General features: G+C 72.7%; 94 protein-coding genes (2 of these 94 running past the window's edge). 29 read left to right on the forward strand and 65 right to left on the reverse strand.

Annotated elements, in window-relative coordinates:
- The 7 genes in view from ACZ7G1_RS14010 to ACZ7G1_RS14040 are tightly spaced (at most 22 nt apart) and all read right to left on the reverse strand, a layout consistent with a single transcriptional unit that may run on beyond the window.
- Nucleotides 1-395, reverse strand: the beginning of a protein-coding gene (locus ACZ7G1_RS14010; RefSeq protein ID WP_470871187.1) for a glycosyltransferase family protein. 658 nt of this gene lie to the left of the window's left edge; the window shows 395 of its 1053 coding nt (coding positions 1-395); the start codon lies at nucleotides 393-395; the stop codon falls past the left edge of the window.
- A complete protein-coding gene (locus ACZ7G1_RS14015) occupies nucleotides 392-2122 on the reverse strand; it encodes a carbamoyltransferase family protein (RefSeq protein WP_470871186.1) in 1731 nt (576 codons plus the stop codon). The genes ACZ7G1_RS14010 and ACZ7G1_RS14015 overlap by 4 nt, the downstream gene beginning before the upstream one ends.
- On the reverse strand, nucleotides 2119-3075 hold the full coding sequence (locus ACZ7G1_RS14020; RefSeq protein WP_470871184.1) for a thymidylate synthase: 957 nt from the start codon (nucleotides 3073-3075) through the stop codon (nucleotides 2119-2121). Before ACZ7G1_RS14020 ends, ACZ7G1_RS14015 begins: the two co-directional genes overlap by 4 nt.
- Entirely contained in the window at nucleotides 3072-4871 is a 1800-nt protein-coding gene (locus ACZ7G1_RS14025; protein WP_470871182.1) for a hypothetical protein, read from the reverse strand. The genes ACZ7G1_RS14020 and ACZ7G1_RS14025 overlap by 4 nt, the downstream gene beginning before the upstream one ends.
- Nucleotides 4868-5536 (reverse strand): HAD family hydrolase, encoded by a 669-nt coding sequence (locus tag ACZ7G1_RS14030; protein ID WP_470871180.1) that lies wholly within the window; start codon nucleotides 5534-5536, stop codon nucleotides 4868-4870. The genes ACZ7G1_RS14025 and ACZ7G1_RS14030 overlap by 4 nt, the downstream gene beginning before the upstream one ends.
- A 22-nt stretch (nucleotides 5537-5558) precedes the next feature.
- Entirely contained in the window at nucleotides 5559-6080 is a 522-nt protein-coding gene (locus tag ACZ7G1_RS14035; protein ID WP_470871178.1) for an ATP-binding protein, read from the reverse strand.
- Entirely contained in the window at nucleotides 6077-6469 is a 393-nt protein-coding gene (locus tag ACZ7G1_RS14040; RefSeq protein ID WP_470871177.1) for a hypothetical protein, read from the reverse strand. The genes ACZ7G1_RS14035 and ACZ7G1_RS14040 overlap by 4 nt, the downstream gene beginning before the upstream one ends.
- Nucleotides 6470-6621: 152 nt before the next feature.
- On the opposite strand from ACZ7G1_RS14040, the gene ACZ7G1_RS14045 reads away from it, so the two are divergent.
- The 3 genes from ACZ7G1_RS14045 to ACZ7G1_RS14055 are packed head-to-tail and all read left to right on the forward strand — an operon-like array spanning nucleotide 6622 to nucleotide 9155.
- On the forward strand, nucleotides 6622-7734 hold the full coding sequence (locus ACZ7G1_RS14045; protein ID WP_470871175.1) for a helix-turn-helix domain-containing protein: 1113 nt from the start codon (nucleotides 6622-6624) through the stop codon (nucleotides 7732-7734).
- Between the two features lie 16 nt (nucleotides 7735-7750).
- Entirely contained in the window at nucleotides 7751-8419 is a 669-nt protein-coding gene (locus tag ACZ7G1_RS14050) for a YdcF family protein (protein WP_470871173.1), read from the forward strand.
- Nucleotides 8361-9155, forward strand: coding sequence for a WbqC family protein (locus ACZ7G1_RS14055; protein WP_471204117.1), 795 nt, complete (start codon nucleotides 8361-8363; stop codon nucleotides 9153-9155). Before ACZ7G1_RS14050 ends, ACZ7G1_RS14055 begins: the two co-directional genes overlap by 59 nt.
- 445 nt (nucleotides 9156-9600) lie before the next feature.
- Here ACZ7G1_RS14055 and ACZ7G1_RS14060 read toward each other — a convergent pair whose 3' ends face one another.
- The gene (locus ACZ7G1_RS14060) at nucleotides 9601-10944 is read right to left on the reverse strand and encodes a hypothetical protein (RefSeq protein WP_470871169.1); all 1344 of its coding nucleotides are present in this window, start codon (nucleotides 10942-10944) and stop codon (nucleotides 9601-9603) included.
- A 1387-nt stretch (nucleotides 10945-12331) separates the two neighbouring features.
- Between ACZ7G1_RS14060 and ACZ7G1_RS14065 the strand changes: the two genes are divergently transcribed.
- From ACZ7G1_RS14065 to ACZ7G1_RS14080, 4 genes are all read left to right on the forward strand, one after another.
- On the forward strand, nucleotides 12332-12622 hold the full coding sequence (locus ACZ7G1_RS14065; RefSeq protein WP_362651967.1) for a helix-turn-helix transcriptional regulator: 291 nt from the start codon (nucleotides 12332-12334) through the stop codon (nucleotides 12620-12622).
- 44 nt (nucleotides 12623-12666) lie between these two features.
- Complete coding sequence (locus ACZ7G1_RS14070; RefSeq protein WP_470871167.1) at nucleotides 12667-13566, forward strand: site-specific integrase; 900 nt, start codon at nucleotides 12667-12669, stop codon at nucleotides 13564-13566.
- A gap of 86 nt (nucleotides 13567-13652) precedes the next feature.
- Nucleotides 13653-13913 (forward strand): tyrosine-type recombinase/integrase, encoded by a 261-nt coding sequence (locus tag ACZ7G1_RS14075; protein ID WP_470871166.1) that lies wholly within the window; start codon nucleotides 13653-13655, stop codon nucleotides 13911-13913.
- Between the two features lie 377 nt (nucleotides 13914-14290).
- Nucleotides 14291-15880 carry a hypothetical protein gene (locus tag ACZ7G1_RS14080; protein ID WP_470871164.1) on the forward strand — a complete coding sequence of 530 codons (1590 nt, stop codon included), beginning with the start codon at nucleotides 14291-14293 and terminating at the stop codon, nucleotides 15878-15880.
- 60 nt (nucleotides 15881-15940) lie between these two features.
- Here ACZ7G1_RS14080 and ACZ7G1_RS14085 read toward each other — a convergent pair whose 3' ends face one another.
- The 4 genes from ACZ7G1_RS14085 to ACZ7G1_RS14100 all read right to left on the reverse strand — a co-directional run bounded on the left by ACZ7G1_RS14085 (nucleotide 15941) and on the right by ACZ7G1_RS14100 (nucleotide 19092).
- Nucleotides 15941-16741: a VOC family protein gene (locus ACZ7G1_RS14085; RefSeq protein ID WP_470871162.1), complete on the reverse strand. Its 801-nt coding sequence runs from the start codon at nucleotides 16739-16741 to the stop codon at nucleotides 15941-15943.
- A 153-nt stretch (nucleotides 16742-16894) separates the two neighbouring features.
- Entirely contained in the window at nucleotides 16895-17395 is a 501-nt protein-coding gene (locus ACZ7G1_RS14090) for a nucleotide triphosphate diphosphatase NUDT15 (protein WP_470871160.1), read from the reverse strand.
- A 261-nt stretch (nucleotides 17396-17656) separates the two neighbouring features.
- Nucleotides 17657-18607 (reverse strand): universal stress protein, encoded by a 951-nt coding sequence (locus tag ACZ7G1_RS14095; RefSeq protein ID WP_470871158.1) that lies wholly within the window; start codon nucleotides 18605-18607, stop codon nucleotides 17657-17659.
- 86 nt (nucleotides 18608-18693) lie between these two features.
- Nucleotides 18694-19092 carry a DUF5997 family protein gene (locus ACZ7G1_RS14100; RefSeq protein ID WP_470871156.1) on the reverse strand — a complete coding sequence of 133 codons (399 nt, stop codon included), beginning with the start codon at nucleotides 19090-19092 and terminating at the stop codon, nucleotides 18694-18696.
- 65 nt (nucleotides 19093-19157) lie between these two features.
- Here ACZ7G1_RS14100 and ACZ7G1_RS14105 point away from each other — a divergent pair, with 65 nt between their 5' ends.
- Together ACZ7G1_RS14105 and ACZ7G1_RS14110 are read left to right on the forward strand one after the other, a co-directional pair.
- Nucleotides 19158-20009 carry a LysR family transcriptional regulator substrate-binding protein gene (locus ACZ7G1_RS14105; RefSeq protein WP_470871154.1) on the forward strand — a complete coding sequence of 284 codons (852 nt, stop codon included), beginning with the start codon at nucleotides 19158-19160 and terminating at the stop codon, nucleotides 20007-20009.
- 53 nt (nucleotides 20010-20062) lie between these two features.
- Nucleotides 20063-20641: a Type-2Aa cytolytic delta-endotoxin gene (locus tag ACZ7G1_RS14110; protein WP_470871152.1), complete on the forward strand. Its 579-nt coding sequence runs from the start codon at nucleotides 20063-20065 to the stop codon at nucleotides 20639-20641.
- A gap of 84 nt (nucleotides 20642-20725) precedes the next feature.
- Here the strand turns inward: ACZ7G1_RS14110 and ACZ7G1_RS14115 are convergent, their stop codons facing one another.
- From ACZ7G1_RS14115 to ACZ7G1_RS14125, 3 genes are all read right to left on the reverse strand, one after another.
- Nucleotides 20726-22384, reverse strand: a complete 1659-nt coding sequence (locus ACZ7G1_RS14115) for an FAD-dependent oxidoreductase (RefSeq protein WP_470871150.1) — start codon at nucleotides 22382-22384, stop codon at nucleotides 20726-20728.
- Nucleotides 22385-22429: 45 nt separating this feature from the next.
- A complete protein-coding gene (locus ACZ7G1_RS14120) occupies nucleotides 22430-23344 on the reverse strand; it encodes an AurF N-oxygenase family protein (protein WP_470871148.1) in 915 nt (304 codons plus the stop codon).
- 194 nt (nucleotides 23345-23538) lie between these two features.
- Complete coding sequence (locus ACZ7G1_RS14125; protein WP_470871976.1) at nucleotides 23539-25335, reverse strand: S8 family serine peptidase; 1797 nt, start codon at nucleotides 25333-25335, stop codon at nucleotides 23539-23541.
- Nucleotides 25336-25628: 293 nt separating this feature from the next.
- Between ACZ7G1_RS14125 and ACZ7G1_RS14130 the strand changes: the two genes are divergently transcribed.
- Entirely contained in the window at nucleotides 25629-27080 is a 1452-nt protein-coding gene (locus ACZ7G1_RS14130; protein ID WP_470871146.1) for a sigma 54-interacting transcriptional regulator, read from the forward strand.
- Here ACZ7G1_RS14130 and ACZ7G1_RS14135 read toward each other — a convergent pair.
- From ACZ7G1_RS14135 to ACZ7G1_RS14170, 8 genes are all read right to left on the reverse strand, one after another.
- Nucleotides 26989-27840: an amidohydrolase family protein gene (locus ACZ7G1_RS14135; RefSeq protein WP_470871144.1), complete on the reverse strand. Its 852-nt coding sequence runs from the start codon at nucleotides 27838-27840 to the stop codon at nucleotides 26989-26991. The two genes, ACZ7G1_RS14130 and ACZ7G1_RS14135, sit on opposite strands and share 92 nt — an antisense overlap.
- 33 nt (nucleotides 27841-27873) lie before the next feature.
- Nucleotides 27874-29097: an extensin family protein gene (locus ACZ7G1_RS14140; RefSeq protein ID WP_470871142.1), complete on the reverse strand. Its 1224-nt coding sequence runs from the start codon at nucleotides 29095-29097 to the stop codon at nucleotides 27874-27876.
- A 16-nt stretch (nucleotides 29098-29113) separates the two neighbouring features.
- Nucleotides 29114-30949 (reverse strand): hypothetical protein, encoded by a 1836-nt coding sequence (locus ACZ7G1_RS14145; RefSeq protein WP_470871140.1) that lies wholly within the window; start codon nucleotides 30947-30949, stop codon nucleotides 29114-29116.
- Nucleotides 30934-32328, reverse strand: coding sequence for a hypothetical protein (locus tag ACZ7G1_RS14150; protein WP_470871138.1), 1395 nt, complete (start codon nucleotides 32326-32328; stop codon nucleotides 30934-30936). Before ACZ7G1_RS14150 ends, ACZ7G1_RS14145 begins: the two co-directional genes overlap by 16 nt.
- A gap of 2 nt (nucleotides 32329-32330) precedes the next feature.
- Complete coding sequence (locus tag ACZ7G1_RS14155; protein ID WP_470871136.1) at nucleotides 32331-34940, reverse strand: D-alanyl-D-alanine carboxypeptidase family protein; 2610 nt, start codon at nucleotides 34938-34940, stop codon at nucleotides 32331-32333.
- A gap of 25 nt (nucleotides 34941-34965) precedes the next feature.
- On the reverse strand, nucleotides 34966-35865 hold the full coding sequence (locus ACZ7G1_RS14160) for a hypothetical protein (protein ID WP_470871134.1): 900 nt from the start codon (nucleotides 35863-35865) through the stop codon (nucleotides 34966-34968).
- 210 nt (nucleotides 35866-36075) lie between these two features.
- Complete coding sequence (locus tag ACZ7G1_RS14165) at nucleotides 36076-37443, reverse strand: RNA polymerase factor sigma-54 (RefSeq protein WP_470871132.1); 1368 nt, start codon at nucleotides 37441-37443, stop codon at nucleotides 36076-36078.
- A gap of 179 nt (nucleotides 37444-37622) precedes the next feature.
- A complete protein-coding gene (locus ACZ7G1_RS14170; RefSeq protein WP_470871130.1) occupies nucleotides 37623-40601 on the reverse strand; it encodes a carbohydrate binding domain-containing protein in 2979 nt (992 codons plus the stop codon).
- 212 nt (nucleotides 40602-40813) lie between these two features.
- Between ACZ7G1_RS14170 and ACZ7G1_RS14175 the strand changes: the two genes are divergently transcribed.
- Nucleotides 40814-41182 (forward strand): YrdB family protein, encoded by a 369-nt coding sequence (locus ACZ7G1_RS14175; RefSeq protein WP_470871128.1) that lies wholly within the window; start codon nucleotides 40814-40816, stop codon nucleotides 41180-41182.
- A gap of 20 nt (nucleotides 41183-41202) precedes the next feature.
- On the opposite strand, the gene ACZ7G1_RS14180 is transcribed toward ACZ7G1_RS14175, so the two are convergent.
- Complete coding sequence (locus ACZ7G1_RS14180; RefSeq protein ID WP_470871126.1) at nucleotides 41203-41670, reverse strand: MarR family winged helix-turn-helix transcriptional regulator; 468 nt, start codon at nucleotides 41668-41670, stop codon at nucleotides 41203-41205.
- 138 nt (nucleotides 41671-41808) lie between these two features.
- On the opposite strand from ACZ7G1_RS14180, the gene ACZ7G1_RS14185 reads away from it, so the two are divergent.
- Entirely contained in the window at nucleotides 41809-43257 is a 1449-nt protein-coding gene (locus ACZ7G1_RS14185) for an MFS transporter (protein ID WP_470871125.1), read from the forward strand.
- Here the strand turns inward: ACZ7G1_RS14185 and ACZ7G1_RS14190 are convergent.
- The gene (locus ACZ7G1_RS14190; RefSeq protein WP_470871123.1) at nucleotides 43221-44219 is read right to left on the reverse strand and encodes an Lrp/AsnC family transcriptional regulator; all 999 of its coding nucleotides are present in this window, start codon (nucleotides 44217-44219) and stop codon (nucleotides 43221-43223) included. The two genes, ACZ7G1_RS14185 and ACZ7G1_RS14190, sit on opposite strands and share 37 nt — an antisense overlap.
- A 272-nt stretch (nucleotides 44220-44491) precedes the next feature.
- Here ACZ7G1_RS14190 and ACZ7G1_RS14195 point away from each other — a divergent pair, with 272 nt between their 5' ends.
- Together ACZ7G1_RS14195 and ACZ7G1_RS14200 are read left to right on the forward strand one after the other, a co-directional pair.
- Nucleotides 44492-45937 (forward strand): MFS transporter, encoded by a 1446-nt coding sequence (locus ACZ7G1_RS14195; protein WP_470871121.1) that lies wholly within the window; start codon nucleotides 44492-44494, stop codon nucleotides 45935-45937.
- Nucleotides 45934-47130: a M20 family metallopeptidase gene (locus ACZ7G1_RS14200; protein WP_470871119.1), complete on the forward strand. Its 1197-nt coding sequence runs from the start codon at nucleotides 45934-45936 to the stop codon at nucleotides 47128-47130. Before ACZ7G1_RS14195 ends, ACZ7G1_RS14200 begins: the two co-directional genes overlap by 4 nt.
- Nucleotides 47131-47169: 39 nt before the next feature.
- Here ACZ7G1_RS14200 and ACZ7G1_RS14205 read toward each other — a convergent pair whose 3' ends face one another.
- From ACZ7G1_RS14205 to ACZ7G1_RS14240, 8 genes are all read right to left on the reverse strand, one after another.
- Nucleotides 47170-47937: a VOC family protein gene (locus ACZ7G1_RS14205; RefSeq protein WP_470871117.1), complete on the reverse strand. Its 768-nt coding sequence runs from the start codon at nucleotides 47935-47937 to the stop codon at nucleotides 47170-47172.
- A 187-nt stretch (nucleotides 47938-48124) separates the two neighbouring features.
- A complete protein-coding gene (locus ACZ7G1_RS14210) occupies nucleotides 48125-50869 on the reverse strand; it encodes a fumarate reductase/succinate dehydrogenase flavoprotein subunit (RefSeq protein WP_470871115.1) in 2745 nt (914 codons plus the stop codon).
- A gap of 80 nt (nucleotides 50870-50949) precedes the next feature.
- Nucleotides 50950-51738 (reverse strand): ABC transporter ATP-binding protein, encoded by a 789-nt coding sequence (locus ACZ7G1_RS14215; protein WP_470871113.1) that lies wholly within the window; start codon nucleotides 51736-51738, stop codon nucleotides 50950-50952.
- Entirely contained in the window at nucleotides 51735-52655 is a 921-nt protein-coding gene (locus tag ACZ7G1_RS14220) for an ABC transporter permease (protein WP_470871111.1), read from the reverse strand. Before ACZ7G1_RS14220 ends, ACZ7G1_RS14215 begins: the two co-directional genes overlap by 4 nt.
- Before the next feature lie 17 nt (nucleotides 52656-52672).
- Nucleotides 52673-54022, reverse strand: coding sequence for an ABC transporter substrate-binding protein (locus ACZ7G1_RS14225; protein WP_470871110.1), 1350 nt, complete (start codon nucleotides 54020-54022; stop codon nucleotides 52673-52675).
- Between the two features lie 14 nt (nucleotides 54023-54036).
- On the reverse strand, nucleotides 54037-54264 hold the full coding sequence (locus tag ACZ7G1_RS14230) for a 4Fe-4S dicluster domain-containing protein (protein WP_470871108.1): 228 nt from the start codon (nucleotides 54262-54264) through the stop codon (nucleotides 54037-54039).
- 54 nt (nucleotides 54265-54318) lie between these two features.
- Entirely contained in the window at nucleotides 54319-55086 is a 768-nt protein-coding gene (locus tag ACZ7G1_RS14235; RefSeq protein ID WP_470871106.1) for a GntR family transcriptional regulator, read from the reverse strand.
- Between the two features lie 167 nt (nucleotides 55087-55253).
- Nucleotides 55254-56204, reverse strand: coding sequence for a MerR family transcriptional regulator (locus ACZ7G1_RS14240; protein ID WP_470871104.1), 951 nt, complete (start codon nucleotides 56202-56204; stop codon nucleotides 55254-55256).
- Between the two features lie 134 nt (nucleotides 56205-56338).
- Here ACZ7G1_RS14240 and ACZ7G1_RS14245 point away from each other — a divergent pair, with 134 nt between their 5' ends.
- Nucleotides 56339-57889, forward strand: a complete 1551-nt coding sequence (locus ACZ7G1_RS14245; RefSeq protein WP_470871102.1) for an alpha/beta fold hydrolase — start codon at nucleotides 56339-56341, stop codon at nucleotides 57887-57889.
- A gap of 31 nt (nucleotides 57890-57920) precedes the next feature.
- Here ACZ7G1_RS14245 and ACZ7G1_RS14250 read toward each other — a convergent pair whose 3' ends face one another.
- Genes ACZ7G1_RS14250 through ACZ7G1_RS14270 form a run of 5 tightly spaced genes read right to left on the reverse strand, consistent with a single transcriptional unit; the run spans nucleotide 57921 to nucleotide 63193 of the window.
- Nucleotides 57921-58736 (reverse strand): ABC transporter ATP-binding protein, encoded by an 816-nt coding sequence (locus tag ACZ7G1_RS14250; protein ID WP_470871100.1) that lies wholly within the window; start codon nucleotides 58734-58736, stop codon nucleotides 57921-57923.
- A complete protein-coding gene (locus ACZ7G1_RS14255; RefSeq protein ID WP_470871098.1) occupies nucleotides 58733-59719 on the reverse strand; it encodes an ABC transporter ATP-binding protein in 987 nt (328 codons plus the stop codon). Before ACZ7G1_RS14255 ends, ACZ7G1_RS14250 begins: the two co-directional genes overlap by 4 nt.
- A 5-nt stretch (nucleotides 59720-59724) precedes the next feature.
- Nucleotides 59725-60594: an ABC transporter permease gene (locus ACZ7G1_RS14260; RefSeq protein WP_470871096.1), complete on the reverse strand. Its 870-nt coding sequence runs from the start codon at nucleotides 60592-60594 to the stop codon at nucleotides 59725-59727.
- Nucleotides 60591-61544, reverse strand: coding sequence for an ABC transporter permease (locus ACZ7G1_RS14265; RefSeq protein ID WP_470871094.1), 954 nt, complete (start codon nucleotides 61542-61544; stop codon nucleotides 60591-60593). The genes ACZ7G1_RS14260 and ACZ7G1_RS14265 overlap by 4 nt, the downstream gene beginning before the upstream one ends.
- Nucleotides 61541-63193 carry an ABC transporter substrate-binding protein gene (locus ACZ7G1_RS14270; RefSeq protein WP_470871092.1) on the reverse strand — a complete coding sequence of 551 codons (1653 nt, stop codon included), beginning with the start codon at nucleotides 63191-63193 and terminating at the stop codon, nucleotides 61541-61543. The genes ACZ7G1_RS14265 and ACZ7G1_RS14270 overlap by 4 nt, the downstream gene beginning before the upstream one ends.
- A 141-nt stretch (nucleotides 63194-63334) precedes the next feature.
- Here ACZ7G1_RS14270 and ACZ7G1_RS14275 point away from each other — a divergent pair, with 141 nt between their 5' ends.
- Nucleotides 63335-64414 (forward strand): LacI family DNA-binding transcriptional regulator, encoded by a 1080-nt coding sequence (locus ACZ7G1_RS14275; RefSeq protein WP_470871090.1) that lies wholly within the window; start codon nucleotides 63335-63337, stop codon nucleotides 64412-64414.
- Nucleotides 64415-64445: 31 nt separating this feature from the next.
- On the opposite strand, the gene ACZ7G1_RS14280 is transcribed toward ACZ7G1_RS14275, so the two are convergent.
- Nucleotides 64446-66080 (reverse strand): amidohydrolase, encoded by a 1635-nt coding sequence (locus tag ACZ7G1_RS14280; RefSeq protein WP_470871088.1) that lies wholly within the window; start codon nucleotides 66078-66080, stop codon nucleotides 64446-64448.
- Between the two features lie 126 nt (nucleotides 66081-66206).
- Between ACZ7G1_RS14280 and ACZ7G1_RS14285 the strand changes: the two genes are divergently transcribed.
- The gene (locus ACZ7G1_RS14285; RefSeq protein ID WP_470871086.1) at nucleotides 66207-66905 is read left to right on the forward strand and encodes a TetR/AcrR family transcriptional regulator; all 699 of its coding nucleotides are present in this window, start codon (nucleotides 66207-66209) and stop codon (nucleotides 66903-66905) included.
- Between the two features lie 15 nt (nucleotides 66906-66920).
- Here the strand turns inward: ACZ7G1_RS14285 and ACZ7G1_RS14290 are convergent, their stop codons facing one another.
- Entirely contained in the window at nucleotides 66921-67664 is a 744-nt protein-coding gene (locus ACZ7G1_RS14290) for an AraC family transcriptional regulator (protein ID WP_470871084.1), read from the reverse strand.
- A gap of 55 nt (nucleotides 67665-67719) precedes the next feature.
- Here ACZ7G1_RS14290 and ACZ7G1_RS14295 point away from each other — a divergent pair, with 55 nt between their 5' ends.
- Nucleotides 67720-68943 carry an MFS transporter gene (locus ACZ7G1_RS14295; protein WP_470871082.1) on the forward strand — a complete coding sequence of 408 codons (1224 nt, stop codon included), beginning with the start codon at nucleotides 67720-67722 and terminating at the stop codon, nucleotides 68941-68943.
- Between the two features lie 27 nt (nucleotides 68944-68970).
- Nucleotides 68971-69942 (forward strand): quinone oxidoreductase family protein, encoded by a 972-nt coding sequence (locus ACZ7G1_RS14300; RefSeq protein ID WP_470871080.1) that lies wholly within the window; start codon nucleotides 68971-68973, stop codon nucleotides 69940-69942.
- Nucleotides 69943-69974: 32 nt separating this feature from the next.
- Here ACZ7G1_RS14300 and ACZ7G1_RS14305 read toward each other — a convergent pair whose 3' ends face one another.
- The 5 genes from ACZ7G1_RS14305 to ACZ7G1_RS14325 all read right to left on the reverse strand — a co-directional run bounded on the left by ACZ7G1_RS14305 (nucleotide 69975) and on the right by ACZ7G1_RS14325 (nucleotide 75684).
- Nucleotides 69975-71663, reverse strand: coding sequence for an IclR family transcriptional regulator domain-containing protein (locus ACZ7G1_RS14305; protein WP_470871078.1), 1689 nt, complete (start codon nucleotides 71661-71663; stop codon nucleotides 69975-69977).
- Nucleotides 71664-71861: 198 nt separating this feature from the next.
- Nucleotides 71862-72317: a MaoC family dehydratase gene (locus tag ACZ7G1_RS14310; RefSeq protein WP_470871076.1), complete on the reverse strand. Its 456-nt coding sequence runs from the start codon at nucleotides 72315-72317 to the stop codon at nucleotides 71862-71864.
- A 40-nt stretch (nucleotides 72318-72357) separates the two neighbouring features.
- On the reverse strand, nucleotides 72358-73878 hold the full coding sequence (locus ACZ7G1_RS14315) for an acyl-CoA synthetase (protein ID WP_470871074.1): 1521 nt from the start codon (nucleotides 73876-73878) through the stop codon (nucleotides 72358-72360).
- A 10-nt stretch (nucleotides 73879-73888) separates the two neighbouring features.
- Nucleotides 73889-74758 carry an amidohydrolase family protein gene (locus tag ACZ7G1_RS14320; protein ID WP_470871975.1) on the reverse strand — a complete coding sequence of 290 codons (870 nt, stop codon included), beginning with the start codon at nucleotides 74756-74758 and terminating at the stop codon, nucleotides 73889-73891.
- 14 nt (nucleotides 74759-74772) lie between these two features.
- Nucleotides 74773-75684 (reverse strand): SDR family NAD(P)-dependent oxidoreductase, encoded by a 912-nt coding sequence (locus ACZ7G1_RS14325; protein WP_470871072.1) that lies wholly within the window; start codon nucleotides 75682-75684, stop codon nucleotides 74773-74775.
- Between the two features lie 156 nt (nucleotides 75685-75840).
- Here ACZ7G1_RS14325 and ACZ7G1_RS14330 point away from each other — a divergent pair, with 156 nt between their 5' ends.
- From ACZ7G1_RS14330 to ACZ7G1_RS14350, 5 genes are all read left to right on the forward strand, one after another.
- Complete coding sequence (locus tag ACZ7G1_RS14330) at nucleotides 75841-76707, forward strand: PaaX family transcriptional regulator (RefSeq protein WP_470871070.1); 867 nt, start codon at nucleotides 75841-75843, stop codon at nucleotides 76705-76707.
- Between the two features lie 204 nt (nucleotides 76708-76911).
- Nucleotides 76912-78303, forward strand: a complete 1392-nt coding sequence (locus tag ACZ7G1_RS14335; RefSeq protein ID WP_470871068.1) for an NAD(P)/FAD-dependent oxidoreductase — start codon at nucleotides 76912-76914, stop codon at nucleotides 78301-78303.
- A gap of 85 nt (nucleotides 78304-78388) precedes the next feature.
- Nucleotides 78389-78946 (forward strand): MFS transporter, encoded by a 558-nt coding sequence (locus tag ACZ7G1_RS14340; protein ID WP_470871066.1) that lies wholly within the window; start codon nucleotides 78389-78391, stop codon nucleotides 78944-78946.
- 14 nt (nucleotides 78947-78960) lie between these two features.
- Nucleotides 78961-79653: an MFS transporter gene (locus ACZ7G1_RS14345; RefSeq protein WP_470871064.1), complete on the forward strand. Its 693-nt coding sequence runs from the start codon at nucleotides 78961-78963 to the stop codon at nucleotides 79651-79653.
- 20 nt (nucleotides 79654-79673) lie between these two features.
- Nucleotides 79674-80990: a carboxylesterase/lipase family protein gene (locus tag ACZ7G1_RS14350; RefSeq protein WP_470871062.1), complete on the forward strand. Its 1317-nt coding sequence runs from the start codon at nucleotides 79674-79676 to the stop codon at nucleotides 80988-80990.
- A 16-nt stretch (nucleotides 80991-81006) separates the two neighbouring features.
- Here the strand turns inward: ACZ7G1_RS14350 and ACZ7G1_RS14355 are convergent, their stop codons facing one another.
- Nucleotides 81007-84723, reverse strand: a complete 3717-nt coding sequence (locus ACZ7G1_RS14355) for a choice-of-anchor D domain-containing protein (protein ID WP_470871061.1) — start codon at nucleotides 84721-84723, stop codon at nucleotides 81007-81009.
- Nucleotides 84724-85058: 335 nt separating this feature from the next.
- Nucleotides 85059-85724 (reverse strand): GOLPH3/VPS74 family protein, encoded by a 666-nt coding sequence (locus ACZ7G1_RS14360; protein WP_470871060.1) that lies wholly within the window; start codon nucleotides 85722-85724, stop codon nucleotides 85059-85061.
- Nucleotides 85725-85882: 158 nt separating this feature from the next.
- Between ACZ7G1_RS14360 and ACZ7G1_RS14365 the strand changes: the two genes are divergently transcribed.
- Nucleotides 85883-86827 (forward strand): LysR family transcriptional regulator, encoded by a 945-nt coding sequence (locus tag ACZ7G1_RS14365; RefSeq protein WP_470871059.1) that lies wholly within the window; start codon nucleotides 85883-85885, stop codon nucleotides 86825-86827.
- 92 nt (nucleotides 86828-86919) lie between these two features.
- Complete coding sequence (locus ACZ7G1_RS14370) at nucleotides 86920-88287, forward strand: carbohydrate-binding protein (protein ID WP_470871058.1); 1368 nt, start codon at nucleotides 86920-86922, stop codon at nucleotides 88285-88287.
- Between the two features lie 78 nt (nucleotides 88288-88365).
- Here the strand turns inward: ACZ7G1_RS14370 and ACZ7G1_RS14375 are convergent, their stop codons facing one another.
- The 4 genes from ACZ7G1_RS14375 to ACZ7G1_RS14390 all read right to left on the reverse strand — a co-directional run bounded on the left by ACZ7G1_RS14375 (nucleotide 88366) and on the right by ACZ7G1_RS14390 (nucleotide 93083).
- Nucleotides 88366-89805, reverse strand: a complete 1440-nt coding sequence (locus tag ACZ7G1_RS14375) for a GH1 family beta-glucosidase (RefSeq protein ID WP_470871057.1) — start codon at nucleotides 89803-89805, stop codon at nucleotides 88366-88368.
- Between the two features lie 60 nt (nucleotides 89806-89865).
- A complete protein-coding gene (locus tag ACZ7G1_RS14380; protein WP_470871056.1) occupies nucleotides 89866-90717 on the reverse strand; it encodes a carbohydrate ABC transporter permease in 852 nt (283 codons plus the stop codon).
- Nucleotides 90714-91682, reverse strand: a complete 969-nt coding sequence (locus ACZ7G1_RS14385) for a carbohydrate ABC transporter permease (RefSeq protein WP_470871055.1) — start codon at nucleotides 91680-91682, stop codon at nucleotides 90714-90716. Before ACZ7G1_RS14385 ends, ACZ7G1_RS14380 begins: the two co-directional genes overlap by 4 nt.
- 96 nt (nucleotides 91683-91778) lie before the next feature.
- Nucleotides 91779-93083: an ABC transporter substrate-binding protein gene (locus ACZ7G1_RS14390; protein WP_470871054.1), complete on the reverse strand. Its 1305-nt coding sequence runs from the start codon at nucleotides 93081-93083 to the stop codon at nucleotides 91779-91781.
- A 248-nt stretch (nucleotides 93084-93331) separates the two neighbouring features.
- Here ACZ7G1_RS14390 and ACZ7G1_RS14395 point away from each other — a divergent pair, with 248 nt between their 5' ends.
- Entirely contained in the window at nucleotides 93332-96109 is a 2778-nt protein-coding gene (locus ACZ7G1_RS14395) for a glycosyl hydrolase (protein WP_470871053.1), read from the forward strand.
- Between the two features lie 79 nt (nucleotides 96110-96188).
- Here ACZ7G1_RS14395 and ACZ7G1_RS14400 read toward each other — a convergent pair whose 3' ends face one another.
- The 5 genes from ACZ7G1_RS14400 to ACZ7G1_RS14420 all read right to left on the reverse strand — a co-directional run bounded on the left by ACZ7G1_RS14400 (nucleotide 96189) and on the right by ACZ7G1_RS14420 (nucleotide 103423).
- Entirely contained in the window at nucleotides 96189-97214 is a 1026-nt protein-coding gene (locus ACZ7G1_RS14400) for a LacI family DNA-binding transcriptional regulator (RefSeq protein WP_470871051.1), read from the reverse strand.
- Between the two features lie 108 nt (nucleotides 97215-97322).
- A complete protein-coding gene (locus ACZ7G1_RS14405) occupies nucleotides 97323-97946 on the reverse strand; it encodes a hypothetical protein (protein ID WP_470871050.1) in 624 nt (207 codons plus the stop codon).
- Nucleotides 97943-102142, reverse strand: coding sequence for a DEAD/DEAH box helicase (locus ACZ7G1_RS14410; protein ID WP_470871049.1), 4200 nt, complete (start codon nucleotides 102140-102142; stop codon nucleotides 97943-97945). The genes ACZ7G1_RS14405 and ACZ7G1_RS14410 overlap by 4 nt, the downstream gene beginning before the upstream one ends.
- 208 nt (nucleotides 102143-102350) lie before the next feature.
- On the reverse strand, nucleotides 102351-103181 hold the full coding sequence (locus ACZ7G1_RS14415; RefSeq protein WP_470871048.1) for a CbtA family protein: 831 nt from the start codon (nucleotides 103179-103181) through the stop codon (nucleotides 102351-102353).
- A 14-nt stretch (nucleotides 103182-103195) separates the two neighbouring features.
- The gene (locus ACZ7G1_RS14420) at nucleotides 103196-103423 is read right to left on the reverse strand and encodes a CbtB domain-containing protein (RefSeq protein WP_470871047.1); all 228 of its coding nucleotides are present in this window, start codon (nucleotides 103421-103423) and stop codon (nucleotides 103196-103198) included.
- Between the two features lie 280 nt (nucleotides 103424-103703).
- Between ACZ7G1_RS14420 and ACZ7G1_RS14425 the strand changes: the two genes are divergently transcribed.
- Entirely contained in the window at nucleotides 103704-104279 is a 576-nt protein-coding gene (locus tag ACZ7G1_RS14425) for a histidine phosphatase family protein (protein WP_470871046.1), read from the forward strand.
- A gap of 4 nt (nucleotides 104280-104283) precedes the next feature.
- Here ACZ7G1_RS14425 and ACZ7G1_RS14430 read toward each other — a convergent pair whose 3' ends face one another.
- From ACZ7G1_RS14430 to ACZ7G1_RS14455, 6 genes are all read right to left on the reverse strand, one after another.
- Nucleotides 104284-105405 carry a FecCD family ABC transporter permease gene (locus ACZ7G1_RS14430; protein ID WP_470871045.1) on the reverse strand — a complete coding sequence of 374 codons (1122 nt, stop codon included), beginning with the start codon at nucleotides 105403-105405 and terminating at the stop codon, nucleotides 104284-104286.
- A complete protein-coding gene (locus ACZ7G1_RS14435; RefSeq protein ID WP_470871973.1) occupies nucleotides 105402-106370 on the reverse strand; it encodes a FecCD family ABC transporter permease in 969 nt (322 codons plus the stop codon). Before ACZ7G1_RS14435 ends, ACZ7G1_RS14430 begins: the two co-directional genes overlap by 4 nt.
- A 79-nt stretch (nucleotides 106371-106449) precedes the next feature.
- The gene (locus ACZ7G1_RS14440; protein ID WP_470871044.1) at nucleotides 106450-107502 is read right to left on the reverse strand and encodes an iron-siderophore ABC transporter substrate-binding protein; all 1053 of its coding nucleotides are present in this window, start codon (nucleotides 107500-107502) and stop codon (nucleotides 106450-106452) included.
- 171 nt (nucleotides 107503-107673) lie between these two features.
- On the reverse strand, nucleotides 107674-108408 hold the full coding sequence (locus ACZ7G1_RS14445; protein ID WP_471204123.1) for a hypothetical protein: 735 nt from the start codon (nucleotides 108406-108408) through the stop codon (nucleotides 107674-107676).
- A 98-nt stretch (nucleotides 108409-108506) separates the two neighbouring features.
- Nucleotides 108507-109865 carry an amidohydrolase family protein gene (locus tag ACZ7G1_RS14450; protein ID WP_470879813.1) on the reverse strand — a complete coding sequence of 453 codons (1359 nt, stop codon included), beginning with the start codon at nucleotides 109863-109865 and terminating at the stop codon, nucleotides 108507-108509.
- 173 nt (nucleotides 109866-110038) lie between these two features.
- Complete coding sequence (locus ACZ7G1_RS14455; RefSeq protein ID WP_470879667.1) at nucleotides 110039-110749, reverse strand: GntR family transcriptional regulator; 711 nt, start codon at nucleotides 110747-110749, stop codon at nucleotides 110039-110041.
- Between the two features lie 155 nt (nucleotides 110750-110904).
- Between ACZ7G1_RS14455 and ACZ7G1_RS14460 the strand changes: the two genes are divergently transcribed.
- Nucleotides 110905-112560, forward strand: a complete 1656-nt coding sequence (locus ACZ7G1_RS14460) for a BCCT family transporter (protein WP_470879669.1) — start codon at nucleotides 110905-110907, stop codon at nucleotides 112558-112560.
- Nucleotides 112561-112573: 13 nt separating this feature from the next.
- Here the strand turns inward: ACZ7G1_RS14460 and ACZ7G1_RS14465 are convergent, their stop codons facing one another.
- The 3 genes in view from ACZ7G1_RS14465 to ACZ7G1_RS14475 are tightly spaced (at most 26 nt apart) and all read right to left on the reverse strand, a layout consistent with a single transcriptional unit that may run on beyond the window.
- A complete protein-coding gene (locus tag ACZ7G1_RS14465; RefSeq protein WP_470879671.1) occupies nucleotides 112574-113077 on the reverse strand; it encodes a DUF6328 family protein in 504 nt (167 codons plus the stop codon).
- Between the two features lie 26 nt (nucleotides 113078-113103).
- Entirely contained in the window at nucleotides 113104-114387 is a 1284-nt protein-coding gene (locus tag ACZ7G1_RS14470) for a sugar ABC transporter permease (RefSeq protein ID WP_470879672.1), read from the reverse strand.
- Nucleotides 114384-114813: the 3' portion of an ATP-binding cassette domain-containing protein gene (locus ACZ7G1_RS14475; RefSeq protein WP_470879674.1), read on the reverse strand. 350 nt of this gene lie beyond the right edge of the window; only the last 430 of its 780 coding nucleotides appear in the window; its start codon lies off the right edge, out of view; it ends in the stop codon at nucleotides 114384-114386. The genes ACZ7G1_RS14470 and ACZ7G1_RS14475 overlap by 4 nt, the downstream gene beginning before the upstream one ends.

Here is a 114813-nt window from a genome sequence, read left to right on the forward strand (position 1 = left end):
CGCCGCCACACGCTTTCGCCCCGGAGCTTGCGGTCCTTGTCCCAGATCACGGTCGGCGTCTTCCTGCGCATGGTGTACCGGGTGACCAGTTCGGCCTGGCGATGCAGGTCGCACGTGTGGCCCACGGCGCCGCACGGGGTGGTGTTGCGTCCGTCGATCGCCCAGCGCCACTCCAGGAACAGAGCGTCGATGTCCGGGCTGCCGCTGTGGAAGGTGTAGGCGTTGCCCAGGTCGTCGCCGGCCTCGATCAGGTCGCGGTGGGCCTGGAGAAAGACGATCTCGTGGCCGCGGTCGAGGAGGGCATCGATCAGGGGGCGACGGTGGCTGCGGCCCCCGTCCGGTGTGTCGGTGATCCCATTGCCGAGGAAACCCCAGAAGCTGTATCCGATCCTCACTTGGTGATCCACCGCCCTTCCAGCAGCAGGGCGTCCAACCCCGAGTTGGCCAGACAGTCGAGCGCCATCTCCGGTGTCCCGCAGATCGGCTTGCCCTTGACGTTGAGCGAGGTGTTGATCAGCACCGGAACGCCTGCGCGTCGGGCGAAGGCGCTGAGGACCTCGTGCATGAACGGGTTCTGTGAGCGGGTGATGGTCTGGAGACGGGAGGTGCCGTTGGCGTGCACGATGGCCGGCACCAATGCGCGCGCCTTGTCGGTCACTCCGGAGGCCATCGACATATACGGCGCCTCCTGGCCGAGAGTGAAGAATTCCGAAGCGCACTCGGCGAGCACCATGGGGGCGAAGGGACGGAACGGCTCCCGGAACTTCACGGAGTCGTTCAACCGCTCGATGACGCCCGGCTCCCGAGGGGAGGCGAGGATCGAGCGGTTGCCGAGGGCACGGGGTCCGGCTTCGACGCGGCCCTGGAAGAGCCCGACGATCAGACCGTTGGCGAGCTGTTCGGCGAGAAACTCAGCGGCCTCGGTGCCCAGCGCCTTCTCCTGAAGGCCGGGCCACGGCGTGAGGTCGAACGTCGTTCCCCGGAAGGACGGCCCCAGGTAGCAGGCCCGGGTGACGCCGGACACGGGCTGTGGGGCGCGACTGTCGTGGTGTACGGCGATGGCGGCGCCGATCGCGGTGCCGGCGTCGCCAGGGGCGGGCGGCACGAAGACCTCGTCGAACACGTCAGCTTCGATGATGCGGCCGATGCTCACGCAGTTCGCGGCGACGCCGCCTCCGACACACAGGCGTCGGGAGCCGGTGATGCTCCGCGCTCGACGAGAGAGATGCAGCATCACTTGCTCCGTGCGCTCCTGGAGGGCCGCGGCCAGGTCCCGGTGCACGTCGCGCAGCGGCTCGCTCGGATGGCGCTTAGGGCATGTCTCGTCGATGAACCGCCGGGCCGTCCTCGGGTAGCCCGAAGCCAGCACACGCGGGGGAAAGTAGAGCGGGTCGACGGTGAAGCCCGTGGGGGTGACGCGGACGGACCGGGCGAAGAGTCCCCGGAATCGCGCGGGGTCGCCGAGCGCGGCGAGCGCCATCACGGTGCCCTCCTCGTCACCGCGACGCCATCCCAGGTGCTCGGTCACCGCGCCGTACACGTACCCGAGAGAGGCGGGATCGTTGACCGTCTCCAAGGTGCGGGTGCGCGGACGAAGCGCGTCGTGCCCTCGGGCGATGGTCGTCGTCTGCCGCTCGCCGAGGCTGTCGACGACGAGCACAGCCGATTCACTCCACCCAGAGGCGGCGAAGGCCGCCAGCTGATGGGCCCGGTGATGCAAGACGGGGGAAACGCGTGCGGCGGGGAACCGCCGGCCGATGTCGCGGACACGGAGCCGGGTGCGCATCGCCACCTTGGCGAAGCCACGGGCTCGCGGCACCGCACGGTCACGGGTGGTCGGTGACAGCGCCAGACGCAGTGCGACTGGGGATTCGAGCAAGTATCGGGCGGGCTGAAAGTTGTAGGCCACGGCATCGACATCGGTGGCGGACAACCCGGCCTCACCGAGCAGCCACTCGACGGCGTGGCGCGGGTAGTCCTTGGTGTGCTTCTTCTGGGACAGCCGCTCCTCCTCGACGAAGCCGACGAGCTGCCCGTCGACAAGCAGCGCGGCGGCGGAGTCGTGGGTGTACGAGCACAGGCCGAGAATGACCGAGGGCGCCTGGTCCACGGCCGGCGTCATCGTGCACCGGCCGACGCATGCGCGGGCAAGTTCGTGGCGCGACGGTTCAGCTCGTGGTACCAGGCGGTCGTGGTCTGGCCGAGCGGCCCGTCGATCTTGTCGGCCAGGGCTGTCGCCTGCTCCCGCCGACCGCCCTTCCAGAGCTGGTAGCTGCGCAGGGTCTCGGCCATGCTGTCCCAGCCGGCGTGCCCGGTCACGTCCCCCGTTTTGACCTGATGGAGGAGAGCGTCGAATCCCTTCCACGGGGTGGTGAGGTCCGGCATGTCGACGCTCACGGCGATCGAGGTCAACTCATCCGCCTGGGCGAGGTGGTTCTCGTAGATGTGCAGGGAGCCGACGTGGTGGTGGAAGTCGCCCAGCTCGGCGCCGATCCAGCCGGCCACCAGCTCGTGCAGGACCGTGTAGAAGAACAGGTCGTACGGCATGCCGATCCACACGTCCTGGCCGCGCATCGTCGTCGACATGTGCAGGCGACCGTCACGCAGGTAGAAGCGGAAGCCCAGAGTGCAGGGCACGTCCTTGTGGCCGGCGGAGTCACGGGCCGGGTCGTAGAGCTGGATCAGGGCCCGGCGGGAGTCCGGGTCCTGCTTGAGGATCTCCACGACGCGGGCCAGCTGGTCCACTGTGCCTGCCCACTTCCGCATCCGTGGACCGTAGGCGCCGCGCAGGACCCCGTCGTCGGCGTACTGGCGAAGCTTCGTGTTGTAGTCGAAGATCCACGGCTCGTTCGATCCGGAGAGGATCCAGACGGTCTCGGCCACCGCGAACGCGGGGTTCAGGATCCTGCTCGGCGGCGCGTACAGCAGGCGGGCCCGCGGACGGGTGAGCCGCATGCTGACGTCGAGGACCTCACGAGTGGCCATGCCGCGCGGACTGACGCTCTCGCCGGACTTGGCCAGGGCGACGGCACCGACGAAGAGCTCGGCGATGCTGTCGGCGGTCAGGGATGTCATCGGGTGGAGACTCCTTCGTTTCGGAGGTGTTCGAGCTGATTGCCGGATACGCGACTGACGATGAGTTGCGCGACCAGGGCGGCGCTGTCGCCGCCCCAGCGGCACACCGCGTCGGTCGAGGCGGGTTCGGGCCTGAGGGGTGCGGAGAGCGCGTCGGCGACGTCCCCGGCGGTGGTGCAGCGTTGCGCGAGGCCGTGAGCAGCAAGCCCGAGCGTGTGTTCGTCGACAGTGCCGATCTCCAGGACCGGCACGCCCAAGAGGGCGGCCTCGATGCCGCACGTCGAATAGGCGCTCGCCACGATGTCGGCGCCGACGAGACAGCCCCGTGCCCCTACCTGCGGATCGGCGACGGCCACGAGCGGCCTTCCGTCCCGCTGCATGAGCGAGGCGAAGACCTCCGGGCTCTGCGCCGGGTGTGGGGCGATGACCAGTCCCCATTCGCCCTCGGCCTTCCACATCCCGTCCAGGAGGAGGTCGGTGTGGGCCTTGAGCCGGTCGGGACCGAAGGGCTGGCAGGCCCAGACCATGATCCAGTCGGGGCTCCGCCCGGATCCGGGGATCAGCAGCTTCTCGAGGTACTGTCTCTGGGCTTCCCGCCCGATGCCGGCGAGGACGTCGAAGCGGGGCTGCCCCAGCACGTGGACCTCGGCGTCCGGGTGGCGCGCCCACGCCTTGGCGAGCGGGGCGTCGCGATCGCCCATGACGACGATGTCCCGGCTGTGCAGCGCGTGCCACGCGACCGACTCCGCGTTCCACGCCCCGTGCTGCACATGGACCGTGTTCACGCCCTGGTGGTTGGCCAGGTGGACGGCGAGCACGCCGACGGGGCTGGTGTCGTCGCTGACGAGCAGCGTGTGTGGGCGAGAAGCCTCCAGGACACCGTTCAGCCAGGTCTCCAGACGGACCACGGAGCGCCAGGACGGCTGGGTGCATCCACCGCTCGTCTCCAGCAGGACGGCCAGGAGACGGACCAGACGCGAGAGCCGGACGACGTGTTCCTTCACCTGGACGACGTGCTCGTCGTCCCACAGCTGCAGGCGCTCTCCGGCTCCGGACAGAGCGAAGAGGCCAGGGGGAGGCGTAACGAGCCTGATGACCTCGACGGCTGGGGTACCGCAGCGTTGCGTCGGGTCCGTGGCGAGATCGACGAGGAGACTCGTCCGGCCACTACCTGCCAGGTCTTCGAGTACCGGCAGCAGAGTGGCCGCATGGCGGGACGACCACGAGAGCGCGACGACGCCGGTGCGTGGCAGGGCCGACGGGGGTGGGCTTGGCACCCGGGTGTCGAGGTGCGCCGACTGCAGGTTATGCAACTGCGCCGTACGGAAGGGGTTGTACAACGCGGTTGCTCCGAGCAGATAAGCGATGCCGGACCACGTGACGGTGTAGGCGCGGTACTCCCGGGAACTGCTCTCGCGAAGCCCGACGAGTCCCTCGTGCGGAGCGATCTTCAGCGGGCCGGGCGCCTCTCTGAACGGCTCCCAGGCGCTGAGGGCCATCAGCTTGCGTACGACGTGAGCCACCAGGCGACGGACCGGTACGTGCTGCACGTACAGCCACCCGGCCCCGCTCGGCGTTGTCCTGAAATCGGCTCCGTACCACTGGAGTGCGTCCATGACGTGCGCGACGAGCGCTTCGTGCTCCTGCGTGTCCAGGGGCAGAGTCTCCAGCTTGCTCGCGGTGATCCAGTCGGATGACAGAGTCGCGAGCGCGCCTTCACCGACCAGTGCCCACGCGGACTGTCCGTTGATGTCGGCTCGCGCCAGGCCATGGACGTTGTGATGGGACGTGGTCACAGCAGGCTCCCTTCGAGGATGGGGCCCGAGGAGAGGAGCCTCAGCAGGTCCTTCGGAGAAGCGGCGACCACGGGGGACGGAGCCCCCGGGCAGCCGTACCCCCAGCCCGCGTGGACGTACGGGACTCCGGCACGGCGGGCGGCTTCCTGGTCGGCCTCCATGTCGCCCACGTACACGGCGTCGGCGGGATCGACACCCAGGTCGGTCAAGGCGAGGAGGACCGGGTCCGGTGCGGGCTTGCCGCGCCCACCGCCGTTCGGCGTGCGCACCGTGGAGAACGGGCAGCCGAGGTTGGCCAAGAGTGGGGCCGCCCGTTCCAAGGGCTTGGACGTGACGACGCCGAGGCGCCAGCCAGCGGCGACGAAGGCGTGCAGGACCTCCGCGGCGCCGTCGAACTCGCGGGCGTGGTGGGACGCTGCGATCGACGCCTCTTCGTACGTACGGTGAAGCCGCTCGGACTCGGCGAATCCGAGCCGCTCCATGATGTCGGCGAACGGCCGGCCGAGGTGGCGCTCGTCTTCCTCGAACGGTACGTCGAGACCGTGCACGCTCAGGACTTGCTGCCATGCGCGCTCCATCACCGGACGGGTGTCGAGGAGCACGCCGTCGAGGTCGAGGAGCAGCGCCTTCGGAGGTAAAGGCGAGGGCGGGAGCAGGGTGGACATGAGGTATCTCCGGTGAAAGGGATCAGGGGGTGAGGGAGGTCTCAGGGCGTTTCACGAAGGCGATCACCCGCTTGCCGCTTCCGTCCTGCTTGGGACATGCGGTCCAGGCGTCGGCCACGGCGGACACCAGGAGCAGGCCACGTCCACCGGTCGCGTAGGGGGAGGCGATCCGCGGGACGGGGGGCTCCGGGGAGTTGTCCTCCACCTCGATCCCCACGACGCCGGCCTGGAGGGCGAGCGTCAGAGTGATCTCGTCCCGGTGCGGATCCTGCTTGGCCCGCTCACTGCCGCCACGGTGCACGACACGTCGGCCGTGGCGTTCGGCGTTCGTCGCGAGCTCGCTGACGATGAGCTCGACGTGGTCCAGCAGGTCCTCCGCACCCCAGGCGGTCAGAACGTCGCGGGTAAAGCAGCGTGCTGTGCCCGGGGCCGAGTCGTCGGCGGCGAGTGTCAGGCTCTTCTGGTGCTGCGGGGCGTCAAGGATGCTGCCCAGACCGTCGATGCGGCGGCTGTCCAGCAGGAGGAGTTCCCGGTCGAGGTTCATGGCGTGGTGCTCCCCGAGGCCGGCGTCGAGGTCGCTTCGTCTGCTACTGCCGGTCGGGCCCCTCGTACGAGCAGGATCTCGACGCCGGCTTCGTGCAGCCGTTGCCTGCGGTCAGCGGCTATGGCCCTGGGGCCCAAGTGGGACGGGGCGGGGAAGACGACGCCGTACGGGCGAGTGGCCGCGATGGCGTCGAGCATGCCCACGAAGGCGCCCGACGTCGCCGCGCACCGCTCCATGTACACACCGCCCAGCGTCAGTTCGTGGCGGCGGCAGTAGTCGGTGATGGTCTTGGCGAGAGCCTGCTGCCGGCTCGCGGACACCCCGACGAGCCGCAGAAATCCGAAGACGATCGGGCCCGTGACGTTCCGCTGTTCCGTAAGGGGCTCCATGGTCGTGACCACCCATCGGATCGGGGGAGGGGGACACTCCGAGCCTGGTCGCCACCCCGAGATCGGGGAATCCACGTCTGTCCCACTTCTGTCCCACAACCGCCCCCGGCGCGGTCGCCACGTGCTTCGATGGCATCGGAAAGGAGTGGTACGTGGCGACCGTTCACGAATGGACTGGCCTGGAGGCGCTTGCCCTGCGCAAGGCGCTACGGCTGAGCGTGCGCCGCTACTCCGAGCACCTGGGCATTGCGGTCAACACCATCAGCAACTGGGAGAAGTACCGGGACAAGCGGCGGCCCAACACCGAGAGCCAGGCCATCCTCGACACAGCGCTTGCCCGGTCCGATGCCGCAACCCATCTAAGATTCGAGACGGAGCTCGCGAAGCTCTCCGAAGGGAAAGGGGAACGGCTCGCCGACGAAACGGCGCGCGTCACTATCCCTCGGCCTCGGGCCTGGGAGTACGAGTCCTGGACGGACGACCTCGAACGTGCGGTCGTCGCGCTGTCCCACCAGAACTTCGCGTTCGCCGACGACCTGCTTCGACGATGGTCGTCCAGCTACCGGCCCTCGGAACTGGACGAGCGAGGCACCTACCTCCTCGCCCGCTCCGTCGCCCTGCAAGGCGATCTCAAACGGGACCAAGGTGCAGTCGTAGGCCCGCTCTCCGCCCAACGGTCCTACGCCAATGCCCGCTCGCTCTACACAGAGTTGGCGATTCCGCGGCGTGTGGCGCAGCTCGACCTCTCCCTCGCGGTCGTCACCGAGATGTCCGGAGCGCTGGAGACCGCGGCCCGACAGTACGAGGACCTCGCGATCGACGAACGGTTATCCGCGCGGGACCGGGCCCGCGCGCGACTTTGGGTAGGCACGGCGCTCAGCAAGGACGGCAACCACGACTATGCGGTTCGGGTGATGGAGGAAGCCATCCGCGAGTTCGAGGGCCTTGCCGAGCAGGACGACTGGTCCGTCGCGCAGCAGAAGCTCGCCCTGGCCCACCGTGGAACCGGCAATCTCGACGCGGCCCTGCGCCTCATCGACGTGGCTCGCAGCACAGGCATCACCGATGCGCCCATGCAGCGGGTACGGCTGGACACCGCGTACGGGCACATCCTCCTGTCCGACCGCGCGACCCTGGATGATGGGTTACGCGTCCTCGACGACGCTGCCAAGCGGGCGGCCCAGTACGGCCTGACCCACCAGCTCCGCAGCATCACGGATATCCGGAGGACGGCCGATGGGCCAGCCGGCCCTTCACCACGTTGACCAGGGAGACGAGCGAGTGACCGACAACCAGCCGGCCATCAACGACGAGCAGATCCGCCATGCCAAGCTGGTCTGGGACTACCACCAAATGGGTCACGACCTGCGCCCCGTCGACGTGGCCATCGGCCTCGGCAGCCATGACCTCGGAGTCGCGGCCTTCTCCGCGGAGCTGTACCGGGCCGGGCTGTTCCCCACCTTGGTGTTCACCGGCGGCAACAGTCCCACCACCGCCAAGGTCTTCCCTCGCGGCGAAGCCGTCCACTTCCGGGAGCACGCTCTCACCCTCGACGTGCCTGACAGTGCGATCCTGGTGGAGCCGAACGCCGGCAACACGGGTCAGAACATCGAGCTGTCCCGAGAGCTCCTCGCCTCTGCCGGCCTCATCCCGAAGTCGGTGCTCCTCGTCTCCAAGCCGTACATGGAGCGGCGCTCCTTCGCCACTGCCCGCAAGCTGTGGCCCGAGGTCGAAGTGCTGTGCTCCTCTGAACCGATGGAGTTCGACGACTACCTGAAAAGCATCGGCGACGAGAAACTCGTCATCGACATGCTCGTCGGCGACCTCCAGCGCATCATCGAGTATCCGAAGCAGGGCTTTGCGATCGAGCAGGACGTCCCGGAGAGCGTGCATGCTGCGTACGAAGACCTCATCCGCGCCGGCTTCACCAGCAGGCTCATCGGCGCGTGAAGCAGCCCCGGGGGAACTGGTGGCGATCCACCAGCCCAACCTCTTCCCCCGGCTGAGCACCCTCGCGAAGCTCTTCGCGGCGGACTGCTGGATCGTCCTCGACGACGTCCAGTTCGCCCGCCGTGACTTCCAGCACCGCGCCCGGCTGGCCGCCATGTCCGGCGCGGCGCGGCGCCAGTGGCTCTCGCTCCCCACTCATCTGCCTGATGGGCGGTCGACCCTGATCAGAGACGCGGTTCTTGTGGACCACGAACGGTCCCGCCGACGCGTTGCGTCCATGCTGCCCCAGTACTACGCGGCAAGCCCCGACTGGCCTCTGCTGCGTCCTGAGCTGGACTCCGTGCTTGCTCGGTTTGATGAGCGGGCCGGCACCGCTGATGTGGCTGAGGAATCGACGAGGATCTTGCTGCACCTCTTGGGCTGGAAAGGGCGCATCTTGCGGAGCAGCTTGCTTCCTAAGCGACGCGGACGTTCTGAACGGCTTGCCGGCCTGGCTGCAGACGTTGGAGCACGCGGCTACCTGTGCGGGACTGGCGGAATGCGGTACCTGGAGGACAAGCCGTTTGCCGAGCACGGTGTGAGCGTCGTGCCATTTCGCTTGCCGCTGGTAGGGGTCTGGGAAGACGCGCGGGACGTAAGCGCCGTGGCTCCGCTCATGATGCACGGGGTTTCGGCCGTTGCCGACCAAGCACGAGACGTGGCAGCCAGGCATCGGGCAACGGTCACTTTCACCTAGCCCACAAGGGACATCCGCACACCGGCGAGGTCATCCGGGACGGGAGGACAGCCCGAGCTGCACCCCGGAGCAGGACGCGGAGGAGATGCGGCTGTGGGACCTTGACGGGTTGAAACCGGCCGGCTTCGTCGCGGCGAGGGACGTGTAAGTTACCGGGGCCCGCAAGGCCAAGGACCCCGCCGCGGTGAAGGCGATCGCCGTGCTGCGCAGGCCCGCGCTCGCGGCGTAGGCCGCGAACCTTCCGGCCCGTCAGCGACCGCAGGAGACCAGGCAGTTCCTGATGGTGGGGGAGACGCTCTGCTACGAAGCGGTGATGCGGCGGATCCGGGTGCCTCCCCGTTCCTCATCACGGTCTCCCCGGCCTCGGCCTGCTGAATCCCTACGCAAACCCCGGCCCGCCCGCGCCACCCGGCAGCACCACGGACGGGTGCTCCGGCGATCGCGTTCAGCCGGAGCGGTACCCCCACCGGGCCGCGCCGTCCTTGCCCATGAAACACTTCGCCGGACGCCCGTCGGAAGTCGTGGCGGTGGCACCTACGGGGGAGCAGAACTGGCCGAAACCAACGCCGGAACCGGTGCCGGAGCCGCCGCTCGTGCCATCCGAGCCACCGGAGGAACCGTCGCCCCACGACCCATCGCCGCTTCCTCCCGACGTACCACCGTCCGAGGCCGAGTCGCGAGACGGCTGCGTACGCGGCTTGGACTTCGAAGTCGCCTGCGAACCCGGCGCGGACTCGGACTTCGGCTTCGGCTTCGGCTTGGGTTTGGGCTTCGGGCTGGGCGCGGTGCAGGAGACGTCCGGACCGATGAGCCACAGGTCGACCTGCGTGGTGACGGGCACCTCGATGCCCGCCTCCGGCTGGTGTCGGCAGACCTGCCAGTCCGCCAGGCTCTGGCGCCGGTCGTACAGACGCTGCCCGGTGTGCGCGTGGAAGGGTGTGACGCGGTCGAGGTCGAGCGCGGCGAGCGTCCGCGACGCGGCGTCGAACCGCTCGCCGACGAGGTCCGGCATCACGACGCGCCGGGTCCCGTCCAGTTGCGAGGGACACGGCTCCGCTTCCGGAACCGCGTAGAACGTCAGCGTCCCGTTGTACGGGCGGGCTCGCTCGCCAGGGGAGGGGTTCTGGAAGCAGACGCGCAAGTCGGCCTGAGAGGCTGACACCGTCCGGTACGCGGAAGACGCGTCGGCAGCCGCCACCCGCCACGACCCGCGGCGCGCCGTCGCGGCGGCTGCGGCCAGGGAGACCCCGCGGAAGTCGGGCACGGCCGGCGCGTGGTCCGTCCCGCCCCGCGCCAAGGCGCCGGGCTGCCCGGGCCCGCTCAGCCCGGCGACCAGCGCCGCCGCGGCCATCACGGCCACCGACACCGGGTGCCGCCGTATCCACGTGGAGGTCCGCTTCCCGCTGCCGGGACGCAGGGGCGAGCCTGGCGGCAGGAGCCTTCCCGCTGCTTCCAGGAACTCTCCCTTCGGATCGAGCTTGGAGCCGTGCAGCTTGCGCGGTTTTCCGTCTACCAGGATCTCGACGGAGTCGAACATGCCGTACGCGCTCCGCAGGATCCGCAACGGTCCGGCCACGCGGGTCACCTTCGGCGCCAGGAGGTTGCGGAAGAGGACGAGCCCCTTCCCGGTGAGCACGGCGTAGCCCCAACCGTCGTGATAGACGGACCGGACGACCTCATCCACCCCGAGCTCCTGCAGCAGGACCTTCTTGTGGCTGTCGGAGAGGGAAATGCTCTCGCCCGACGCGACGGTGGCGGTACGCGGATCGCCGGCCAACAGATCGGACACAAGCTTCCCCGGGCTCGGAGGTACGACGAACGGTCCGGAGAAGGCACGCACGGCGGTCCCGGACGTACGGGATGCTAGCCGCTGTCCATCGAATCCGCTGGTCCGGGCCTCTGTCCCGCCGATTCCACGCACACGCCGGAGGTCAAGCGGAGGCACGCGGGTCGTTGAGGCGGGTGGCGAACTCGTCGACGCGGACCTCGGCACTGCGCTCGTGGCGACTCGATCGGTTGCCGCGGGAAACATCGATGCCGAAGGTCAACGCACATGCTTCCCTCTCCTACCGGCGATGCCAGAACTGCAGTCACAAGATCGACCGGACAGGCCCTGGTCGGCGAACGCGGCGATGAGGGACTGCAGGGCGATGTTGTTGACCGAGCGGGGCAGGCTGCGGCTGGTGAGGCGGATCAGGTCGAATGGGTCGAGGAACCAGCTTGATACTCATTCTGGCGAGCGACGGTTCGACCTTGTAGGAGCTGCCATGCAGGCTGATCGTCACGGTGTGGAACTCCGACCACAAGAAGGCCTCTCGCAAGTCTGTCGGGGATGGCGGGGCTGGCGGCTCGGGAATCGAACCCAGCCAGCGTTCGATCGGCGTCTGCCCGGCTCTGAGCGTACCGGGCGGTGATAGCCCGTCCTCACACGCGCAGTGAATAGCCTATTCAGAGAGTGAGCTCGAGATCGCTCATGGCAGACAGGAATCTCGCGAACAGGACTGGAACGCGGTGCAGGGGCATGCCAACCTACACATCCACCCATTCAGCACTGCCAAGTGATGGGTTGAATTTCTAAGGAGCCGCCCCCCTTGTTTCAACCACTGTTTCAATCCCTCCGATACGCCTCCCCTTCGCTTTTCGCGTTTGGAGCGATGGACGCTGCAACGGCATCGTTGCAGGGTGACCTTGGTGGTGTCTCGGCCGCCCTCTGTCTATGCGTATGTGCTGCTGGCCTCTTTGCTGATGCCAAGGAGCGGCAGGACCTGCTGCTCGGGTAGCGGATTCCGGCGAGGGTGGCCATCCACCCGGAGACAACGGCCGTCCAAGCGGCTTGCGCCGTCAACTGCTCGACGAGTGCGGCCGGGATCAGCCTCGAACGGCTGGCTGCCGAGAGTTTTGTGGCCAGCCACGACCTCCACGCTGACGTTCGGAGGTACAGCCCACGGGCTGATTGGGTGCCAGGTGCGGGCGCAATATAGGCGACGATCCCCGGTTTCCGAAACCGGGGATCGTCCGGATCATCAATTCCGCTCGCGCATTGCTGTGCTTGGCGGTGGAGCTGCGTGAGCCGTGTGGAGAGAGGCGCTGTCTGAGCCGCTGGGCGGTGACCCTCTGCCGCAACGCGTCCCAGCCACCTCAACGCGGGCCTGTTCGCCTGCGCCGATAGGAGCTTCATGGAAGCCCAGCATCCGAGATCGTTCGCCGGACCTCAAAGAGCCTTCCTCAATGTGCGTGATGCTGCAGCCTATCTCGGGCTCTCCCCGCAGACGCTGTACGTGTGGCGTCACCGGCGCCAGGGGCCGCCGAGCTTCCGTATGGGAGTTAACGGGCGTGTGGCCTATCGGCTTGACGCGCTCGATGCCTGGATACGAGAGCAGGAGCAAGCCGACTCCCGCTCGAACTTCTCCCTGAACCCCGTGAGTGCTACTCCGCAGCGCCGTGCGGGTTACGCGGCGATCGCCTGACGCCCTAGGGATACCAACTTGATCAGCAACCTGCAGGGAAACTCTTGGCTGGCTACATAGAAGACCGCTGGATCAACAAGAAGAAGAACCCGGTCACTGGTAAGCGGGAGCGTACTGCCCGCTACGGGAGGGGCACCCGATACCGCGTCTCCGGCATCCCCGGTGTGCGTGACAGGTCCTTCGATACCTTGGAAGATGCTAAGGCGTGGCTGCGCCGGGCCGGCACCGATAGCGAACGGGGCGAGTTTGCCGACCCTCGCGATGGTTCCATCACTCTAGCCGACTACGTCACCCACCACTGGAAAAAGGGCGTGCGGGGCGCGCCGGGCACCGTCAGGCGTGTCGATCAAGCTGTGCGTCTTCACGTCCTTCCCCACCTTGGCGAGGTCGCGCTGAGGGACGTCTCCGCGACCGTGCTTCGGGGGTACGTCGCGACCCTCGAAGAGGAATGCGCTCCCCGTTCCGCCCGGAAAGTTCTCATGCTGCTCTCGAACATCTTCGAGACAGCGATCGACGACAAGCGGCTTGCCCGCAACCCCATGCGTGCCAAGTCGGTGCGCTGGCCAAAGGTGCCAGCAGAAGAGCGCGAGGCATGGCCGCTGGAGACCGCCCTGCGGGTCCGGGACATTATCAACCCGCGTTACCGGATCGCAGTCGTTGTCGCCCTGGGGTGTGGACTTCGTCAAGGCAAAGCCTTTGGGCTCTCACCCCACGATGTCGACTTCGAGCGCGGAGTTATCCGCGTTCGCCGCCAGGTCCAACTCCTATCTGGACGACTTTACTTCGCCCTCCCTAAGGGAGGTAAGAGCGTATCGTCGACATGCCCCGGTCGGTTGCCGACGAATTGGCCTCCCACTTCCTTGAGTACCCGGCTGTCGAAGTCGAGCTGCCCTGGGGCGGTCCGGAGCCCGAGCGGGAGAAGCGGGCTTTCCCTCTCCTTCTGACCACTCCACACGGTAATGCCCTCCGGTCCAACGACTTCAACGACCATGCCTGGAAGCCCGCCCTTGCGGAGGCGGGTGTCATCCCCATGCGGGAGCCCGGGCAACGCTGGAAGGCGTCCCGTAAGGACGGCTTCCACGTACTCCGCCACACCTACGCCTCGATCATCCTCGAGGCCGGGGAATCCGTCGTCACCCTCGCCCGATGGCTGGGCCACTCCAGTCCGACCATCACCCTTGACCACTACGCTCACTTCATGCCCGAGGCCGGTGGAAAGGGGCGCGCTGCGGTCGACGCACTGCTCGGCGAGGTGCCTGAACGAACCCCAGAAGTCCTCACCCTCACCTGAGAGAACGGGTGGCACGGCAGACGCTGTGCCACCCGTTCTCGTTGTACGGGCTGCGCGACATCGAGCAGCCGCATGCCAGCCCGGCCAGCACTCTGAGTGACGGCCGCAGTAGCAGTTCGGCTTCTGTCTGGCCGTGCAGGGGAGTGGAGCCGCAGGCCGGTCAGTCAGCCGTTCACTCCACAGGGTCGCTCATTCTCCCCAGATTCTCCCCAGGGCTCTGGGGTGCCGCATTTCGACGAGCTCTCCAGCCTCCGACCTTGATCGTTTCAGCATCGTGAACTGCCCGTGAAACGCAGAGCGGTGCCATGTACATTTCACGCACTCGGGCCTAGCGTCGGCCGCCGGCGCGACACAAGTCAGGACCCTGAGGAGCCGCTTTGTCCACCCCACCGCCCCGCAGACGAGCACGGGCGCTCACGCTGGTCGCCGCGCTCGCGGCGACCCTCCTGGCGGGCTCCGCGCCCGTCGCCCAGGCCGAGGAGATCCCCCTCGCGCCGGGTCACCGACTCGTCGACCATTACGAGGGCGCCCCCGCCACCGCCCGGCCCGTGCCCGGCAAAGGCCCTGCTCAGCACCCGTACCTCGCCTCCAACGGCCGCAGCGGCATGCACGCCGACGGCGCCGGCAGCGGCACCTACCCCTGGTCGGGGCCGCTCGGGCGCGACCCGCGGGTCGCCAGCGAGAAGATCGCCGCCGTCGGCGGCGAGTGCGCCACCGTCACCTTCGACGCCGCCGGCCGCCTGGTCACCGTCTGCGGCACCTTCAGCGGCTTCCTCCTGAAGCTGCTCGACCCGCGCACCCTGGACACCCTCGCCGAGTACAAGCTGCCGCAGCGCTCCTCCACGGTCGAGGCCGTCACCCGCCTCGACTTCGAGAAGATCTTCAAGGACACCTCGGGCGGCGCGTACTTCTACCTCGACGACAAGGACCGGGTCGTCCTCGCCGACTCGCGGCAGCACGTCCTGCGCATCGCCCACCGTCAGAAGGCCGACGGCGTCTGGGAGTTCGTCGTCGAGAACGACTGGGATCTCACCTCCCTGGTGCCGCACGATTGTGTCTCCTGGACCAATCTCTTCCCCAGCGGCGTCTGTGATCCGGTCACCTCCGTCATGCCGGACTGGGACGGCCGCATCTGGTGGGTGACCCGGCTCGGGCGGGTCGGCACGGTCGACCCGGCGACGGGGGCCCTGCGGGCGATCCGGCTCGAAGGGGAGGAGATCCAGAACTCCTTCTCCGTCGCCGAGGACGGCGTCTCGATCGTCACCGACCACGCGCTGTACGGCTTCGGCGCCGGCGCCGACGGCACTCCGCGCGTCCGGTGGCGGGAGGTGTACGACCGGGGGACGGGGACCAAACCCGGTTCCGTGAACCAGGGTTCGGGCACGACACCGGACCTGTTCGGCGACCGTGACCAGTACGTCGCCATCACCGACAACGCCGACGACCGGATGAACGTCCTCGTCTACCGGCGGGGCGCCGACGTGCCGTCCGCCGAGCGGCTCGTCTGCAAGGTGCCGGTGTTCCGCTCCGGCGCTTCGACGACCGACAACTCCCTGATCAGCTGGGGCAACAGCCTGGTCGTCGAGAACAACTACGGTTACGAGAACCCCAGCACGCTCGCCCTGGGCCGCAGTGTCGTCGGCGGCGCCACCCGGATCGACGTGCGCGCCGACGGCAGTGGCTGCGACACCGTGTGGGAGAGCGACGTCCGCTCGCCCTCCACCGTCCCGAAGCTCTCCACCGCGAACGGGCTGCTGTACTTCTACGAGAAGAAGCCCAACGTCCTCGGCATCGACGCCTGGTACCTGACCGCGGTCGACTTCCGCACCGGTCAGCGCGTCTTCAGCCGGTTCACCGGCACCGGCCTCGCGTACGACAACAACTGGGCGCCGGTCACCATCGGCCCCGACGGCACCGCGTACGTGGGAGTGTTCAACGGCATCGTCGCCGTCCGCGACGGTTCCTGATCCGCGGGGAACCGCCCCGGGACCCTTGGGGGCCCGGGGCGGTTCGCCGTGGTGTGCCGGTCACTCCATCTCGGGCATGTCGCCGACGGTGGTGCGCAGGTCGATCACCGCGAACGCGGCGCCCTGGGTGTCCACGATCGCCGCGAACCGGCCGAAGGGGCTGTCCATCGGCCCGAAGACCTTGCGCCCGCCGAGGGCCTCGGCCTTCTCGACGGCCTTGTCGCAGTTGTCGACGGCGAAGTAGAGCTGGATGTAGGGCGGGATCTCCGGCGGGAAGTCCTCGTCCGTCATCTTCATCCGGCCGAGCACGGGCTGTTCGCCACCGAGGTCGAAGACCCGGTAGTCCATGTGCTCGTCCTTCATCTTCTTGGAGTCGTAGCCGAAGACGGAGGTGAAGAAGGCGTCGGACGCGGCCGGCTCACGCGAGAACACCTCGGCCCAGGCGAAGGAGCCGGTCGCGCCCTCCAGCTCGAAGCCCACGTGCGTGCCCGCCTGCCAGATTCCGAAGGTCACGCCCGTCGGGTCCTGCGCGATGCACATCTTCCCGAAGTCGCCGACCTGCATCGGCTCCATCAGGACCGTGCCGCCCGCCGCCTTGATCTTCGCCGCGGTGGCGTCGGCGTCCGGCGAGGCGAAGTACAGGACCCAGGCCGAATGGGTCTCTCCGTCCTGCCCCGGCATCGGCGGGACGACGGCCGCGACCGCCTTGTCGCCCTTGTAGGCCTGCGTGTAGTTGCCGAATTCCGAGGAGGACTCGCCGAAGGTCCAGCCCAGCACGTCGCCGTAGAACGTCTTGGCGGCCTCGAGGTCGGTGAACATCGCGTCGGTCCAGACCGGCGTGCCTTCAGGTCGTGCGGCCATGACGGTGACTCTCTCTTCCGGTCGAAAGCGTGTTTCCCGTGAGCCACGCTAACCACCGTCCCCGGAGCCCGCTCGGTGACGGAACGCGACCGGGTGTCGCACCACGGGCGGGCCCCGGAGCCGTACGGGCCCCGCCGGGCAGGGGTGCGGCGGTCAGCAGGGCAGGCGGCCCATCGCGTACCGGTGGAACGGGCCGTCGGGCAGCGGGAGCTCGGGACGCCACATGCGCAGCACCTGCGCGGAGGGCAGGAACAGCGCCTCCGGAAGCCGCTCGGGCTCCGTCCACTCCCAGCGCTCGATCTTCTCCGGCTCGGCCACCGCCGGCACCCCGCCGAAGGCCCGCAGCACGGTCGCCACGGTCATCCGGGTCAGCCGCGAGGAGGTCACCGCGTCCAGGACGAGGCCGAGCACCTCGACGTCGGAGGCGTCCGCGACCAGGGTGGTCTCCTCGGCCAGCTCGCGCACGACGGCGGCCTCGACGGACTCGCCCGGCTCCACCTTGCCGCCGGGCAGCTCCCACACTCCGGAGCGGTCGAGGCCGAGCAGTACCCGGCCGGTGTCGTCGAGGACCACGACCCCCGCGCCGAGGGAGGCCTGGGCGGGCGGCGGTTCGACGTTGCGGCGGGCGGTGGCGGCGCTGTCAGTGCTGGTCATGGCCCTTGTCTATCAGGAGGCACGGACACCCACCGGCACGTAACAAATGTGAGAAACCTCTTGAATCGGGCGCGAAAAGGAGGAAACTCTTTCTTACACCGGACAACCGGAGAGAGCCGCACCAGCCTCCGAAGACGTTCGAAGGCCCGCGTGACCCTTTCAGCAGGCTCTGGCCAGGCCCCCGGCGGGGCCGGTCGGCCACGGGAACCGTCGGCGACGGCCTACGACCCCGCGCGAACCGACCCGGACCGCCGGGGACTGTCATGTGCCCGGGGACGCGGCCGGAACCACCGCCACCGGGCAGTGCGCGTGGTGCAGCACCGCGTGCGCCACCGAACCGATGAGCAGCGAGCCCAGATGGTGCCGGTGGTGCCGCCCCACCACCAGGAGCCCGGCGTCCCGCGAACCCTCCACGAGCCGCCCCGCCGCGTCACCAGGCGCTACCACCGGCACGAGCTCGACCCCCGGCCACCGCGCGGCGAACGGCCGCAGCCGCTCCTCCTGCTCCCGCTCCGCCTCCCGTACGAGCTCCGCGCCGTCGTCCGCCAGGGGCAGCGGCGGCGGCACCTGGAGCGCGGGGGACGGCGCCGCGAGCAGCGCGCCCGGCTGCGGCGGCAGGCGGAAAGCGGTCACGGCCTCCAGCCGCACACCCCGGCGGGCCGCCGCGTCGAACGCGAAGGCCACCACCTCGTCCGGGGTCTCCTCCGGATGCAGACCGAGCAGCACCCGCCCCGCCTCCGCACCGCCCTCCAGGACCGCCGCACGCGCCTCGTGCGGCACCACCACCAAGGGGCAGGGCGCGGTCGTGGCCAGGGTGCGGCTGGTCGAGCCGAGCAGCAGACTGGCGAAACCACCGTGCCCCCGGGACCCCGTCACCAGGAGCCGGCCGCCCCGCGCCGCCGCCGGCAGGGCGTCGGTCACGGACCCGTCGAGGGAGGCGTACCGCACGGGTACGGAGTGCCCGCGCTCCTCCACGACGGTCCGCACCGCCTTCAGGACGGTGTCGGGGAGCTCCGGCTCCGTCCCCAGGGAGGCGATGCGGGCGGCGCCCAGCTGGAGCGCGTCGGACCGCACATGGGCGACCACCAGGGGAGCCCCCAGGCGCTCCGCCGCGCTCAGGGCCCACTCCAGGGCGCGCAGACTGTGCTCGGATCCGTCCACGCCGACGACGACCGGCGGCTCGGACGCGGTGCTCGTGCCGTTCTCACTCATGACGGAATGCCTCCCTCGTGAGCGCACACGCCACGCCGGTCCGGACCTTCTCGGTCCGGACCGGCGTGGCGTGTGGAGAGCGAGGGTCAGGCGCCCTGGTCGCGGCGCGCGCGCTCGGCGTCGCGCTCCTTGATGCGGACGGTCTCCTTGCGGACCTCCGACTGGGTGGCCCGCTCCTTCTTCAGCCACTCGGGCAGTTCCTGCTTGAGCGCCTCGATCTGCTCGGTGGTGAGCGGCTCGGTGATCCCGCCGCGCGCGAGGCCGGCGATGGAGACGCCGAGCTTGTTCGCGACGACCGGGCGGGGGTGCGGGCCCTTCTCGCGCAGCTCCTGGAGCCAGGCGGGCGGGTTCGCCTGGAGCTCGCTGAGCTCGGCGCGCGAGACGACACCCTCCTGGAACTCGGCGGGGGTGGCCTCGAGGTACACACCCAGCTTCTTCGCCGCGGTCGCGGGCTTCATCGTCTGGGTGTTCTGGTGCGACGTCATGGTGCCAAGGGTATCGAGCATGCGGGCGACCTCCGACCACGTCCGCTACCCGGTAGCCTTGCGGGGTGACAGGCTCGGACGTTCCCCTCGCGGATTCCCCTGCGGATTCCCCCACCACTCCTTCCTTCCGGCTCGTGTACGTGCCCGGCGTGACGCCCTCGAAGTGGGTGCGGATCTGGAACGAGCGCCTGCCCGACGTCCCCCTCACCCTCGTCCAGGCGGACCCCGCCGAGGCGCTCGGGCTGCTCCGCGAGGACGCCGCCGACGCCGGACTCGTCCGGCTCCCCGTCGACGGGGACGACCTGAGCGCCATCCCGCTCTACGAGGAGACGACGGTCGTCGTCGTCCCCAAGGACCATCTGTTCGCCGAGGTCGAGGAGATCTTCGCGAGCGACCTCGCCGACGAGCTCGTCCTGCACCCCCTCGACGACACCCTCGGCTGGGAGCGGCCCCCGGGCCGCCCGGCGATGGAGCGCCCCGCGACGACCGCCGACGCGATCGAGCTGGTCGCCGCCGGTGTCGGCGTGCTCGCCGTCCCGCAGTCCCTCGCCCGCCTGCACCACCGCAAGGACCTGACCTACCGGACGCTCAACGACGTCCCGCAGTCGCGCGTGGCCCTGTCCTGGCCGGCGGCCGACGAGGCCCCGGACCTGGTGGAGGAGTTCATCGGGATCGTGCGCGGGCGCACGGTCAACAGCACCCGGGGCCGCCGCGCCGAGGAACAGAAGGGGAAGAAGCAGCCCCGCAAGGACCAGAAGCCCGCGCGGCCCGGAGGCGGCAAGTCCGGGGGCGGGAAGTCCGGGGGCGCCAAGCAGGGCGGGCCCAAGGGCGGCGCCAAGAGCGGAGCGCGTAACGCCGCCAGGGGCAGCGCACCCGCTCGCGGCAAGAGCGCGAAGCCCCGCCGCGGGCGCGGCTGAGACCCACCGACATACTGAGCCCTCCTGATCATCGAGATCATCTAGGAGGAGCTTTGGCCGCCAGTTTCAGAACCGTCGTCGAGGTGGGCCCGGACCACCTCGACCAGGCCCGGTCCATCGACCGGCTGTTCCAGCAGGCGATCGCCCCGGCGACCGTCAACTTCGACTTCGAGGCGATCCGGGAGGCGGCCGACGCCGTCCCCGACGCCACCGTCGTGCGGATGGTGCGGGGGTGGGGGCTCCAGGAACACGCCCCCGTCCTGGTCATGGTGCTCTCCCTCAAGGAGGCCGTCCGCCAGGCCCTGCCCCCGGAGTACGCCGAGGCCGGGTTCTGGGAGACCGTCGAGCGCGAGCTCGTCCGGGCCTTCACGGGGCTCGCCGCCCAGGAGGGGCAGCCAGGACTCGTCTTCTACGAGGAGTCCGCGGAGCGCACCCGGTTCTACCGGGACCTGTTCTTCGCCCTCCAGGACGAGAAGACCGGGGACGACCTCTACGCCCTGGCCTTCTGCGTCGACGTCACCGTCGAACTGCCCAAGGCCGAGGCCGTCGCCCTGGAACTGACGGACGTCGTCCCGTTCGCCGTCCGCCTCAACGCGATCGTGCTCCGCCAGGCCCAGCCCGTGGCGGTCTGAGCCGTACGCAGCACCGGCCCGCCGTCCCGGGCCGGATCCCCCGCGGCCCGGAACGCCCCGGACCTGCCTCGCCCGTCCCGGTTGTCAGCCGCTCCGGCGCCACCGTCCGCCCCGCGCCGCGGCGACGAGCTCCGGCACCGTCGCCAGCTTGACCCTGGGGCGACCCGTCTCCCGGCCCCTGGCCCGCTCGGCCCGGTCGATGGCCGCGAGGCCCCGCGCGTCGACCAGACCGCGGCTGCGGCTCCTGGCCAGGCGGCGGAACTCCTGGGCCGTGCCCGTGGGAGCGGGCAGCGCGCCGGCGACCGCGTCCGCGAGCAGGGTCCCGACCGTCTCCTCCGCGCACGCCCGGTTGGCGCCGATGCCGCCCGAGGGCCCGCGCTTGATCCAGCCGACCACATAGCCGCCGGGCAGCCCGGTCACCCGCCCGCCCTCGTGCGGCACCGTGCCGGTCTCGGCGTCGAACGGCAGCCCCGGCAGCGGCACACCCCGGTAGCCGATGGCCCGGACCAGCAGCCGCGCCCCGATCTCCGTACCGGACTCCGTGCCGTCCTCGGTCACCCGGACGGCTCGCACGCCGTCGGTGCCGAGCGCCTCGACCGGGGCGGAGTGGAAGCGCAGCACGATCCGGCGGCGGTCCCGCGCCGGACCCGGCGTCCAGTCGACCGCCTCCCTGGCGACGTCCTTGAGGAGTGCCGCCTTGGTGCCGGGGCCGGCCGCGTCGATGGCCGCGCCGGTACGCGGATCCCGGTCGTCGACGACGAGGTCCACGCCCGGGAGGTGCTTCAGGGCGAGCAGTTCGGAGCTCGTGTACGCCGCGTCCTCGGGGCCCCGGCGGCCGAGCAGCACCACCTCGCGGACCGGGGTGTCCCGGAGGGCGGCGAGGGCGTGGTCGGCGATGTCGGTGCCGGCGAGGGTGGCGGGGTCGAGGACGAGGACGCGGGCGACGTCGAGGGCGACGTTGCCGTTGCCCACCACGACGACCCGTTCGGCGGGGAACCGCACGGCGTCGGCCGCGGTGTCCGGATGGGCGTTGTACCAGGAGACGACGGAGGTGGCCGGGACGCTGCCCGGCAGGTCCTCGCCGGGGATGCCGAGGCGCCGGTCGGCCGGTGCGCCGACCGCGTAGATCACCGCGTCGTGGTGCGCGGCGAGCTCCGCGGCCGTGACGTCCTCGCCGACCTTCAGGCCGAGCCGCAGGCGGACCCGGGGGTGGGCGTGGAAGCGGGCGAAGGTCTCCCCGGCGCCCTTGGTCGAAGGGTGGTCCGGTGCGACGCCGTACCGGACGAGACCGCCGGCCACCGGCAGCCGGTCGATGAGCGTCACCTCGGCGTTGGTGTGCAGGAGCAGGTCCTCGGCGGCGTACATGCCGGCGGGCCCGGTGCCGACGACCGCGACCCGCAGCGGTGCGAAGTCGGCGGGCAGCGAGCGGGGGAAGGACGGCTCGCCCCAGGTGTGGAAGTTGGGCGAGGCCACGGCCGGCGGGGGCGTGCGGTCCGCGTAGTAGCGGGCGTTGACGTCCTCGTACTCCCGCAGGCGTCCGGTGAGGCGGTCCGCCGGGAAGATGGCGTCGACGGGGCAGGCGTCGGCGCAGGCGCCGCAGTCGATGCAGGACTTCGGGTCGATGTACAGCATCTCCGTGGTCCCGAAGTCCGGTTCCTCGGGGGTGGGGTGGATGCAGTTGACCGGGCAGACCGCGACGCAGGTGGCGTCGTTGCAGCAGGTCTGGGTGATCGCGTAGGTCATGTCGTCGGCTCTGCTCCGCTCGGCACTGGGTGGTGGGGGGTGGGGTCAGACGAGGTGGGCGCGCTGGTAGAAGAAGAGCGCGGGCCTGGTCAGCATCCCGACGTCGGACAGGAACTCCATGAGCCCGGCGCAGCTGGCGCGCAGCTGGGCCTTGTAGTGCTCGTTGGCGGCGGCCTCGCGGCGGGCGCGCTCGGGGTCGAGCCCGGCCCGCACGTACACCTCGGGGCTGACCAGGCTGGTGATGATGTAGTACGCGGCGATGGCCACGATCAGCGCCTGGAACTGGCGGCGCGGCCTGCTCGCGCGGGCGAGGTGGCGGCGGGTCTCGTCCCGGGCGAACTTCATGTGCCGGGACTCCTCGACCACGTGGATGTTGCTGATGGTGCGGACGAAGGGGACGACCCGCTCGTCGCGCATCCAGTCGCGCTGCATGACGTCGAGGACCTCCTCGGCGACGAGGATGCCGGCGTACGCGGCTTCGCCGAAGCCGACGGTCTTCATGAAGCGGCCGAGTTCGAGCACCGCGCGCTTGGGCCGGTAGGCGGGGGCGCCGAGCTTCTGGGAGCCGCGGGCGAACATGATCGAGTGGCGGCACTCGTCGGCGATCTCGGTGAGGGCCCACTGGAACCGGGGGTCGGTGTGGTCCATCCGGTAGATGTCGCGGAGCACCATCTGCTGGAGGATCATCTCGAACCAGATGCCGGTGCTGGCCACCGAGGCGGTCTCCTGCCGGGTCAGCTCCTTGCGCTGCTCCTCGGTCATCTCGTTCCAGTACGCGGTGCCGTAGAGGGAGTTCCACTCGGGGCTCTGGCCGTGGAAGTCCTTGTCGAGCGGGGTGTCCCAGTCGACCTCGACGGCGGGGTCGTACGACAGCTTCGCCGCCGACCGGAGCAGCCGCTCGGCGACGTCGGTGTCCTCGTGACGGTCTGCGCTGTCCGGGCGAACGGTGCTGCTTGCCATGGTGCGGCTCCTTGGGTCGCGCGAGCGGCTCGGGCTCTTGTTAGACATAGCGTCTAGCAAGCTTGTTAGACGGAAGGTATAGCAAGGGTCCGGGGTCTTCCTACCCCTCGGTACGGACTTTCTCGCGACGGAGTTACCGCGGGTACGCGAAAGGGGCCGGAGCCCTGTCGGCTCCGGCCCCTCTCACGTACGGATCAGAAGGTCAGGTTCCAGGCGTCGATCTTGCCCGTGTCCTGGCTCGCGTTGTCGTTCACACGGAGCTTCCAGACCCCGTTCGCGACCTCCGACGACGCGTTGACCGTGTAGGTCTGCGCGATGTTGTCGGTGCCGCTGCCGGTGTGGTTGTGCAGGGTGTACACCGTGCCGTCCGGCGCGACCAGGTCGACCTTCAGGTCACCGATGTACGTGTGCTTGATGTCCACGCCCACCTTCAGGGTCGCCGGGGCGTTGCCCGTCACCCCGCTGACCGTGATCGAGCTCTCCACCGTGGCGTTGTCCGCGATGGCGACGTCGGTGAGGTTCTCGAAGTACGCGCCGGGCGGCGGGGTGCTGCCCCCGACGGCCTTCAGGGCGTCGACCGCGCCCTCGCCGAAGAAGCCGTTCTTCGCCGCGGTGCCCGTGCAGCGGGCGTCCGACGGGCACGCCCGGTCGTTGGCCTGGGTGCCGAGCTGGTCACGGATCTGCGCCGGCGTGAACGTCGGGTTGGCGCTCGCGATCAGCGCCGCGACGCCGGTGACGTGCGGGGACGCCATCGAGGTGCCGCTCATGTTGCCGTACTTGCCGCCCGGCAGCGTCGAGTACACCTGCGTGGTGCCGTCACCGCCCGGCGCGGCGACGTCGATGACGCCGTTGCCGAAGTTCGAGTACGAGGCCTTCGCGCCGCCGCTCGCCTGCGCGGCGACGGTCACGACGCCCGGCAGCTCGGTCGGGATGTCGATGCACGCGTTGGTGATCGTCCGGGTGACCGGCGTCGAGTCGTTCGGGCTCTCGGAGTCGGTCGTCTTGTTCGCCAGGTCGTAGTTCGAGTTGCCGGCGGCGGCCACCTGGAGGGAGCCCTTGCCCTCGGCGTACACCTGGGCGCGGCGGACGCCCTCGATGATGGCGGCCTGGTCCACGTTGTCCGGGCAGTTGAACTGCCACGGGTCCGTGTAGTAGCTGTTGTTGGTGACCTTGAAGCCGTGGTCGCCGGCCCACATGAAGCCGCAGATCGTGTTCTCCGCGAAGAACAGGCTGCTGCCCGGCTCCGCGATGCGGACCGAGGAGATCTTCACGCCCGGCGCGACGCCGATGACGCCCTTGCCGTTCTTCGCCGCCGCGACCGTGCCCGCGACGTGCGTGCCGTGGGTGCCGACGTCACGCCAGGCGCCGGTGCGGGTGTCCGCCTTGCCGTAGGCGCAGGACGCCGAGTCGGCCGCGTTGAAGTTGGGCGCGATGTCCTGGTGCTGGTCGTCGACGCCGGTGTCCAGGATGCCGACCTTGACGGTCGAAGAACCGGTGGTGACGGCCCAGGCCTGGTCGGCCTTGATCTGCGTCATGTCCCACCGGTTGGACTCGGTGAGGGTCGTCGCGGACTGCGACGGGTTCGCCGGGAGCGCCGGGTTGTACGCGTCGGCCGGGACGTCCGACGTACGCGTCGCGCCGACCTGCTGGACGCCGGTGACCGTCCGCATCGACGTCGCGAACGACGCCGAGGCCGAGTGCGCCACGATCACGCCGATCGCGTCGTACGTGGCGAACACCGAGCCGCCGTTCGTGGCCACGGCACCCGAGACGGACGACGTACCGCCCGGAGCCGTGATCACCAGGTACGCGCGCGTGCCGGCGGCCCAGGCCGCCGTCCCCGCCGCGTTCCTCGTCGCCTTCGTGGCCGTCCTGGCCTGGGTCGCCCCCGCCGAAGTCGCCGCGACGGGCGCGGTGTCCGACGTTGCTGCCTGGGCGAATCCGGCGGGAGCGGCCAGCGCCACGGTCGTACCGAGCGCCGCCACGGCGATCGCCGAAGCTCTCAACCGGCTGGATATGTGGGAAAACAATGCGTCCTCCGATGACCCGGTGGCGCGGGTGGCGCCCGCCGGGCCCTGTGATGTGTGGGGTGGAGGCAAGATCCCAGAATCACTCGCCGGAGGGAAGTGTTCTGTCCGAAAAGCCTGTTCATGTGACGCACTGTTGATCTATCCCTGCCGGAAAGGCAGTTGTATCCGCCCACCTGCCCCTTTCGTTCCCGTCGGGCTCCCCGGTCTCGCGCCGGACGTGCGGCGGCGACCGCGCCGCGCGATAATGGGTGACTGTGAGTGACGAAGGTGTGGGTGTCGTCCCCGCGCGGGCCTGGGTGGGCTTCCACCCGGCGGAGGGCGCGGAGCGCGGCGAACCCACCGTCGAGCTGCTCCGGCGGGCGGGCGTCGAGGTGCGGCCCGCTCGCCGGGACCCCGGGGACGGGCCGGGGGTGCTCCTGATCGAGGCCGCCGACGACGCCCTCGTCGCACGGCTCGCCCGGCTCTGCGACGGCGGACGGAACCGGGTGCTCGCCGTCGCGCTCACCGGCGGGGCCCTCGGGGCGGCCGGCCCGTGGCCGCTGCTGCACGCGGGGGCCTCCGACGTCCTGGCCTGGGACGCCTCCGCCACACCCGCCGAGGACGTCGTACGCCGGCTGCGCCGCTGGGCGGAGGTCGACGCCCTCGTGTCCTCGCCGCTGGTCACCGAGAACCTCGTGGGCGTGGGCACCGCCTGGCGGCTGCTCCTGCGGGACATCGTCGAGATGGCTGTGTTCAGCGACGCGTCCGTCCTCGTCACCGGCGAGAGCGGTACGGGCAAGGAGCTCGTCGCCCGGCTCGTGCACGCCCTCGACCCCCGGCGCGGGCCCGAACAGCTGGTGCTGCTCGACTGCACGACCATCGTGCCCGCACTGGCCGGCAGCGAGTTCTTCGGACACGAGAAGGGGGCCTTCACCGGGGCCCTCGCCTCACGGGACGGGGCCTTCGCGCTCGCCGACCGGGGGACCCTGTTCCTCGACGAGGTCGGCGAACTGCCCCTGGAACTCCAGGCCGAGCTGCTGCGGGTCGTGCAGGAGGGCACCTACAAGAAGGTCGGCGGCAACACCTGGCACACCACCGGCTTCCGCCTGATCTGCGCCACCAACCGCGACCTCACCACCGACGAGGGCGCCCGCCGCTTCCGCGGCGACCTCTACCACCGCATCGCCGCCTTCACCTGCCGGCTCCCGAGCCTCCGCGAACGCCCCGAGGACGTCCTACCCCTCGCCCGCCACTTCCTCCGTCAACTGGCGCCGGACGACGGGACACCCGCCGCCGAGGACTTCGACCCGGCGGTCCGCAGACTGCTGACAGACCGTCACTACCCGGGGAACGTAAGGGAATTGCGGCAGCTCGTCGGGCGGATGGCCCGCCGGCACGTCGGCGGAGGCCTCATCAGCGCCGGGGACGTACCCCCGGGAGAACGCCCGGCCGCGTCCGCGCCCGGACCGCCGGCGGACGGCTGGCCGGACGCCGGGTTCGAGCGGTCCATCCGTACGGCCCTGGCCGCGGGCGTCCGCCTCAAGGACATCGGCGTCCGCGCCCGCGACACCGCCGTCCTCATCGCCGTACAGGAGGCGGACGGCAACCTGCAGGAAGCCGCCCGCGCCCTCGGTGTCACCGACCGGGCGCTCCAGCTCCGCCGCGCCTCCGCGCCCGGAACGGTGAACGGTACGGCGGCGGCGGAGGACGCCGTACCGGAGGTCTGACGGGCCGCGTCACCGCGCCGGACGGACGTCCGTGCCGCTCGCCGCGGACCAGCGCCAGCAGGTTGCCGGACAGGATCCACCCCTCCGCCTCGGCACCGAGCCCGAGCGCGTGGACCTTGGCGAGCTCGACGCCCGGATGGAGCCAGGGGCCGTCCGAACCGAAGAGGACCTTCTGCGGGCCCGCGCGGCGCACCGCTTCGGCGAGGACGTCGAAGCGCCGCACTCCGGAGGTGTCCGTGTGGATGTTGGGGTGGCGCACCAGATGGTCGACGAGGGCGAGCTGGGCGTGCCAGTCGTCGGCGAAGCTGCCGAGGTGCGGGAAGACGAACGGCACGTCCGGGTAGTGCTCCGCGAGTAGCTCGGCGACCGCCACCTCACCCATCGGGTCGTACACCACGGGCAGCCGGAAGTAGCGGGCCGCGTCGCAGACTTCGCGGGTGATCGGGGCGTCGTGCCGGTGCAGCTTGATGCCGGCGAAGCCGTACGAGCAGACCGCCGTGCGGACGAGCGCCGCGATCCGCCCGGCGTCGCGGTCCGCGTGGACGAAGGCGAAGCCGACGAACCGGTCGGGGTGCGCGGCGACGATCCGGGCCACCTGCCGGTTGGCGGTGGCGTAGTCCCGGTGGAACGCGGAGAACAGCACCGTCCGGTCGATGCCGGCCCGCTCGGCGCGCGGCAGGTAGCGGCCGAGGGGCGCGTCGTCCCAGGGGCCGGTCAGCCGGTCGCCGCGGCCCGCGTGGCAGTGACAGTCGACGATCATCCGTCCTCCCGTCCTCACCCGTGCGCGGACCGGCTACCGCCCGGCCGCGACCCGGGTGAACAGCCCGGCGAGCACCCGCCGCAGGACCGCCGGGTCCCGCAGCGAGGCCGCCGGGACCCCGGCGAAGGCGGCGAGCGCCCGGAACACGTCCGCCTCCGCACGGCCGGTCGGCGTCACCGGATGGCCGACGGCCCGCAGCGCCTCCCGCGTGAAGCCCAGGCCGGCCGTCGTGCGGGGCCGGTCGCCCTGGCCGCGGTTGGTGTCGCAGTGGAAGTGGTCGCGGTGGTCGGCCCGGTAGTAGTCGATGACCGTCGGGAAGGAGAGCCGCAGGCAGGCGTCGATCCGCCGGAGCAGGACACGCTGGCCCGGGTCGGTCCAGTTGTGGACGATCGTCTCCCGCAGCGCGCTCGGCGGCCCTCCGGTGGCCGGCCACCGCACCCCGACGATGTCGAGGGCGTCGCCGAACGAGTGGTTGCTGAGGATGTCGGGCTTGGCGGGGTCGGAGCGCTTCACACAGCGGCAGTACAGCGAGCCGGCCGTGAGGATCGCCTCCACCGGCATGCCGAAGCCCCGCATGTTCCGCAGGAACGCGCTCATCGCGTCCCGGACGGGAACGGTGAAGCGCTGCTCGCGCCGCCACTGGCGTCCCGTCACGACGAGCAGCCCGCTGCCGGGCGCGCGCCGGATGGAATCGGGGTAGTGGAACGGGACCCCGTCGACGCCCTCCGTGCACAGCAGCCCCGTGATGGGCGGACAGGCCAGCCGCCCCGGCCGGGTGCACTTCGTGACGGCCGTCCCGGCCGGCGCCGTACAGGACCGGGCCGGACGCGGCGGCCCGGACGCGGAGCCCGCGCCGGACGAGGCACCAGGACCCGACACGGAACCCGCGCCGGACGAGGCACCGGGACCGGACGAGGACGAGGCGCCCGCGCCGGGCGGGCCGGAAGGGCCCGGAGGAGCGGCCGGGGCGGGCGTCCGGCCGCCGGCGAGGAGGGGCCGGACGAGGGTGTCCCGGATGGCGAGCCACTCCCGCGCCGCGTCCCGCTCGCCGCGCCGGATCGGCGCCCCGCCGCGCTCCGGATGACGCTGGTGGAAGACCAGGCCGGCCAGCGCGGACTCGTCCCGGGTGCCCTGGGCGACCGCGCTCACCACCCGGACCAGCTCCCACGGGCTGAAACCAGTGCCGCGCTCGAACTCGCCGACCACGGCGTCCTGTTCCCCGGCGAAGGCGCCCGGAGAGAGCGTCTCGTACGACATGACACGCCCCGGCCGCTCAGTACGGCCGGTCCGAGGGAGGCATCCGGCGCATCCGGCGGCCCGCCATGCCCGCCATGCCGGCCCGTGACCCGCCGCCGAGCGGGGCCCGCCGGCGGCCCGTGCCGCTGAGCTGCTGGGCGGTGCGGCGCCGCAGATGGACGGCGGGCATCGTGAAGTCCAGCTGGTCGGAGGTGAGGTCGACGCCGGTGGCGGCCCGGTAGGCGTGGATGTAGCCCTGGATCTCGGCCCGCCAGTAGCGCGCCCAGTTCGCCGCCTCGTCGCGTTCGTTGACCGAGTTCCAGTCGCCGAAGCGGATGGAGAGCAGGATCCGTTCGCCGAAGACCGCGAGGTTGTGGAAGTGCAGGGTGGGCGTGTCCGTCCAGCCCTGGAGCTTCTTCATCACGTCGACGGTGCCCATCCAGGGCTCCGGGTAGGCGACCATCGCACGCGACGGCAGGAACTGCCGCATCTCGGGCCTGGCGAGCAGCCACTGCTGCATCAGCATCTCCTGGCGGGCCGTCCACGGCAGGTCGCCGTACTGGTTGTGCTGGCCCTCGGTGAGCAGCAGGTGGACTTCCTTCAGGCCGTTGAGGACGGGGAACCCGTCGGGGGTGACCGTCATGTCGTCGGCCTGCGCGTAGAAGTTCGTGCACAGCTTGAGGAGGCTGTGGAAGGCCTCCAGGAACTTGGACCGACTGTCGGCCCCGCGCAGCGGCGGGACGGCCCTGCCGATCAGCGTGATCCCGTAGTGGTGGTCGTACTCGTACGCCCGCCGCACCACGGACAGCCGGTGCTGCTCGTCCTGGATGTACCCCCACAGCAGGTTGCCGAGCGGCAGCAGCGGGGCGATCTCCAGATGGGCCAGCGGATCGGGCTCCTCGGAACGCCGCATGTTCTGGAACCGGCGGCTGATCTCGATCAGCGACTGGACGAGGAGACTCTCCTCCTGCCAGTAGTTCCACAACAGTTCGATGAGGCACGGGTTCGTGAGCTTGTACTGGAGGATCGCGTCGCAGGGGAAGCCGAGCTTCCCCGGGCCGCGCACCGGTACGTTCCGCAGTCCCTCGAGGATCCGGGCGAAGTACGGCAGGGTGTAGAGCCTCGGGTCCTGCGGCACCGGCTCGATGAACGCCCGCCACATCGCCTCGATCTCGTCCTCCGTCACCGGCCCGTCCCCGTACCGCGCCTGCTCCTCGCGCAGGTCGACGCCGTCGAAGGGCGCGTCGGGATTCCTCGGGTCCACGAGGATGCCGCACCGGATCCGCAGGAAGGCCTCGGTCGCCGTCTTCAGGAGCCAGTACGAGTCCACCCCCGGGTACGGCAGGGTGCTCGCCCTGGCGACGGCCTTGAGCTCGGCCCGGCCCTCGTGCCGCAGCCGGCGGTGCTCCCCGTGGAGCCCGCCGGACGGCTTGCAGAGGACCATCTCGATGAAGTCCTGGTACTCGCCGAAGCCGAGGGACTCGCTGCTGTTGCGGATGGCCGTCCACAGCGCCTGGCTGTCGGTCCTGACGGCTCCGGCCGGTGACAGCCGGACGGAGAGCGGGGTGCGACGGCCGTCGATCACCGGCATTTTGATCCGGACGTCGGCCACCTGCTGGCTGGTCTGCCTGCCGGCGCGGACCTCGACGGTGGCGGTCTGTACGCCTGGCTCGGCGCTATGGGTGTCCCAGAGGACCTCGGCGTCGTCGACGGTCCACCGGGACAGCGTGCCGTCCGAGACGCTCCAGCGGTACTCCACGCCCTTGGCCGTCGTGTCGGCCCGCAGTCGCACCGTCTCGCCCCGCGTCACCTCGTCGGGTACGGCGGTCAGCGTGACCTGGAGCGGTGAGTGCGGATTCAGCGGTGTGCCCATGACTCCTCCTCGGGCAGGTGGTGAAGAGGGAGACCGCCGCCCGCGGGGACGGCCTTCCGGTGGACGGCCGGCCGGACGGCCGGCGACGAACCGCGGGCGGCGCAGGCCGCCGTCGTGGCGAGGGTGCTGCGCAGGGCCCAGCCCCGCAGCAGCGCCTCCGCCCGGCGGCTCTCCGCCTCGGGTGAGATCAGCCCGGCCGACCGGGCCTGGCCCAGCGCCGCGAAGGCGAGCGTCGGCGCGGCCCGGTCGAGCAGCTCCGGACGCCGCCGCGCGGCCTCGTACAGCGCGATCAGCCGCCGCGGGGAGCGCTCGGCGGGCCGGAAGAGACCGCCGAGCGTCACCTCCGCGCGGCCCTGCGGACGGTGCCCGGCGAGCAGGGCGGCGAGCTCGGGGGCCGCCGAGGTCAGCGAGGCGAGCAGCGCCCGCGCCTCCGCGTCGAGACCGTCGAGGGGATACAGCGCGGACCACAGCTCGCCGAGGGCCCGCCACTGAGGATCGGGATGCAGCAACTCTCCGATGGCGGTGCCCAGATGGACCCTGATCCAGGGGAAGGGATGGCTGTCGAGCGGGTCGATCCTGAAGACGAAGCGGCGCGGCAGGCTGACCACTCCGATCAGCCCCATCGTCGCCGTCACCCCCAGCTTCCCGATGGCCCAGAAGTCGGCGACGATCTCCGACAGCCACCGCGAGAACAACGCCCAGGGCAGCGGCAGCCGGCCGTCCGGCGCGGCCGCCCGCGCCCGCAGCTCCGTCCGCAGCGACGGCACGAGATCGAGCAACGCGGCACCCTGGTGGCCGACTTCATGGCAGAGCGAGGAGCTGAGACCGTACCCGCCGACCATCCGCTCGCGCGGCACGCGCACGATCGCCACCGGACTCGAACCGCCGCCCGGCAGACGGGTCTTAGCGCGCCGGATTGCCGCACCGGGACCCCGGTCCAGATAACAGACCACCGGCGGAGGATCGAAGGGCCGGACGGGCACGTCGAGCGCGTCGGCCGCGGTCACGTCCATCCCGGAGAGCCACAGCCCGATCTCGTGCTCGCTGCGCTGGGTGATCGTCTGCTGGAAGAGGTCGAACTGGCCCAGGACGTCGTTGAACCGCCAGCGCAGCGCGGTGAACCGGCGCTGCATCTCCTCCGGTGTCGCCGCCGCGCCCTCGCCCTCCAGCCACGCCAGATACGCCCGCACCCGGCCCCGCAGCTCGCGCCGGCCGGCGACGAGCGTCCGCTCGATGCCGATCTGCGCGGCCGGGGACGGCGCCGCGGCGGGCAGCATCGTCTCGCGCACGGCGAAGGGCTGGACCCGGTCGAGCCGGGTGAGCAGCGCCCGCGCCTCGCCGGCGAGCAGCCGGCGTGCGGTCGACGACGTCCCACGCATGATCAGGCCTCCACGATCGTGACCCGGTCGCCCTGCCGCACCCACGTGCCGGCCGGACGCCCGGGAGCCTCACCGGCGGAGCCGTCGGCGGCGGACGGAGCGGGCGGGGCGTCCGGTGCGGGCCCGCCCGTCGGCTCCGGCGCACCCGATTCCGGCGGCGCGGCGTCCGGTTCCTGGCCGGGCCCGGGGCCCGCGTCGGGGGCGGCGTCCGGCGCCGGCTCCCGCGCCCCGGAGTCGTACGGACCGGGCTCGTACGGCATCGGCTGGTAGGCGTTCCGGCCGTACGGTTCCGCCGGGTCGGGCCACGTCGGGTAGCTCACGCCGGTGTAGCGCGGATAGCCGTAGCGGTAGCCGCGGCCGTACCAGCGCCGCCGGGAGGGCGGGATCGGGCGGGGCCAGGACCAGGGCGCCGGGCGGGCGTACCGGGGGAAGGACCGGTAGAGGCCGGGGGCGTAACGCCGGGCGGCGGCGAAGACGGCCGCCCTGCCCACGGCCCGGTCGCCGGGCCGGCCGCGGTAGGGGCGGTAGCGGCGGTACCGGTCGCGTGGCGCCATCGCCGCGTTCCTGGCGGCCGCCGCGGACAGCCGCACGAAGCGCCGGGCCACCTCGAACTCGTCCTCCTGGGCCTCGCCCGACTCGGCCCGCAGGCCGAAGAGGGCGGCGGCCGGGTTCTCCAGGAGCGGACGCGGACGGGGTTCCGTGCGCCGCGAGGACGCCACCGGTCCGGTGCCCACGCCCCGGTAGATCCAGTGCCAGGGCTCCTTGGCGTAGGGGACGAAGCCGAAACGGTGCGCGTTGGCCTGGAGCCAGCGGAAGAACCAGGTGGCGTGCCAGCGCTTGACGGCCTTGGACCCGGTGCTGTTCCGGAGGGCGTGGCCGCGGCCGCGGACCTGGAGGAAGTCGATCGCGATCCCGTTCTGGTGGTTGCTGTAGCCGGGCGCGGCGATTTTCGCGGGGATGCCGAAGACGTCCAGCATGTACCGGACGGCGCCGTCGCCGTGCGGCCCGCCGGAGAGCCCGGCGCGTGCGCCGGCCGTCTGGTCGTAGTAGCCCCTGAAGTAGCCGAGCCACAGCCGCCGTTGGTGGTCGCTGCCCCGGTAGCCGCTGCCGCCGGTGAGCCGGCGGGTGTGTCCGGCGTCCTCGTCGCCCGCGGAGCGCGCCGCCGCGAGGGCCGCGTTGGCCGCCGCGAGCAGCCGGCCGGCCGCGGCCGCCGCGTCGCTCCGCATCGAGACCGAGGTCCCGGCGACGGGGGACAGCTCGCCGCTCGCCAGATCCCGGCCGGGCCCGTGGCCCGTCCACTTCCGGCTGCGGGCCAGATGCGCGTCCAGGACCCGCTGCCGGAAGGCGACCTGCTCGGGCGTCCCGCTCCACGCCCCGCCGGTCTCGCCCTCCAGCTCGCCGGCCGCCCCGCCGTACGCGGGTCCCGGGGACGCGGTGTACTCCTCCGACAGCTCCCGTACACCGCTGCCCTGACCGGGCCTGCGGCGGCGACGGGGGCGCGGGGGAGGGGCCGGAGCCGGGGCCGTGCCCGGCAGGTCGGCGGCCGCGTCGGCGAGGAGCAGCGGGCCGTAGACCCGGGGGATCCGCATGTGCGTCACCCGCGTCCACTCCACCCGGAACCGGGGCGAGGACCCCGCGCGGATCGCGGCGGCCACCTGTTCGCTGTGACGCGCGGTCGGCTCGTACGGCTTGTAGAGCACCCGGAGCGCTCCCGTGCCTCCCGCGAGCCGCTGCCGAGCCCAGTGGACGAGCGGTCCCGGGTCCCCGTAGAGGGCGTCGAAGGTGTGCACCTCGTCGGGGTCGGTGTGCCGCAGGATCCGCATGAGCGAGGCGCCGCCGCCGGAGTGCGCGGTGAGGATGAGCCGGCCGAGCGGGGCGTCGACGCCGGTGGCCGCCTTGAAGCGGGCCAGGGACTCGGCGACCAGCCGCTGGATCGCGCCGGGCGGTTCAAGGGCGGGGTGCGTGTAGCCGCGGCCCGAGGGGCCGCCGAAGTGATGGCCGCGGGGGAGGACGAGCAGGGTCGGGGACGTACGGCCGGGGACGGCGCCGAAGTCGAGCCCGCTCACCGGCTCCATGTCCTCGGGAAGGGTCATCGCGGCGCCCCGGAAGGAGAAGCCGTGGAGGTGGACCACGACGTCGATCCGGGACGGCCGGTCCATCGCGTTCCACTTCAGGATCAGGTCCGGCGGGTTCCCCGCGTGCCGCCGCAGCATCGGCAGCCTCTGCACCACCCGGCGCCCCGGGGCCGTCGAACCCGTCCCCGATCCGCGGGCCGGGCCCGTCGCCGTACCGGGCAGCGCGGTCATGGCCACGTTCTTCAGGACGCCGCCGAGCGCCGCGCCCGCCGTGGAGCTGAGGAACCCGCCGTCCCGCCGCGCGACCGGCGCGAGGAACGAGCCGAGGAAGGCCTCGAGTTCCCGCTCGTCGGCGACACCGAGGAGCTCGGTGGCGAGCGCGCTCTCCTCCGCCTCGGTCAGCGGGCTGCCGAACTCGCCGCCGAGCAGGCCCGTCTCCGCCTCGAACTCCCGCAGTTCGGGAGCGGCCGCGCCGGCGCTCTCCGCGTCCGCGGCCCGCCGGTGGCCGCCGCCGCACTCGCACTCGTACGTGCTCATGGCAGGTCTCCCTTCCGGTGCCGGTTCAGACGCCGAGCAGGATGATCGTCCGGCCCCGCCTCACCCAGCGGCCGCTGGTCCGCCGCCCGCCGTAGTACGCGCCGGAGACCATCGGCACGAGCCCGGGGGCGTACCGCTGCGCGGCGCTCAGCACGGCGGCCCGCGCGGCCCCCGCGTCCAGCTCGCCGACGCCGTCGGACTCGCCCTCCAGCTCGCCTGGTTGGCCGCCTGTCTCGTACGCGCCCGGGACCCCGCCCTCGAAGTCGCCCTCGTACTCGCCGGCGTCGCCGGTCTCGAAGTCCCCCTCGAAGTCCCCTTCCAGGTCTCCTTCGAAGTCACCTTCGTACTCGCCGGCGCCGTCCCCGAACTCGCCCTGGAAGTCGCCCTCGTACTCGCCGTGGCCGTCGCCGGCCTCCGCCTCGCCGTCGGAGGAAGCGGCCGTCCGGGCCGCGTCGGCGGCGAACCGGACGAACTGGCGGGCGGCCTCGAACTCCTGGTCCTCGCGGCTCAGACCCTCCAGTTCGAGACCGAACAGGCTGCCCGCCTTCGACGCGAGCTGGGAGCCGACGAGCCCGCCGATGCCCGGCAGGACGAGATTGCCCGCGACCCCGCCGAGCATGGGCAGGAACTGCTTGGCCGCACCGCGCAGCAGACCCTTGAGGGCCTTGCCGGGACCGCCCCGGAGGAGGGGCGCCGCGGCCTTCACCAGCTTGCCGAGGAAATGGTCGAGTTCGGCCTCGTCGGTCACTTCGAGGAGTTCCCCGGCGAGCTCCATCTCCTGGACCTCGTCCAGGGTTCCCTCGGCCTCCTGGGCGCCGTACTCGCCCGCGTCCTCGAACTCCGGGGCGTACGCGCCGTACGCCTCCGCCTCACCGGCCGTGCCGCCGCCGGTCCCGTAGCCGAACTCGAGCTGTGTGCGATCCATGTTGTGCATTGCGGCCTCCTCGTCACTCCGCCGGGCGGTGCCCCGCCGGCGGCTGCGGCACGACGTTCACCCTCCTCTCCTGCAAGTGCCGTGCCAGCGGGCGAAGCCGGAGAACACCGGGGCCCGGGCGGCCGTACGGCGAAGGTCCCTTCGCCGGGTGGCGCCGCTGCGGGCGGGACGGGCGAAGGGACCTTCGGTGCGACGGGTCCGTCAGGCGGCGCGCGGGCGGGCGGCCCTCCGGGTGTGCGGCGCGATGCCGAGACCGCCGCGGTACTTGGCCACGGTCCGGCGCGCCACCGGGAAGCCCCGCTCGGCCAGCAGCCGGGCCAGCTCCGTGTCGGACAGCGGCCGGCTCTCCCGCTCGACCAGCTCCCGCAGCGCCGTGTGGACGCCGGTGTCGGTGCCGAAGAACCCGGCGAGCGGCATCGTGCGACGGCACGGCAGCAGCGCGACCCGTCCGGCCACCGCCCGCGACACCGTCGACTCGTGCAGGCCGAGCGCCTCGGCGACCTCGCGCCGGCACAGCGGACGCGGCCCGGCCGTCCCGTGATCGAGGAAGGGACGCTGGGCGTCCACCACGTACGCCGCGATCCGGTGCAGGGTCCGCCACCGCCGGTCAAGCCGCGTCAGGAACTCCCGCGCCCGCCCCACCTGCTCCCGCGCGAGCCGCGTCCCGTCGGGGCCGGATGCCGGACCGGAGAGGTAGCCGAGGTAGGCCGGGCTGACGGCCAGTCTCAGCCGCAGGGGTTCCAGGAGGACGACGGTGTACGCGCCCGGCTCCCGCGGGTCGCGGGCGATCACCAGGTCGGGCGGTGCGCAGGCGTCGGCGGACGGCGGCGCCAGGTCCAGCTCGGCGGCGGGCCGCAGCTCCGACCGTACGAACTCCCTGACCCGCCGGATCTCCTCGACCGGCACCCCCAGCGCCCGCGCGGCCCCCGCGAAGCACTCCTCGCCGGCCAGCGCCTCCAGATGACGGGCGAGCACGGACCGCACGACCGGCTCCCGGGCCGCGTGCAGCTCCTCCCACCGGTCCAGCTGCAACAACAGGCATTCCCGCAGGTCACGCGCGCCGGTACCGGGCGGTGTCGCGGCGCGCAGGGCGGCGAGCGCCCGCCGGACGCGGGCGGGCGTGACACCGAGGGCGGCGGCTACCTCCTCGACGGACCCGTCCAGGCGCCCGCGCGGCCCGAGGCTGCCGATCAGGTACGCGGCGATCCCCGCGTCCGAGGCGGGCAGCGCCGCCCTGACCTCGGCGAGCAGCCGCGCGGCCCGGTCCTCGGTGCGGGGATCGGGGGTGGCGCCGGGGGCGTACGGCATCCGGCCGCTCCCGTACAGGCAGGGGCACAGCCCCGGGGTGCGGAGGCCCGCCCCGCAGAGCGGGCAGGCGACGGCCGACGGGTCCTCTTCGAGCGCGGGGTTCTCGGCGAGCTCCTCGGCCACGCGGGCCTCCAGTTCCCAGGTGGGGAGCTGGAGGAAGGAGGCGAAGGCGACCATCGCCGGGGTGGCGTGCAGGGCCATGACCGGTGCGGCCCGCTGTGTCAGCGCGGGCGCCGCTCCGAATCCGGTCCCGGCAGCCATCCGGCAACCCTCTCCCTCGCCCCGGAGGCATCGCCGCCCCCGCTCCGGGAGTACCGCCGTCCCCGGTTCCCACCGTCCGTCCGCCTCCCCCGGGTGTCAAACGGGAGGGCCGGGGGCGGGAAGGGGTACGGGGCGGGTGGCGCCCGCCCCGTACCGTGTCCGTTCCCGCTCCGGTGCCCCTACTTCAGGTACGGGCCGGAAGTGCCGATCTTGCCGGGGCCGTTGAGGACGTACACCCGCAGGTTGCCCTTGCCGGGGGCGGCGACGGTGAGGGTGCCGCCGGTGACGGTCCGCACGTCGCCGGTGACGGCGTCGGTGTAGGTGCCGTTCGGGACGCCGGAGAAGGTGGCGCCGCCGGAGACGGTGACCAGGGCGAAGCTGTCCGTGGCGCCGCTGGTGTACCGGCGCTTGAAGGCCATCCCGCCCGAGATGCCCTCGGTGGAGTACTGGCCCATCTGGAGGGCCGGGATCGCGCGGCGGATGCTGTTGAGCCGCTGCAGGTGCTGGACCAGGGGCTGCTGAAGGGTCGTGGCGACGGCGCCCGAGGCCGAGGAGACCTGGGAGAAGTCGGAGGCCGTGACGGAACCGGCGAGGTGCTCGCCGTAGTAGGCGCGGCCGGTGGTGGCGAGCGGGCAGCTGGGCCCGCAGTCGATCTTCTTGCCCTTCTGGAACTCGATCTCGGAGCCGTAGTACAGCGTCGGGATGCCGCGGAAGGTCCACATCAGGGACATGTTCTCGGCCCAGGCGTCGGTGCCGCCCGCGTACCGCTCGCTCGACTTGTTGGGGCCGTAGTCGTGGCTGTCGACGTAGACGACGTTGTAGGTGGCGTCGTTGTAACTGTCGTCCGAGTCCTTGCCGTTGGAGAAGGCGTTGGGCGCGTCACCGAAGTTCATGTGCATGCGCATGTCGATGACGTTCATGCCGGAGAAGCGGCTGTGGTCCGGGGCGTGGTAGCTGTTGCCGTTCAGGAACGCGTTGGTGGAGGTGGGCTGGTTCCCGGTGCCCTGCTGCTGCTCGTAGTCGTACATCTCGAGCGCCGCCTTGGCGTCGTCGATGTCGTACTCCTTGCGCTCCTTCCAGGTGTAGAACTGCGCGGAGTGGTTCACCGAGCCGCGGTTCCACTTGTCGTTGACGAAGGCGGCGACCTCGCCGAAGACGAAGAAGTTCCGTGCTGCCTCGGCTCCGTGACGCTGGGTCACGCGCTCCTGGATCGCGGGGAGGAAGCGGCGGTTCCAGGTGGTGCGCGGGATGTGGACGGCAGTGTCGACGCGGAATCCGTCGACGCCCATGTCGATGTACTTGTCGTAGGCGCCGATCAGATAGCTCTGGACGGCCGGGTTCTCGGTGTTGAAGTCGGCGAGGTCCTCGTGGAGCCAGCAGGAACGGGAGTCCTCGCCCTCCCAGTTGCCGATCCAGCACTGGTGGTAGAGCGCCTTGGGGAACATGCCGGAGGTCGGGCTGGGCCACTGGCAGTTGTAGACGGTGTAGCCCTCGGCGCTCTTGCCGCCGGTGGGCTTGCCCCAGTTGAGGCAGGTGTTGCCGGTCGGCTCGGCCGTCGACCACAGGTCGCCGTTGTAGTACGACTTGCCGGACTTCGCGTCGATCGTCAGTCCGTCGTACTCGAAGCCGGGCTGCCTCTCGTCGTAGTACCAGCTCCACTGGCTGTCCCGGACGCCGTAGACGGTGGGCGTGAACAGGCCCTTGGCGCCCCAGCGGGAGGAGTGGTTGTAGACGACGTCCTGGTAGATCTTCATGCCCTTGGCGTGGGCGGCGTCGATCAGGTCCTGGTAGGAGGCGCCGGCCGACTCCAGGCGCGGGTCGACCTTGTAGAAGTCGTAGCCGTGGTAGCCGTGGTAGTCGTAGTCGGACCGGTTGAGGACCACCGGCGTCACCCATATCGCGGAGAAGCCGAGCCCCTTGACGTAGTCGAGCTTCTGGATGAGGCCCTTGAAGTCGCCCCGGAACATGGGGTCGTCGCCGGCCGCGTTGCCCGACTTGACGTGCTGGCTGCCGCCGCGGTTGTTCGACGGGTCGCCGTCGTTGAAGCGGGCGGTGAGCACGAAGTAGATGGGGTCCTTGCGCGGGTCGGTGCCCAGCGGCTTCCCGGTGGCCGGGGTCGCCGGCCTGTCACCGGTGGTGGCCGTCGCCGGGGCCGAGGCGGCGGAGACGTTCCCGGCCGCGTCCACGGCCCTCACCGTGTAGGTGTAGGCGGTGCGCTCGGCCAGACCCGTGTCGGAGTACACGGTGGAGCCGACGTCCGTCACGACCGTGCCGCCGCTGCCGCCGGCCCGGGTGACCTGGTACTTCGTCACACCCCGGTCGTCGGTGGCCGGGTCCCAGGTGAGCAGCACCGAGGTCCCGTCGGCGGCGGCGGTGACGCGCCCGGGGGCGGTCGGGGCCTGGGTGTCGGGCGTCGCGGCGGCGCAGGGGTCGGCCGCGTTCGCGGTCACCACGTTGTTCCGTACGGTGCTGACGCCGGCGCCCAGGGTGTAGTCGGCGCCGCCGTTGTTGTCCCAGGTGCCGTTCCCGTTGTTGAACGCGGCCTTCAGTGACGCCGCCGTCCCGAGGTCGAGCTCCCGTTTCCACCAGCCGGCGCACGCGGTCTGCATGCCGACGCCGGGGACGGCGGTCCAGGCGCCACCCGCGGGCTGGTAGTGGATGTTGGCCGTGGACCAGCCGAGCGTCTGGGTGGAGTAGTAGACGGTGGCCTTGGCCGACGGGGTGGGCGTGGTGCCCGCGCACGGGTCGGAGTGGGCGACGACGCCGTCCTTGACGGTGATCGCGCCGGTGCCCAGGGCGTAGTTGCGGCCGCCGTTGTTGTCCCAGGTCCCGGTGCCGTTGTTGAAGGTGGCCTGGAGTCCGGTGGCGGCGCCGAGGGTGACGGTCTTCTTCACCCAGTCCGTACAGGCGGCTTCCATGGCGACGCCGGGGACCGTGGTCCAGGAGCCGCCGTCGGGGGCGTAATGCAGGTTGTGGGCGGCCCAGTTCTTCGTCTTCGTCCAGTAGTAGACCGTCGCCGTGTTCTCCGCGACGGCCGCGGCGGGGGCGGTGCGGGGTGACGGCTCGTCGGGCGGTGCGGCGAGCAGGCCGAGGAGGCCGGCGGCCACGGCCAGGGCGGCCACCGGGCGTCCGGGCGGCCGCGTGGGGGTGCGGGTCATCAGGGTCTCCAGGCAGGGGGAAGCGCGCGTTCCGCACGGGCCGGCTGGGCAAGGGGATCAGCACCGTTGGAAACACACTCGGAAAGTTTCTGAAACATCTTGCGTAGGCCGGGAAGCTACCGCCGTCGACGTCCGGAGGTAAAGACCTCTGCCGGAACTCGCGTCTACGCTCAGGGCTGTTCGCACGCGCGCTCGACACCGAAAGGTCCCCGATGAGACTCCCCGGCCCGCTGCACGTGCTCAACGAAGGGACGGCGTTCGTCCTCGAACTCGCCGCCCTCGCCGTACTGGCCTGGTGGGGCTGGGAGAGCGCCGACAACCTGGCGCTCCGCCTCCTGCTCGCGATCGCGGCGCCCACCCTCGCCGCCTTCCTCTGGGGCCTCTTCGCCGCCCCGAAGGCCCGGTTCCGCGTGCCCCTCGCGGCCGTCCTCCTCGTCAAGGCCCTCGTCTTCGGCGCCGCGGCGCTCGCCCTCCACGCCCTCCATCACCCGGGCGGGGCCCTCGCCTTCGCCGCCGTGGCCCTCCTCAACACCGCCCTGGCCGCGGCGGACCGTCAGGCGGCGATGCGTCGCGGCGCCTGACGGTCCTGTGAGCGGCGGGGTCAGGGGCGAGGCCAGGGGCGGCCTTCGAGGCGCTCGATGTCGCGGTTGAACCGTTCGAGGAAGGCGGCGAACTCGGTGACGTCCTCGGGTGACCAGTGCTCCATGACGCGGTCGAGGCCCTCGACATTGGAGGTGCGGTCGGCCTCCAGCCGGCGCTCGCCCTCCTCCGTGATGCGGAACTTGCGGGCGATGCCGCCGTCGGGGTCGGGGATGCGCTCGACGAGCCCGGCGCGGAGCATGGCGGCGGTCTGCCGGTTGAGAGTCGAGGCGTCGAGGCCGAAGGCCTCGCTGAGCTGGCCGATGGACAGCGGCCCGTGCATGCGGATGCGGCTCAGGAGGACGTAGGCGCTGCGGTCGAGCTGGGCGCCCCCGGCGCGGGTGCGGGGGGCGTACAGGTGGCTGTGCCGGCTGAGCAGCATGGTCTCGAACTCGACCAGGTGGGTGGGCTTGTCCACGGGCTTGTCCATGGAGGCATTGTCCCCCGAGGCATTGTCCCCCGAGGTCAGGCAGTGTGCATCATGCACGGCTTGTGCATGAAGCCATTGATGTGCATCATGCACAAGCAAGGGAATACGGCACTACCGTGCAAGACCGAGGGAGAACCCGTGGACGGCTCCAAGCCCGACGCCCGACCCGAAGGCGTCGTCGGCGTCCTCGCGCTCGCGGGCATCGTGGCCGCACTCATGCAGACCCTGGTGGTGCCGCTCATCGGCGACCTCCCCCGACTGCTCGGCACCACCGCCTCCGACGCCTCCTGGGTGATCACCGCCACCCTGCTCGCCGGCGCCGTCGCCACCCCCGTGGCCGGCCGGCTCGGCGACACCCTCGGCAAACGCCGGGTCCTGCTCGTCTCGGTGATCCCGCTCATCGCCGGATCCGTCGTCTGCGCCCTCGCCTCCTCCGTCGTCCCGATGATCGTCGGACGCGGACTCCAGGGCCTCGGCATGGGCGTCGTACCCCTCGGCATCAGCCTGCTCCGCGACATCCTGCCGCCGGCGAAGCTCGGCGGATCCATCGCGCTCATGAGCGCCTCGATGGGCGTCGGCGGCGCCCTCGGCCTCCCGTTCTCCGCCGCCGTCGCCGAGAACGCCAGCTGGCGCGTCCTCTTCTGGGTCGCCGCCGCGCTCAGCGCCCTCGTCGGCGTCCTCATCTGGCGCGTCGCACCCGACGGCCGGCGCAACCCCGCCCCCGGCCGCTTCGACGCACCCGGCGCGGCCGGCCTCGGCATCGGACTCGTCGCCCTGCTGCTCGCCGTCTCCAAGGGCGCGACCTGGGGCTGGGGCAGCGGCACCACCCTCGGGCTCTTCGCCGTCGCCGCCGTCGTGCTCCTCGGCTGGGGCTTCTGGGAACTGCGCACCCGCGACCCGCTCGTCGACCTCCGCGTCACCGCCCGCCCGGTCGTCCTGATGACCAACCTGGCCTCGGTCCTGGTCGGCTTCGCCATGTACGCCCAGTCCCTGGTCGTGCCCCAGCTCTACCAGCTGCCCGAGGCCACCGGATACGGCCTCGGCCGGTCGATGATGGCCATGGGCCTCTGGATGGCCCCCGCGGGCCTGATGATGATGGCCCTCGCACCGCTCGGCGCCAAGCTGTCGGCCGCCCGCGGCCCCAAGGTCACGCTCTCCGTCGGCGCCCTGGTCATCGCCGCCGGATACGGCTCCTCGCTCGCCCTCATGGGCTCCACCTGGGGCCTGCTCGTCGTGACGCTCATCTGCAACACCGGCGTCGGACTCGCCTACGGCGCCATGCCCGCGCTCATCATGGGCGCCGTGCCGCAGCAGGAGACCGCCTCCGCCAACAGCTTCAACACCCTCATGCGCTCCATCGGCACCTCCGCATCCGCCGCCGTCATCGGCGTCGTCCTCGCCCAGCTCACCACCACCCTCGGCGGACACACCCTGCCCTCCGAGGACGGCTTCCGCGTCGCCCTCCTCATCGGCTGCGGCGTCGGCCTCGCCGCCGCCCTCGTCGCCGCCCTGATCCCGGCCGCCGCCCCCGCCGGCGACACCCCCGCCCCTCACCCCGCGACCGAGGAGAGCCCCGCGCGCTTGTAGGTACGCATCAGCAGCGCCGTCTCCGTCGACGTCACGTCCTCAAGCTGTGCGAAGACCCGGGCGGCGAACTCCTGGAAGTCCCGGGTGTCGCGGTGGCTGGAGTAGCCGAGGAGGCTGGTCCCGCCGCTGGTGACGACGAGGTGCCGGACGGACGGCTCGCGGGCCAGGAGGCGGATCGCCGGGTCCAGACCCCGGTGCGGGAACCCGAGCCGGAACCGGGCCTCCACCGGATAGCCGAGCACCGCCGGATCCGCGTGCAGCCGCAGGTGCAGCACGTGCGAGTCCATCAGCCGCGCCAGCCGCCGCCGGGCCGTGGTCTCGCCGACCCGCAGCTCCCGCGCCAGGCGGGTCGTGGACATCCGGGCGTCCCGGCCGAGGAGTCCGACGAGCCGCCGGTCGAGTTCGTCCACGGCCGGGGGCTCCGGCAGCGCCGTCCCCTCGACGGCGTGCCGGCGCACGGCCGTCGGCTCGTCGTCGTACGGGGCCCAGTCGCTGGTGGTGAGCAACAGCCGCAGGACCACGGCCGTGTGGATGTCCACGACCCCGTCCAGCCGGCCGATCACACCGTCCACCAGGGCGAGCAGCTCCTCGTGGCCGGGCGCGTGGAGCTCGACGAACACGTCGAGCGCCCCGGTGGCGACCTCCACCGACCGCGTCTCCTCCAGGCCCGCCAGCTTCAGCGCCACCTCGTGGACACGTCCGGGCGCGCACCGCACGGCGACCTCGGCCGTCACCCCCTCGTACTGGTACTCCGGTACGAGCGCGGCGACGAACGCCACCCGTCCGTCCGCCGTCATCCGCTCCAGGCGCCGCGCGACGGTCCGCTCGTGCGCCCCGACGGCCGCCGCCACCTCCGCGAACGGGGCCCGCGGATCGCGGTGCAGCACCTTCAGGATCCCGTGGTCCAGCGCGTCCAGACCCGCGCCGCCCGTGCCGTGCCGGACGTCCCGCTCGGCCGTCATCCCGTCCTCCCTCTCGTACGCCCCAGGTGCGCGCGGGCACCCCGCGACCGGCCGTCCCGGCCATGTCCGAGTGGACCCCACGCGCCGCCGTCATGCCCGAATCCGCCGCGGACACCCCTTCTCCCGCCGCAATCGTCCGTCTTCACGGTCAACTCTTGCCCGAAGTGCCGTCGGCTCGCCACATTGTGGTGCATCTTCCGCCCCCGCACCCCACCTCGGGCGGCCTCCCCTCCCCATCGAGCCCCCGCGGCCCTCCCGAAGAGGTAGTAGGCATGAACGACGCCGGTACCCGTACCGCCCCCGCACGAAGAAGAGCGGTCCGCGCCACCCCCGCCGGAGCCGTCATCGCCTCCGTCGCCCTCGTCGAACTGTCCAGCGGCATCACCCAGGGCTTCCTGTCACCGCTGCTCAAGGGGCTGACGGACACCCTGAAGGTCACGGCGGCGGACCTGAACTGGATCAGCATCGCGAACCTGCTCGCGAGCGTCGCGTTCACCCCGGTGCTCGCCCGCATGGGAGACCTCTACGGCCACCGCCGCCTGCTGCGCTGGAACCTGGCGATCGTGATCGCCGGCTCCGTCCTCGTCGGCCTCAGCCGCTCCTTCCCGGTGCTGCTCGCCGGGCAGATCCTGCAAGGAGCCATCGCCGGCTTCTTCCCGCTGCTCGTCGGCATCCTCCGCAACCGCCCCGAAGGCGGCGACGCCGAGAGCCGCCGGGGCATCAGCCACATGGTCGCCGCGCTGATCGGCGGCCTGACCCTGGGCCTGCTGTCCAGCGGCTTCATCGCCGCCTACGTCGACAGCCCCACCGCCGCCCTGTGGGTGCCCGCGATCGGCGCGAGCCTCGCGCTCGCCGTCACCTGGCCCCTGCTGCCCGAATCCGACGACCGCCCCGGCGGCTCCGTCGACTGGGCCGGCGCGGTGCTGCTCTCCACCGGCCTCGTCGCCCTGATGCTCGCCCTCGGACTCGGCGGCACCCCCGGCTGGGAGTGGACCTCCGCCCGCACCCTCGCCACCCTGGTCGGCGGCGCGCTCGTGACCGCGCTGTGGGTCGGCGTGGAACTCCGCACGGCCGAGCCCATGATCGACGTCCGGATGTTCCGGCGCCGCCCGGTGGTCGTGGTCTCCCTCGTCACCGTCACCTTCAGCTTCTGCATGTTCGGCCTCCAGGTCGCCCACTCCGTCTTCCTGGGCACCAGCCCCGCCGAGAACGGCTACGGCTTCGGCTACGGCCCCGTCGCCATCGGCCTCGGACTCCTCCCGAACCTGCTCGCCATGGCCGCGGGCGCGCTCGCCGCCCCCGCCGTCGCCGCCCGCCTCACGGACCGGCTCACCCTGGTCACCGGCTCCCTCCTGATGGCCGCCGGATACGGGATCGCGCTCGCCACCCACGCCTCCGCGCCGCTCTTCCTCCTCGGCACGGCCCTGGCCGGACTCGGCAACGGCTTCCTCCAGCACTCGACGCGCACGCTCGCCGTGGAGGCCGTCCCGCATGACCGCACCTCCGTCGGCTCCGGCATCAACGAGCTCCTCATCAGCGTCGGCGGCTCGCTCGGCGCCGCCGCGGTCCTCACCGTCTTCGCCGGTCACACGCCCGCCGGCCACACCCTGCCGGACCTCGGCGCCTACACCACCTCCTGGATCCTGTGCCTCGTGATCTCCCTCGCGGGCGCGGCGGCCTCCCTCCTCCACCGCCCCACGACCGAGGACGCCCGATGACGACCACCCCCACGACCCCCACGAGCGCCCGCGCACACAGCCGCACCGCCCTGACCCGCCACCAGGACACGGTCATCGGGCTCAGCCACGCCCTGCACGCCGACCCGGAGCTCGCCTACGAGGAACACCGCGCCGCCCGCCGCATCACCGACCTCGTCGAGCGCGCCGGCTTCGACGTGACCCGCGGCGCCTACGGGCTGCCCACCGCCTTCCGCGCCACCGCCGGAAGCGGCGACCTGGTCATCGCGATCTGCGCCGAGTACGACGCGCTCCCGGGCATCGGCCACGCCTGCGGGCACAACGTCAACGGCTCGGCGTCCGTCGCCGCGGCCCTCGCGCTCGCCCCGCTCGCCGACGACCTCGGCCTCACCGTCGCGCTCCTCGGCACCCCCGCCGAGGAGTCCGGCGGCGGCAAGGTCGACATGCTCCGCGCCGGAGCCTTCGACGACGTCGCCGCGGCGATGATGGTGCACGCCGCGCCGCAGGACGCCGTCGGCCTCACCACCCTCGCCATCAGCAGCCTCTCGGTCGCCTACCGCGGGATCCCCGCGCACGCCGCGGCCATGCCGCACCGCGGCGTCAACGCCGCCGACGCCATGATGATCGCCCAGGTCGCCATCGCCGCCCACCGCCAGCAGATGACCCCCGGCGCCGTCGTCTCCGGCGTCGTCACCTCGGCAGGGGACGCCGCGAACGTCATCCCGGACCGCGCCACCGCCACCTATGACGTACGGGCCGGCTCCAGCGAGGAACTCGCCGAGCTCCAGGCCCGGGTGCGGGCCTGCTTCGAGGCGGGCGCCCTCGCCACCGGCGCCGAACTCCTCCTGGAGACCGTCGGCAACGACTACGCCGACCTCCGCCAGGACCTCGCCATGGGCCGCAGCTACCAGGCCGCCGCCGAAGCCCTCGGCCGCACCGTCCTGCCCAACGACCCGGGACTGCGCGGCGGTTCGACCGACATGGGCAACGTCTCGCACGTCGTCCCGACGATCCACCCCTCCATCGGCTACGACTGCGGCGACACGATCATGCACCACCCGGACTTCACCCGGTACGGCACCACGGCCGCGGCCGACCGGGCCGTTCTCGACGGCGGACTCGCCATGGCGTGGACCGCCATCGACCTCGCCACCGACCCGGACCAGCGGGCCCGGCTCCTGGCCCGCCGCGCGGCCCGCACCGCCGCCCGCTGACCGGACGGGCACGGGGAACAGCCCCGTGCCCGCACCGGCTCAGTCCTTGGGTTCCTCCGCCGCCTCCAGGGCGAACAGCGCCCCGTCCGGGTCACGGACGACCACCCGGCGCCCGTCGGCGTCCTCGGAGCCGCGGACACCGCCCCACAGGCCGCCCGGCACGACCACGCCGCCGTGGGCCAGGACGGCGGCGGTGGCGGCCTCCGGGTCGGGGACGCGGAAGCGCACCAGCCAGCGGGGGCGCAGCTGGGGGCGGGGGTCGGTGGACTCCACCGGGCCGCTGTTGAGGCGCGCGACGGCGTCGCCGTCGTGACGGAGGACCACCTTGTCCTGCTCGTACGAGACCTCAAGGCGGCCCCCGGTGCCGGCCGTCCAGCGCAGGACCTCGCCGTAGAAGACGGCCGCCTCGAACGCGTCACGGGTGTGGAGCTCGACCCAGGCCGGCGCCGTGTGCTCGCCGATGTGCCAGCGGGATTCCGTACGGCCCTCCCAGACGCCGAAGGCCGCGCCCTCGCGGTCGGTGGCCAGGGCCGCCCGGCCGTCGGGCGGGTAGGCGACCGGGCCGACGCCGACGGTGCCGCCGCGCTCCCGGATGCGGGCCACCGTCGCGTCGGCGTCCGTCACGGAGAAGAACGCGGTCCAGGCCACCGGGACGGCAAGCTGCGCCGCCACCGGCGCGATCCCGGCCACCGGCACCCCGTCCAGATCGCCCACCGCGTACTCGTTCCCCGCGCCGCCCCGCCGGAACGTCCAGCCGAGCACCGCCCCGTAGAAGCGCTCCGCCGCCTCCAGGTCACGCGCGCTCAAACTCAGCCAGCACGGTGCTCCCACCGCTTCCCCGGTCGTCGTCGGCCCCGACACCGGCACCACCTCCTCGTCCTCGTCCCGCCTGTGTCCCAGCCTGCGCCCCTTCCCGGCCCCGCCGCCCGGCATGCGCCCGGTCACCCGGATGCCACCGCCCGTCACCCGCCCGGCCCCGCAGGCCCCTCGGCCGTCAGCCGGGGACCGGGGCGGCCGCGCGGGCGGCGTAGGCGCGGACGTCCGCGTCGGCGTCGCCGGTCGCGCCGGCGAGCGCGGTGCGAGCCGCGGGATCGTCCCGGTGGGCCAGGAGGGCGAGGACGGCGGCCTTGCGGACGTCCGCGTTCGGGTCGGCGAGGGCCTTGGCCAGGCCGGGAACGGCGAGGGCGCCGGGAGCCGCCCGGAGGGCCGTCGCGGCACCGGCCCGCACCTGCCAGGCGCCGTCCGCGAGCGCCGCCTCCGCCGCCTCGGCGAGGTGCGGCGGGCAGCCGGTGGCCGCAAGCGCGGCCAGCGCGGCTCCCCTGACCAGGGGATCGGCGTCGGCGAGCAGCGGGCCGAGCGGTTCCGGCGCCGGATCCCGCACGGCCGCGAGCCCGCGCGCCACCGCGACCCGGACCTCGCGCGCCGGATCGCCCGCGGCCGCCGTGAGTTCCGCGACCGCGTCCACCGCCACCAGCGCACGGACCGCCCGCACCCGTACGTCGACGGAGTCGTCGGCGAGCGCGCCCGCGTACAGCGGGGCGTCACCGAGCCGCAGCGCCCGCAGCACGTCGAGCACGGCGGCGCGCACGCCGGCGTCGGGCACACCGAGGGCCTCCCGCAGCCCCGCCCCGAGGACCGGATCGGCGGGCAGCACCTCGACGAGCTCGCGCAGCGCGGCCGAGGCCGCGGCACGCACCCGCGGGGACCCGTCCCGCAGCCGGGCGGCGAGCGCCGGACCCGTCCCCGCCGGCGCCGTCTCGCCGAGCGCGGTGACGGCCGCGGCCCGCACCTCCGGTTCTGCGTCGTCCAGGTACGGACCCAGCGCCGCCAGGTCCGGGGACTCCTCGACGAGCGCGAGCAGCCGCAGCAGCCGGGGGTGCGGGGCGCCGCCCGAGGGCGCGTCACCCGACGCCACGGGTTCGACGGCCGCCTTCGCGCGGGCCGCCGGGACGGCCTCGCGGGGCCCGGCGGTGGCGACCGGCACGAGGGCCACCTCGCCGATGTGCCGTTCCGGTCCGCCGGGGGGTGCGAACTCCGGCACGGGCACCACGTACGGCTCGACCGGCCGCGCGGTGAACTCCATGGCGCCGGACGGGGACTTGCGGAGGTCGAGGTGGTGCAGCCAGCCCTCGTCGTCCCGCTCGGGGTGGTCGAGCCGCTCGTGGTAGAGACCCCACCGGGATTCGGTCCTGGCCAGCGAGGCCCGGGCGGCCATCTCGGCGCAGTCCCTGATGAACGAGACCTCCGCGCACCGCATCAGCTCGTGCGGGGTGCGCGCGCCCATCCCCGCGATCTCCCCCGACATGCGGGTGAACGCCTCGACGGCCAGGGAGAGCCGGGCCCCCGTCTTGGGCGGGGACACGTAGTCGTTGACGAACCGCCGCAGCTTGAACTCCACCTGCGGCTGCGGCGGACCGTCGGGGTTCCGCAGCGGCCGGTAGACGAGCTCGTGCGCCTCCGCCAGCTGCCGCTGGTCCAACTCCCCCTCGTACGCCCGGTACTGGGCCGCGTCCTCGCCCGCCAGGTCACCGAAGACGAACGCGCCGATCATGTAGTTGTGCGGTACGGACGCCAGGTCGCCGGCCGCGTACAGGCGGGGCACCGTGGTCCGGGCGTGGGAGTCCACCCGTACCCCCGAGGCGGAGTGGCCGCCGCACAGGCCGATCTCGGAGATGTGCATCTCGATGTCGTGGGTGCGGTAGTCGTGCCCGCGGCCCGCGTGGAAGGTGCCGCGGGTGGGGCGCTCGGTGGTGTGCAGGACGGACTCGACGGCCCCGATGGTCTCCTCGGGCAGATGGCTCAGCTTGAGGTAGACGGGCCCCCGGTCCGAGGCGAGTTCGGCGGCGAACTCGGCCATCATCTGCCCGGACCAGTAGTCGGACTCCACGAACCGCTCGCCGTGCCGGTTCACCTGGTAGCCGCCGAACGGGTTGGCGACGTAGGCGCACGCGGGCCCGTTGTAGTCCTTGATCAGGGGGTTGATCTGGAAGCACTCGATGCCGGTGAGCGCCGCGCCCGCGTGGTACGCCATGGCGTAGCCGTCGCCGGCGTTCGTCGGGTTCTCGTACGTGCCGTACAGGTAGCCGGACGCGGGCAGCCCCAGCCGTCCGCAGGCCCCGGTGGCCAGGATCACCGCGCCCGCCCGGACGACCACGAACTCCCCGGTACGGGTGTGGAGTCCGGCCACCCCGACGGCCCGGCCGTCGTCCGGGTGGGTGAGGACGCGGACCGGCATCACCCGGTTCTCGATCCGGATCCGCTCCCGCATCTCGCGCCGCCGCAACTGGCGGTACAGCACCTTCTTCACGTCCTTGCCCTCGGGCATGGGCAGGACGTACGAACCGGAGCGGTGCACCTGCCGGACCGCGTACTCGCCGTGCTCGTCCTTCTCGAACTTCACCCCGTACGACTCCAGGCGCCGGACCATCGCGAAGCCGCGGGTCGCCGTCTGCCGGACGGTCGACTGGTCCACGAGGCCGTCGTTGGCGCGGGTGATCTCGGCGACGTAGTCGTCGGGTTCGGCCCGGCCCGGCACGACCGCGTTGTTGACGCCGTCCATCCCCATGGCGAGCGCGCCGGAGTGCCGGACGTGCGCCTTCTCCAGGAGCAGGACGTTCGCCCCGCGTTCGGCGGCGGTCAGCGCGGCCATGGTGCCGGCGGTCCCGCCGCCGACGACGAGCACGTCACAGGAGAGCTCGGTCGCGTCGGAGAGCTCGGGGACGGTCAGGGGGGATTCCACGGAATGCCTTTCGCAGCAGGCGGTCGGAAGGATCGGGGGCCGGCGGGGGAGCGGGGACCGGAGACCGGGGACCGGGGATCTCAGAGGGAGTCGAGGACGCGGCGGCGCAGGGCCGCCGTCGCGGGGTCGTTCCGCGCCTCCCGCACCCGCGGGCGCGGCACGTCGAGGACCTCCCCGGTGCCGAAGAGGACCACCCGGTCGCCCAGGTGGACGGCCTCGTCGACGTCGTGCGTGACGAAGACGACGGTCGCGCCCGTGCCGCGCAGGATCTCCACGAGGAGGTCCTGCATCCCGGCCCTGGTGTGCGCGTCGAGCGCACCGAACGGCTCGTCCATCAGGACGGCGCGGGGCCCGCCGGCCAGCGCGCGGGCCAGCTGGACGCGCTGCCGCTGCCCGCCGGACAGCTGGTGCGGCAGCTTGAGCGCGTGCTCGGCGAGCCCGACCCGCTCCAGCCACTCCCGGGCCGCGCGCCGCCGCTCGGCCCGGGGCATCCGCCGGATGGCCAGCGGCAGTTCGACGTTGGCGCGGACCGACCGCCACGGCAGCAGCGCGTCGTGCTGGAAGACGAGCGCCCGGTCGGCGCCCGGCCGCAGGATCGGCTCCCCGTCCTGCGTGACCCGCCCCTCCAGCGGCGGCAGCAGTCCCGCGAGCGTGCGCAGCAGCGTCGTCTTGCCGCAGCCCGAAGGACCGACCACGGTCACCAGCTCACCCGGGGCGATCCGCAGCCCCGAGGGCCCCGACACCTCGGCCGCACCGGGGCGCCCGAGCCGTACGCCGTGGAGGGCCAGTTCCGCGCCCGCGCGCTCCGGCCCGGGGCCGGCCGGGGCGGGCGTCCCGGGCGGGGCGGCGGAGGGACTCACGGTGCTCATCGAACCGGCTCCTTCTCGGGCACGGACACCGCCGGGGCGGCGGGGACGGAGGGGGAGGAGGACGCGGTGCTCGCGACGGCGGCGGTGTCCGTCGCGGACGCCGGGCCGGCCGGACGGGGCGCGCCGGGGATACGGGCGGGGCCCGCGGGGAGGTGGTCGTCGGGGCGCGGCAGCCAGGCGGTCAGCCGGCGGCCGAGGGTCTCCACGGCCGTCGAGGTGAACCAGCCGAGGGCGCCGATGGTCGCCATGCCGACGAACACGCCCGGGTAGTCGACGACCGTGTAGTCCTGCCAGGTCCGGTACCCCACCCCGTACTCGCCGGAGATCATCTCCGCCGAGATCACACAGATCCACGCGACGCCGATGCCCACCGAAAGACCGCCGAAGATCCCCGGCAGGGCACCCGGCAGCACCACCGAGAACAGCACCCGGACCCGGCCGCCCCCCATGGTCAGCACGGCCTCCTCCCACACCGGACTGAGCGCCCGCACCGCGTGCCGGGTCGACACGAGGACGGGGAAGAGGGCGGCGGCGCAGGTGATGAAGACGATTCCCTGCTCGTTGCTGGGCAGCAGCAGGATCGCCACCGGCACCAGGGCGATGGCCGGCACCGGCCGCACCACCTCCACCAGCGGGCCAAGCAGGTCGGCGGCCCACCGGGACCGGGCGACGGCCGTGCCGGCCGCCACCCCGAGGACCGCGGCGAGGAGGAAGCCGACCGCGATCCGGCGCAGACTGTGGCCCAGGTCCTGCCGGTACGCCTCCGTGCCGAGCCGGTCGGCGAACGCGGACGCCACCTCGACGACCGTCGGGAACTGGTCGAACCGCAGCCACGCCCGCACGTCGAGCGAGGTCAGCAGCTGCCACAGGCCGAGCGCCACGACCAGGGACGACACCCGCACAAGGCGCCGGCCCACGCCCCCGCCGCCCCCGCTCACGAGGCGAGCCTCACGGCGTCCGCGTACGCGACGATCCGCGAGCCCGCGTGCCCGGAGACGTACCGATCGGCGGCCGCCCGGGTCACGAAGGCGCGCCACTCGCCGCCGTCCGCGACCCACACGGCGCGGTCCGCGAACCAGGGCGTTCCGGTGACGGCGTCCGGCACGTAGGCCGCGCGCACGTCGGCGCCCTTCAGGGCCCGCAGGAGCGCGCCGGGGCTGTCGAAGGTGCGGGTCGACGCCTGCCCCCGCAGCCACAGTTCGGGCTTGGCCGCCGCGGCCTTCGGATACGCCGACGCGGGGACGGCGCGCCGCAGCGGCGCCGGGTCGACGAAGGCGTCGACGTCCACGTCCTTCACCAGGCCGGCTTCCTTCAGGACCGGCACGTCCTTCTTGAGCGCGGCGATCAGCTCGGGGCGGAGCGCCGGGTCGAAGGTGGCGACGCCCTGGGCGCCGTTGTAGAGGTAGACCACCTCGGCGGGCAGCCCCGTCTCCTTCGCCACCGACTCGGCGGCGGCCACGGGCCGGGCGCGGAGCTCGTCCGTCGCCCGCCGCTGTGAGCGCAGGAAGGCGTCGAGGACGCCGGGCCGCCGTGCGGCGAACTCCTCGCGGACGGTGACCCCGTGGAAGGTCGGCAGGTTCAGCTCGGCCCCGTCGTACAGGGCGGTCGCACGGCCCTGGAAGGCGAGCAGACCGGGCCAGGCGACGAACTGGGACAGCGCGTCGACGCTGCCGGCGGCGAGCGCCGAAGCGCCCACGCTCGGCTGCTGGTTGAGCTTGGAGACGTCCTTCGCGGGGTCGAGTCCGGCCCGGCGCAGGGCCCGGACCAGGGTGCCGTCGGCCGCCGAGCCGACACTGGTGGAGACCTTGCGGCCCTTGAGGTCGGCGAGCGACCTCAGCGGCGAACCGGGGGCCGTGACCACGGTGTTGAGGCCGCCCCGCAGGTTGTACCCGGTGACCGCGACGAGCCGGGTGGGCTCCTTGAGCTGCTTGCCGCGGGCCGCGTTGATCAGCAGCGGGAAGTCGCCCATCGAACCGATGTCGATCTTTCCGGCCGTCATCTGCGCGGTGATCGGCGCGCCGGTCGCGTAGTCCTGCCAGACGACCCGGTAGGTCACGCCGTCCTTCTTTCCGGCGGTCGCGAGCTCCTGCTCGAAGTAGCCGAGGGAACGGAGCAGGGTGCCGGCGGTGACGGTGTTGATGGTCTTGGACTGGTAGCCGACGGTCACGGTGACCGTCTTGGCGCCGGACGGCCCCGACGCGCCGTCGGCCGCGTCGCCGCAGGCGGTGACGGACGGGAGGAAGAGAGCGAGGGGGAGGGCGAGGGCGAGTCTTCGCGAACGCATGGGAATCGGACCTTTCACCGGAGCAGGTAGGGCATGTTGACGGTGACCGCGCCGGTCGGACAGCGGGCCGCGCAGGGGCCGCAGTACCAGCACTCGTCGACGTGCATGTACGCCTTGCCGTCGTCCTCGCGGATCGCGAGCGAGTCGAGCGGGCACATGTCGACGCAGAGGGTGCAGCCGTCGATGCACTTCGACTCGTCGATGGTCACGGGCACGTCGCCGCGCTGGGGGACCAGAGGCATGGCTGTCTCCAGGAAGGGGGTACGGGGAGGTGTGGGGCGCGCGGGCCCCGGGGGTCAGATCGAGCGGTGCAGCAGGCCGCTCATGGTGATGCGGTCGCCACGGAAGCGGATGAACTCCAGGTCCACCGGCCGGCCGTCGGGCAGACAGGTCAGCCGCTCCAGCATCAGGACCGCGGCCCCGCGCGGGGCCTGGAGCACGGCGGCGGAGTGCGCGTCGGCGTTGACGGCCTCCAGGGTGATCTCGGCGTGCCCGAGCGGGCCGCCGGTCAGCTCCTCCAGGAGCCGGAACACGTCCGTGTTCTCCAGGTCGCAGCCGAGGAGTTCGCCGCCGATGTCCATCGGCAGGTACGACAGGTCGAGCGAGAGCGGCAGCCCGTCGAGCCGCCGCAGCCGCTCGACGCAGAGCACGTCGGTGTGCTCGGGGAGCCCGAGACGGTGGGCCACCGGACCGGACGCGGTCACCGGCCCGACGGCCCTGACCTCGTTGGTGACCCGCCCGTGCTCGCGCAGGGTCTCCGCGAGCCCCTGCAGCCGGTCCAGGCCGTGCGGGTACTTCGCGCAGACCACCACCGTGCCCACCCCGGCCCGCCGTTCGACCAGGCCCTCGCCCCGCAGCAGGTCGAGTGCCTGGCGCACGGTGTTGCGGCTGGACCGGTAGTCCGCCGCGAGGGCGTCCTCCAGCGGAAGCACCCCGCCCGGGAAGCCGCCCGCCAGGATCTGGTGGCGCAGCAGGTCGGCGAGCTGCCGCGCCTGGTCGGCCCGGAGCCGCCTGCGGCGGGCGGCGGCGACGGGACGGGCGGCGGAAGCGGGTTCGGCGGGCATGGGACGGAACGTAGCGGGGGACCGCAGCCCGTGGTGTTGCCGCAGTATTGCGCCACCTGACACCGTGTGTGTACGTCTCTGACCTGCGGCGACATCGGGAAGGTGGCGAGATCCGCCACCTCGGCGCCCATCACGTGGACGGCCGGGCGTCCACCATGCGGGAGACCTCAGGCGCCGCGCGCCCGGACCTCGGACCGGAGCGCGACGGACAGGTGGTGGTGGAGGAGGCCGAGCACCGGCTCGTCCGGCGCGAAGAGCCCGGCCGCGAGCTTCCAGTAGCGGCCGATCACCGGGCCGTCGTGGCGGGCGAGGAGACCCACGAGGCGGCGCCGGAAGGCCGGGCTGTCCGGCTCCCCGCGCGCGTGCGCGTAGGCGGAGACGAAACAGTCCAGGGCGCCGCCGTCCTCCGGGGCCCGGCCGTCCCGCGACTGCGCGGCGGCCAGCGTGTACGCCTCGCCCAGGCCCTCGTACAGCACGGTGGGCCGGTACTCGCCGTCCGGGAGCGGGGGCGCGGGCCGGTGTTCCGCCGTGGCGAGGCGGGGGTCGGTGACCAGCGCGTGCAGCCGGGCGAAGGCCAGCACCTGCGCCGGGCCGGGTTCCCGGGGCGGCTGGGGCACGACCGCGTCGAGTACCGTCGACACCACCCGGCGGGGGAGCCGCGCCGGCAGGGCGCGCCGCCAGAACCGGGCCAGCGCCTCCGTGTCGGGCGGGAGGGGTACGGCGCCGATGAGGCGCAGCCGCTCCGCGCGCTCTCCGGTGGCACAGTCCCGGAGCAGCCGCAGGGACGCCTCGCGCCACCTGAGCTCGGCCAACTGGTCGCTCAGCTGCCCCAGCCGGCCCTCGACGACCTCCTCCAGGACGTCCTCGCGCAGCGCGTCCTCGGGCGCGCCGGACGCGGGCAGGACGCGTTCCACGTCGGGGACGGGGAGGTCGAGGGTGCGCAGGGAGCGGATCAGCCGGAGCCGGTCGAGTGCCTCGGGCCCGTACCTGCGGTGTCCGCCGGAGCTGCGGACCGCCTCGGGGAGCAGGCCGCGGTCGGAGTAGAAGCGCACGGTCTTCACCGTGACGCCCGCGTGCTCGGCGAGCTCTCCGATGCTCCACAGACCGTCCGACAACACGAAGCGAACCTCCAGGGTGGTCAAGAGCGGCCGAGGGCCCGTTCATTGTCGCCGGAAGACGTGGCTTGAATCTCCCCCGGGGGGAGTTCCTAGCGTGACGCGGGACATCCCCGAGAAGACCCGAGGAGACGCTCATGACCGCGTTCGTGCTGGTGTCCGGCCCCTTCACCGGCGGCTGGGTGTGGGAGGAGACCGCCACCCGGCTCCGGGCGGCGGGAGCGGAGCCGTACCCGGTGACCCTGACCGGCATGGGGGAACCGCACGGTGAGGCAGGGGCCGGGATCGGGGAGGGGATCGGGCTTGAGACCCACGTCGAGGATCTGGTGCGGCTGATCGACGGCATCGAGGCGCCCGAGGTGGTGCTCGTCGGCCACGGGTACGCGCTGCACCCGGTGTGCGGCGCCGCCGACCGGCGCCCAGGGCGGGTGGCCCGGATCGTCGCCCTCGACACGGCCCTCCCGGAGAACGGCCGGCCCGCCGTGGGCTCCGTGCCCGACCCGGAGGTCAGGGAGCGCCTGGGACACAGGCCGGGCGACGGGCCCGCCGGGGGCGGGGAGCCCGGAGCGGTGCCGCCGCCGGCCGGCGAGGGCTGGCGGCGCTGGGGAAGCACCGAGGGGATCCCCGCCGACGCGCTGGAACGGCTGGACCGCCTCGCCGTGCCCCAGCCCTCCGCGACCCTCACCGAGCCGCTCGGGCTCGGCGGCGCGTCGGGCGCGCTGCCCGTCACCGGCGTGCTGTGCACGGGCAACGGGTCGAGCATCGACATGGTGGAGATGCTGGTCGCGTCGGGGCCGCCCCAGTTCCGGGCGCTCGCCGACGACCGGGTCCGTTTCCTCGAACTCGCCACCGGACACTGGCCGATGCTCTCCACCCCGGCGGAGCTGGCCGAGGTCCTGCTCGGCGCGGCGGCGGGCGAGGGGCACCGGGTGACCGCGCCCGAGGACGCCCAGGAGCAGCCGACGCACCTGCAGCCGTTCCTCATGGACCTGCCCGAGGTGCCCCGCGAGCGACGGGGACGGGTCGACCTGCACCTCCCGGCCGGCGCGTCCGCCGCCGGCGCGCCCGCGCCCGCCGTCGTCTTCGTCCACGGCGGTCCCGTCGCGCCCGACCAGCGCCCCACACCGCGCGATACCCCGTTCTTCCAGGGGTACGGCCGCTACGCGGCGAGCCGGGGCGCGATCGGGGTGACCGTGGACCTCCGGCTGCACGGCATCGGCGACTACGGGATCGCCGCCGAGGACCTCGCCGAGGCCGTCGAACTGGTCCGCGCGGACCCGCGCGTCGACGGTGAGCGGATCGCGCTGTGGTTCTTCTCCACGGGCGGTCTGCTCGCGGCGGACTGGCTCGCCGCGCCGCCGCCTTGGCTGCGCTGTGTGGCGGCCTCGTATCCGGCGCTCGCGCCGCTGCCCGGCTGGGAGGCGGTGGAACGGCGCTTCCGCCCGGTGGACGCCGTGGGCGCGGCGGACGGGCCGCCGGTCGTCCTGACCCGGGCGGGACGCGAGCACCCGTCCTTCGCGGAGACCGTCCGGGAGTTCCTGGACGCCGCCGGGAAGAAGGGCGCGGAGGTGGAGGTCGTCGACGTGCCGCACGGACGGCACGGCTTCGAACTGACCGACCCCACGGACGAGTCGAAGGCGGCCGTGGCGCGCGCGATGAGCGCGGTCCTCGGCCGCCTGCGGGACTGAACCGGGCGGAAGAGCCGGGCGGCAGGACCGCTCAGGCCGGGATCTGACCCTCCGTCACCGGCCGCTCCGGGCGCCGGTGGCGGCGGGGCACGGAGTCCAGGAGGAGCCGGGTGTACGGGTGCTCGGGGGAGCCGAGGACCTGTTCGGCGGGGCCGTGCTCCACCACGGAGCCCGACTTGAGCACCATGACGTCGTCCGCGATGTGCCGGACCACGGCGAGGTCGTGGGTGACGAAGAGGTAGCCGACCCCGGACTCCTCGCGGATGGTGCGGAGGAGCTCGATGATCTGCGCCTGGATCGACACGTCGAGCGCGGCGACCGCCTCGTCGAGGACGAGGACCCGGGGCTCGACCGCGAGGGCGCGGGCGATGGCCACCCGCTGGCGCTGGCCGCCGGAGAGGCCGCGGGGCAGCGCCTCGGCCTCGCGGGCGCCGAGGCCGACCTGGTCGAGGAGTTCGGTGACCCGGGTGCGGCGGGCGGCGGCGTCGAGCGGGGTGTGCAGCCGCAGCACCTCGTCCAGGCAGCCGGAGACCGTGACGCGCGGGTCGAGCGAGAGGTACGGGTCCTGGAAGACCATCTGGATCTCGCGGGCCCGGGCGAGGCGTTCGGAGCGGCCGCGGGGCCGGGCCGAACGGTCCCGTCCGTCGAGGCGGACGCTGCCGCCGTCCGGGCGTTCCAGACCCACCAGCATGCGGACGGTGGTCGTCTTGCCGCTGCCGGACTCCCCGACGATCGCCAGCGAGGCGCCGGGGGAGAGGGTGAACGAGACGCCGTCCACGGCCGTGTGGGCGCCGTACCGCTTGCGCAGGCCCTCGACGACCAGTCCTTCCTCGGTCGAGTCGGTCACAGCGTGATCCCTTCGTCGGCGCGGTGGCAGGCGGCGAGCCCGACGGCGTCCGCGGCCAGTACGGGTGGCTCCTCGTGGCAGCGCGCGATCGCGTGGGCGCAGCGCGCGGCGAAGGCGCACCCGGCCGGTGCCTCGGCGAGGGAGACGGGCCGGCCCGGGATGGGCCGGGGGGCCGGCGCGCCGGGCTCGATGCTCGGCGTGCAGGCGAGCAGACCCGCCGTGTACGGGTGGCGCGGGTGGTCGAACAGTTCGTCGGTCGACCGGGTCTCGACGATCCGGCCCGCGTACATCACGTACACGCGGTCGCAGACCGAGGCGGCCAGTTCGAGGTCGTGGGTGACGAACAGCATGCCGGTGCCGCGTTCGGCCCGCAGCCGGGCGAGGATCGAGATGATCTCGGCCTGGGTGGTGACGTCGAGCGCCGTGGTCGGCTCGTCGGCGACCAGCAGGTCGGGCTCGCTCGCGAGGGCCGCGGCGATGACGACCCGCTGGAGCATGCCGCCGGAGAACTGGTGCGGGTGCCGGCGCAGGGCACCGCGCGGATCGCGGATGCCGACCGCCGCGAGGAGCTCCTCGGCCCGCGCGGTGGCCTTGGCGGCCGGGGTGCCGGCGGCCCGCAGGCCTTCGGTGAGGAAGTCGCCGACGCGGCGCAGCGGGTTGACGGAGGCGCGCGGGTCCTGGAAGACCATCGACACCCGCCGGGCCCGCAGCGCGGTGAGCGCGGCGCGGTCCATGGTGAGGACGTCCTGCCCGGCGACCATGACCCGGCCGGTGGTGCGGGCGCCGCCGGGCAGCAGCCCGAGGACGCTGCGGCAGGCCACCGACTTGCCCGAGCCGGACTCGCCGACGAGGCCGACGGTCTCCCCGGGCCGTACCGTCAGGCTGACCCCGTCGAGGATCGGCCGGGCGGCCCGGTCGCCGGCGAGGCGGACGTCGAGCCCGTCGATCTCCAGGACCGGCGCCCCATCCGTCTGTGCGGTCATGCCGTTCACCGTTCCCGCTTCGCGATCCGGTCGGCGAGCCCCTCGCCGACGATGCCGAACGCCACCACGGCGAGCACGATGCACGCGGAGGGCGCGAGGGCCGGCAGCATCGCCCCCTGGAGGACGGCCGCCTGCCCCTCGTTGATCATGGAGCCCCAGTCGGCGGCGGGCGGCTGCACGCCGAAGCCGAGGAAGGACAGCGCCGCCAGGTCCATCAGCGCGTAACCGAAGTTCATCGCGGACTGCGCGAAGACCGTCGGCGCGATGTTGGGCAGCAGGTGGCGCACGCAGACGGTCCACCCGGACCAGCCCTGCACCCGGTACGCCTCGATGTACGGCCGGGCCTTCTCCTGCTGCGCGATGCCGCGCACCAGCCGTCCCACGTACGGGGTGTAGGCCACGGACATCGCGATCACCGGGGCGGTGAGGCCCGAGCCGACGACCGACACGAGGAGGATCGCGAGCATGAGGCCCGGGATCGCGAAGACCAGGTCCATGGACCGGGAAAGGAACGTGTCCGTCCAGCCGCCCCGCCAGGCCGCCACCACGCCGAGGACGGTGCCGAGCAGGGTGGACACGCCGACGACGAGCAGCGGCCCGAGCAGACCGGTGCGGGCGCCGTGGAGCAGCCGGGACAGGATGTCGCGCCCCGACTGGTCGGTGCCGAGCAGGTGGTCGCCGGTGGTGCCGACCAGGCTCGCCGACAGGTCGAGCGCCTCCGGGTCGTACGGGGAGATGACGGGCGCGAGCACGGCGACCAGGACGAGCGCGGCGAGCACCGCGACCGAGACCGCGAAGAGCGGCCCCTGGCCGAACAGGCGCAGGGCGCGGAGCCCCGGTCTGCGGTACGGCACCGTGGAGGTGGTGGTGGTCATGAGGAGCCTTCCCCGAGGGAGAGACGGGGGTCGATGAGCGGGGCGAGCAGGTCGACCACGAGGTTGACGAGGACGAACGCCGCCACGCTCAGGAGCGTGATCGCCTGGACCACGGCGAAGTCCTTGGCGGTGACCGACTGCACGAGCAGCGAGCCGAGGCCGGGGACGTCGAAGGCCGTCTCGACGATCGAGGTGCTGATCAGCAGGCCGGCGAGCATGGTGCCGCCGACGGTGACGACCGGGCCGAGCGCGTTGCGCAGCACGTGCCGGCGGACGACGGCCGGGCTCGCCACACCCCGGGCCCGCGCCACCTCGACGTGGTCGCGGCCGAGTTCGTCGAGCATCGCGGAGCGGGTCACCCGGGCGAGGAGTCCGGCGAAGGACAGCGCCAGGGCGAAGGCCGGCAGGGTCAGCTGGTAGAGCCGGCCCGAGAGGCCTTCCGCCGCGCCTCCGCCCGGTCCGGGGAACCAGCCGAGCTGGACGGAGAAGAGCGACACGAGCGCGATGGCCGTCACGAACGAGGGGGTGGCGGTGGCGACACCGGTGCCGATGAGGACCACCTTGTCCGGGAGTCCGGGGCGCAGCGCGGCGAGGACGCCGGCCGTCACCCCGAGCACGGCGACCAGGACGGCGGCGTAGCCCACGAGCAGGGCGGTGCCGGTGAGCCGGGAGCCGATGAGCGCGGACACGTCCTGGTGGTACTGCGCCGAGCGGCCGAAGTCGCCGCTCAGCACGCCGCCGAGCCACTTCAGGTACTGGGTGACCAGCGGGTCGTCGAGGTGGTGCTCCGCCCGCAGGGCCGCCACGGCCTCGGGGGTCGCGGGGCGGCCGTGGAGCAGGAACGACACCGGGTCGCCGGGGGCCAGGTGGATCGAGCCGAAGACCACGACCGAGGTCACGAACAGCACCGCCACCAGGCCGAGGAACCGTCCGACGAGGTAGCGCGTCATCGCTTCGCGGCCCCGATCGTCGCGGCCCCGATCGTCGCGGCCCACGGGTAGTACAGCTGGGCTATGCCGGTCGGTGCGCCGGTGACGCGCTTGCCGAGGAAGACCGAGTGGGGAGCCTCGTACACCGGGATGATCGGCAGCTCGGCGAGGGCGATCTTCTGGAGCTTCGCGGTGAGCTCGGCGCGCTTGGCCGGGTCGGGCTCGGAGTTGGCCCGGTCGAAGGCGACGTCGTACTCGGCGTTCGACCAGTTGCCGTAGTTCCCGAAGTCGCCGGTCCGCAGGTACTGGTAGAACTCCAGCGGGTCCGGCGTGTTGTCGTAGCCGATGGTGATGACCAGGTCGAGTCCGGTCCGCGCGTTCGGGTCGACGAAGATGCTGCTGTACGCGTCCGGGGAGACCGGCTTCAGCTCGACCTCCAGGCCGATCTGGCGGCCGGCGGCCTGCACGGCGTTGGCGACGACGCTGATCTCGGGCGCGAGGGTGCTGGTGACGATGGTGACCTTCCGGCCGGTCGCCCCGGCCTCCTGGACGAGCTTCTTCGCGGCCGCGATGTCGTACACCGGCTCGGGCAGCGTGTCGTACAGCTCGGCGGTCTTCTCGGGGGCCAGCGCCCAGGCGCCGCGCGCGGCGGGGGCCTTGGCGGGCACGCCGACGCCACCGGCCGCGGCCTTGATGATGTTCTTCCGGTCGAGGGCCATCGACAGCGCCTGGCGGACCCTCAGGTCGCCGAGCGGACCGTGGTAGTCGAGGACGGCGAGGTTCGCGGCGCCGGTGTTGGGGCCGAACAGCATCGCGCCCTTGCCGCTGGAGCGCAGCTGGCCGAAGGAGGACGACGGGACCATGTAGCCGCCGTCGACCGTGCCGGAGAGGAAGGCGTTGGCGCGGGCCGCCGGGTCCTCGATGAAGGTGAACTTCACCTGCTCGGACTTGGGGGTGAGCTTCGCGTCCCAGTACGCGGCGTGCTTCTTGAGCGTGATGCTGTCGCCCTGCGCCCAGGAGTCGAGGGCGTACGGGCCGGTGCAGTTCAGCTTGCCCTTGGGGGTGCCGTAGTCCTTGCCGCCCTTGGCGAGCGAGGCGGCGCTGACCACCGTGCCGGGGGAGGCGGCCATCAGCTCGTGGAAGAGGACGTCGGCCTTGCCGAGCCGGACCGTCACCTCCAGCGGCCCCGTCTTCTCGATCGCGTCGACGTTCTTGAAGGAGGAACCCCACGGGGAGCCCGTCTCGGGGGCCATCTGGCGCTTCAGGGAGGCGACCACGTCGTCGGCGGTCAGGGTGGTGCCGTCATGGAACTTCACGCCGGGACGCAGGGTGTACACCAGGGTCCGCGGGTCGGGCTGCGCCCACTTCACGGCGAGGCCGGGCTCGATCCGCAGGTCGGGGGTGACCCGCAGGAGCTGCTCGCAGACGTTGGCCAGCACGGTGTTCGGCGGGTAGTCGTACGCGAGGGCGTAGTCGAGCGTGTACGGCTCCGCGTACAGCGACCAGGTGACGGAGTCCAGCGGGCCCTGTGCGGGCGGCGACGTCGGGCTCACCTGGAAGTCCTTGCCGCCGGCGGTGACCGGGGGCTTGGTGGCGCCGGAACAGGCGGCGGTGGTGGCCGCGAGCGCGGCGGTGCAGGCGAGAAGCGCGATGGCTCTGGGCATGCGCATGGGGACCCACCCCTTTACGGGTGTAGTGACGGGCTCGGGGGGATGGAGCGAGTATTCGTGCGGGAACGTTCCCGCACAAGGTCTTGAGGTGACATTGCGGGAACGGTTTTGCAGAGGTCACGAGGGTGGCACGATCACCCCATGACCGAAGCTTCACGGCATGGCGGGCAGCCCTCGCCGCCCATCCCGCGCGTCCGCCTCGTCGACGTGGCCCGCGAGGCGGGCCTGTCCAAGACGACCGTCTCGGCGGCGCTGAACGGCACCGGCAGACTCTCCCCCGAAGTACGGGAGAAGGCCCGTGAGACCGCCCGCAGAATGGGCTACCGGCCCAACGCCACCGCACGCCATCTGCGCGCGGGACGGGCCCGGCTGATCGGATACGTGGTGGGTGGCCTCCCTGATGCTCTGTGGACCTACCTGGAGTCGCCCTACTTCGCCCGGCTGACCGGCGCGACCGCCGCGACCTCACTGCGTCGCGGCTACGCCGTGGTGCTCCTGCCCGCCGGAAGCCTGCAGAGCGAGTGGGCCGACCTACCGCTCGACGCGGTCGTCGTCGCCGACCCGGTCGCCGGGGACACCGTCGTCGACGAGCTGCTCGCCGCCGGGATCCCCGTCTTCAGCGACCGCTCGGTGGAGGGGCGGCCCGGGGCCTCCTGGGTCGACGTCGACGCCGAAGGGGCCGTCCGCGAGGCCCTGGACCACCTGCGCGAACAGGGGGCCCGCAGGCCGGTGCTCGTGGTGCCGGACATCGCCACCCGCTTCCACGTCGGGGTCGAGGCGGCGCACCGGTCCTGGTGCGCCGCCCACGGCCTGCCGGAACTGGCCGTGCGCGTCGCCGAGTCCGGCAACGGTCCGGTGGTCCAGGCCGTCGAGACCGCCCTCGCCGCGCCGGAAGGCGCCGAACGGCCGGACGCCCTGCTCGTCGTCGCCGAGGCGAGTCCGCCCCTCGTCCTGGAGGCGGCGCGCCGCCACGGCTACGAGGTCCCGGACGACCTGCTGGTCGTCCTGGTCAGCGAGGACACCACCGCCGAGTACACCGTCCCGCCGGTGACCACCCTGAGCCTGCGGCCCGAGGCGGTCGCGGAGGCCGGGGCCGAGCACCTCGTCGCGGTCCTCGAACACGGCCGGCGGGAGCCCGCGGGGACGCTCGTGGCGACACGCCTGGACATCCGGGCCTCCTCCGTACGCCTCGGGCGGGGCGACTCGCAGGGGACGGGTTGACGCCGTCGGGCCGAGGGCCGCGCACGGCACGTCAGCCCGCGTACACGAGTTCGCCGCCCACGTACGTGCGCTCCACCCGAGCCTCGGCGATCCCCTCCGGCGGGCCGGTCAGGATGTCGCGGTCGAGGACCACGAGGTCGGCGAGGTTGCCGGCGCGCAGGCTGCCCGTGTCGTCGAGCCTGTTCACATGCGCGGTGCCCGCGGTGTAGGCGGCGAGCGCGGTGGGCAGGTCCAGGCGCTGCTCGGCGTAGAAGACCCGGTCGTCGGTGGCCTCCGGCTCGCGGCGGTTGACCGCCACGTGGATGCCCTCGATCGGGTTCGGGCTGCTGACCGGCCAGTCGCTGCCGGCCGCCAGGGTGGCGCCCGCCCGCACCAGGTCGCCGAACGGGTACTGCCAGGCGGCGCGCTCGGGACCCAGGAACGGGATGGTCAGCTCGTCCATCTGCGGCTCGTGGGCGGCCCACAGCGGCTGGATGTTGGCGATGGCACCGAGCCGCGCGAAGCGGGTCAGGTCCTCCGGGTGGACGACCTGGAGGTGGGCGAGGTGGTGACGGTTGCCGCGGTGCCCGTTGGCGGCGACCGCAGCCTCCACCGCGTCCAGGGCCTCGCGGACACCGCGGTCGCCCAGGGCGTGGAAGTGGACCTGGAAGCCGAGGGCGTCCAGCTCGGTCACGTACCCGCGCAGCGCCACGGGGTCGACGAAGCTCAGACCGCTGTTGCCGGTGGCGCAGCCGCAGCCGTCCAGGTACGGCGAGATCATGGCCGCGGTGAAGTTCTCCGCGATGCCGTCCTGCATGATCTTGACCGACCCCGCCCGGAACCGGCCCGCGCTCAACTCCTTTCGCCGGGCCACCAGTTCGGGGATCTGCTCGGCGCCGCGCTCGCGGTCCCACCACAGCGCGCCGGTCACCCGGGCGGTCAGCGAGCCGTCGCGGGCGGCGGTCATGTACGCCTCCGACGGGTCGGACATGCCGCCGAACGAACCGAGCAGCGCGTCCTGCCAGGCCGTGATGCCCAGAGAGTGCAGCAGCTTCTGGGCCCGCAGCAGCCCGGCGAGCCGGTCCTCGGCCGTCGCCGGCGGCACGAGCCGGCCCACCAGACCGATCGCGCCCTCCTGGAGCGTCCCGCTGGGGGTGCCGTCCGCCTCCCGCTCGATCCGGCCGTCCGCCGGGTCGGGCGTCTCGGCGGTCAGGCCCGCGAGCTCAAGCGCCCGGCTGTTCGCCCAGGCGCCGTGGTGGTCACGGTTCGACAGCAGGACCGGCCGGTCCGGGACGACCGAGTCGAGCAGCTGCCGGGTGGGCAGCCCGCCCTCGAAGCTCTCCATCGACCAGCCGCCGCCGGTGATCCACTCCTGCTCCGGGTGGGCGTCCGCGTACTCCCGGATCCGCTCCAGGTACTCCGCCACGCCGACCGTGCCGGTCAGATCGCACTCGGCCAGCTCCTTGCCGCCGGAGACGGCGTGGATGTGCGCGTCCTGGAAGCCCGGCAGCAGCAGCTTGCCCGTGAGGTCGACGACCTCCGTGGACGGGCCGATGAGCTCCCGCACCTCGTCGTGGCCGACGGCGGCGATCCGGTCCCCGACGACGGCGAGCGAGGTGGCCCGGGTGCGGGCCGGGTCCGCCGTGAAGACGGGACCGCGGGTGAAGACCAGATCGGCCGTGGTCATGAGCGCTCCAGAACATGGGGTGACGTGTGGTGGGGGCCATGGAAGCGGCCCGGCCGTTCACACGTCAATGGCGTTGACGTAACGCGCCCGTTTACACGTCAACCACGTTGACGTAATGTTCCGGCCATGTCCGAACGCGTCGTGCCCGAAGGCAGTCGGCAGCGCCGCCGCCCCACCAAACAGGGCGCCGTCCTCTCGGAACGGCTCATCGTCGACACCGCCCTGCGCCTCATCGCCCAGCACGGCGCCGAAGCCCTCTCGGTACGCAGACTCGGCGCCGCCCTCGGCGCCGACCCCACCGCCCTCTACCGCTACTTCCGCAACACCGACGCCCTCCTCCTCGCCGTCGCCGACGAGATGATCGGCCGCGCCCAGGAAGGCTGGACCGCCACCGGCGACTGGCGCACCGACCTCCGCGCCATGGGCCTGCGCATCAACTCCTGCTACCGCAACAACCCGCAGGCCGCCGCCCTCGCCGCCCACCGCACCACCGGCCGGCAGCACGAGACCCGCGCCGTCGAACGCATCCTCGGCATCCTCCGCGGCGCCGGCTTCCCCGACGACCTCGCCGTCCGCATCTACCACGCCTTCGTCGACCAGGCCCTCGCCTTCGCCGCCCAGGACGCCGCCGCGGCCGCACTCCCTCCCGCCGCCCGCCAGAACGACGAAGCCGTCTGGCACTCCGTCTACGGACGCCTCCCCTCCACCACCCACCCCAACATCGCCGCCACCTACCCCCTCCTCGCCGCCGACATGACCGACAGCGGCTACCCCTTCGCCCTCGACCTCATGCTCTCCGCCATCGAGTCCCTGCGCCCGGCCTGATCGGCACGACACCCCCTAGCCGCTGCGGCGGGCGCCGGGAGTGTGGCCGAAGGTGCGGCGGAAGACGTCGATGAAGGTGCTGGCGGAAGACCAGCCGCAGCGGTGGGCGACCACGGTGACGGGGATGTCGTCCGCCAGGAGGATCAGCGCGTGGTGGAGCCTGATCTGAGTGCGCCACTGCAGGTAGGTGAGGCCGAGGTCGTCGCGGAGACGGCGGGAGAGGGTGCGGGCGCCGGCGCCGATCTGGCGTCCGAGCTCGTCGAGTGAGCGGTTGTCGGCCGCGTCGGCGCGCAGGATGGCATGCAGTTCGCGGAGCACGGGGTCGGTGGGGACCGGCAGGTGGAGCGGCTGTTCGGGGGAGAGGGCGAGCTGGTCGAGCAGGACCGCGCGCAGGCGCAGGTGGGGTGGGCTGTCGTCGTGGGGGTCGCGGGTGTACGCGACGATGAGTTCGCGCAGAAGGGGGCTGACGGCGAGGACGGCGGGTTTGTCCAGGCCGAGGGGGTTGTCGGTGGCGGGCAGGCCGACGAGGTGGAGGTCGAGTTCGCCGTGTGCCTGATGCTGGTGGACGGTGCCGGCGGGGATCCAGAGCGCGCGGGTGGCGGGGGCGACCCAGGAACCGGCGTCGGTGGTCACCGCGATGGTGCCCCGGCCGGCGTAGACGATCTGGTGATCGTCATGGCGGTGCGCGGCGATCTCGCCGCCGGAGGCCAGGCGTTGGGTCCGGGTCGGCGCGACGGATTCGTGGCGGACTTCCTGCATCAGCTGTCAATCTACCGAAAGCGCGACACCGTGTGCTTCTCCCAGCATGGTGAGGGTGCGAAGGAATACACCGATCTCCCTGCTGGCCGTGGGACACGCCTGCGTCGACATCTACCAGGGCGCCGTCGCGGCGCTGATCCCGTTCTTCGTGGCCGAACGGGACTACACCTACGCGGTCGCCTCCGGCGTCGTGCTGGCCGCGTCCCTGCTGTCGTCCGTTGCCCAGCCGCTGTTCGGGGCGCTCACCGACCGGTGGGCGATGCCGTGGCTGCTGCCGGTCAGCACGCTGCTGGGCGGGGTGGGCATCGCGCTCAGCGGCCTGAGCGGCTCCTACGGGCTCACCCTGTTCTTCGTCGCCGTCTCCGGGATCGGGGTGGCCGCCTACCACCCGGAGTCGGCCCGCGTGGCCCGGCTGGCCGCCGAGGGCAGTCACAGCGCGATGGGCTGGTTCTCCCTGGGCGGCAACATCGGCTTCGCCCTCGCCCCGCTCCTGGTGTCGGCCGTGATCGGACACGGCTCCCTGCGCTGGACGCCCGTCCTGGTCCTGCCCGCGCTCGCCGGCGCCGCCCTGTGCGTGCCCGTGCTCCGGATGCTCACCCGGCCCGAGGCCGGCGGCTCCAGGACGGCGGCACCGCGGGGCGCCGACGACGTGGCCTCGTTCGTGAAGCTGTCCCTGGCGGTCGTCTGCCGCTCCATCGTCTTCACCGGCCTCAGCACCTTCATCTCCCTCTACGCCCAGCAGCGCACGCAGGGCAGCACCACCGCGGGCACCATCGCCCTGTTCCTGCTCTTCCTGGGCGGCGCGGTCGGCTCGGTCCTGGGAGGGTTCCTGGCCAACCGCTACGACCGCGTCCACGTCTCCCGCTGGTCCTACCTGCTCTCCGTCGCCGCCGTGACCGGAGTGCTCCACGCACCCGGCCCGGCCATGTACCTCTTCGTGGCCCTCACCTCCGTCGGCCTGTACGTCCCCTTCTCCCTCCAAGTCACCCTGGGCCAGGACTACCTGCCCTCCCGTATCGGCACCGCCGGCGGCATCACCCTCGGCCTCACCGTCAGCATCGGCGGCCTCATCAGCCCCCTCCTGGGACACCTGGCCGACGCCACCTCCCTGAAGACGGCCCTCACCCCCCTGATCGCCATGCCCGCCCTGAGCTGGCTCCTCTTCCGCGCCCTGCCCGAACCCACCGCCCCCAGGCCTCAGGCCGGCACACCCGCGCCCGCATCGGCCACGACCCCTCACCGCGAGCGGGAATCGGATCGCCACGACCGCAGTTGGTGAGGGACGTCAGACGTTTCAGGAGGGGTCATGCGAGCGATACAGGTTTCCGAAGTGGGCGGTCCCGAGGTGCTGCGGCTGGTCGACGTCGATCAACCGGCGCCGGGCCCGGGCCAGGCGGTCGTGGAGGTCGCCGCGTCCGGCGTCAACTTCCTCGACGTGTACCACCGCCAGGGCCGGTACCCCCTCCCGCTGCCCTTCACCCCCGGCTCTGAGGGCGCGGGCACGGTCCTCGCGGTCGGACCCGGCGTCACCCACGTCGCCGTGGGAGACCGGGTCGGCTGGGTGGAGATTCCCGGCACCTATGCCGAGCGGGCCGTCGTGGACGCCTCCCGTCTCGTCCCCCTGCCCGACGGCGTCGACTTCGAGGCCGCCGCCGCCGTGCTGCTGCAGGGCATGACGGCGCATTACCTCGTCAAGGACGCCTACCCGGTCCAGCCAGGCGACACGGTGCTCGTGCACGCTGCGGCCGGCGGCATGGGGCTCGTGCTGACCCAGCTCATCACCCATCTCGGCGGCCGAGTGATCGGCACCACCTCGACTCCGGAGAAGGCCGAACTGGCGCGGCGAGCCGGGGCCGCCGAGGTGATCCTCTACTCCGCGGTGGACGATCTCGCGGCGGAGGTGAAGCGGCTCCACGGCGGCCAGGGCGTCCCCGTCGTCTTCGACGGCGTCGGCAGGGACACCTTCGACGCGAGCCTCGCCAGCCTCCGAACCCGCGGCCACCTGGTGCTCTTCGGAGCCGCGAGCGGTCCAGTGCCGCCCTTCGACCCCATCCGGCTCGCCCAGGGCGGTTCGCTGACCCTCATCCGCCCGAGCCTCGACCACTTCATCGCCGATCGCTCCGAGCTGCTCCGGCGCGCCGCCGACGTCCTCGAACTGGTGCGCACCAAGGCTCTTGAGGTCACCGTGACGGCCCGCTACCCGCTCGCCGAGGCCGCCCAAGCCCACCGCGACCTGGAGGCTCGGCGTACCACCGGCAAGCTGCTCGTCATCCCCTAACACCCATATGGCCCCGCCGCCGCGCCCACCCGTCAGCCCGTCGCCACCCGTGAGAAGCGCCCCACCGCCGCGAGGTCCGCGCTGATCAGGGCGGCGGTCTCGCGGAGCGGGGGGAGCAGGGCGGCGAGGCTTTCCTCGGGGGTGGCGCGGCCGGCGTGGAGGGCGATGTTGACGGCGGCGACCGGGTGGCCGCGGCCGTCGGTGATGGCGACCGCGAGGGAGCGGAGACCCTCTTCGAGTTCCTGCTCGACCCATCCGTAGCCGCGGGCGGCCGTCGCCGCCACGACCTCGTCGAGGCCGGCGGGGGACGTCACGGTGTGCGGGGTCAGCGCCTCGGGGGTGATCCGGCCGAGGCGTTCGGCCCGCTCGGCAGCCGGCAGGCCGCCGAGGAGGACGCGGCCCATCGAGGTCGCGTACGCCGGGAGGCGGGTGCCGACGGTGATGTCGATGTGCATGATGCGCGTACCGGCGACGCGGGCGACGTAGCGGATGTCGTCGCCGTCGAGGACGGCGACGGAGGCCGAGTCGTGGACGCGGAGGACGAGGGCGACCAGGTGGGGCGTCGCGATCTCCGGCAGGCTCAGGCCGGAGAGCCGGGCGTGCCCGAGTTCCAGGACCCGGGGCAGGATGACGTAGCCGCCGGGGTCCTCCCGTACGTATCCGAGATGGCGCAGGGTGATCAGCGATCGGCGAGCCGTCGCACGGGGCAGCCCCGTCAGCCTGGCCAGCTCCGTGAGCCGTACCGGGCCCCTGGCGGACTCGAACGCACGCAGCACGTCGAGCCCGCGCGCGAGCGACTGCAGGAACCCCGAGCCGAGCTCGTCCTTCAGCTGCCCGGCGCTGAGGGCGACGGGCGTTCCCTCTGACTCTGATACGGGCTCCGCCGTCGGGGGCCCCGACGCCGCCGCCAACGCCTCCTCCATCACCGCGACCGTGCGGCGCAGTTCCGGCAGTGCCAGTTCGGTCAGGGACTCGGCGGTGTGCCGACGGGTGTGGCTGACGACGCTGACCGCGCAGACGACGGCGCCGTCGGGGCCCCGTACGGGGAGGGCGACGGCGAGCAGGCCCGGTTCGATGAGCTGGTCGTCCACGGCGACACCGCCGGCGCGGGCGTCCCGTACCCGGGCGAGGAACTCGGCCTCGGAGCGAGGGGCGTCGGGCTCGGGCCGGGGCGGCAGAGGCGGCAGGGGCGGGAACGCGGCGGTGGCGCGGTCGGCGCGCCGGCGTTCCAGGTCGTCCTCGTCCCAGTCGGTGGCGAAGAGGGCGCCGGGGGCGCAGCGTTCGGCGGGCAGGAGGGCGCCGGGGCGGAAGGAGATGGCCGTGGCGCGGCGGCGGGTGGACTGGGTGAGGAAGCGGACGTCGTCGCGGTCGGGGACGGCGAGGGAGACGGACTCGTCGAGGGTGTCGGCGAGGGCGTCGGCGTGCGGTCCGAGGAGTTCGGGGAGCCGGCAGGCGGCGAGGTAGGCGTTGCCGAGTTCGGCGGCCCCCGGGGCGAGCAGCAGGTCGCGTCCTTCGGTTCTGAGGATGCCGAGGCGGACGAGCGTGGTGGCGACCCGGTCGACCGTCGAGCGGGCGAGCCCGGTCGCCCTGGCGAGGTCGCCGGGCCGGTGGCGGACCTCCGCTCCGGACGCCATCACCCGGAGCACAGCGAGCCCCCGATCGAGGGGCCCGACCAGTTCGTCGGGTACGCCCTCGGCGTCGGTGGGCGCGTGCTGCGGCATCGTCCGGACTCCTCGGGGGCGACGGGTGAGCGGGGTGCGGGGTGCGGTGGAAACCGTAACCCCTCGCCGTGAACGAGGTCCGGGCATGCCGGCAGGGGGGGGCGGTCGTGTGCGCGACCGCCCCCCCGAGTGCCGGGCCGGCGGATCACGGTCGGGGTCGCGCCCCTGGTCCGCCGGTCCGGCACTGGTGTGGGGATGTCAGGCGAAGAAGCGGTAGACGGCCTGGGCGACGCAGGCGGGCTTGGGGGCGCCGTCGATCTCGACGGTGAGGTCGACGACGACCTCGACGCCGCCCTTGACGTCCTCGACGGAGACGACGCGGCCGTGCGTGCGGATCTTGGAGCCGACCCGCACGGGGGAGGGGAAACGGACCTTGTTGAGGCCGTAGTTGACGGCCATGGAGACGCCCTCGACGCGGAGCAGCTCGCTCCACATGGGGATGAGGAGGGAGAGGGTGAGGTAGCCGTGGGCGATGGTGCCGCCGAAGGGTCCGGTGGCCGCGCGCTCGGTGTCGACGTGGATCCACTGGTGGTCGTCGGTGGCGTCGGCGAAGGTGTCGACGCGGGACTGGGCGATCTCGACCCAGGAGCTGTGGCCGAGGTCGGCGCCGGCCTGGGCCTTGATCTCGTCGATGCCGTTCACGGTGAGGGACATGGGAGTGCGCTCCTACAGGGAGAGGGAAAGGGGGAAGGGTTCAGGTGGTGGTGCCGTAGCGGGCCCGGATGGGGGCCTTGAGCAGCTTTCCGGTGGCGTTGCGGGGGAGGTCGGGGGCGAGGACGACGCTCTGGGGGATCTTGTACCGGGCGAGCCGGGCCTCCAGGTGGGCGATCAGCCCGGCCTCGGTGACGGTCGCTCCGGGGCGGGTGACGACGACGGCGCGGCCGACCTCGCCCCACTTGGCGTGGGGCACGCCGATGACGGCGGCCTCGGCGACGTCGGGGTGGGCGAGGAGGGCGTCCTCGACCTCGGCCGGGTAGATGTTCTCGCCGCCGGAGATGATCATGTCCTTGAGGCGGTCGACGAGCGTGACGTAACCGTCCTCGTCGACGGTGGCCACGTCGCCCGACCGGAAGCGCCCCCCGTCGCGGAAGGCCGCGGCGGTCGCCTCCGGAAGGTTCCAGTAACCCGGGGTGACGTTCGGTCCCTCGACGACGACCTCGCCCTTCTCGCCGGGCGCCGCCTCCTCGCCGGAGGGCAGAAGGACGCGCACGTCGGTGAAGAAGTGCGGTACGCCCGCGGTGCCGGCGTGGCTCAGCGAGTCGGCGCGGTCGAGGATGAGGGCGCCCGGCGAGGTCTCCGTCATGCCGTACCCCTGGACGAAGGCGAGGCCCCGGTCGAGGTAGGCGCGGGCGGTGCGGGTCGGCACCGGGGCGCCGCCGCAGAGCAGGGTGCGCAGACTGGTCAGGTCGGCGCCCTCCCAGCCGGGGGCCGCCGCCATCGCGTCGTACATCGTCGGCACGCCGAACATCCGTGTCACCCGGTGCCGTTCGATCAGCCGCAGCGTCCGGTCCGCGTCGAAGGAGGGCTCGAGGAGGACCGTGCCGCCCTTCAACAGGGTCGGCAGACAGCTCATGTTGAGCGCCGCGGTGTGGAAGAGCGGCGCGGAGACCAGGGTCACCTCGTCGCCCGCGATGTCGGTGTCGACGAGGACGTTGACGCTGTTCCAGAGGATGTTGCCGTGGGTGAGGACGGCGCCTTTGGAACGGCCGGTGGTGCCCGAGGTGTACATGATGAGGCAGACGTCGTCGTGCCCCACCTCCTCGTCGAGCGGATCCGCGGACGCGCCCGCGAGCCGTTCCTCGTACGGCGTCCCGGGCCCGCCGTCCACGGCGAGTACGGTGCCGATGCCGGCGGCGGCCACCAGCTCCGCCACCCGCTCCGCCGGCTGCCCGGCGTGCACCAGGACCCCGCTGCCCGAGTCGGTCACCTGGTGGAGCAACTCCGGCACGGTGAGCCGGGTGTTGAGCGGGACGAACACGGCGCCGAGAATGCCGGTCGCGAACAGCGTCTCCAGGTAGGCCGGATGGTTGGGGCCGAGGTACGCCACCCGGTCGAGGCGCCCGACCCCCGCGTCGCGCAGGGCGTGGGCCAGCCGGGTGCAACGGTCGTGCAGTGCGGCGTAGTCGACCGCGCGGCCCTCGTGGAGGAGGGCGGTGCGCCGGGGCGACCTGCGGTCGCGGCGTGCGGGCCACGAGCCGATGCCCTGGTTGCGCATGGGGGACCCCTCAGTTTCCGGTGAGACCGAGCAGCCTGGCCGCGTTCTCCTTGAGGATCTTCGGACGGACCTCGTCCTTGATCGGGAGCTCCGCGAAGTCGGCCAGCCAGCGGTCGGGGGCGAGCAGCGGGAAGTCGGAGCCGAACAGCACCTTGTCCTTCAGGAGGCTGTTGGCGTACCGGACCAGCTGCGGCGGGAAGTACTTCGGCGACCAGCCCGACAGGTCGATGTACACCTGCGGCTTGTGCGTGGCCACCGCGAGCGCCTCGTCCTGCCAGGGGAAGGACGGGTGCGCGAGGACGATCCTCATGCCGGGGAAGTCCGCGGCGACGTCGTCCACGTCCATCGGGTTGGAGTACTTGAGCCGGATGCCCCCGCCGCCGGGAGCGCCCGCGCCGATGCCCGTCTGGCCGGTGTGGAAGACGGCGATGGCGCCGGCGTCCTCGATGGCCTCGTACAGCGGGTAGGCCATCCGGTCGTTGGGGTGGAAGGCCTGGATGTTCGGGTGGAACTTGAAGCCCTTGACCCCGAACTCCTCGACAAGACGCCGGATCTGACGGACCGCCGCCTTCCCCTTGTACGGGTCGACCCCGGCGAACGGGATGATCACGTCGGGGTTCTTCAGTGCGGCCTCGGCGATCTCCTCGTTCGGCACCGGCGGGGTGCCGGTCGCCGACTCGGCGTCCACCGTGAAGACGACGCACGCCATCCGGCGCTCGCGGTAGTACGCGGCGAGCTCCGGCAGCGTCGGGTGGCGGTGCTCCGCCTTGAAGTACGCGCCGGCGGCGGCGTCGAGCTCGGCGGAGAGCGAGGCCCCGCCCTTCTCGGACACCTCGGCGTGGGTGTGCATGTCGATGGCGACGAGCTCGTCGAGGTTCAGCACGGCACGCTCCTTCACAGTCGCGGGGCGGGGATGCCGAAGGTCTCGGGGGTGCGGCCGACGGTCACCGGCCAGGCGGCGGCGATCGCCTCGGCGCTCCAGCCGCCGTCGGCGTACGCCACCGACACCTCCTGCGGGTGCGACCAGAGGGCGAGCTTGTCGCCGCCGATGCCGACGCACTGGCCGGTCACGCCGGCGGAGGCCTCGGAGGCCAGGAAGGTCACCAGGCCCGCGACGTCCTCGGCGGTGCCGAAGCCCTCGCCCTTGCGCAGGCTGTCGGGGAGCGCGATGCCGTCGTTCTCCAGGGCCTCGACGTGCGGGGCGAAGACGGGGATCGTCCTGGTCATCGCGGTCGCGGCGACCGGGATGACGGCGTTGGCCGTGATGCCGGCCTTCGCCAGCTCCATCGCCCAGGTGCGGACCATGGCGGCGATGCCGGCCTTGGCGGCGGCGTAGTTGGTCTGGCCGAAGTTGCCGCGCTGGCCGGCGGGGGAGCCTGCGACCACGATCCGGCCGCCCTCGCCCTGTGCGCGCATCTGCTCGACGGCGGCGCGGACGCAGGTGAAGGTGCCGCGCAGGTGCACCTCGACGACGGTGTCGAAGTCCTCGTCGGACATCTTCCACAGCACGCGGTCCCGGAGGACGCCGGCGTTGGTGACCATGACGTCGAGCCGGCCGTAGCTGTCGACGGCGCGGGCGACGAGGGCCTGGGCTGCCTCGGTGGAGCCGACCGGGACCACCTCGGCGACGGCACGGCCGCCGTCGGCGGTGATCAGCCGCACGGCCTCGGCGGCGGCGTCGGCGTCCACGTCGTTGATCACCACGGCCGCGCCGGCGGCGGCGAGCGAGCGGGCGTAGGCGAGGCCGAGTCCACGGCCGCTGCCGGTGACGACGGCGACCTTGCCGGTGAGATCCACAAGAGTCATGAGCGGGGTCCTTCCCGTGAGCCGGGTGCGGGGCGCGAGGTGACGCGGCCTGGAGCACGCACCGGCGGGGCCAAAGTTAGGCACATTCTTGTCTGCGGTCAATAAACTGCCGAACATTTGCTCTGAGGTGCGGCCTCCCGGGCCTACGCTGTCCCCGTGATCGCAACCGACCCGGCCCAGCCGTCCGAAGCCGACCCCGAAGCGCCCGGACGCGGGGCCCCGCCCCGCACCCAGTCCCTGATGCTGAGCTTCTTCGGCATCCACGTCCTCGGCACCGGCACGGCCCTGTCCTCGGCGAGCGTCATCGACGCCTTCGCCCGCGTCGACGTGGGCGAGGACGCCGTGCGCTCGACCCTCACGCGGATGGTCGGCCGGGGGCTGCTCGAACGTCACCGGCGCGGCCGCAGGATGTACTTCTCGCTCACCGAACGGGCCGCCGAGGTCCTCGCCGACGGCGAGGAGCGGATCCGCCGCACCGGCGCCGTCAACCGCGCCTGGGACGGCACGTGGACCCTGGTCGGCTTCTCGCTCCCCGAGTCCTGGCGCCGCGAACGCCACGACCTGCGCTCCCGGCTCGTCTGGGCGGGCTTCGGCCCCCTGCAGAGCGGTCTCTGGGTCGCACCCGGCCGCGTCGACGTCGCCCGCGTCGCGGCGGAGCTCGGGCTCGGGGACCGTATCAAGGCCTTCCACGGCGAGGCCGCCGCACCCACCGAAGCCGGGCCCCTGCTCCGTACAGCCTTCGACGTCGACGCCATCGCCGAGGGCTACCGCGCCTTCCTCGCCCGCTGGGGCGACGGGCCGCCGCCGGCCGAAGCCCGCGACGACCTCGGCCTCCTCCTGCTGCTCCACACCGACTGGCTCGACCTCGTCCGCAGCGACCCCCACCTGCCCGCCGAGCACCTCCCCGAGGACTGGCCGGCCGAGCGCGCCGAAACCCTCTTCCGCGCACTCTCCGAGCGCTTCGAACCCGGCGCCCGCGGCATCGCCGACGAGATCCTGGACCGCTGGGACCCGAAGGCGTAACACTCGCCCGACGGATCGCGATCCGGCACGCGGGGCACGCCGGGCCCGCGGTCACGCCACCGCAGGACCCGCGGCCGCGCGCCGTGGACCGGCGTCGGCTCTTATGTCAACACCATTGACCTTGCTCCGCACCACGGAGTCTCATGGGCGGCACTTCGGAGGCTCCCCTCGCCCGGGCGTCTCCGCGACCCGTAAGGAACGCCCATGGATCACCTCAGCTCGCTCCGGGACGTGGCGCACACGCCGTTCTGGCTCGACGACCCCCGCCGGCCGGGGCCCGCCCCCGCGCTCGTCGGCGGCACGACCTGCGACCTGCTCGTGGTCGGCGGCGGCTACACCGGACTCTGGACCGCTCTGGTCGCCAAGGAGCGCGACCCCTCCGCCGACGTCGTCCTCGTCGAGGCGGACGAGATCGGCGGCGCCGCCTCCGGCCGCAACGGCGGATTCTGCGAGGCGAGCCTCACCCATGGCCTGGCGAACGGCATCCAGCGCTGGCCCGAGGAGATCGGGCTCCTGGAGCGCCTCGGCCGCGAGAACCTCCAGGCCATCGAGGACGCCATCGAGCGCCACGGCATCGACTGCGACTGGGAGCGCACCGGCTCCCTCGTCGTCGCCACCGAGCGCTACCAGCTCGAAGGGCTGAAGGAGGAGGCCGAGGCAGCCGCCCGCTACGGCGGCAAGCCGCGCCTCATGGACGCCGAAGCCGTTCGCGCCGAGATCGACTCACCGACCTTCCTCGGCGGCCTGTGGAACCAGGACGACGTCGCCATGGTCAACCCGGCACGGCTCGCCTGGGGCCTCAAGCGGGCCTGCCTCGACCTGGGCGTCCGCATCCACGAGCACACCCCCGCGACCTCCCTCGACGAGCACGGCGCCGTCGTGAGCGTCGGCACTCCCTTCGGCCGGATCACCGCCCGCGGGGTCGCCCTCGCCACCAACGCCTACCCGTCCCTGCTGCGGCGTCACCGCCCGTACACCGTCCCCGTGTACGACTACGCGCTGATGACCGAACCGCTCACCGAGGAGCAGCTCGCCTCCGTCGGCTGGAAGCGCCGTCAGGGCTTCGCGGACTGCGCCAACCAGTTCCACTACGTCCGGCTCTCCGCCGACAACCGCATCCTCTGGGGCGGTTACGACGCCGTCTACCACGGCGGTCCGGTGCGCGCCGAGCACGACCGCAGGCCCGCGACCTACGCGACGCTCGCGGAACATTTCTTCACGACGTTCCCGCAGTTGGAGGGGGTTCGGTTCAGTCACGCCTGGGGCGGGGCCATTGACACCAGCACCCGTTTCTGCGTTTTCTTTGACACGAGTCACCAAGGCAAGGTCGCCTACGCCGCCGGCTACACCGGTCTCGGCGTCGGCGCCACCCGCTTCGGTGCCGAAGTGATGCTCGACCTCCTGGCCGGCGAACAGACCGAGCGCACCCGCCTGGAACTCGTACGCCGCAAGCCGCTGCCCTTCCCGCCCGAGCCCGTCCGCTCGATCGGCATCGGCATCACCAAGTGGTCCATGGCGCGCGCCGATCTGAACGAGGGACGCCGCAACCTCTGGCTCCGCACCCTCGACCGCTTCGGCCTCGGCTTCGACAGCTGACCCGCGCCACCGCTCCGCCCCCTCCCGCTCACGCATGACCCGCCGTCCGACCCGCCGTCCCGGGTCGCGGCCGAGGAGACCCGACATGAACGCACCCGAAGTCAGGCCGGCGGGCCCGGCCGCGCCGGAGCCCCTGACGGCCGGCCCGGTGGCCGACCGAGGCGCCCTGTTCCGCCTGATGCCCATGCTCACGGTGGCCAACGCCGCCATGTTCATGGTCTACATGGGCATCGGCGCCGTGCTCCTGCCCGTCCAGGTCGAACTGATCGACCCGGCGAACAAGGTCGCCAACTTCGGACTCGTCTCGGGCGTCGCCGCCATCTTCGCGACCCTGTTCAACCCCCTGGCGGGTCTCCTCTCCGACCGCTCCGGCCGCCGCAACCCGTGGATCCTGGGCGGCGGGCTCGCCGCCCTCGGCGCGCTGGCCCTGCTCGGCGCCGCCCGTACGGTGCTCGTGGTCACCATCGGCTGGTGTCTCGTCCAGGCGATGATGAACGTCTACCAGGCCGCCCTGACCGCGGTCGTCCCCGACCGCGTCCCCGTCGAACGGCGCGGTCTGGCCTCGGCGATGGTCGGCATCGGCACCCCATCGGCTCCGCGATCGGCATCTCCACCGCCGCCCTGTTCGTCCCCGGCGACATAGCCGTCGGCTACCTCGTGTTCGGCGCGGTGATCGCCGGCGCCGCCGTCCTCTTCACGGGTGTGGTCCGGGAGCGGAAGCGGCCGGCGGTGCGGCAGGTGCCGCTGCGCGGGCAACTGGCCGCCTTCGCGGACACCATGAGGTCGGCCGACTTCCGCTGGGTCTTCATCGGCCGCTTCCTCATGATGCTCGGCTTCTTCTCCGTCGCGCTCTTCCAGATGTACATCCTCCAGGACCACATCAAGCTCCCCGCGGGGCTCGACCCCACCGAGGCCGTGGCCTTCAGCGCCCCGATCGACGCCGGCGTCACCCTGCTCGCCACCGTCCTCGGCGGCCTGCTCTCCGACCGCATCGGCCGCCGCAAGCCCCTCGTCGGTCTGTCCTGCGCGCTCTCCGGCCTCGCCATGCTCGTGCCGGTCGTCAAGCCGGACTGGACCGGCATGCTGATCTTCACCGTCATCGCCGGCCTCGCCTTCGGCTGCTACATGGCCGTCGACACCGCCCTCGTCACCCTGGTCCTCCCGAGCGCCGACGACGCCGCCCGCGACATGGGCGTCCTCAACATCGCCAACGCCGGCCCCCAGATCCTCGCCCCGTTCCTGGCCTCCCTCCTCGTCGGCGCCCTCGGCTACGACGGCCTGTACATCACCGCCGCCCTCATCACCCTGGTCGGCGCCGCCGCCGTCATCCCGATCAAGTCGGTCCGCTGACCCCGCAAGGAGCCCCTCGCATGTCCGAATCCCTCGTCACCACTTCCCGAGGGCCCGTGCGCGGCGAGCGCCGTGCCGACGGCAGCCTCCGTTTCCTGGGCATCCCGTACGCGCAGCCGCCGGTGGGTGACCTGCGGTTCGCCGCGCCGGTGCCGCCGGAGCCGTGGACGGAGCCGCTGGAGGCGACCGCGTACGGCCCGACGGCCCAGCGCCGTCCCTTCGCCGAGGTGACGACGATCCCCGAGCCGTCGATCCCCGGCGCGGGCGTCCTGAACCTCAACGTGTTCACGCCCGACACCGCCCCGGCCGCCGGCCTCCCGGTCCTCGTCTGGATCCACGGCGGCGGTTACGTCGCCGGCTCGGCCGCCAGCCCCTGGTACGACGGTGCCGCCTTCAACCGCGACGGCGTCGTCCTGGTCTCGCTGGGCTACCGGCTGGGCATCGAGGGCTTCCTGCACCTGGAGGGCGCTCCCGACAACCGGGGTGTACGGGACTGGATCGCCGCCCTTGAGTGGGTACGGGACAACATCGCGGCCTTCGGCGGCGACCCCGCCAAGGTGACCATCGCCGGCCAGTCGGCGGGCGGCGGCGCCGTGCAGACGCTGCTCGCCGTCCCGGCCGCGCGGGGCCTGTTCCGGGGAGCGGTCTCCTTCTCCGGCGCGGTCATGCGGCCGCAGGGCCGGGACCAGGCCGAGGCGGTCTCGGCGTTGTTCACCGCGCGGACGGGCGTCCCGGCGACGGCCGAGGCGCTGCGGGACCTGACCGATGACGAACTCCTCGACCTCCAGGACCACTTGGCCGAGCCCGGACCGGAGCGCGACGAGCTGCCGATGGTGGTCCTCGCCCCCTTCGCGGACGGGGAGCTGATACCCGAGCCGGTGCACGAGGCGCTGGTCGGCGGGCAAGCGGGTGCGGACATCCCGCTGATGCTCGGCTTCACCGCCCACGAGTTCGGCATGGTGGAGCCGCCCGAGCTGGGTGCGATGCTCACCGAGAACCTGTTCAGGGCGCCGGTGGTGGAGCTCGCCGGGGCCCGCGCCCGGGCGGGCCGGCCGACCTGGCTGTACCGCTTCGACTGGGAGGCCACCGCCCCGGGCTACGAGGGCCTTGCCCACCACTGCGCGGACCTCCCCTTCGCCTTCGACCTCCTGGACGCCCCCGGTGTCGCCGAGGCCCTGGGCGGGAACCCGCCGCAGGCCCTCGCCGACGCCGTGCACGAGGCCTGGGTGCGGTTCGTCCGCGACCTCGACCCGGGGCCGTCCTGGCCGCGCCACGCGGCGGAGACCCGTACGGCCCGGATCTGGGCGGCCGAGCCCACCACCGCGCGGACGGTCTGAACCCGCCCCGGCGGGCTCAGTACCCGATCCGGACGCCCGTGACCGCGTGGCGGTCGGTCAGGCCGCCGTTGGCGGCGCTGAATCCGACCAGGACGTTACGGGGGAGGGTGATCGCCACGTCGATGACCTGGGTGTTGTCGACGAGGACGATGAGGCGCCCGGCGGCGGTGACGTTCACGTCGACGACGTGGCTGCCCGTACGCAGGGCGGGGACGTTCGTGGAGGTCGCCGCGTACCGGAGGGTGGTGCCGGTGCCGCCGGTGGACACGGCGACGAAGTTCGACGACGGGTCGGTGCCGTTGCGGTACGTGTCCAGGGTGACCGCGACGCCGGGGAGCCCGCTGAAACCGAGCCCTCCGCCGCCGTTGCCCAGGGACGCGGGCGTCGCCTGGGTCGCGTCGAGGAGGAGCAGGGCCATGCCGTCGGCGCCGGTGCCGCCGGAGAGGGTGGCGGTGAAGCGGGCCCGGAGCCGGGCCGAGGGGACGGCGGTGGACTGGATCGCCGAACCCTTGGCGTACGTCTGCACCGGGGTGAGGACGAGCGAGGTGCCGGACAGGGCGGCGCTGCCGTTGTACTTCCAGCCGTTGGGGCCCGGCGGCGGCACGGCGTACGAGGGGGCGGTGATCGTCGCACCGCGTACGGCGTGGATATCGGTGATGCCGCCGGTGCCGCCGGTGAAGGCGAGCAGGGCGGTCGGCGGCAGCGAGGCGACCGTGGTCCGCAGCCGCTGGGTGCCGTCGACGGTCACGGTGAGCGTCTTGCCGACGACCGTGACGGTGACGGCATGGGTGCCGGCCCGCAGGTTCGGCACGTTCGAGGTGGTGGCCGCGTAGGCGAGGGTCGAGCCGCTTGCGCCGGTGGCGACGCCGATGAAGTTGGCGTACGGATCGCCCGGGTTGCGGAAGGTGTCGAAGGCGACGGCCACCCCGGGCAGGCCCGCGAAGCCGAGGCCGCCGCCGACGCCGCCGAGCGCGGCCGGCGTGGTCCTGGCCGGGTCGAGGAGGGCGAAGGTCTGGCCGTCGGCGCCGGTTCCGCCGCCGATGACCGTGGTGAATGAGGCCTTCAGACCGTCGGTGAGCACCGGGACCGGCCAGACCGCCGTGCCCTTCTGGGACGCGCTCGCCTGGGTCATCTGGAGGTCGTTGCCGGAGACGCGCGCGGAGCCGTTCAGTTTCCAGCCGCCCGCGCCGGGCGAGGGGACGGTGACGACGGTGCCGGAGGTCCCGGCTCCGGTCAGGGTCTCCTTCAGGGGCCCCTGCCCGTCGTCGGCGGTCAGTTCGTACGCGGCCGTCACGGCTCCGATGGCCGTCGGCGAGAAGGTGACGGCCTGGTGGACCACGTCCTCGGGGCCGAGGACCTGGCCCTCGCTGATCGGGTTGGTCACGTGGAAGGGCGCCGCGGGCGGCTTGGCCTTGGTGATGGTGAGCGGGATGTTGCCGGTGTTGCTGATGTCGAAGGTCCTGGTGACCGACTCGCCGACCTTCACCTGGCCGAAGTCCGTCGAGGTGGGCGTGATCGTCAGCTGGGCCCTGCCGGTCACCGCCGTGCCGGTCAGGGAGACGGACGCGGTGCCGCTCCCGCTGGTGAGGGCGAGCGTCCCGGTGTGGTCCCCTGCGGCGGTCGGCGCGTACGCCACCTGGACGGTGACGGACTGGCGCGGCGGTACGACCGTGCCGGCGGTGGGCGGATCGGCGACGGCGTACGGGCTGCCGGGCAAGGTGACCGCGGAGATGGTCTCGTCGGCCGTGCCGGTGTTCGTGAACGTCACGCCGAGCGTCTTGCGCGAGGTGGTCGGCACCGTGTCGAAGTCGAGCGCTCCCGGGGAAGCGAGCAGCCCCGGCCGGGTCCCGTAGCCGGTCAGACCGAGCGCGCTGTCGCCGAAGTTCGTGGCGAAGGTCAGGCCCGAGGTGTCGGCCCCCGGGGAGGTGGGGGAGAAAGTGACCTGCGCGGTGTGCGTCTCACCGGCGCGCAGGGTGCGCGGCAGACCCGCGGAGGTCGCCGTGAACCTGCTGCCGGCCGGGGTGCTCACCCCGGTGAGCGTCACGTCACGGGTGGCCGTGACGGTCGCCGTCGCCGTGCCCGACGCGCCGACCGCGACATCGCCGACGTCCACCGGCTCGCCGTGCAGCGCCGAGTTCGCGGGACGGCCGAAGGCGAGCACCTTGCCGTCCCGGGTGCCCACGTAGATCCGCCCGTTGTCGGTGGCCGGCACGGCGAACTTCGACGCCACCCCGATCGGCGCCGACCAGCGCAGCCGCAGCTCCCCGTTCACGGGCACCGCGTCGTACGCGCGCAGCTGCCCGTTGGCGCCGCTCGCCCCGTCGGAGGCGATGGCCCACACCAGCGCCGAGCCCGGGTTCGTGCCCGTGGACGTCACCACCGGCGAACCCGAGGTGTAGCCGAACCGCTGGGCGCTGCTGCCCGTGTTGCTGAGCACCGGCATGCCCGAGCCGCTGAGCCCGTACGCGGAGGCCCGCAGCGGCCCGCCGCTGCCGATGGTGTAGACGTACCCGCCCTGGCCGCCGTACACGGCCGGATGCCCCCACACCCCCTCGTACGGCCCGAACGAGCCGAGCACCTTGTCCGTGCCGCCCGGCCCCTGGCTGCGCCCGCCGAGGTCGTCGCGGTTCAGCAGGAACAGCCGGCCGTCCTTGCCGATCTCCACGAGGAGCCGCGGGTACCGGCTGGTGCCGAAGTACTCGTCCGGCAGGGCGACCGGGCCGCCCGATCCCAGGTCGGTGTCGTTGAGGTCGAGCTGGGAGGCGTTGGACGGGCTGAAGAAGTCCTGCGCCGACATCGTGCCGTCGCTGTTGACCCCGAGCCGCACCACCGATTCCGCGAGCTGGCCGGGCGGCCGGTTGCCGGGGCCGGGCGCGGGGGAGACCCCGTTGCCCGTCGAGAACAGGATGCGGCCCGGGCCGTCGGAGACCAGCCCGCCGCCGCTCATCCAGATGCCGGCCATGCCGTTCGCCGACTGGTCCTCGGTCGCCCACAGCGTCGTCCTGCGGGTCGTCGTGCTGATCCCCATGACGTAACCGACATAGGGTCCGCGGTCGCAGTGCGAGGCGAACGCCGCGTACACCGAGCCGCCCATCAGGAGCAGCCCGGGCCGCTGACCCGCGGTGTACGGGTTGAACGCCCGCCCCGGATCGTTCACCGGAGCGCCCGCCACCTTCACCGGCCAGCCCGCGCGTTCGGCGCCCGTCTCGGGGTCGAGGGCGTGGACGTACCAGTTGGGGTGCTGGACGTCGGGGCCGTCGTTCACCTTGGACGTCAGGTAGACGGCGTCGCTGACCGGGTCGTACACGGGCGTCGACGTGACCCCGATGTTCGGCACCAGGTCGCCGCAGCTGATGGCCGAGGCGGGGAAGGGCGCGCCGAAGTCCTTGGCCCAGTCGATCCGGCCGGTGGCCGCGTCGATCCCGTACGCCTTGTTGTTCTCGGTGGCCGCGATCAGCGTCCGTCCCACCACCAGCGGCTGGGCGTAGACCTGTCCGTCGACGGCGGTCGAGAACTGGAGGCCGAAGTCCGAGCTGGACACCTGGTCGGGGGCGAGACCCGGTTCGTCCCGGTCCCATCCGGTGCGCAGGTTGTCGTGCGAGATGGTGGTCTGCTCGGCGACGAGCCGCCCGGACCCGGCGGGGCTGCCCAGAGCGGTCGCCGGTCCCGTCGCGAGGGACAGCGTCAGGGACATCGTCAGCAGTCGGGTGAGCGCCCTGAACCGGCCGGCCATCTCTTCCACCTTCACGTGGACCCACGAGGACGAAGACGAGCCCTTCGCCGGCCCCCATCCTGGACGGTTCCCCCGCCCACGTACACCCCCCGAGGTCAACCCCCTCCGCGTCCACCCGATCGGCCGCCACGACCAACGCCCCCGCCCCCCTTGCGGGTTGCCCCTATCGGTGGACGGCGGCGGGGCCGACCGGAGCAGCCCGCGCGCGCCCTGCTGGAACGTCTACGGCGATGCCAGGGGGCCCGACAGCGGCGACGGGCCCCCGACCGTGCGGTGCCGGCACCCGAAGTCGACGCACCAGTTCATCTGACCAGGCCCGGGTCGGGGCGGCCGGGTCAGCTGCCGGCCGCGACCACGGTCACGACGGCGATGGAGGCCATCGTGGCCTGCATGTCGCGGATTGCCTTCCGGACGTCCTCGGCGGCCCACTGGCCGTCGGCGATCGTGTCCAGGCGGGGCGTGATCGTCTTGCGGGGTACGTCGGGGAAGGCGAGGCGGTGCAGCTTCGCGCCGTGTACGAGGGCGAGGAGGCCGGCGGTGCGCTGGTCGGGCTCGGCGCCGTCGAGGACGACGGCCCGCAGCCGGTCCCTGAGCTCGCGCTCGGCGGAGCCGTCGGCCTCGGGGTAGCGGGTGACGGGGAACAGGCCGAGGACCTTGTGCTGCTCGGCGCGGACCAGACCTCGTCCCCGCAGGCTCTCGACGGTCGCCTTCACGGCCTTGGGGTGGTCCTTCGTCAGCCACTGGGTGACCTTGCGCCCTTGCTTCCGGCCGGCCGCCCACGCCTCGATCGCCCGCAGCCGCTCGTCCAGGAGGGGGACGCCGGTGGGGGTCGGGTCCGCGACCCACAGCCGTCCTCCCTCGACGCCGACGCGTCCGGCGAGGACGAGGTCGAGGAGGATGCCGCCGGCGACGGCCCAGGCCGCGGACTGCCGTTCCTTCGCCGCGCCGGACTCGTCGTCCAGCGACAGCAGCATGATCTCCTCCGCGAGCGTGACCGTCACCGCGTGCTCCTTGCCCTCGTGCGCCGTCGGCGGCGCGGGTGGCGCCCGGCCGTCCTGTGACCGGAAGGACGAGCGGAAGATCGTTTCGGTTCCCGGGGCGGCCGGTCCCGCGGGTGTTTGGTCTGGACCTATCGGGCGGGTGGCGGCAAGCTCTCGGTATGGACTTGGAGTTGAGACACCTCAAGACGATCCGGGCCATCGCGGACGCGGGGAGTCTCACGCGCGCCGCCACCGCGCTGGGGCTCGCGCAGCCCGCGCTCAGCGCCCAGCTGAAGCGGATCGAACGGGCGCTCGGCGGCCCGCTGTTCGTACGGGGAAGGGACGGCGTCCGTGCCACGGCGCTCGGGGACCTGCTCGTCGAGCGGGCGCGGGTCGTGCTGCCCGCCGTCCGCGAGCTCCAGGAGGAGGCGGTGCGGTTCGCGCGGGAAGGGGCCGAGGGATACCGCCTCGGCGGCACCCACGGCCCGCTGCTCGGAGGCCTCGTCGACCGGATCGCCCGCACCGACCCGGGCGCGCAGGTGACCACGTACACCTCCTGGTCGGAGCGCGAGATCGCCCGCGGAGTAGTCGCCGGACGGCTCGACTTCGCGCTCGTCGGCGTCTGCGGGGAGAGCGGCGCTCCCGAGGCGGGCCGGCTGGCGTGGACGGAGGTGGCCCGCGACCCGGTGTACGTCATGCTCGCCGCCGACCATCCGCTGGCACCCCGTACCGAGATCGACCTCGCCGAACTCGCCGCGGAGGCCTGGACCGACGTGCCAGGCGACGGTTGCTTCGGCGACTGCTTCGCGGCCGCCTGCGTCCGCGCGGGCTTCACACCGGCCTGCGTGTACGAGACGGACACCGCGTCCTGTGTGCACCTCGTCCAGGTGGGCAGGGCCGTCGGCCTGTGCCGGGCCACCTTCCCGGTGACCCCCGGCCTCGTCACCCGCCCGCTGGCCGGCGCGCCGCTCGTCTGGCGGCACCTGCTCGGCTGGCACCCCGAGGGCCGCGCGGCCGGCCGCGCCGCCGCCGTCCTCCGCCACACCCGCGCCGCCCACGCGGAGGCGCTGGCCCGGAGCGCGGGCGGAACACCGGCGCCGGAGCGGCCGCGAGCCGGGGCATAACGCGAAGGCAGGGGTGAACTGGCCGCTGCCGCCTTCTCGTCCGGACTCCTACGTTCTCAGCAGATCCCCCACCGAGAACCGAGGAGACACCCATGCTCCGACGACACGCCCGCGCGGCGTGTACCGCGCTGGCCGCCGCCGGCATGGCGCTGGCCGGACTCCAGACCGGCTCCGCCACCGCGGCCCCGCGCGCACAGGACACCACCCCCGCCGTCAGCTCCGCCGCCCGGACCCTCGGCGCCGCCTCCGCCCAGCCCGAGCTGCTCCAGGCGATGGGCCGCGACCTGGGCCTCACCCGCTCCCAGGCCCTCAGCCGCCTCGCCAACGAGGCCGAGGCCGGCGCCACCGCCGCCCGGCTCCGCCAGGACCTCGGCGGCGCGTTCGCCGGCGCCTGGGTCGAAGGCGCCGATTCCGGCACCCTGACCGTCGCCACCACCCGGGCCGCCGACACCGCCGCGATACGCGCCACCGGCGCCCGGGCCCGCCTCGTACCGCACAGCCTGACGGCCCTGGAACGCGCCAAGGAGACCCTCGACCGGGCCGCCACCGCCGAGGCCCCCGTCCGCTACGTCGACGTCCGCGCCAACGTCCTCGTCGTCGAGGAGACCAGGCCCGGCGCCGGAGCGAGGCTCGTCCGCGCCACCGGCGTCCCGGGCGACCTGGTCCGCGTCGTCCGCACGGCCGAGGCACCCCGCCCGCTGTACGACCTCCGGGGCGGCGACGCGTACTACATGGGCGGCGGCCGCTGCTCCGTCGGCTTCCCCGTCACCCGCGGCACCACCCAGGGCTTCGCCACCGCCGGACACTGCGGCCGGGCCGGAACCACCACCACCGGCTACAACCAGGTCGCCCAGGGCACCTTCCAGGCCTCCGTCTTCCCCGGCAACGACATGGCCTGGGTCGCCGCCAACTCCAGCTGGACCGCCACCCCGTACGTCAAGGGCTCCGGCGGCGCCAACGTCCAGGTGACCGGCTCGGTCCTCCAGCCCGTCGGCTCCTCCGTCTGCCGCTCGGGCTCCACCACCGGCTGGCACTGCGGGACCGTCCAGCAGCACAACACGTCCGTCACCTACGCCGAGGGCACCATCACCGGCGTCACCCGCACGACCGTCTGCGCCGAACCCGGCGACTCCGGCGGCTCCTACATCTCCGGCAGCCAGGCCCAGGGCGTCACCTCGGGCGGCTCCGGCACCTGCTCCAGCGGCGGCACCACCTTCTTCCAGCCGCTCAACCCGATCCTCCAGAACTACGGACTCACCCTGAAGACGACCGGGAGCGACCCCGGCCCCGGTCCCGGCCCCGGCGAACCCCAGCCGGGCGGCACCTGGGCCGCCGGCAAGGTCTACACCGCGGGCGACACCGTCACCTACGGCGGCGCGAGCTATCGCTGCCTCCAGGGCCACCAGGCCCAGACCGGCTGGGAGCCGCCCAACGTCCCGGCCCTCTGGCAGCGCCTGTGAACCGGGACCGTCCCTGACCGGGGGCGCCGCGCACCCGAGGGGGGTGGTCGCGGCGCCCCCTCCGCACGCCCCACGGGCTCACGCCCCGGCGAGCCCGCCCCGGGCGATGACGTCCGCGTACCAGAGGGCACTGTCCTTGAGCGTCCGGCGCTGGGTGGCGAAGTCGACGTGGACGATGCCGAACCGCTTGCTGTAGCCGTACGCCCACTCGAAGTTGTCCAGGAGCGACCACAGGAAGTAGCCCCGCACGTCCGCCCCGTCCGCGAGCGCCCGGTGCACCGCCGTCAGGTGCGCGTGCAGGTAGGACACCCGCTCGGGGTCCTTCACCTGCCCCGACGGATCGGCGTAGTCGTCGTACGCCGCACCGTTCTCCGTGATCACCAGCGGTACGCCGGGCAGTTCGTCCCGCAGCCTGACGAGCAGCTCGTGCAGCCCGTCCGCGTCCACCGGCCAGTCCATCGCGGTGCGCGGCCCCGGCGCCGGCTCGAAGCGGACGTGCCGCTCGGCACCCGCCCACGGCGAGGGCGACTCGGAGGAACCGGCGGCCACGACGGCGGGGGAGTAGTAGTTGATGCCCAGGGAGTCGAGCGGCGCGGCCACCGTGCTCAGGTCGGAATCCTGGACGAACGACCAGTCCGTCACGGAAGCCGTGTCCCGCACCAGGTCCTCGGGGAGCCGGCCGTGGAAGACCGGGTCGAGGAAGATCCGGTTGCCCACCGCGTCGATCCGCCGGGCCGCGTCCACGTCCTCCGGAGCCTGCGAACGGGCGCGTACCGCATGCAGGTTGAGCGTCAGGGACACCTCGGACGAGCCCGGCAGGGCCCCGCGCAGCACGCGCGCCGCGAGCCCGTGGGCCAGGTTGAGGTGGTGCGCGGCCCGCAGCGCGGCGAGGTCGCTGGTCCGGCCGGGGGCGTGCACCCCGTTGCCGTACCCGAGGAACGCGGCGCACCACGGCTCGTTCAGCGTCGTCCAGGTCGCCACCCGGTCGCCCAGCGCCTCCGCCATGATCCCCGCGTACTCGGCGAAGCGGTACGCGGTCTCCCGCCGCGGCCAACCGCCCGCGTCCTCCAACTCCTGCGGCAGGTCCCAGTGGTAGAGCGTCGCCACCGGACGGATGCCGGCCTCCAGGAGCGAGTCGGCGAGCCGCCGGTAGAAGTCCAGGCCCTTGCGCACGGCGGGCCCCCGCCCGGTCGGCTGCACCCGGGGCCAGGCGATCGAGAAGCGGTAGTCGGTCACCCCGAGCCGCCGCATCAGCGCGATGTCCTCGTCGACGCGGTGGTAGTGGTCGGCGGCGATGTCACCGGTGTCGCCGTTGCGCACCTTGCCCGGCGTGCGGCTGAAGGTGTCCCAGATCGACGGCGTGCGGCCGTCCTCGGCGGCCGCGCCCTCGATCTGGTAGGCGGCGGTCGCGGTGCCCCAGCGGAAACCCTCGGGGAAACGGAGGACGGTCCGGGCGTCGGTGTCGATGCCGGCGGAGACGTCGGCTGACGTGCCGGCGGAGAGGTCGAGCGCGGTCATGGGACGGGAACTCCCTTGGAGTGAGACGTGTGAGGGGAGGGGCGGGGGCGAGCGGCGGGGTCAGCCCTTGACCGCGCCCTGCATGATGCCGCCGACGATCTGGCGGCCGAGGAGGCCGAAGACGAGCAGCACCGGCAGCGTGCCGAGCAGCGTGCCCGCCATGATCACGGACTGGTCGTGGACGTAGCCGCCGCCGAGCTGGCGCAGCGCGACCTGGACGGTGGGCTCGGAGGAGGTGAGGGCGACGACCGGCCAGAAGAAGTCGTTCCACGCCGCCATGAAGGTCAGCAGGCCGAGCACCGCCATGCCGGGCCGCGCGATCGGCACCACGATCGACCAGAAGATCCGGGCCGTCGAAGCGCCGTCGACGCGGGCCGCCTCGATCAGCTCGTCGGGCAGCGACTGCACCAGGTACTGCCGCATGAAGAACACCCCGAACGCGGACACCAGACCCGGCAGGATCACCGCCTGGAGCTGGTTCACCCACCCCAGCTCGGCGATCAGCATGAACAGCGGGATCACCCCCAGCTGCGGCGGGATCATCATCGTGCCCACCGTGACCGCGAGCAGCGCGCCCCGGCCCCGGAAGCGCAGCTTGGCGAAGGCGAAACCGGCGAGCGTGCAGCACAGCACGGTGCCGAGGGTGATCGAGCCCGAGACGAGCAGCGAGTTCAGCAACGCCTTGCCGATGTCCGCCTCTTCGACGACCGCCTCGAAGTTCCTCATCAGGTTCGGCCCCGGCAGCAGGGACGGCGGCACCCGGGCCAGATCCGCGTTGGACCGGCTGGCCGCGACGATCGTCCAGTAGAACGGGAACGCGGACACGAGCACGGCCACGATCAGGACGGCGTACGCGATCGGGCCCGCGTGCAGGGTCCGTCCGGCGCGTGACCTTCGGTGCGGCGCGGTCATCGGCCGGCCTCCTTGCGGGAACGGCGGCGCGCGATCAGGGCGTTGACCCCGACGAGTACCACGATGAGCAGGAACATCACCCAGGCGATGGCCGCCGCCCGGCCCAGGTGGAAGAAGCCCCAGCCCTGCTCGTACATGTAGAGCCCGAGCGTCTGGTACTGGTGCGAGATGCCGCCCGAGATCTGGCCTTCGAGCAGCAGCGGCTCCCCGAACAGCTGGGTAGCGCCGATCGTGGAGACGACGACGGTGAAGACGATCGTGGGCCGCAGACCGGGCAGGGTGACGTGGAAGAACTGCCGCCACCGCGAGGCCCCGTCCATCGCGGCGGCCTCGTACAGCTCGTGCGGGATCGACTGCATCCCCGCCAGATAGATCAGCGCGTTGTAGCCGGTCCACCGCCAGATGACGATGCTCGACACGGCGACCTGCGAGGCGAAGGTGTCGTTCTGCCAGTCGACGGGATCGACGCCGACCACGCCGAGGACGTAGTTGATCAGCCCGAAGTCGCTCCCGAAGAGCTGGGCGAAGACCAGGGTGGCGGCGGCGACCGAGGTCGCGTACGGCAGCAGGATCGCCGTCCGCAGGAAAGCGCGGCCGCGGAGCCGGTAGTTGAGCAGGTGCGCGAGACCGATCGCCATGAGCAGCTGCGGCACGGTCGACAGCACGCCGATGGTGAAGGTGTTGCGCAGCGCGAGCCAGAAGTACTCGTCGCCGAGCAGCGCGGTGTAGTTCCCGAGGCCCCGCCACTCCATGTCGCCGGGCGTCTGGAGCTCCACCCGGTACAGCGACACGTACGCCGTGTAGATCAGCGGGAAGAGGCCGAACGCCGCGAACAGCGTGAAGAACGGGGCCAGATAGGCGTACGGCGAGAACGTCCGCCAGGCCCGTCGGGCGGATCCCGGCCGCCGGAGCGGGGCGACCCGGCCGCCGGGCGGTGCCGGCGCCTGGGATGCGGTGAGGGTCACGGTGCGGCCCTTCGGTGAGAGGTCGGGGTGGGAGCGGTTCGGGCGGGGCCGGGGCGCGGTCGGCCGAGGGTGCGGTTCGGCCGACCGGGCCGGGCGTCAGCCGATGGTGTTCGCGACGCCCTTCTTCGCGTTCGACCAGGCCTTCTCCGGCGAGGTGCCCTTGCGCTCGACCTCGCTCAGCGCGTTGGTGATCTGCTGGGCGATGTTCTGGTCGTGGACGCCGAGGACCTGGACGGGCGCCGCCTTCGCCGCGTCGCCGAAGATCCTGCCGATCGGGGCGTCGGAGAAGAACGGGTCCTTCGCGTCGGCGACCTTCGCGATGGCGCCGGTGGCGGAGGGGAAGTTGCCCTGCTTCTCGAAGAGGCGGGTCTGCTGCTCGGGGGCGGTGAGCCACTTGATCAGCTCGTACGCCTCCTTCTTGTGCGCGGCCGCCTTGGGTACGGCCAGGTAGGAGCCGCCCCAGTTGCCGGCGCCGCCCGGGAGCGCGGCGACGTCCCACTTGCCCTTGTTCGCCTCGCCGGCCTGGCCCTTGATGTAGCCCAGCATCCAGGCGGGGCAGGGGATGGTGGCGAAGGAGCCGGCGGCGAAGGCCTGGTTCCAGGCGGGGGACCACTGGTCGAGCTTGGCGCTGAGGCCGCCCTGGGCGGCGGCGACGGAGTGGTCCCAGGCGGTGCGGAGCGCGGGGTTGTCCTCCCAGATCAGCTTGCCGGAGGCGTCGTAGTACCGCTCCTTCTCCTGGCCGATCATGATCGAGTAGAGGCTGCCGACGCTGTCGAGCCAGGCGCTCCTGCCGGTCGCCTTCGCCTTGTACTGCTTGCCGAGCTCCAGGTAGCCGTCCCAGGTGGCCCAGCGCTTGGCCAGCTCCTCGCGGTCGGTGGGGAGTCCGGCCTGCTTGAACAGGTCGGTGCGGTAGCACATCGCCTCGGGGCCGACGTCGGTGCCGAGGCCGAGGACCTCGCCGCCCTTGCCGGTGGCGGCCGCCCACTTGGCGGGGGCGAACTGGTCCTTGAGCCCGTCGGCGCCGTACGTGCGGAGGTCGGTGAAGCGGTCGGCCTGCTGCTGGGTGACGGAGGCGATGCGGCCGACCTCGATGCCCTGGACGTCGGCGAGCCCGCCGCCGCCGGCGAGGCGGGTCTGGAGCGACTTCCAGTAGTCGGCCTCGTCCTCGGTGTCCGTCTGCTTGATGGTGACGCCGGGGTGGAGCTTCTCGTACTCGGCGTAGAGGCCGGCCTCTTTGTATCCGAAGGAGCCGAACAGGTCCACGGTGATCGTGACCTCGCCGCCCGCCCCGTCCGCGGACGTGTCGTCGCCCGAACCTCCGCAGGCGGCGAGGAGCGCCCCGGTGAGCGCGAGCGCCCCCAGGCGGACGACGGTTCTTCTGGCGGCTCGGGCGATGGGCATGGGAAGCCTCCTTGGCTCCGGAACGAGCGAGAGCGTTTGAGAGCGCTCTCAATCCTGCGGAGGGAGCGTGCCCGCGAAGCGGCTCATCCGTCAAGGCTCGAAGGCGTAACGGACGAGACTCGGCCTCAACACCCCTCTGTGTTCAAGCTCTTGACACACTCGTTTCGAGGGTTTTACGTTTCCGGCCAATTGAGAGCGCTCTCTGACACTCGCTCACCGCGACTCCGCGACGACATGAGGTGCCGTTCATGCCAGCCCCCCGCACACGGCCGGCCGCAGCGCTGGTCCTGGTCTCCGCCCTCGCCGCCCTGGGACTCGGCCCCGCCGCCGCCCCCGCGGCCGCCGCCACCGTCCCCACCGGTGCCGGAAGCTACTCCGACACCCGCCCCGCCGGAACCTCCGGCCCCACCACCAACACCGGCGCACCGGTCACCCCCAAGGTCACCGCCGCCGCCCAGGGCAAGCCCGTCCCCACCAACGACTGGTGGTCCTCCCTCGCCTTCCAGCGCTACGGCGACAACCCGTACTCCACCCCCATGTACGGCCACCCGCTCACCTACCAGGCCGTCGCCGGCGGCCTGGAGATCGGCTACCCGACGAGCCCCGCGATCGTCGGCGACGGCCGCCAGTACGAGTACGCGCACAAACGCGACCTCACCCTCGGCCTCACCGGCCTGAACTCACCCGACACCAAGGCCGACGCCTGGTCCGACTGGACCGTCACCCCCTACTGGTCCGACGGCGCCCGCACCCTGCGCACCACCATCGGCCACGGCCTCCCCTTCGTGTACGCCAAGGGCACCGGTGGCGACGCCCGCATCACCACCGCCGAGACGCCCGCCGTCTTCGCCGACCAGGGCAATGTCCTCGGCATCACCGTCGCGGGCCACCACTACGCCCTCTTCGCGCCCACCGGCACCGACTGGAACGTCTCCGGCACCACCGTCACCGCGGGCCTCGGCGGCAAGGACTACTTCTCCGTCGCCGTCCTGCCCTCCACCGACGCCCTCGCGACCTACCGCACGTACGCGTACAGCTTCGTCACCGGATCCACTGTGAACTGGAGCTACGACGCCGGAACCGTACGAGCCACCTACAGCCTCACCACCGAGGCCAAGGAAGGCACCGAGCGCGGCACCCTCCAGGCCCTCTACCGCCACCAGTGGCTGCACACCACCGACCCGCTCACCCCGTACACCTACGTCTCGCCCCGCGGCACCATGAAGGTCCGCGCGTCCACCTCCTTCACCACCTCCCAGCGCGCCGCCGCCACCCTCCCCGCCCTCCCCGGCGGCACCGGCGCCGACACCGCGCGCCTGCGCGGCTATCTCAACGAGGTCGCGAACTCCTCCGACCCCTTCTCCGGAGCCGTCGACACCTACTGGACGGGCAAGGCGCTCGGCAAGCTCGCCCAGCTCGTCCCGCTCGCCGACCAGATCGGCGAGGGCGCGATCCGCGACAAGCTCCTCGGCCTCCTGAAGGGCCGCCTCCAGGACTGGTTCACGGCCGGCGGCGCCAACGAGTTCTCGTACGACCAGGTGTGGAAGACCCTCACCGGCTACCCCGCCTCCTACGGCAGCGACACCGAACTCAACGACCACCACTTCCACTACGGCTACTACGTGTACGCCGCCGCGATCGTCGCCCAGTACGACCCCGCCTGGGCCGCCGACTCCGCCTGGGGCGCCATGGTGAAGACCCTGGTCCGCGACACCGCCAACCCCAGCCGCACCGACGGCGCCTTCCCCTTCCTGCGCGGCTTCGACGTCTACGCCGGGCACAGCTGGGCCAGCGGCCACCAGGGCTTCGCGGCCGGCAACAACCAGGAGTCCTCCTCCGAGTCCACCAACCTCAGCGCCGCCCTCGTCCTCTGGGGCTCCGCCACCGGTGACACGAACCTGCGCGACCTCGGCACCTACCTCCTCACCACCGAGGGCGAGGCCATCGCCCAGTACTGGTTCGACGCCGACCAGCAGGTCTTCCCCGCCTCCTTCCAGCACGACACCGCCGGCATGGTCTGGGGCAGCGGCGCCGCCTACGCCACCTGGTGGACCGCCAACCCCGAGGAGATCCACGGCATCAACGTCCTCCCCGTGACCGGCGGTTCACTCCACCTCGGCGCACACCAGAACGCCGTCCGGCGCAACATCGCCGAGATGGAACGCGAGAACGGCGGCCCCGCCGTCGAATGGCGCGACATCCTCTGGGAGCTCCAGTCCTTCGCCGACCCCGCCGCCGCCAAGGCCAAGTGGGACGCCGGAAACGCCGGATACACCCCCGAGGCCGGCGAGTCCAAGGCCCACACCTACCACTGGCTCACCGCCCTCGACACCCTCGGCGCCCCCGACGCCACCGTCACCGGCTCCCTGCCCACCTCCGCCGTCTTCCTGAAGGGCACCACCCGCACCTACGTCGCCCACAACCACGGCACCACCGCCCGCACGGTCACCTTCTCCGACGGCAAGTCCCTGACCGTCCCCGCCCGTTCGACCGCCATGGGCAGCGGAACCGGCGGCACCGACCCCGGCCCCGACCCCGAGCCGTCCACCGGCAACACCTTCCAGCTCCGCACCGGCGGCACCCTCACCCCCGCCACCGGCGCCACCGCCGGCAGCGACACCCTCCCCTCGGCCGGCGGCACCAACCACGACGGCACCCCCTACCGGCCGCTCGTCTACGAGATCAAGAACGTCAACGGCACCCTCAGGCCCGGCGCCGCCACCGCCTTCCGCCTCCAGCTGGACGCCGGCACCGCCGTCGGCCTCGGCCAGCAGGCCCGGATCAGCTACGACCTCACCGGCGACGGCACCTTCGACCGAACGGAGACCTACCACTACTTCGCCACCGACCCCGTCACCGGCTGGGAGGAGTACGCCCAGTCCCGCGGCCTCAAGACCGCCACCGGCACCCTCGGCGACCTGCGCGGCGGCACCGTCCGCCTGGAACTCTGGAGCGCCATCGGCAATGCCGACTCCCGCGTCCAGACGGGCACCGACCGCTCCGTGGTCGTCATCCCGTACGACTGACCCCGGCGTCGTCCCGAGAGACGCGGCGGGCCCGGGATGTCCCCCCGGGCCCGCCGCCTTCGCCGTCTCCGGCGCCCGGTCAGGCCGAGGCGCGGCGGACCAGCGACGTCGGCGTGATGACCGAGTCGGGCACTTCGGAACCGGTCCCGTCGAGCAGCCGCATCAGCAGCTTCACCATCAGCCGGCCCATGCCCTCGATGTCCTGGTGGACCGTGGTCAGGGCCGGCTCGGTCCTGCGGACCACCGAGTCCATGTCGTCGAAGCCGACGACGGCCACGTCCTCGGGGACGCGCCTGCCCCGCTCCCGCAGCGTGCGCAGGGCGCCCGACGCCATGAGGTCGTTGGCGACGAAGACCCCGTCGACGTCCGGCCTGCGGTCGAGCAGTTCCGCCATCGCACGGGCCCCGCTCTCCTCGGTGAAGTCGCCCCGGCACAGCAGGGCCGGATCGGCGTCGATGAGGACGTCACGGTAACCGTGGAGGCGGTCGACCGCGGACGTCTGGTCGGGCGGACCCGAGATGTGGGCGATGGTCCGGCGGCCGAGCCCGACCAGATGCCGCACCGCCTCACGGGCGCCGCCCCGGTTGTCGCAGTCGACGAAGGGGACGGTCGGCGCGGTGCCCGGGGCGGGCCGCCCGCCGAACACCACCGGGACGCGGGCCCGGTCGATGACGGACGGCAACGCGTCGTCGCTGTGCAGCGAGAACGCCAGCGCGCCGTCGACGTGTCCGCCGCCGAGGTAGCGGGAGATCCGGTCGTGGTCCTGGGGGCCCTCCACCCACAGCAGCACCAACTGGGCGTCGTGCGCGGTCAGCTCCCGGCTGATGCCGCGGACCTGCTGCTCGAAGAACGGATCGGAGAAGATCCGGAACTCGGGCTCCGCGATGATCACCGCCACGGCGCCGTTGCGCCGGGTCACCAGGGTGCGCGCCGCGTGGTTGGGCACGTAGCCCAGCTCCTCGACCGCCCTGCGCACCTTCTCGACCAGCGGAGTGCGCACGCCCGCACCTCCGTTGACGACCCGGGAGGCCGTGGCGCGGGACACGCCCGCGTGCGCGGCGACGGCCTCCAGCGTGGGGCGGGAACCCGTGGTCTGTTCGGTCACGGCGGGCGCTCCTCGACTGCGTCGGCTGGTGGGCGGGCGGCGGACCGCCGTCACCCCGGCTGTCGCCAGGGACCCGCGGTCCCGCACGTACCAGGATATCCGCAGCCCTCACCGCTTGAGAGCGCTCCCAGAAAGGAGTGCCGCGCGGGCCGCCTTGTAGGCCTCTGCGGGCTCGGTACGCGGGGCGGCGGCCGGCCGCCAGTCGCCGTAGTGCTCGACGTACGGATGCCAGCGGTGGTCGGGGCCGTAACGCAGCTGCACGCGCGCGGGTGCGTCGGTCAGGTGGTTGTGATGACGCTCCACGGGGGCCGTGGGCGCCGGCCGCGACGGCTGCACGGCGTGCTCGGCGGCCGCCAGGACCTCGGGGTCCGCCGGCTGCGGCGCGAGATGGGTGACGACGCCCGCCGCCCCTCCGAAGCGGTACGCGGCGGCCAGCTGCCGCATCCGCGGAACGGTCAGCCCGAGCCGCGCCCCCGCGGCCTCCAGATACGCGTCCCCGTGGGAGGCCGCGAAGCGGGCGATGTCGATGGTGACCGTGTCGGCGTCCGGCCGCGCCACCGGGCGCTCCTCGCCCCGGGCCTGACCGAGCAGTGCCGCCGCGCGCGCCGCCGCGTCGGCGACGAGCACGCACAGCACGTCCGCGGCGGGCAGCGGCGCCGGGGGCGGCTCGCCGACGGCGCCCAGGACGGACGGGAGGGGCGAGGAGTGGGTGCCGGCACGGGCGTCGTTCATCGGAGGCCTCCCAGGCCGACGAGGTCCGCCAGTTCGCGGTCGGTGAGGCGGGCGAGGCCCGCGTCCCCCGAGGCGAGGACGGTGTCCTGAAGGGTCCGCTTATGGGTGAGGAGCTGGTCGATCCGGTCCTCGATGGTGCCGCGGGTGATGAGACGGTGGACGGTGACGGTCCGCCGCTGACCGATCCGGTGCGCGCGGTCGGAGGCCTGGTCCTCGACGGCCGCGTTCCAGCTGCGGTCGAAGTGGACGACATGGCCCGCCCTGGTCAGGTTGAGACCGGTGCCGCCCGCCTTCACCGACAGCAGGAACAGCGGCGACCGGCCCGCCTGGAAGTCGTCCACGAGCTCCTGCCTCCGGCGCGGGCTCAACCCGCCGTGCAGGAACGACGGCCGATGCCCGAGGTGCCTCAGATGCTCTTCGAGGAGCCGGCCCATCGCCACGTACCCCGTGAACACGAGCGCCGCCTCACCCCGCCCGGTGATCGTCTCCACCAGCTCGTCCAGCGCCTCCAGCTTCGCCGACCGCGCGGTGAACTCCCGCACGCGCTCCGCGCCCGGATGCTCCTCACCCCAGTAGTGCGCGGGATGGTTGGTGATCTGCTTCAGGGCGGTGATCAGCTTGAACACCAGACCGGACCGGGCCAGGGCCGGCGCGTCCGACAGCTGCTCCATCGTCTCGCGGACCACCGCCTCGTACAGGGCGACCTGTTCGGCGGTCAGCTCGACGATCCGCCGCGACTCCACCTTCGCGGGCAGCTCGGGGGCGACGTGCGGGTCGGTCTTGCGGCGGCGCAGGACGAACGGCGCGACCAGCCGGGCCAGAGCCCGCGCCGCCGGACCGTCGGGCTCGCGCTCGGCCGCCGCCGCGTAACGGGAACGGAAGGCCTTCAGCGACCCGAACAGACCCGGATTGACCCAGTCCAGCAGCGTCCACAACTCGGAGAGGTTGTTCTCCACCGGAGTACCCGAGAGCGCCAGCCGCGCCGAGGAGACCAGCGCGCCCAGCCCGCGTGCCGTGGACGAGGAGGCGTTCTTGGCGTGCTGCGCCTCGTCCGCGATCACCAGATCCCACGTGCGGGCCGCGAGGGCCGGATCGCGCCGCAGCACCCCGTACGTGGTGAGGACGACCGTCTCGTCCCCCACACCCTCCAGACTCCGCCGCGTGCCGCGGTACACGGTCACGTCCACCTTCGGCGCGAACCGGCCGAACTCCCGCTCCCAGTTCGTCACCAACGACGACGGACACACCACGAGGACCGGCCCCCGGTCCCCCCGCTCCCTCCGGTGCAGCGTGTACGCGATCGCCGTGAGCGTCTTGCCGAGCCCCATGTCGTCCGCGAGCACCGCCCCGAACCCGAGCCCGCTCGTATGCCCCAGCCAGGCCAGCGCCCGCTGCTGGTACGCCCGCAGCACGGCGTCCAGCCCGGCGGGCGCGGTCACCGGCGCCGCGTGCTCGCCCTGCCGCAGCACCTCGACGACCCCCGTGAGCTCCCCGCCCGCCCGGCACGGCACCGTCACCCCGTCGACGCTCACCGCGCCGGTGAGGGCCGCGGTGAGCGCGTCCACCCCCGCGAGCCGACCCAGCTCGCGCCGCCGCACTCGCCCGGCCGTCACCGGGTCGAGCAGCACCCACTGCCCCCGCACCCGCACCAACGGCCTCGCGGCCTCGGCGAGTTCGTCCATCTCCGCCTCGGTCAGCACATCCCCGCCGAGCGCCACCTGCCAACGGAAGTCCAGCAAGGCCTGAAGGCTGAACCGGGGTACGCCCCCACCGCCTGCCGGCCGCCGCGCCGCCTGCCCGCCGCCCACCACGGTGTGCGCCGACAGCCTGTCCCGGAGCCCGCCCGGCCACCGCACCGCCAGACCCTCGCCCGCGAGCTCCTCCTCGTCCCCCAGGAGCCGTACGATCCCGGCCGCGTCCACCACCAGCTCCTCCGGCGAGTGCGGCAGCCCGGCGAGCGCCGCGCACCGGCGGGCCAGCCGCTCCAGGCGCCGCCGCACCCGCTCGCGGAGCTGGTACGGCTCGACACCCGGGAGGGCGACGTCACCCGACCACAGCCGGGACACGGGGACTTCGCGCCCCGCCCCCTCCGTACCGTCGCCTCGGTCGAGCAGCAGACGGCCGGTCAGCCGGCCCGCCGTCGCCTCCTCCTCGGAGGGAGCCGCGATGTCGAGTACGAGCCGGGGCACCGGCCCGGCGTCCCAGAGGTCGTCGACGGCGTCGAGCCATCGCCGCGCGTCCTCCTCCGAGCCCGGAAGCCGACTTCCGGCCGCCGCCAGGAACGGCCCCGTCCCGAACAGCACCGCCGCCGGCGTCCTCACCAGCCCGTCGGCCACGGCGTCGAGGAACGCCGGTACGGCGTCCGGCGCGGCCAGGGGCCGCCCGCCGCCGAGCACGGCGTGCGCGTGCGGGGACATGCGCCGGATCAGCCCCTCGACCGCTCGCGCGGTCGCGTCCGGGAGCGGTGCGAGCCGCCACTGGTCGGCGCCGTCCACCGTGAGCGCCGGCCGGACGAGCCCCTCGGCGACCGCCTCGACCGCGAGGCGCGCCGCCTGTTCCCACTCCGCCGCCGTCGGATGCCACCCCGCGCTCCGGTCACCCCGCAGGAGTACGGGGACGGCGGCGGCCGACGGAATCCGCCACCCGACCACCGGGACCGGCCCGGGAGCCGTCGGCAGCAGCACCGAACAGCGCGCGAGCGACAGGGGCTTGGGCAGACCGGGGTCCGGCATCGGCGCCCCGTCCGCCCGGTGGAGCAGCAGCCCGCCGGGCTCGCCGTCCCCCGGCAGGAAGGAGACGGCACAGCCTGCGGCGAGGGCCTCGCCGATGGCGTCGGCGGCCGAGAGCCCCGCCATGGGGCGAGCTGCCGGAGCTGGGGCGGGGGCTGGAGCCGGGGACGGGGTCGGGGACGGCGTGGAAGCTTTCCGTGGGCCCGGGAGTGACGGATGTGCGGCGGGCGTGGACTCGGCGTCGCGGACGACCAGTTCGGCCATGAGGGCGGAGGCGGCCGCGCGCCGGGCGTCCGCGCGCTGTTTGGCGCGGCCGGTGCCCAGGACCTGCTCGCCGGTGCGGACGAGGGTGCAGGCGTAGGTGCAGGCGACGGATCTCGGGGCGGTGGTGAAGGCGGGGACGGGCTTGGTGATGATGTCCAACTGGGTGTACTTGTTCAGGTACTTCACCGGGTCCTGTCCGTCCGGGACCGGCTGGATCCGTGCCGTGCGCGGTGCGCCCGAGGTCTCGTCGGCGGTGACGGACGGCTCCGTCTCCCGCGCGGGTTCCGGGAGTCCGGCCAGCAGAGCGAGGAGCGCGACGGCGGCCTGGTGGACGGCTCGGCGGCGGTCCCGGGAGGTGCGCTCGGGTCCCTGGACGGGGGCCGGATCGAAAGGGTCTTGCCAGCTCCAGGCGCACCTGGATCCATCGGCGGACGGGGTGACCGTGTGCTGGAGGGCCGCGCCCCGGGCGTCGGCCTGCCAGCGGAGCAGGGTCGCCGCGGCCGACTGCATGTGGGCCGCGTGGTCGAGCGCGAGCAGGCGCAGGTCCCGCCACGCGGGCCCGTGGGCGTCGAACAGCAGGACCTGGAGGTCCCGGTGGCGCAGGCGGGCGGTGCCGGCCCGGCGGGTGACCTCGGCGACGAGGTCGTGGCCCGGGTCGCCCGACCCCACGCGGGCGTCGAGGAGGCATTCGAAGACTTCGGTGCCCATGCCGGGCAGCTTCAGCCGGGGGACCGGCGATCCGGTCTCGTCCGGCTCGTCGACGCCGGCGAGGTGGCGCAGGAGGGCGTGGGCGGCGGCCTGGCGGGCGCGTTGCGACGAGCGGGCGCTGCGGGGTGGTCCGATCACCGGGCTGTCGGCCGGGCCGAGGCGTGCGGACGCGGTGTGCAGGGCCTGTCCGCCGGGCAGGTGGCCGGTGGTCTCCTCGTACGAGGGCGGCGGCCACACCTCGATCCGGGTGTGGGCGGTGAGGACCTGCTGGGGGACGTCCGGGGTGTCCTGGAGCGCGTCGACCGCGAGGCGGCGGGCCGTCAGCCATGCCGGGTCGTCGTCGGTGGCGAGGAGGAGCAGGCGCAGGTCCCGGGGCGTGAGCTGTCCGGTGCGGGCCAGGTGTTCGGCCTCGGCGACGAGGGCGGTGTCCGTACGGCCGGCTCCGACCGCCTTCTTGGCCCGCTCGTGCCAGGCCGGATGTCCGCCGGATTCCACGGGACCCTCCGTATGCGGAACGTGATGGCATGTGCGCGCTCAGTATACGGAGTCGGGTTGCCGGGGGTGTCAAAGTCCCAGGGAGGAAGCGCGGTTGTGCGCCGGCGGGCCCGGGTGCGGACGTGACTCCGCCCCGCGCCGGTGCCGGACATGGCTCCGCCCCGCGCGCCGGTGGCGCGCGGGGCGGAGTCTCCGGGTCGGTGTCCGGTCAGCCGGCGACCGGCGCGCCGAGCGTGCCGGGAGCGTCGGCGGCCGTCCGGGGGGCGAGGACCTTCTGCGCGAGGACGCCGAAGACGATCCCGAACACGGCCCACATGACCAGCTGGACGGCGAGCGAGGCCAGCCTGAACTCCCAGAGGAGCGCGGCCGGGAAGCTCGCCTTGACCGCGTCGTCGTTGGCCGGGAGCACGGCGAAGGCGACGGCGGTGACGGCGATGAAGCCGGCACCGGCGGCCAGGGTGGCGTTCCAGTTGCCCAGACGCGGCGCGAGCCGCCGCCCGGCGATGACCGCGGCGAGGCCGAGGAGCACGCTGAGCAGGATCATCAGGAAGAACAGCGTCGTGCGCTTCCCGATGGTGTCCGGGTTCCCGACGGCCGGCGGGGTCGCCGGGTACTTGAGGAACGGCACCAGATAGACGGTGGTGAACGCGGCGGCCGCGACCAGGGCCGCCGTCGCCCGGGGGCTGAACCCGCCGACGCGGCCCAGGGCGAAGGAGAAGGCGAGCGCGGCGATGCCGCCCAGCGCCACTCCGTACACCAGGACGCCAGTGGCCAGACCGAAGGTCGACTGGACGTCGCGGCTGACCGCTTCCTCCTCCTCGGCGGATTCCCCGACCGCTTCCCCGGCCGCGGCGCCGTGACCGGCGTGCGACCCGTGAGCGGCAGGGGCTTCCTGGGCGGCCTGGGCCTCCTCGACGGCGATCGCGCCGTTCACGGAAGGCTCACCCACCACATAGGCCACGGTGAAGGCGAAGAGCCCGGCGATCAGGCCCGCGAGCATGCCACGGACCAGCAGGGACCTCACAGTTGAGGCGTGCATGTGCGGAGCGTCCCTCAGTGGCAGGGGAAGCCGAGCAGGTGGCGCCCGTCGTGCACCCACTCGTGGACGTCGGAGCCCGCGAAGAGCGAGGTGGCACCCTGCTCGGCACCGACGAAGTACAGCGCGATCAGGGCGAGAAGGCCCACGAAGAAGGCCCAGGGAAGGACCGCCTTGACGGGCAGCGGAGCCGGAACGGCCACGGAAGGGGCGGAAACGGCAGCGGAGACGACAGCCTCGGCCATGATGAAACCTCCTGCGGGAACTCGCGTCCCAAACGGTGGTGCAGGACGACGGTCCACGGGTCTGACTCCCCGCGTCGCCACCTCAGGTGGCCCGCGGCATACAGTGGCGCGACCGTGCCGGGCTCTCACCGGACTTCCGTCTCGCCGTCGTCACGCTGTTCAGATGTCGCCTGACCGTACCGCGTACGGAGTACGCCGCCAAGAGTGTGAGGCCTGGATCACTCTCCGTACGCCCCCTGGTGAGTTCCAGGCGAGTTCCAGTCGAGTTCCAAGGAGACCCATGACCGTCCGGCTGACGCTGATCTCCCCGGCGACGAGCGAGGCGATGCGCGAGGTGCGCTTCGACGACGACGGGCCGCTGGACCCGGCGGGAGTCGCCCGCGCCGAGGCCGTCGCCTCCTCGGTGGCCCCGGCCCCGCGCGCGTACACCTCGCCGTCGGAGCGCTGCCGCGGCACCGCGCGGGCGCTGGGTGTCCGGGCCGAGCCGCTTCCGGAACTGGCCGCCTGTGACATGGGGCGCTGGCGGGGGAGGACGCTCGCCGAGGTCGCGGCGAGCGAGGAACAGGCCGTCGCCGCCTGGCTCTCCGACCCGTCGGCGGCCCCGCACGGCGGGGAGTCCCTGCGGGAGCTGCGCGGCCGGGTGGGGGCCTGGCTCGACGGGCTCGGGGCCGTCTCGGGCCCCGTCACGGCCGTCGCCGAACCGGACGTCGTGCGCGCCGCCGTGCTGCACGCGCTCGGGGCGCCCGACGGCATGTCCTGGCGCTTGGACGTCCGCCCCTTGAGCGCCGTCCACCTCACCGGACGCGCGGGCCGCTGGAACCTGCGCGTCGGCGAGGGGCTCGGGCCCGCCTCGTGAGGGGTCAGGCGGGGCGGTGCCACTCCCGGATCAGCAGATAGCCGAGGTACGCGCCGCCGACGGCCATCGTGTAGAGGCCGACCGGAAGGTCGTCGAAGAGCGGCAGCTGCTGTGCGGTGAGGTCGGCGAGGACCAGGAGGAGCGCGCCGAGCAGGGTGGACATGACGAGGTGGGGGCCGCCGCTGCGGGTGACGCGCTTGGCGATCTGCGGCGCCGTCAGGGAGATGAACGCGATCGGTCCCGCGACGGCGACGGCGCCGGCCGACAGGACGATCGACAGGGCGACCGCGGCGGTCGCCGTCCGCGCCGGGCGGGCGCCGAGGCCGGTCGCGGTGTCGTCGCCCATCTCGCCGATGCTCAGCGGCCGGGCCAGCAGGGCCGCCAAGGGCACGCACACCAGCAGGACGATCCAGATCGTCGTCGCGTCCTCCCAGGAGCGGGCGGAGAGGCTGCCGTTGATGTACGCGGTGAGAGCGCTGGCCTTGTCCCGCTCGACGGCGTACACCACGTACTGGGTCAGCGCCGTCGCCATCGCGGCGACGCCGATGCCGGCCACCACCAGACGCCCCGGGCTGCGGAAGCCGGTCCCGGTGGCGAAGTAGACGACGGCCATGGCGAGCAGGGCGCCGAGCAGCGAGCCGACGGCGACCGGCATGACGTCGGGCAGGAACAGGGCGGCGGCCGCCGCGCCCGCCCCCGCGCCGGCGCCGAGCCCGATCACGTCGGGGCTGCCCAGCGGATTACGGGTGACCGACTGGAACAGGGCCCCGGAGAGCCCGAAGGCCGCTCCGGTGGCGATGGCCACCACGAGCCGGGGCCCGCGCAGCCGGTTCAGCACGAAGGCGTTCTTTCCGGTGGCCTCGCCCATCAGGGCGGCGGGCAGATCGGCGAGGTGGATGCCGAGCCGGCCCATCGACAGGGTCGCCGCGGCGGCGCCCACGAGCAGGACCAGCGTGACCGCGGCGGCGGTCAGGGAGGAGCGGCGCACGGGCACGGCGACCCAGGGGCCGATCCGTACGATGCTCCGGCGCGGGGGCCGGGCGGGGCGGCGCGACCGCTCCACGGTCCGTGCGTCCGTCCCGGTGTCGGCGGGGGTGGTGGTGTCGGTCGGGTCGGCGGTCTTCATGCCGCTCCCCTCATGCGGCGGACGGCGAAGAGCAGGGCGGGGGCTCCCACGAACGCGGTGACGACACCGACCATGAGCTCCTGCGGCCGCAGCAGGACCCGTCCGATGACGTCCGCGAACAGCAGCAGGGTGGGCCCCGCGAGGGAGGCGAAGAGGATCTGCAGCCGGAAGTCGGCGCCGACCAGGGCCCGGACCAGGTGCGGGACGGCGAGTCCGACGAAGGCGATGGGGCCCACCGCCGCCGTGGCCGCGCCGGCCAGCAGGGTCGCGGCGAGCAGCCCGGCGCCCTTCACGCGCGCGGGGCTGATGCCGAGGGAGGCGGCCTTGTCGTCTCCCATCGCCATGGCGTTCAGGCCGGGCGCGAGGAGCGCCGCGAGGACGAGGCCCGCCCCGGCGAACGGCAGGACCGCCCACACCGCGTCGAACCCGCGGCCGCCGAGCGCTCCGACGACCCAGTAGCGGTAGGTGTCGAAGACCTGGGGCTTGGACAGGGCCACGGCCTGGATGAACGCGGCGAGGATGGCGGAGAGCACCGCGCCGGCGAGGACCAGGCGGACCGGGCTGTTGCCCGCGCCGGCCGTGCCGATGAGGTGGACGACGACACCGGTCGCGAGCGCGCCGACGAGCGCCCACCAGATGGTCTCCCGCTGCCCGGAGGCGCCGAGGAAGGCCGTGGCGGCGACGATGCTGGCGGACGCGCCCGCGTTGATGCCGAGCAGTCCCGGCTCCGCGAGCGGATTGCGCGTGATGCCCTGCATCAGGGTGCCGCCGACGGCGAGGCAGAGACCCGTGAGCACCCCGAGCGCGGTGCGCGGGTAGCGGCTCTCGATGACGGTGCGGGTGTACTCGTCGCCGCCGCCGGTGAGGACCCGCAGCACGTCGCCCGCGGAGGTCGGCTTGCTGCCGAACATCACGCTGGCGAGCAGGGCGAGGGCGAGCAGCACGAGGCACAGGACGGTGGCCATGACATGCCGGCCAGGGCCCCGCCGTACGACGGCGGGGCCCTGGCCGGTCTCGGAGAGAGTGGTCACGCTGGGGCCGCTGTTACTTCCCGGCCTTGGCGACGGCCTTGTCGATCATCGGCAGGTAGCGCTCGATGCTGTACGGCACCGTCAGCGGGTTGATCATCGAGGAGGCGGTGACGAAGGGGGTGTCGTGGCTGTAGACCAGCGCGCCCTTCTTCACGGCGGGGATGGCCGCGTACAGCGGCTGGCCCTCGACGGCCTTGCGGGACTTCTCGTCCATGTAGAAGGTGAAGGCGATGTCGCTCTTCGACAGCTTGTTGGCGTTCTCCAGGCCGATCAGGGCGGAGTCGGTGCCCTCGGTCTCCGGGAAGGTGTTCACGATCGGGTCGACCTTGAGGCCCAGCTTGGAGACCATGGCGACGCGCTGCTCCTCGGGCTTGAAGATGCCGAGGCTGCCGGGGCCGGTGTTGTAGATGTACGAGAACGTGACGTTCTTGTAGTTGGGGCGGGAGGCGGCGGCGTCCGCGAGCTGCTTGTCGATCTTCGCCTCCAGCTCCTTGGCCTTCTCCGGCTGGCCGAGCGCCTTGGAGATGATCTCGATCTGCTGGTCCCAGTTCGTGCTCCACGCCTTCTCGGGGTAGGCGACGGTGGGCGCGATGTCCTTCAGGATGTCGTACTGCTTCTGCGTCAGACCGGACCAGGGGGCCAGGATGACGTCGGGCTCGAGCTCGGTGATGGCCTCGATGTCGAGCTCCTCGCCGCCCTTGAACTGCTTGGGCAGCGTGCCGCCGGACTTCGTCACGGCCTCGTGGATCCAGGGGAGGTAGCCGGACTTGTCGCTGCCCCAGGGGTACTCCTCGATGCCCACCGGGACGTTGCCGAGGGCGATGGCGGTCTCGGCCGAGCCCTGACCGAGGGTCACCACGCGCTTGGGCTTCTCCTTGATGACCGCGTCACCGAGAGCGCTCTTGATGGTGACGGGGAAGGCGCCCGCCGGAGCCTTGGCCGACGGGCCCGCGGCGTCGTCCTTCTTCTCGTCCGAACCGCACCCGGTCACCATGAGGCCGAGCGAGACCGCGGCGGCGCCCGCCGCGAGGACGCGACGGCGAAGGGGGGTGAACACTGCAGGCATGGTGGGTCCTTGTCTCCGGGCAGGGTGTGCTGAGCCGCCGCCACGGGGCTCCCCGGGCAGGGGAGGGCCGGGCAGCGACCATCGCGAGGCGTTGTTAGGTGAGCCTAACCTATCCCCTGTCCGGGGTGAATCACCAGGGGTGGGCCACCCGCACGACTGTCCGACCGGCCGTCAGGCCGGCGACGCGCCCCAGGCCGTCGTCAGCCCGTCCAGCCACGCGGGCGGCAGCTCGGCCGCGTCCCACTCCTCGTGCAGGGCCGCGGCGGCCGTCGCGAGACGCTCCAGGACGGCGACGCTGGTGGGGGAGTGGACGAGCGAATAGCGCCCGTGGATGGCGATCGCGCTGCCGGGACCGTACTCCGCGTACAGCCGCTCCAGGTGCGCGCGGTGCGTGTCCGCGAAGTCGGTCAGACGTCCCGCGTACCGGGCGCGCTGCCGGGAACTCATCGTGCCGAGCACGGCCCTGAGCACCTGGTCGGTGACCTCGGGGTCGAGGTCGGACTCGTCCGTGAACGACAGGTACAGCGGGGTCACCGCCACCTTGGTGCGAGCCAGCTCCGTCCGCCCCACCGGAGGCCGCTCGTCCGGGGAGTCGGCCGTCGGGTCCGCGGCCACGGCACTGCGCAGGGCGCGCTCGGCGATGTCGCCGAGCGCGCCGGTCACGGCCCGGGTGCCGTCGGCCCAGCCGGAGCCGTACGCCTCACCCCGCTCTTCGGGCGCGCGCCACGAGGTCCCGGAGACCTCCTCGTACGCGAGCGCGAGGGCGCCCGCCTCGACGAACCCGATGAGTTCCTCGGCGTCGCCGGACCAGACCCCCGCCCGGGCGAGCAGCTGGAGGAGGGTCCGCTTCGCGTTGAGCACGCTGACCGCGTCCAGCTGATGCCGTCCTTCTTCGGCGGTGGTCATGGGGATCCTCCTCGTCATGGGGACCGCGGTGCGGGTGCGCGGAACGCTCGCTTCGAGCCTACGCAACCCCCACCCCCCGGCGCCCCTATCAGGGGGTGTCAGTCGAGGAACTCCCCGTCGCGGGCCACGACGACGCCGCCGTGCACCACCAGGTCCCGGCGGGGCATGTCGACCACGACCTGGGGCAGGCACTCGCCGCGCACGAGTACGAAGTCGGCCGGGGCGCCGGGACGGAAGTCGGCGTGTGCGAGACCCATGACGTCCGCGCCGCCATGGGTGGCGACCCCATAGCAGTCCGTCAGTTCCTCGTCGAGGCGGATGTCCGTCACCCAGCCGAGGATGTGCGCGCGGTGCATCATGTCGGCGTCCCCGAACGGGCTCCAGGAGTCGCGGACTCCGTCGGAGCCGAGCCCGACCCGCACGCCGTGCTCGCGCAGCCGGGCGATCGGCAGGACCAGCGAGTCGGACGGCGCGACCGTGGTGAGCGCGATGTCCTGCTCGCCCAGGTCGGCGGCGATAGAGCCGAGTTCACGGTCCGTCAGGCCCGGAAGGCAGAAGACGTGGCTGACGGTGACCTTGCCGGCGAGGGACAGGGCTCGGGTGCGGTCGATGATGCCGCGCATGGCCTTGAGGCCCTTCTCGCCGCGGTCGTGCAGATGGATGTCGACGCCGACGCCGTGCCGGTCCGCGATCCCGAAGACGGTGTCGAGCTGCTCGTCCAGGGCCTGGTCGAAGCCGATCGGGTCGATCCCGCCGATCATGTCGACGAGGCCCGCGCGCGCCGCCTTCTCCAGGAGCGCCGCCGTGCCGGGGGTGCGGATGACGCCGTGCTGCGGGAAGGCCACGATCTGCACGTCCAGGGCGTGCCGCAACCGCTCGCGGGCCTCCGCGACCCCTTCGACCCCGGCAAGGCCGTAGGCGGGTGCCACGTCGGCGTGCGCGCGCATCGCCCGGGTGCCGCGGGCGACCGCGTGGGACATCAGGCCGTACGCGCGTTCCGCGACCGGGCGACGCTGGGCGTTGAACAGCTGGACGTCCTGCGCGACATAGTCGGCGATGGTGCTCGCCGGGCGCCGCGACACCCAGGAGCCGCCCCAGGTCGTCTTGTCGGGGTGGATGTGGGCGTCGACCAGGGACGGCAGCGCGATCCGACCGCCGCCGTCGACGACCTTCGCGCCCCGGGGCGCGGGACCGTCGGAGACCCGCCCGTCGACGACCACCAGGTCGGTGGCCTTCGCCGCGCCGAGCACCCGGACGTTCCGGAAGACCACGGTCCGGGCGCGGTGCCCCGCGCCCCCTGCCGCCGCGGTCGCGGTGCGGCCGGTGCCGGCGTCGGCGGCCTGGGCGGTGCCGGCGGCCGCGGCGGCGGTCGCGGTCGTGCCCGCCAGGGCGGCGGCCCCGGCCAGCATCGTGCGGCGGGAGAGCGCGCCGGCGGAAGCGGAGGAGGACGGGGACATGGCTTCGTCGGGCATGGGAGCTCCTCGGGAGTGGGCCGATGACTCCCCGTTTTGTATACCAACGCCGAGACGGCGGACAAGGGGTGATCCGGAATCCCTGATTCACGCGTCATCGATCAGGGATTTCTCTCGCGAGAGAGTGCTTTGCCAGGGCTCTTGGTATACAAATAGCGTCAGGCGTCGCCGAAGAGGGAACGCAGGGCGACGGCCCTGCTGTCGCGCACGTGCAGCAGCGTGCCGGCCGCCGCGGCCTCCGGGTCTCCCGCGGCGATGTGCCGGTACATCTCGGCGTGCTGGGCCCGCATGTGGGCGGGTTCCTCGCGCAGTCCGAACACCAGCCGCAGCTGCCAGCTGAGCTGCTCCATGGTGCGGCGCAGCAGCGGGTTGCCCGCGAGGGCGACGACGGCCTCGTGGAACGCGGTGTGGGCGGCCACCTCGCGGGTCCCCTCGGTGTCGGCGGCCGCCGACTCGGCCTGATCGAGGGTGGACCGGAGCGCGGCGAGCCCCTCGGTCCTGCCCGACGCCACGGACCGCGCGGCCAGCCGCGAGGCCTGCACCGCGAGCGGCTCCCACACCTCGTACAGGTGCTCCACATCGGCCCGTTCGAGCCGCCGCACCCGGACGCCGCTGTGCGGGAGCAGCTCCAGGAGCCCCTCGGCGACCAGCGCGCGCAGCGCCTCGCGCACCGGCACGCGGGACATGCCGAGCTCCTCGGCGACCTCCCGTTCGACGAGCCGCGCGCCCTGCGCGTACCGGCGGTCGACGATGCGCTGGAGCACGGCCTCACGCGCCTGCGCGCCGAGCGGGGCCGGCGGCGCCGTATCCCCGGGGGGAGGCGGTGAACCGCCGTCCGTGGCCGTGCCGGTCCTGCGTCTGTCCGCCACCGTTCCCGTCCCCTTCCGTCCGTCCTCGGGCGTGCCGGGCCGAGGATACGTCGGCCCGGCACGCGTGTGTCCCCCGACTGGGCGCACTCCGTCTGTGGTACTGCCTTACGGAGACATCGTCACATTTGTTACCCATGCCGTGAAAGGTGCCTTTCGTGTCGAAGGAAGAACCGGAACCCGACGGCCACCGCGCGCGTACCGACCGGGTCGTGTTCGGCGTCACCGCCGTCCTCACCGTCGCCTTCGTCGTCTGGGGCGCCACCGCCACGGACAGCCTGGAGAGCACGTCGAGCAAGCTGCTCGACGGTCTGATCCGCAACGGCGGCTGGGCGTTCATGCTGGTCGCGTCCGGCTTCGTGGTCTTCGCCCTGTGGCTGGCCGTCAGCCGCTACGGCCGGATCACCCTGGGACGGGAGGGCGAGCGCCCCGAGTTCCGGACGGTGTCATGGATCGCCATGATGTTCAGCGCCGGTATGGGCATCGGCCTGATGTTCTACGGAGTGAGCGAGCCCCTGGCGCACTACGGCACCCCACCGCCCGGCACCCGGCCCGCCGACTCCGCGGAGCGGATGGAGACGGCGATGGCCACCACCCTCTTCCACTGGACGCTCCATCCCTGGGCGATCTACGCCGTGGTCGGCCTCGCCATCGCGTACTCGACGTTCCGGCGCCGCCGGCGGCAGACCGTCAGCGCCGTCTTCGTCCCGCTGCTCGGCGAGCGGCGCGCGTACGGCGGGCCCGGGCGGGTCATCGACATCCTCGCCATCTTCGCGACCCTGTTCGGCTCCGCCGCCTCGCTCGGCCTCGGCGCGCTCCAGATCGGCAGCGGCTTCGAAGAGCTCGGATGGCTGGAGAAGACCGGCACCGGGCTCCTCGTCGCCGTCATCGCCGTCCTGACCGTCGCCTTCGTGCTCTCCGCCGTCTCGGGGGTGGAGAAGGGCATCCAGTGGCTCTCCAACACCAACATGGTGCTTGCGGCCCTGCTCGCCGTCTTCGTGTTCGTCGCGGGCCCGACCGTCATCGTGCTCGACCTGCTGCCCACCTCCCTCGCCGCCTACCTCGGCGACCTGCCGCAGCTCGCCGGCCGCACGGAAGCGACCAGCGGCGCCGACATCCACGACTGGCTGGGCAGCTGGACCGTCTTCTACTGGGCCTGGTGGATCTCCTGGACGCCCTTCGTCGGCATGTTCATCGCCCGCATCAGCAAGGGCCGGACCATCCGCCAGTTCATCGGCGGCGTCATCCTGGTCCCCAGCACCGTCAGCCTCGTCTGGTTCGCCGTGTTCGGCGGCACGGCGATGAAGCTGCGCGAACAGGGCGAGCTGGCGGGCGAGACCACCCCGGAGGGGCAGCTCTTCGGAGTGCTCCAGGAGTTCCCGATCGCCGGTGCCACCAGCCTGCTCGTGATGATCCTGGTGGGCATCTTCTTCGTGTCGGGCGCCGACGCCGCCTCGATCGTCATGGGCACGCTCTCCCAGCGCGGCTCCTTCGAACCCACCCGGCTCGTCGTCGTCTTCTGGGGCGTCGTCACCGGCGCCGTCGCCGCCGTCATGCTGCTCATCGGCGACGGCAAGGGCGACGCCCTGGCGGGCCTCCAGAACCTCACCATCCTGGTGGCCGCGCCCTTCGTGCTCGTCATGATCGGCATGTGCGTGGCCCTCATGCGCGACCTGCGCGAGGACCCGCTGATCGTCCGGGACGAGGTCGGCCGGGAAGCCGTCGAAGGCGCCGTGATCGCCGGCCACGAGAAGTACGACGGCGACTTCGAGCTCACCATCGGCCCCGGCTCCGCCGACGGGGACCGCCCCTGACCGGCGGCCGGCCTCAGTCCCCGTCGGTGTAGCGCAGCCGCACCCACAGCGGGAGCGCGAACCAGCAGAGCAGGTACCAGGCGAGGACCCCGGAGACGAGCCACGGCACGTAGCGGTCGTGCGTGACCACCCGGAGCACGAGGAGGAGGGCGGTCGTCAGGGTCGCCAGGAGCAGGATCAGCCCGGTGAAGGTCAGCCGCGAGGCCCAGACGACCGCCTGCGGCTTGATCCGCCGGCCCGAGACGACCCGGTGGAAGGCGACGGGGCCGATGAGTGCGCCCGTCGCGAGGGACCCGAGGAGGACCGTGATCACGTAGATCGTCTTGTCGGTCTGTTCGAGCCCCTGGAAGAGCGGGGTGAAGACCACGGTGAGCAGGAAGCCGAGCAGGATCTGGACGCCGGTCTGCGCCACCCGGATCTCCTGGATGAGCTCCTGCCAGCGCCGGTCGGCCCGCTCCTCCTCGGTCTCGTCCCGCCCGTCCGAACTTGCGTCCCCGTCCCTCCGGCTCTCCTCCATCGCCCTCTCCTTCCCCGCGCCCGGGATCAGGCGCGGCCCGCGGCCTTCTGGGTGCGCCGGGACAGCGAGTCGACGACCACGGCAGCGAGGAGCACCGAACCGGTGATCATGAACTGAACGGCATTGCTCACACCCATGATGTTCATACCCGACTGGATCGAGCCGATGACCAACGCGCCGAGCAGCGCCGACCACACCGAACCGCGCCCGCCGAACAGGCTGGTGCCGCCGATGACGGCCGCCGCGATGACGTTCATCAGGAGGTTGCCGCCGCCGGAGGTCTGGCTCGCCGACTGGATCTGCCCGGCGAGGAAGATGCCGCCCACCGCCGCCATCGTCCCGGAGATCGAGAACACCGACATCCGTACGAACGGCACGCTGATGCCGGCCCTGCGCGCGCCCTCGATGTTGCCGCCCACCGCGAAGATCCGCCGGCCGTACGTGGTGCGCCGCAGCACGAAGTCCAGGACCACCAGCAGGACCAGGAACACGAGCAGGGCCAGCGGCAGCCCCTGGTAGCGGTTGAGGATGTACGCGGCGACGAACGCGATCGCGGCGAGCACCGCCGTACGCAACAGGATCTCGGCGACCGGCCGCGACGGCACCCGGGCCGCGCGCCGCCGCCGCGCGTCGAGCAGCGAGGCCGCGAGGAAGAGACCGACCCCGACCGCCGCCGTCACATAGGCGGCCGCCGGGCTGTGATAGATCGTCGAGTACAGCCGGGAGACGATGCTCTCGCCCGGGATGTTGACCGTGCCGCTCGTGCCGAGCACCTGGAGCATCAGACCGTTCCAGGCGAGATTGCCCGCCAAAGTGACCACGAACGCCGGCACGCCCACCTTCGCGAAGAAGAACCCGTGGATGAGGCCGACCGCCGCTCCGCCCGCCACGGCGATCAGCAGCGCCAGCCACTCGTTCATGCCGTTCAGCACGTTCAGCACGGCGAAGATCGCGGCACACAGACCGCTCACCGAACCGACCGACAGGTCGATCTCGCCGAGCAGCAGGACGAACACGATGCCGACGGCGATCATCCCGGTGCCGACGATCTGCTGGCTCAGGTCGGACAGGTTCTGCGCCGAAAGGAACGTGCTGTCCAGACTGCCGAACACCGTCCAGATGATGATCACGGCGAGCACCACGGGCAGCGAACCCAGCTCGCCGCTGCGCATCTTGCGCCGGAACTCGCCCACGTACCCCTTCAGGCCCTCCTCGCGGACGAGGAGCCGGGTGTCGACGGCCGGCAGCGCACCGCGCGCCGGTTCCTGGGTGACGTCCTCGGGACCCGGGCCACGGCGGTCGCGGCTCATCGCTCCTCCTCCCGCTTGCGGGCCTGGCGGCGGGTGACGGCGCTGTCGGTGGCCCCGGTGATGGCGGAGATGATCTCCTCGGTGGTCGTGGACCGCTTGTCGAAGAAGCCGTTGTTCCGGCCCAGGCGCATCACGGCGATCCGGTCCGCGACGGCCATCACGTCCACCATGTTGTGGCTGATCAGGATCGTCCCGAGCCCCTGGTCGCGGAGCCGCTCCACCAGGTCGAGGACCTCGGCGGTCTGCTCCACGCCGAGCGCGGCGGTCGGCTCGTCGAGGATGACGACCTTCGGCGAGCCGATCAGCGAGCGGGCGATCGCCACCGTCTGCCGCTGGCCGCCCGAGAGGGAGGCCACGGGGATGCGGACGCTCGGGATGCGGATCGACAGCGTGTCCAGGAGGTCATGGGCCCGCTGGTCCATGCGG

This window comes from Streptomyces sp. NPDC037273 (genome assembly GCF_055603625.1).

Bases quoted from the DNA above. Each gene is read 5' to 3' on its own strand.
- ACZ7G1_RS14085 (WP_470871162.1), bottom strand. From the start codon at position 16,741: ATGGCCGCACGACCTGAAGGCACGCCGGTCTGGACCGACGCGATGTTC.
- ACZ7G1_RS14120 (WP_470871148.1), bottom strand. From the start codon at position 23,344: ATGGCAAGCAGCACCGTTCGCCCGGACAGCGCAGACCGTCACGAGGAC.
- ACZ7G1_RS14265 (WP_470871094.1), bottom strand. From the start codon at position 61,544: ATGACGCGCTACCTCGTCGGACGGTTCCTCGGCCTGGTGGCGGTGCTG.
- ACZ7G1_RS14380 (WP_470871056.1), bottom strand. From the start codon at position 90,717: ATGACCGCGCCGCACCGAAGGTCACGCGCCGGACGGACCCTGCACGCG.
- ACZ7G1_RS14450 (WP_470879813.1), bottom strand. From the start codon at position 109,865: ATGTCCCCGTCCTCCTCCGCTTCCGCCGGCGCGCTCTCCCGCCGCACG.
- ACZ7G1_RS14100 (WP_470871156.1), bottom strand. From the start codon at position 19,092: ATGACGTCGCACCAGAACACCCAGACGATGAAGCCCGCGACCGCGGCG.
- ACZ7G1_RS14215 (WP_470871113.1), bottom strand. From the start codon at position 51,738: ATGAGCACCGTGAGTCCCTCCGCCGCCCCGCCCGGGACGCCCGCCCCG.
- ACZ7G1_RS14145 (WP_470871140.1), bottom strand. From the start codon at position 30,949: ATGGGCACACCGCTGAATCCGCACTCACCGCTCCAGGTCACGCTGACC.
- ACZ7G1_RS14035 (WP_470871178.1), bottom strand. From the start codon at position 6,080: ATGAACCTCGACCGGGAACTCCTCCTGCTGGACAGCCGCCGCATCGAC.
- ACZ7G1_RS14195 (WP_470871121.1), top strand. From the start codon at position 44,492: ATGAACGACGCCGGTACCCGTACCGCCCCCGCACGAAGAAGAGCGGTC.
- ACZ7G1_RS14430 (WP_470871045.1), bottom strand. From the start codon at position 105,405: ATGAAGACCGCCGACCCGACCGACACCACCACCCCCGCCGACACCGGG.
- ACZ7G1_RS14150 (WP_470871138.1), bottom strand. From the start codon at position 32,328: ATGCGTGGGACGTCGTCGACCGCACGCCGGCTGCTCGCCGGCGAGGCG.
- ACZ7G1_RS14280 (WP_470871088.1), bottom strand. From the start codon at position 66,080: ATGACCACGGCCGATCTGGTCTTCACCCGCGGTCCCGTCTTCACGGCG.
- ACZ7G1_RS14405 (WP_470871050.1), bottom strand. From the start codon at position 97,946: ATGAACGACGCCCGTGCCGGCACCCACTCCTCGCCCCTCCCGTCCGTC.
- ACZ7G1_RS14290 (WP_470871084.1), bottom strand. From the start codon at position 67,664: ATGCAGGAAGTCCGCCACGAATCCGTCGCGCCGACCCGGACCCAACGC.
- ACZ7G1_RS14310 (WP_470871076.1), bottom strand. From the start codon at position 72,317: ATGTCCCTCACCGTGAACGGCATCGACGAGATCAAGGCCCAGGCCGGC.
- ACZ7G1_RS14040 (WP_470871177.1), bottom strand. From the start codon at position 6,469: ATGGAGCCCCTTACGGAACAGCGGAACGTCACGGGCCCGATCGTCTTC.
- ACZ7G1_RS14285 (WP_470871086.1), top strand. From the start codon at position 66,207: ATGTCCGAACGCGTCGTGCCCGAAGGCAGTCGGCAGCGCCGCCGCCCC.
- ACZ7G1_RS14155 (WP_470871136.1), bottom strand. From the start codon at position 34,940: ATGAGCACGTACGAGTGCGAGTGCGGCGGCGGCCACCGGCGGGCCGCG.
- ACZ7G1_RS14415 (WP_470871048.1), bottom strand. From the start codon at position 103,181: ATGCACGCCTCAACTGTGAGGTCCCTGCTGGTCCGTGGCATGCTCGCG.
- ACZ7G1_RS14440 (WP_470871044.1), bottom strand. From the start codon at position 107,502: ATGCCTGCAGTGTTCACCCCCCTTCGCCGTCGCGTCCTCGCGGCGGGC.
- ACZ7G1_RS14235 (WP_470871106.1), bottom strand. From the start codon at position 55,086: ATGCCCGCCGAACCCGCTTCCGCCGCCCGTCCCGTCGCCGCCGCCCGC.
- ACZ7G1_RS14090 (WP_470871160.1), bottom strand. From the start codon at position 17,395: ATGACCAGCACTGACAGCGCCGCCACCGCCCGCCGCAACGTCGAACCG.
- ACZ7G1_RS14260 (WP_470871096.1), bottom strand. From the start codon at position 60,594: ATGACCACCACCACCTCCACGGTGCCGTACCGCAGACCGGGGCTCCGC.
- ACZ7G1_RS14135 (WP_470871144.1), bottom strand. From the start codon at position 27,840: ATGATCGTCGACTGTCACTGCCACGCGGGCCGCGGCGACCGGCTGACC.
- ACZ7G1_RS14180 (WP_470871126.1), bottom strand. From the start codon at position 41,670: ATGGACAAGCCCGTGGACAAGCCCACCCACCTGGTCGAGTTCGAGACC.
- ACZ7G1_RS14355 (WP_470871061.1), bottom strand. From the start codon at position 84,723: ATGGCCGGCCGGTTCAGGGCGCTCACCCGACTGCTGACGATGTCCCTG.
- ACZ7G1_RS14305 (WP_470871078.1), bottom strand. From the start codon at position 71,663: ATGCCGCAGCACGCGCCCACCGACGCCGAGGGCGTACCCGACGAACTG.
- ACZ7G1_RS14255 (WP_470871098.1), bottom strand. From the start codon at position 59,719: ATGACCGCACAGACGGATGGGGCGCCGGTCCTGGAGATCGACGGGCTC.
- ACZ7G1_RS14395 (WP_470871053.1), top strand. From the start codon at position 93,332: ATGCCAGCCCCCCGCACACGGCCGGCCGCAGCGCTGGTCCTGGTCTCC.
- ACZ7G1_RS14245 (WP_470871102.1), top strand. From the start codon at position 56,339: ATGACCGCGTTCGTGCTGGTGTCCGGCCCCTTCACCGGCGGCTGGGTG.
- ACZ7G1_RS14230 (WP_470871108.1), bottom strand. From the start codon at position 54,264: ATGCCTCTGGTCCCCCAGCGCGGCGACGTGCCCGTGACCATCGACGAG.
- ACZ7G1_RS14425 (WP_470871046.1), top strand. From the start codon at position 103,704: ATGACCGTCCGGCTGACGCTGATCTCCCCGGCGACGAGCGAGGCGATG.
- ACZ7G1_RS14200 (WP_470871119.1), top strand. From the start codon at position 45,934: ATGACGACCACCCCCACGACCCCCACGAGCGCCCGCGCACACAGCCGC.
- ACZ7G1_RS14015 (WP_470871186.1), bottom strand. From the start codon at position 2,122: ATGACGCCGGCCGTGGACCAGGCGCCCTCGGTCATTCTCGGCCTGTGC.
- ACZ7G1_RS14375 (WP_470871057.1), bottom strand. From the start codon at position 89,805: ATGACCGCGCTCGACCTCTCCGCCGGCACGTCAGCCGACGTCTCCGCC.
- ACZ7G1_RS14390 (WP_470871054.1), bottom strand. From the start codon at position 93,083: ATGCCCATCGCCCGAGCCGCCAGAAGAACCGTCGTCCGCCTGGGGGCG.
- ACZ7G1_RS14065 (WP_362651967.1), top strand. From the start codon at position 12,332: ATGGAAGCCCAGCATCCGAGATCGTTCGCCGGACCTCAAAGAGCCTTC.
- ACZ7G1_RS14115 (WP_470871150.1), bottom strand. From the start codon at position 22,384: ATGACCTACGCGATCACCCAGACCTGCTGCAACGACGCCACCTGCGTC.
- ACZ7G1_RS14300 (WP_470871080.1), top strand. From the start codon at position 68,971: ATGCGAGCGATACAGGTTTCCGAAGTGGGCGGTCCCGAGGTGCTGCGG.
- ACZ7G1_RS14275 (WP_470871090.1), top strand. From the start codon at position 63,335: ATGACCGAAGCTTCACGGCATGGCGGGCAGCCCTCGCCGCCCATCCCG.
- ACZ7G1_RS14175 (WP_470871128.1), top strand. From the start codon at position 40,814: ATGAGACTCCCCGGCCCGCTGCACGTGCTCAACGAAGGGACGGCGTTC.
- ACZ7G1_RS14445 (WP_471204123.1), bottom strand. From the start codon at position 108,408: ATGACCACCGCCGAAGAAGGACGGCATCAGCTGGACGCGGTCAGCGTG.
- ACZ7G1_RS14420 (WP_470871047.1), bottom strand. From the start codon at position 103,423: ATGGCCGAGGCTGTCGTCTCCGCTGCCGTTTCCGCCCCTTCCGTGGCC.
- ACZ7G1_RS14030 (WP_470871180.1), bottom strand. From the start codon at position 5,536: ATGTCCACCCTGCTCCCGCCCTCGCCTTTACCTCCGAAGGCGCTGCTC.
- ACZ7G1_RS14270 (WP_470871092.1), bottom strand. From the start codon at position 63,193: ATGCGCATGCCCAGAGCCATCGCGCTTCTCGCCTGCACCGCCGCGCTC.
- ACZ7G1_RS14465 (WP_470879671.1), bottom strand. From the start codon at position 113,077: ATGGAGGAGAGCCGGAGGGACGGGGACGCAAGTTCGGACGGGCGGGAC.
- ACZ7G1_RS14340 (WP_470871066.1), top strand. From the start codon at position 78,389: ATGAACGCACCCGAAGTCAGGCCGGCGGGCCCGGCCGCGCCGGAGCCC.
- ACZ7G1_RS14160 (WP_470871134.1), bottom strand. From the start codon at position 35,865: ATGGATCGCACACAGCTCGAGTTCGGCTACGGGACCGGCGGCGGCACG.
- ACZ7G1_RS14075 (WP_470871166.1), top strand. From the start codon at position 13,653: ATGCGGGAGCCCGGGCAACGCTGGAAGGCGTCCCGTAAGGACGGCTTC.
- ACZ7G1_RS14350 (WP_470871062.1), top strand. From the start codon at position 79,674: ATGTCCGAATCCCTCGTCACCACTTCCCGAGGGCCCGTGCGCGGCGAG.
- ACZ7G1_RS14365 (WP_470871059.1), top strand. From the start codon at position 85,883: ATGGACTTGGAGTTGAGACACCTCAAGACGATCCGGGCCATCGCGGAC.
- ACZ7G1_RS14165 (WP_470871132.1), bottom strand. From the start codon at position 37,443: ATGGCTGCCGGGACCGGATTCGGAGCGGCGCCCGCGCTGACACAGCGG.
- ACZ7G1_RS14225 (WP_470871110.1), bottom strand. From the start codon at position 54,022: ATGCGTTCGCGAAGACTCGCCCTCGCCCTCCCCCTCGCTCTCTTCCTC.
- ACZ7G1_RS14020 (WP_470871184.1), bottom strand. From the start codon at position 3,075: ATGACATCCCTGACCGCCGACAGCATCGCCGAGCTCTTCGTCGGTGCC.
- ACZ7G1_RS14055 (WP_471204117.1), top strand. From the start codon at position 8,361: ATGCTGCGTACGAAGACCTCATCCGCGCCGGCTTCACCAGCAGGCTCA.
- ACZ7G1_RS14190 (WP_470871123.1), bottom strand. From the start codon at position 44,219: ATGACGGCCGAGCGGGACGTCCGGCACGGCACGGGCGGCGCGGGTCTG.
- ACZ7G1_RS14335 (WP_470871068.1), top strand. From the start codon at position 76,912: ATGGATCACCTCAGCTCGCTCCGGGACGTGGCGCACACGCCGTTCTGG.
- ACZ7G1_RS14435 (WP_470871973.1), bottom strand. From the start codon at position 106,370: ATGGCCACCGTCCTGTGCCTCGTGCTGCTCGCCCTCGCCCTGCTCGCC.
- ACZ7G1_RS14370 (WP_470871058.1), top strand. From the start codon at position 86,920: ATGCTCCGACGACACGCCCGCGCGGCGTGTACCGCGCTGGCCGCCGCC.
- ACZ7G1_RS14170 (WP_470871130.1), bottom strand. From the start codon at position 40,601: ATGACCCGCACCCCCACGCGGCCGCCCGGACGCCCGGTGGCCGCCCTG.
- ACZ7G1_RS14095 (WP_470871158.1), bottom strand. From the start codon at position 18,607: ATGAGTGAGAACGGCACGAGCACCGCGTCCGAGCCGCCGGTCGTCGTC.
- ACZ7G1_RS14325 (WP_470871072.1), bottom strand. From the start codon at position 75,684: ATGACTCTTGTGGATCTCACCGGCAAGGTCGCCGTCGTCACCGGCAGC.
- ACZ7G1_RS14315 (WP_470871074.1), bottom strand. From the start codon at position 73,878: ATGCGCAACCAGGGCATCGGCTCGTGGCCCGCACGCCGCGACCGCAGG.
- ACZ7G1_RS14140 (WP_470871142.1), bottom strand. From the start codon at position 29,097: ATGTCGTACGAGACGCTCTCTCCGGGCGCCTTCGCCGGGGAACAGGAC.
- ACZ7G1_RS14470 (WP_470879672.1), bottom strand. From the start codon at position 114,387: ATGAGCCGCGACCGCCGTGGCCCGGGTCCCGAGGACGTCACCCAGGAA.